Source organism: Hymenobacter polaris (genome assembly GCF_012927305.1).
Taxonomy (GTDB): domain Bacteria; phylum Bacteroidota; class Bacteroidia; order Cytophagales; family Hymenobacteraceae; genus Hymenobacter; species Hymenobacter polaris.
The window spans coordinates 686,934-801,885 of record NZ_JABBGH010000001.1 but is presented as its reverse complement, the minus strand read 5'-3'; the positions used below and the strand labels follow the sequence as shown (position 1 = coordinate 801,885).

The window sequence follows — 114,952 nt, the reverse complement described above, 5'->3', positions numbered from 1 at the left end:
CGCACCGCCGCCCTGCTCGAGCGGGTGCACCTGCCAGCCGCCCGCTTCGGGGCCTTGCTGCCGGCCCAGCTCTCGGGCGGGCAGCAGCAGCGCGTGGGGCTGGCCCGCGCCCTGGCTGCCGACCCGCCCGTAGTGCTCATGGATGAGCCCTTCGGCGCTCTCGACCCCATCACGCGCGCCGCCGTGCGCCGCGACTTTCGGGAGCTGGATGAGCTGCGCCGCAAAACGGTGGTGCTGGTGACCCACGACGTGGCTGAGGCCTTCGAGTTGGCCGACCGCATCCTGCTGCTCAACCAGGGCCGGATTCAGCAGCTGGGCACCCCTAGGGAGCTGCTGCGCCAGCCCGCCAACGACTTCGTGCGCCAGTTCTTCCAGGCCGAGCGCCTGGGCCTGGAAATGCGCGTGACTACCCTGGCCGAGCTGCGGCCTTACCTAACCCAGGCGCCCCTAGGGGGTGCCGCGCCGCCCGAAGCTGCTGGCACAGTGGCCGGGGCTGGCGCGGACGTGGCCCAGCCGTGGGCGGCCAGCGTGCACGAGGCGCTAGCTCAGTTGGCCCAGGCGCCCGGCGGCGGGCTGGCGCTGCCCGGCTGGCCGCAGCCCGTGGGCCAGGGGCAGTTGCTAGCCGCGTTTGGCCGCTGGCTCGAACTCCCTAGCCCTTCCGAATCCGCATGAAGACCCTGACGGAGCTGCTCGCCTTTTGGCGCGACCACCTCGACAAGCTGGGCCAGCAAACCCTGATGCACGTGGCCCTGACGGCGGCGGCCCTGCTGCTGGGCGTGGCCGTGGGCGTGCCGCTGGGCATCTGGCTCACGCGGCACCGCCGCTGGCAGGGCCTGGTGCTGGGGGCGGCCGGCGTGCTGCAAACCGTGCCCAGCATCGCCCTGCTGGGGTTTCTGATTCCGCTGCTGGGCATCGGGGCCGCGCCGGCCATCCTGGCGCTGCTGTTGTACTCGCTGCTACCCATCATCCGCAACACGGTGGCCGGCATCGAGAGCGTGGACCCGGCCGTGGTGGAAGCCGCCCGCGGCCTGGGCTTCACCGACGGGCAGGTGCTGCGCCGGGTGCAGCTGCCGCTGGCGCTGCCGGTACTCATGGCCGGCATTCGCACGGCCACGGTCATCAACGTGGGGGTGGCTACGCTGGCGGCCTACGTGGCGGCGGGCGGCCTGGGCGAGTTCATCTTCGGCGGCATCGCCCTCAACAACCCCGCCATGATACTGGCCGGGGCCGTGCCCGCCGCCGCGCTGGCGTTGGCCTTCGACGGGGGCCTAGGGTGGCTGGAGCGGCAATCGGCGCGGCGCCTGCGGGCGGCGGGCGGCGCGCTGCTGCTGGCCCTGCCCCTGCTGGCGGCCGCCTACTGGCTGCCCAGGGCCACCGGGCGGCTGCAAGCCGGCTTCAGCCCCGAGTTTGTGGGCCGGGCCGACTGCCTGCCGGGCCTCACGCGCACCTACCACCTGCGCCGGCTGCCCAGCGTGGTGCTGGCGCCCGCCCTGGTGTACGAGGCCGCCCGCGACGGCCACGTGGACGTGATTGACGGCTACAGCACCGACGGGCGCATTCGGGCCTACGGGCTGCGCGTGCTGCAGGACGACCGCCACGCGCTGCCGCCCTACTTCGCCGCGCCCGTGCTGCGGCCCCAGCTGCTGCGCGCCCACCCCGAACTGGGCCCGGTATTCGACCAGCTCAGCGGCCAGCTCAGCGATTCGGCCATGACTACCCTCAACTACCAGGTAGACTACTTGCACCGCGAGCCGCGGGCGGTGGCCCTAGGGTGGCTGCACCGCCACGGGCTATACCGGGCGCCGCGCCCCTTGCCGCCTGGCGCGCCGGTGGTGCGGCTGGGCTCCAAGATTTTTGCTGAGCAGTATATCTTGATTGAGATGTACGCCGCCCTCATTCGGGGCAACACCAACCTAGGCGTGCAAACCAAAACCGGGCTGGGCGGCACCACCATCTGCTTCGAGGCGCTACGCGGCGGCAAAATTGATATGTACCCCGAGTACACTGGCACCGGCCTGCAAGTGCTACTGCAGCCCTCGGCGGCGGTGCTCGACTCGCTGGGGGGCCGGCCGGCGGCGGTGTACCAGTACGTGCGGGCCCAGTTTGCCCGGCGCTACGGCCTGGAGTGGCGCGCGCCCCTGGGCTTCAACAACGACTACTGCCTACTCATGCGCCAGGGCCAAGCCGGGCAGTTAGGCATCGCCAGTATCTCGCAGCTAGGGCGCTATCTGGGGCGCTAGGCGGGACCTAGGGCGGCCGTTGGAGTAGCCAGCAGTGATACCAGCCGGATAGCGGGTAGTAGCAACTAGGCAGGATTGAACTCAAAAATACCCGGAAGTAGGTATTGCGGCAGCTTGGAGCGCGCGGGAGCTTTGCGATGGCGGTCAGGCAATTATCCTCGCCCGCCGCCAGCCGCGCCCTCCTACTCTGAGTTCATGAAAACAAATGCTACCCTTTACCGGGGCCGGGCGGCAGCGTGCCTGCTGCCCGGCCTTTGGCTGCTAGCGGCCCTAGGCCAGCCGGCCGCCGCCCAGGGCTGGCTGGGCCTGGCCCTCAGCAACTACGGCGGCACCAACGGCGCCTACCTAAACCCCAGCGCCCTGGCTGACTCGCGCCTGAGCGCCTACCTCAACCTGGGCGGCGCCAGTGCTAGCTTCTACAATTCCTACCTGCAGCTCAACCTGCCCCAGAAGCCCTGGGAAAAGGGTTTTTCGTTTCGTAAGGCGTATTTGGTGGAGCAGCCGGGGGGCAGCGGCCCGCAGTTTGCCACCGCCACGGCCGATGTGCGCCTGCCCTCGCTCATGCTCACGCTGGGGCCCCGCTCGGCGGTGGCCTTTAGCAGCCGGGTGCGGGGCTTTGCCCAGGCTACCGGCGTCAGCTACAGCCTGGCCCAGCTGGCGCGCTACGGCCTGGGCGAGGCCAACCAGCTGGGCCTGGCGGACCGGCTGCTGACCGACAATAGCTTCAACCTCGAGGCCAACGCCTACCACGAGTTTGCCCTCAGCTACGCCCGCACGCTCACACCCAACACCACGCATTTTTTCAAGGGCGGCCTAACCTTCAAGTACCTGGTGGGCCTAGGGGGCGGCTACGTGCGCAACGAGGGCGTGCAGTTCAGGGTGCTGGATAAGAACACGGTGGAGTTGCAAAGCCGCCAGCTCAGCTATGGCCTCACCGACTTCAACCTCTACGGCCAAAGCGGCTTCAAGGCCGGCGACCTCTACGGCGCGCAGCAGCTGGGCCGCGGCTTCGGCGCCGACCTGGGTTTGACCTACGAGTGGCGGCCCGACTACGCGCGCTACGAGTACGACATGGACGGGCGAACCCGGCCCGACGAAACCCGCAACAAATACCGCCTGCGCCTGGGCGTGGCCCTTACCGACCTGGGGGCCCTGGGCTATAACAGCGCCCAGCACGTGCGCCAGGGCCAGCTGGCGGGCACGGCCACGGTCCGCCTGGGGCAGCTCGATACGCTGACGTTCCGCACCTTGCAGTCGGTAGAGAACACGGCGCAGCGGCTGGTGGGGCTCAGCAGCACCAGCCGCGAGTTTACCACCTACCTGCCGGCGGCCCTGCGCCTCACGGCCGACTACCACCTGGCGGGCCCCTTCTACGCCGGCCTGCTCTGGACGCAGAGCCTGCTGCCGGCCAGCAGCCTGGGCAGCCACACCCCCAGTTTGCTGGCCCTGGCGCCGCGCGTCGAGTTTAGCCGCGCCGAACTGGCCGTGCCCGTGGTGTGGGCCAACGGCTACCGGCAGTTGCAGGTGGGGGCCATGCTGCGGGTGGGCCCGCTAGTGCTGGGCTCCGACAACCTAGGGGGCCTGCTGGGCATTACCTCGGCCCGCGGGGCCGATGTGTACTTCGGGCTGGCCCTGGCCCTGCGCCGCTACCGGCCCCGCGACAAAGACGGCGACGGCGTAAGCAACCGCTACGACAAGTGCCCCAAGGAAAAAGGCACCTGGGCTACCCGCGGCTGCCCGGCCCCCGTCGGGCCGCTGCCCGCGCTGCCTCCCCCTAGCCCCGCCGCCCCTACCGATTCGCTGCCGCCCGCGCCCGCCGCGCCCGCAGTGGTGCCACCCGGCTTCGCCGCGCCTATGGTGCCGCCCGCCCCGGCGCTACCTGCGGCAGTGCCGCCCACGGCCCCGCCCGGCCCTCGCTAGGGTGCTTTTACCCGGCCTTATCCGTTTGCTTCTCTCCTATCACTACTAGCTTTTAACTTCATGAGCAAGCTTTTTACCCTTCTCTTTCTGGGGCTGCTGCTGGTGCTGCTCGGCCTCTCGGTTTCGGCCCGCCCCTAGGCCCGTCCCCGTGGCCTTTACCGGGCCTAGGGCCGCGGCCGGCTAAAACGACAGCGCTACAGTGGAGGTCAGGTTGCCGTAGTTGGTGGTGCGGCTGCCGCTGTCGTTGTCGAAGCGGGGGTTTTTGGAGTTGAGGAACTTGCCTTCCAGGCGCACCAGCACGTGGCGGCTGGGGGCGTAGTCGAAGTTGAGCGAGGCGCCGCGCACGTTGAAGTTGCGCTGGGCGGGCGTGGGGGCCAGAAAGCGCACCACCACCCCGTACTCGGCGTAGTAGTACTCGGCGCGGGCGGCCACGTGCCAGCGGGTGCCCAGCTGGCGGCGCACCACCAGCTGGCCGGTGTGCCAGGGCGTGTTGGGGGCATCGGGGCGGGCGCGCTGCTGGGTGCCGATGTCGAACAAGGCCAGCACCGACCAGCGCGCATCGGGCATGTACACCACGTACAAGTCGTGGAAATAGCGGTAGCGCCGGGCCGAGTCCTGGGGCTGCTCGTTGCCGAAGAAGGTGCTGCTATTGACCAGCCACTTCTCGGACGGGCGCCACTGCAACTGGGTGCCCAGGGCCTTGCCGCGGTTGTTGTCGCGAATATTTTGCCACCCATTCAGCACCAGGCCCGTCACGGTTACTTTAGGCGAGATTTCGTAGCTGAGCTTGGCGCCGGCCTCGTAGTAGGGCGAGCCCTCGGCGGCCAGCGAGTGAGTCACCGTCCAGTTGTCCTTCGAGATGGCCGACTCGTAGCCGATGTGCGAGCCAAAGACGCCGATGTCGAGCCAGGCTTTCTTGAACGGCCGGAAGCCCGCCCACGCCTCGTAGATGCTGCGCAGCAGCACCGGCTCGGCGGCGTAGTTGGCCTCGGGGTAGGTGCCGGCCTGCAGCCCTAGGGCCCCGTGCACTTGGCCGTTGTCGTAGCGCAGGCCCACCAGCGCCTGGTTCACGGTAAACTCGTCCTGGCGGTTGTGGGAGTAAAAGAATTCGGGCCGCTGGGTGCTGCTGGGGTGCGGAAAGTCGTAGCCGTAGTAGCCGTCGAGGTAGCCGTACACCGTCACTTTGGCCGTATCGGCCGGGTAGGTGGCCGTTTGGGCCTGGGCTACTGCGGTGCTTAGCAGCAGCAGGGAACAGCTGAGTAAATAGTGCTTCATAGAGAAAAAACCGTGCAATTCGGGGAAGGTACGGCGCCCGGCAGCGGGCTGGCCCCGGCCGCCGCCGGGCGCCGGGCCCTACCTTGGGGGTTGTACTAGCCTTTTCCTCCCTATTTATGCCCCTAACGTCTACTTCGCCCGCTGCCCTAGCCCCCCCACCCTTCACCGAGCGGCGTTATCTGCTCACGTTCGTTTTCGTGGTGTCGCTGTTCATGCTCTGGGGCCTGGGCGTCACGATGGCCGATGTCCTCAACAAGCACTTTCAGCAGGTGCTGCACGTGAGCAAGGCCAACTCGGCCTACGTGCAGGCCGCCACCTTCGGGGCCTACTTCGTGATGGGGCTGCCCGCCGGCTGGTTTATGCAGCGCTTTGGCTACCAAAAGGGCGTGCTGCTGGGCCTAGGGCTCTATTCCCTCGGGGCCTTTTTGTTCGTGCCGGCCTGTAACGCGGCTTCGTTTCCGCTGCTGCTGGGGGCTCTGTTTGTGCTGGCCTGCGGCCTGGGCACCCTCGAGGCCGTGGCGCATCCGTTTCTGGATGGCCTGGGCGACCCGGCCAGCTCCGACCGGCGCATTACGTTCTCGCACGCCATCAACGGCATCGGGGCGGTGTCGGGCCCGCTCATCGGGGGCTACTTCGTGCTGCGCGGCACCCACGCGGCCGGCGACTTGTCGGCGGTGAAGACGCTCTACACCATCATTGGCACGGTGGTGGGCAGCATCGGGCTGGCGTTTGCGTTCGTAAAGGTGCCCCCGCTCAACGCCGAGCACTCGCCCGAAACGCCCCTGGCCGCCCCCAGCGAAACGCCCACCGACCTGGTGGCCGACAAAAAGCTGTTTCAGCACCGGCACTTCGTGTGGGCCTGCGTGGCGCAGCTCTTCAACACGGCGGCGCAGGGCGGCACCTGGGCCTACTTCATCAACTACGGCACCGACTACATGGGGCAGCAGCCGGGGCCGGCCATTCAGGGCTTCTGGCAGGTGGGCGCGCTCTTGAGCCGCACCGTGGCGCTGGCCCCCGGCCTGCCCCACCTGGCCCCCGAGGTGGCCGCCTATTTCTTTTCCCTGAGCCTGGTGGGCATGATGCTGGGGCGCTTCCTGGGCACCTACCTCATGCAATTCATCGCCCCCAACCGGCTGCTGGCGGCCGTGGCCGTGGCCAACATGGGGCTGTGCGTGGTGGTGGCGCAGCACTGGGGCTGGGTATCGTTCGGGGCGCTCATCGGGCTGAATTTTTGCTTCAGCATCATGTTTCCCACCATCTACAGCCTGGGGCTCAAGGACCTGGGCCGGCACAAGCAGCTCGCCTCGTCGTTTATCGTGATGGGCGTAGTGGGCGCGGCCTTGTTTCCGCGCTTCGTGATGGGGCCGGTGGCCAACCACAGCGTGGCCCAGGCCTACTACCTGCCCATTATCTGCTACGTGGTGGTGTTTTTGTTTGCCCTGCGCGGCTACCGGGTGCAGCGGGCCTAGGGCCGGCGGCGTGGGCCTAGGGCCCCGCAAGCGGCTTTACCACAACTTCATGCGGGCTTCGGGAGTAAGACCAGGCGTGTCCTTTTACCGCCCGCATGGAATCCCAATTTTTGTTCGCCACCGGCATTGAAAACTCCAACCCCACCATCGACCACGGCAAGACCCGGGTAGACGAGCTGGAAAAATGCGGGTTCTACAAGTATTGGCAAACCGATTTTCAGTGCGTCGAGGACCTGGGTATCCGCTTCCTGCGCTACGGGCCGCCCATCTTCAAAACCTGGCTGGGCGTGGACAAGTACGACTGGGAGTTTTGCGACCAGACGTTTGCCGATTTGCGCCGCCGCAACATCACGCCCATCGTGGATTTGTGCCACTTCGGGGTGCCCGACTGGCTAGGTAATTTTCAGAACCTGGACTTCAACAAGCTCTTTCCGGCTTACTGCAAGGCCTTCGCCCAGCGCTACCCCTGGGTGCAGCTCTACACGCCGGTCAACGAGATGTACATCTGCGCCGAGTTTTCGGCCCTCTACGGGTGGTGGAACGAGCAGCTGGCCACCGACCAGGCCTTTGTGACGGCCCTCAAGAACATTGTGAAAGCCAACGTGCAGGCTATGCACGCCATCCTGGAGGTGCGGCCCGATGCGCTGTTCATCCAAAGCGAGAGCAGCGAATACTTCCACGCCGAAAACCCATCGGCCATCAAGCCCGCCGAAATCCTGAACGCCAAGCGCTTCCTGAGCCTGGACCTCAACTACGGCCGGCGCGTGGACTCGGAGATGTACGAGTACCTGACGGACAACGGCATGACGCGCGACGAGTACCACTTCTTCTTGGAGAATAACCTCAAGCACCAGTGCATCATGGGCAACGACTACTACCGCACCAACGAGCACCGCGTGCGCGACGACGGCAGCACTACCGCCTCGGGCGAGATATTTGGCTACCACGTCATCACCACCCAGTACCACGACCGCTACCAGCTGCCGGTGATGCACACCGAAACCAACCTCTGGCAGGGGCCTAAGGGCGACGAGGCCGTGAACTGGCTCTGGAAGGAATGGGCCAACGTGATGCGCGTGCGCAACGACGGGGTGCCCATCCTGGGCTTTACCTGGTACTCGCTTACCGACCAGGTGGACTGGGACACCGCCCTGCGCGAAAACCACGGCACCGTGAACCCCCTAGGGCTCTACGACTTGCAGCGCAAGATTCGGCCCGTGGGTGAGGCCTACAAGAAGCTCATCAGCCAGTGGAGCGCGGTGCTGCCCGCCCAAAGCGCCTGCCTGCAAATTCCGCTAGTGCCCATCAACGATACCGGCAAGCCCTACGTGGCGGCCCTGCAGGACAAGGCCCGCGAAAGCCAGGAAAGCTACCAGGCCCAGATAACCAACAGCGAGCAGCCGGATAACCACTAGGCCGCCGCCACTTTTTTACCAGTACCAAACCCCCAACCAACTCCCCTCCCGACTATGGCTAGCATGAATCGTTTTAAGGACAAAGTGGCCATCGTGACGGGCGCGGCCAGCGGCATCGGGCTGGCCACGGCCAAGCGTCTGGCTTCGGAGGGCGCGCGCGTCGTCATCGCCGACATCAACGAGGAAGCCATCGCCAAGGCCGTGGCCGAGGTAAAGCAGGCCGGCGCGCCCGATGCGATGGGCAGCGTCTGCGACGTGTCGAAGGAAGATGCCGTGGTGAGCACCGTCAACGACGTGCTCAACAAGTACAAGCGCTGGGACGTGGTGGTGAACAACGCGGGCCTGATGAAATTCAAGGCCCTGGAGCAGCTCACCGACGAGGAGTGGTACAAAATTCTGAGCGTAGACTTGATGGGCGCGTTCCACTTCATCAAGCAGGCGTTCATCCACATGAAGCCGGGCGGCACGGTGGTGAACGTGTCGAGCATCCACGCCATCGAAACCGAGCCGCTGGTGGCGCCTTACGCGGCGGGCAAGGCGGCGGTACTCTCGCTCACGCGCTCGGCGGCCATCGAGGGCAAGCCCAAGGGCCTGCGCATCAACGCCATTCTGCCGGGCGCTATCGACACGCCCATGCTCTGGGACAACCCCAACGTGAAGTCGGGCGTCGAGAAAATCAACCCCGCTGACGTGGGCAAAGCCGAGGACGTGGCCGCCGCCATCGCCTACCTGGCCAGCGACGATGCCCAGTTCGTGCAGGGCGCCATGCTGCGCGTAGATGGCGGCCGGCTGGATAACCTGTAGCCAGTTCGATAGTCCCGCGCTTCCCTAGGCCCCCGGCTCCGGCCGTAACCGACCGGGACCGGGGGCCGTAGCTTTTCTATTCTTTTACGCAAGCAACAACGATGGAAGTAACGAACAACCCGCTGCGCTCGGCAGCGGCCAACTGGTGGGTGTACGTGGTGGGAGGCCTGGCGCTGTTTTTACTGGGTCTGTACGCCTTTAGCTCCCCGGCGGGAGCCTTTTTGGGTTTAACCGTTTATTTCGCGGCCGTCATTCTCTTCAACGGCGTGGGCAACGTGCTGTTTGCCGTCAGCAACCGCACCCGGCTGCGTGGCTGGGTGGGGCTGCTGGTGCTGGGCCTGGCCGAGGTGGCGCTGGGGGCCTACCTCTTCAGCGCGCCGGGGGTGGCGGCGGGCACGCTGGCCTACTTCATCGGCTTTTGGCTGCTGCTGCGCAGCGGCTCGCTGGTGGCCAAGTCCTTCACGCTGCGCCGCCTGGGCTACCGCAATTGGGGCTGGACGCTGGCCCTGGGCTTGCTGGGCATCGTGCTCGGCTTTATGGTGCTGGCCAACCCCGCCATTGGGGCCCTAGGGGCTACGGTATGGGTGGCCATCGCGCTGGTAGTGCTGGGCGTGGCGCTGATGGTGCTGGGCTGGCGGCTGCGCAGCGCGTCGGCGCACGCGGCGTAGTGTTTGATTCTACTTTGCAAAAAGCCTCTAGCTATCCCTAGGGGCTTTTTTGTGAGTTAGCCTGGCGGGGATTGTTGCCCTATCGTGCGGCCTTGCAGCGAGCGGCGGGTCTTTGGGCGACTACCTCCCTTACTTTGCTGCATGAAGTTTCCGCTCCTCCTTTCCACGCTGCTTTGCCCCCTAGGCCTGCTGGCGCAGCCCAAGCCCCGCGCCAGCCAACCCGAAAACCTGGTGCAGTACGCTCACCCGCTGGTGGGCACCGCCAAGATGGGCCACACCTACCCCGGCGCCACGGTGCCCTTCGGGGCGGTGCAGCTCTCGCCCGATACCGACACGCTGAGTTACGAGGTAAACGGCAAGTACAACCCTGAGATTTACAGCTATTGCGCGGGCTATCAGTACAAAGACCCCACCATTGTGGGCTTCAGCCACACCCACTTCAGCGGCACCGGCCACTCCGACCTGGGCGATTTCCTGGTGATGCCCACCACGGGCAAGCTGCAGCTGAACCCCGGCACGGCAGATAAGCCCCTAGGGGGCTACCGCTCGGCCTACTCGCACGCGACGGAGGTGGCCGAGCCGGCCTACTACAAGGTGCGGCTGGCCGACAACGACATCCTGGCCGAGCTGACGGCCACCACGCGGGTAGGCATCCACCAGTACACGTTTCCGCAGGCCGCCGAGTCGCACGTCATCCTGGATATGATGGCCGGAATTTATAACTATCCCGACAAGAACGTGTGGACCTTCGTGCGGGTCGAGAACGACTCGCTAGTGACTGGCTACCGCCAAACCAACGGCTGGGGCCGCACCCGCGTGGTGTACTTCGCCCTGAGTTTCTCGCGGCCCTTCAAAGCCTACGGCAGCCGCAACTACGATAAGAAGGAGGCCTACCGCGGCTTCTGGGGCCGCTTCGACCAGCAGCACAACTGGCCCGACCTGGCCGGCCACCAGCTGCGCCTGCACTTCGACTTTGGGGCGACGCAAGCCGGTGAGCAGGTGAAGCTCAAACTGGCCCTCTCGCCGGTGAGTACCGCCGGCGCCCTGGCCAACCTGCGCGCCGAAGCGCCGGGCTGGGACTTCGCCGCCTACAAGGCCCTAGGGCAGCAGCAGTGGCAGCAGGAGCTGAGCAAAATCACCATCAGCTCGCCGCGCCGAGTGGATAAGGAGAACTTCTACACGGCCATGTACCACGCCTTCACCGGCGTAACCACTTACCAGGATACCGATGGGCAGTACCGCGGGCTCGACCAGAACAACCACCCGGCCCAGGACTTTACCAATTACACCACCTTCTCGCTCTGGGATACCTACCGCGCCCTGCACCCGCTCTACAACCTGGTGCAGCCCAAGCGCAACGCCGACATGGCCCAGAGCATGCTCCGGCACTTCGACCAGAGCGCCGAGCATATGCTGCCCGTGTGGGCGCACTACGCCAACGAAAACTGGTGCATGATTGGCTACCACGCGGTGCCGGTGGTGTGCGATGCCATCGTGCTCGGCAACGCGCCCTTCGACCAAAATAAGGCCCTCGACGCCTGCGTGACCACCGCCCGCCAGCGCTGGTACGACGGCCTAGGGCTGTATATGGACAAGGGCTACGTGCCCAGCGACCAGAGCGGCGCCTCGGTGAGCAAGACGCTGGAATACGCCTTCGACGACTACTGCATTGCGCAGGCGGCCAAGAAGTTAGGTCGGGCCGACATTGAGAAGGAGTTCAGCCAGCGCGCCACCAACTGGCAGAACGTGTACGACGCGCGCATCGGCTTCATGCGCCCGCGCCTGGCCGACGGCAGCTTCCGCGAGAAGTTCGACGTGCTCACGACCTCCGACCCGGCCTACATCGAAGGCAACGCCTGGAACTACAGCCTCTACGTGCCCCAGGACCCGGCCGGCCTCATCGCCAAAATGGGCGGCAACGCCCGCTTCGTGCCCCACCTCGACTCGCTTTTCACGATGCACCTGCCCGATAAATTCTTCGCCGAAACCGAGGACATCACCCGCGACGGCATCATCGGCAACTACGTGCACGGCAACGAGCCCGCCCACCACGCCGCCTACCTCTACAACTGGACCAACCAGCCCTATAAAACGCAGCCCCGCATCCGCATGATTCTAAACAAGATGTACCACCAGGGTCCCGACGGCCTGGGCGGCAACGACGACTGCGGGCAGATGTCGGCCTGGTACATCTTCTCGGCCCTAGGGTTCTACCCGGTGGCCCCCGCCTCGGGCGAGTATGCCCTGGGCAGCCCGGCGGTGCACGGCGCCGTGCTGCAAGTGGGCGAGGGCAAAACCTTCGCCGTCACGGTTAAAAACCAGTCGGATAAGAACGTCTACGTGCAGTCGGCCAAGCTCAACGGCAAGCTGCTGACGCGCCCGTTTTTGCCGGTGGCGGCGGTGCGGCAGGGTGGCACGTTGGAGTTTGTGATGGGCAGCAAGCCTGTGCGAAAGTAGGTATTTTGCCTGGCCCTAAGGTGGCGCTGGCTCGCCCTAGAGCCCAATTCTATGCAACAAGACCCCGACGTGGCCGCCGCCGAAATAGCCCGCTTGCGCCGGCAGCGCCAGCAGCTGGAAGAAGAATTAGAGCGCCACGTGGGCGTACGCAACGCCTGGCGGCAGTTGTGGCATCAAGTACGAGCTAGCCTGCTGGCTTATGCGCGCCAGTTTTACCACCAATACTTTCCGCACGTGGGGCGCCGGGTACGGGCAATGCGGCGCGCTCAAAACCCCGACTTCCAGCCGTACCAGATTAAACTGCCGACCCCGCTACCGGGCGCGCTACGGCCGCGCATTCTGCACGCCATACCCGACCTAGCCGTAGGTGGCTCGCAGCAGCTGCTGGTTGACTTAATGGAAACCACAGGACATATTCTTGACTATCATATTATTACCCGCCACACCTGGGGCATGCCGGCTTACGTGGGCGTGCCAACCCAGCCAGTGCCCTACGTGCGCAGCGTGGCAGCCATGATGCGCGTGCTGACTGCTGCAGCACCGACCCTGGTGCACGTGCACTACTGGGGTAACCGGGCGGCGGCGGCCGAGCACTGGCGCTGGTATTATTACGTGTTTGAGGCCGCCGCGCGCCTGGGCCTGCCCCTAGTTGAAAATTGCAACGACCCCACCGGCCCCTACCTGCACCCGCACGTAGCGCGCTACGTATTTGTGAGCCAATACGCGCTCACCCACTTCGGCGACCCGGTGGGCCGCAACGTGGTCATTTATCCGGGGTCCAACTTTCAGCTCTTCACCCGCCCCGCCACCGAGCTGCCGCCGCCCGGTACCATCGGCATGGTGTACCGGCTCGATGCCGATAAGCTCGATGCCGCTTCCATCGACGTGTTTATCGAGGTGGTGCGCCGCCGGCCCCGCACTCGCGCCCTTATCGTGGGCTCGGGCACGTTTGATGCCTTGTACCGCCAAAAGGTGGCCGCCGCGGGCTTAGGCGGCGCTATCGAGTTTACGGGCATGGTTACCTACCAGGCGCTGCCCGCCTACTACCGGCAGTTGAGTTTGTTCGTGGCCCCGGTGTACCGCGAAAGCTTTGGGCAGGTGACGCCCTTTGCCATGCACATGCGCCTGCCCGTAGCCGGCTACGACGTGGGCGCGCTCGGCGAAATACTAGCCCAGCCCGAGGTGTTGGCCGCGCCCGGCAACGTGCAGCAGCTGGCCGATATCATCATCGCGCTGCTCGATGACCCCGCCCGCTGCCAGGCCCTAGGCGCCCACAACCAGCGCCGGGCCCAGGCACTGTTTTCGCTCGAAACGATGGTGGCCGACTACACCGCGCTCTACGCGGAGGTGCTAGGCAGCCTCGGCTAGCTAGCATCGGCAGATGCGTTAGCGCTACCCGGTGCCAGGCGCATATCGCGCGTGTTTTTCTGCACGGCGATGGCCCCGAACAGCCCGAGCAAAAAGGCCATGGCGTAGAAGCCTTTTTCGCTGAGCGTGAGCGTGGCGTGCCAGAGGCCGACGAGCAGGAGCAGCACGGCCAGCAGCGTGGCAAACCAGGCAAGGCCATAGTAGAGGCCCGTGACGGGGATTTTTTCGAGCTGGTCGCGCACGGTTTTTTGCAGGGAGATGGCGGCGAACAAGCCGAAGAAAAGCACGGTGAAGTAGTAGCCTTTTTCGTTGAGCGCCATGGTGGCGTTCCAGAGGCCGATGAGGAAGCCGCCCATGCCCGCCAGCAGGGCAAACCAGGAGGCAGCGATGAAAGCGGCGGAAGGACGGGCGGTGCTAACAGCAGCAGGTGACATGGTGGTTAAGAGGTGAAGTAGACGGCTCAAAAGTAGAGCGTCCCTCGAAGCCTCAGAAAGCAGACTTTCGCATAATTTAAACTTTACAAAGGCAGCCTTTCAAGCATTAAATACTTTATTTTCAATACATAATAAGTATCATTATCTGACTTTAGTAACCACTATAAACTTCATCTGTCATGGCGAGCGCAACGCGGTAATCGCACCAAAACGATGAGCCTAGGGTCGTTCGTACGTCAGACGTTCTAGTGCGATTGCCACGCTGCGCTCGCCATGACAGGCGATTTTTACTTTTCCACTCCCATCTTCTTACTTGATACCTAGCTATGCCTCACCCTCCCCTGCGCGTTTTGGTTGTTGGCTGCGGCAACATGGGCACCTCCCACGCTACGGCTTACCACACCCTGCCGGGCTTCGAGCTGGTGGGCCTGGTTTCGACCGGCCCGAGCAAGGACGTGCTCAATGCCCAATTGGGCGGCGGCTATGCGGTGTTTACTGACTACGCGGCGGCGCTAACCCACACCCAGCCCGACGCGGTGTGCATCGGCACCTACCCCGACACGCACGAAGCCTACGCCCTGCAGGCGCTGGCGGCGGGGTGCCACGTGTTTCTGGAAAAGCCGCTGGCCACTACCCTAGCCGGGGCCGAGCGGGTAGTGGCGGCGGCGCGGCAGGCGGGCCGGCAGCTGCTGGTGGGCTATATTTTGCGGGTGCATCCGTCGTGGGCGCGGTTTGTGGCGGAGGCCCGGCAACTGGGCAAGCCGCTGGTGATGCGCCTGAACCTGAACCAGCAAAGCCACGGCCGCATGTGGACCGTGCACCGCAACCTGCTGCAGTCGCTGAGCCCCATCGTGGACTGCGGCGTGCACTACCTCGACGTGATGTGCCAGATGACGCGCGCCCGGCCGGTGTGGGTGTCGGCCATCGGGGCGCGCCTCACCGACGATATCCCGGCCGGGCAGTACAACTACGGGCAGTTGCAAATCCGCTTCGACGATGGCTCGGTGGGCTGGTACGAGGCGGGCTGGGGGCCGATGATGAGCGAAACGGCCTTCTTCGTGAAGGACGTGGTGGGGCCGCTAGGCAGCGTGTCCATCACGGCGCGGCACGCGGGGGCGGCCGGCAACTCGGCCAACGTGGCGGCTCATACCCAAACCCAGGCCATGCGCATTCACCGCGCCCGCCTGACGGCCGACGGCGCCTTTGCCGAGCCCGATACCTGGCTGGACCTCACCGACGAGCCCGACCACCAGGAGCTGTGCAACCGCGAGCAGCGCTGGTTCTGGCAAGCCATCCGCGAGCAGCTCGACCTCGGCGAGCACCTGGCCGATGCCGTTAATAGCCTGCGCATTGCCCTGGCCTGCGACGAGAGCGTGCGCACCGGCGAGCCCGTGCGGCTGTGAGGCCGCGGTACCCCCTAGGGACCAGGGTACGGCCTGTTAGTAGCGCGGACTTATTAGTCCGCGAGGCAGCTAGCCACCCCCACACTCGCGTACTAAAAGTCCGCACTACAGTATCCCGATTTTAAATCTGCGGCCTCGCCCCTTATGGTGTAGCCTGCAACGCATGGCGACGGTGCTACATTCGCAACCCCAGCCAGTGCAGAAGGTCTAGCTTCTGCACTGGCTACCGCCGCCTCTACTCTTTTTCTTCATGCGCTTACCCATTCGCCCCCTCCTGCCGGCCCTAGGGGCCGCCCTGCTGCTAGCCAGCTGCCAGGGCAGCCCCAGCACCACCGCTGCTACCACCGCCGCTGGCCAGCCCACCGACGAGCCCGCCCCCGCCGATACGGCCAGCGTGCCCGCGCCCCACGACGGCATCACGCCCGCGCTTATCGCGCAACACATCAAGGTGCTGGCCTCGGATGAGTTTGAGGGGCGGCGGCCGTTTACCAAGGGCGAGGACAAGGCCACGGCTTACCTGGCGGCCGAGTTTAAGAAGCTGGGTCTCAAGCCGGGCCCCAGCGGCAGCTACTTCCAGCCGGTTCCGCTGGTGGAGATTGCCGGGCAGCCCGACTCCACGGCCACCATTGCGGGCAAGGGCAAGAGCCTGACGCTGAAGTACCGCCAGGACTACATGTTCTTGACCGAGCAGGAAAAGCCGACGGTCGAAATCAAGGACTCGCCGCTGGTATTTGCCGGCTACGGCGTCACGGCCCCCGAGTATAAGTGGGACGACTACGCCGGCCTCGACGTGAAGGGCAAGACCGTGGTGGTGCTCATCAACGACCCCGGCAACGCGGGCAACGACACCACGATGTTCAAGGGCAAGGAAATGACCTACTACGGCCGCTGGATGTACAAGTACGAGGAGGCCGCCCGCCACGGCGCCACCGGCCTGGTCATCATCCACGACACCAAGCCCGCCGCCTACCCCTGGACGGTGGTGCAAAGCAGCAACGGCGGCGCCAAGCTGCACCCCACCACCCCCGACCACGGCGCCAGCAAAGTGGCCCTCGAAGGCTGGATGACCCTCGACGCGGCCAAGCGCCTGTTCGACGCCGCCGGCCTCAAGTACGACGACCTCTACGCCGCCGCTAACAAGGCCGGCTTCAAGGGCCAGGCCCTGGGGCTGAGTTTGACGACCACGCTGCACAATAAAATCACCTACAAAACCTCCAAGAACGTGGTGGCCGTGCTGCCCGGCACCACCCGGCCCCAGGAGTACATCATCTACTCGGCGCACTGGGACCACCTGGGCATCGGGCCAGCCGTGAAGGGCGACAACATCTACAACGGCGCCCTCGACAACGCCAGCGGCTGCGCGGGGCTGCTGGCCATCGCCACCGCCTTCAAGCAGGCCCAGCCCCAGCCGCAGCGCAGCATCGTGTTTCTGGCCGTAACGGGCGAGGAGCAGGGCCTGCTGGGGTCGGCCTACTACGCCGCGCACCCGCTGTACCCGCTCAAGAACACGGTGGCCGACATCAACATGGACGAGCTGCTGGCCTTCGGGCCGATGCGCGACGTGACCATCACCGGCTACGGGCAGTCGGAGCTGGACGACTACGCCCGCGCCGCCGCCAAGGAGCAGAACCGCTACGTCATCCCCTACCAGCACCCCGAAACCGGCAGCTTCTACCGCTCCGACCACTTCAGCTTCGCCAAGGTGGGCGTGCCCGCGCTTTACGCCAGCGGGGCCTTTGAGAGCCGCCTGCACGGCAAGGCCTTCGCCGAAAAGGAGCGCGAAGCCTTCGAGGCCAACAACTACCACCAGCCCAGCGACCAGTACGACCCGAAATGGGACCTGCGCGGCGCCGCCCAGGATGCCCGCCTGCTCTTCCGCATCGGCCAGAAGCTGGCCAGCGAAACCACCTTCCCCCAGTGGAAGCCTGGCTCCGAGTTTCGGGCCGTGCGCCTCAAGAGCCGGCCGCAGTAGCCTCTAGGCCCCCGACCCCATCAAACGCAAAAAGCCCCGCCAGAATGACTGGCGGGGCTTTTTAGTGCGGGATAGCCCTAGGCGGCCGGCTGGGCAGCCAGCGACTTGAGCTTCTTGTACGTCTTCTTCGACTGGGCGAACTGCTTTTTGACGGCGTCGCGAGCATTGCCCTTGAGGGCTTTGCGGCGCAGCGCCTTTTTGTAGGCCTTCAGGGCCCACCGCTCGCCGTAAACGTTGGCGGCCAGAATGGCTTTCTCGTCGTTGCCCGTCACGGCGGCTTGGGCGTCCATCAGCTTGCGGTAGAGCTTGCCCTTGAGGGTGGTGCCGGTTTCACGCTTACCACCGCTGGTGGTCAGGTAGTTGTTGAGGCTGCTGGCGAACTGCTGGCTCTGGCTCACTAGCTCCTGGTAGTAGCTGCGCAGCTCGCTGTCTTTGGCCTGGGCAGCGGCGCGCTTGTAGCCTTCTACGCGGTCATTCACGTACAGCAGCAGCGTGTCCAGGGCCTTCGCTTTGCGCTTGGCCTTGCCCTTTTTCTTGGGGGCGATGAGGTAGCTGAGGCCGGCGGCCAGCAGGGCCCCGCCCACGATTTTCTGGGTGGTAGTCAGCTTATTGAAGGCACCAACGGCCTTGTCGCTAGCTTCTTTCACCGAGTCCGGCACGCTGCCGGCCAGGTCCTTGGCCTTATCGGCGGCTTCGTTGTAAAGGTTTTTGGCCTTATCGGCTACTTCGCCATACTGGTCTTTCGCCTTGCTAGCCACATCAGTGGCTGTCGTTTTGGCTTTGTCAGCCACGTTGTTAGCCGCTTCCTTAGCTTTATTAGCGGCGTCGTTATATTGGTCTTTGGCCTTGTCGGCCGCGTCGGAAAGAGGTTCGGGCAAGCTCATTGCTGGAGTTCAAAATTGGGTGAATAACATTCCTATTACGGCAAGGCATCGCTCGGTGTTAGGTTAACGGCGGAATAATCCATTTCGCCCCCGTCATTGCTGCTTTCCAGCCGCAGTGCCGGCCGCAAAGCAGCTAAAAAGCCCGGTCCAGCGCGCTTGGCTAGCGCGCCGGGCCGGGCTGGCAGCGAGCCCAGGCCCGCTTACTGGTTGCTGATGGCGCCTTGCTTGTTTTTGGTGCGCTGGTAGAGGTAGGCGGCACCGGCGGCCAGCAGGGCGCCCCCTAGGGCCTTGTGGGTGCCCGTGAGGCCGCCGCGGCTGCCGTCGTCGTTGGTTTTGCCGCGAAACAGGCTGGCAATCATGCCGCCCAGGGTGTTGCTTGGGGTATCGCTCATGGGTGAAAGTCGGTTAAACGTGAAAGAGGTACCGCTTTTACGCTCGCGGCGCGGGCCTCGTTACCTGCTTGCCTACCCAGCAGGGCCCCTAGGCCACCGCGGCGGCCGGCACGGGATGCAGTATCAGCCACACCAGCTCGCGCAGGATTTCGCCCTCGTCGAGGCTGCCGCTCTCGATGCCCTTGCTTTGCGCGTCGGCCCGGCGGATGAGGTGAATCAGGTCTACCGTGCGCTCGGCGCTGAACTGGCGCAGCGCCTGCTGGTACTCCTTCTGGGCAAACTTATTGATACCCAGCTTCTGCATGTCGCCGTCCGAGGGATTGGGGCCGGCCTGGTGCAGGGCCAGCAGGCGGGTAAAGAAGTTGAAGAGCAGCGTGAGGTTGGGAATGAGCGGGTTGGCCTTGGGGTTGGCCGCGAAGTGCGTCAGGATGCGGTTGGCTTTCAGCACGTCGCGCTGCACCAGGGCCCGCTGCAGCTCAAAAATGTTGTACTCCTTGCTGATGCCCACCAGGCGCTGCACCAGGTCCTCGTCGATGGGCTGGCCGGGCTTCACGTTGAGCAGCAGCTTGTTTACCTCGTTGGCCAGGCGGCCTAGGTCGGCCCCGATATATTCAGCCAGCAGGGCGGTGGCACCGGGCGTAATTTGCTGCTTGCGCTGGCGCACGTAACCGCCCAGCCACTGCGGCACCTGGTTGTCGTAGAGCTTTTTGCTGGTCAGCAGGGCCACGCCGGGCGCGGCGGCCAGCAGCTTGCCCAGCTTCTTGCGTGAGTCCAGGGTTTTGTGCTTGTAGCAGAAAACCAGCACCGTGCTCGGGGGCGGGTTTTTGAGGTAGGCCTCCAGAAACGGCCAGGCTTTTTCGCTTTCCAGGTCGGCCACGGCCTGCGCCTCCTTCACCAGCACCACCGTGTGGGCGCTCATCATGGGGAAGCGCTTGGCCTGGGCCAGGATGCCCGCCGCGTCGGTGTCCTTGCCATACAGCACCGTTTGGTTGAAGCTGCGCTCACCCTCGGGCAGCACCGCGCCTTCGAGGGCATCGGCCACCAGGTCAATGAAGTACGGCTCCTCGCCCTGCAAAAAATACACCGGCTGAAACTGCCGCTGCCCCACGGCTTTCAGCAGGGTGTCTACATCGGTATTCAATTATCAGTTAGCAATTAGCAGTTAACAACGGGCCGACTACCGCGAGTGACCGCGGTTGTTCTACAGCCAAACGAAGGTACTAGCGGCTACCTTTGCCCGCTGTGCCCTAGGCCCCCGGGTTTTGGTAAACTGTTAAATGTTACTCGTTAAATGTTAATTGAAGAATTGAAGTGGCGCGGCATGTTCCAGGACGCCATGCCGGGCACGGCCGAGCACCTGGCCAGCGCCGCGCCCGTGTCGGGCTACATCGGCTTCGACCCTACCGCGGCCTCGCTGCACATCGGCAACCTGGCCAGCATCATGCTGCTGGTGCACTTGCAGCGCGCCGGCCACCGCCCGGTGGCCCTGGTGGGCGGCGCCACCGGCATGATTGGCGACCCCAGCGGCAAAAGCGCCGAGCGCAACCTGCTCGATGAGGATACGCTGCGCGCCAACCAGGCGGGCATTGGCCGCCAGCTGCAGAAGTTCTTGGATTTCAACGACTCGCCCACCGGCGCGGTCCTCGTCAATAACTACGACTGGTTTAAGGGCTTCGGCTACCTGCAGTTTCTGCGCGACGTGGGCAAGCACCTGACCGTGAACTACATGATGGCCAAGGACTCGGTGAAGCGCCGGGTGGGCGGCTCCGACAGCAGTGCCGAATCTGGCGGCGCCGAGGGCATCAGCTACACCGAGTTCAGCTACCAGCTGCTGCAGGGCTACGACTTCTTTCACCTCTACCAGACCCTAGGGTGCACCCTGCAGATGGGCGGCTCCGACCAGTGGGGCAACATCACGACCGGCACCGAACTGATTCGGCGCATGGGCGGCCCCGAAGCCAAGGCGTATGCCCTTACCGGCCAGCTCATTACCAAGGCCGACGGCAGCAAGTACGGCAAGAGCGAGAGCGGCGCCGTGTGGCTCGACCCGGCCCTGACCTCGCCGTTTCAGTTCTACCAGTTCTTCCTCAACTCGGCCGACGCCGACGTGAAGAAGCTCATTCGCGTGTTCACCTTGTTGCCTAAGGAGGAAATCGAGCGCCTGGAAGTGGAGCACGATGCGGCGCCCCACCAGCGTATTCTGCAAAAGGCCCTGGCCCAAGACGTGACCACCCGCGTGCACTCGGCCGAAGCGGCCGAGGCGGCCATTGCGGCCTCGCAGGTGCTGTACGGCGGTGGCGATTTGGCCGCGCTCGACGAGGCTACCCTGCTCGACGTATTTGCCGGCACGCCCCGCTTTGCGGTGAGCGCCGAGGCCCTAGGGGCAGCCGACGTGGCTACCCTGCTCAGCGAAGGCACCGGGGGCGGCATCTTCAGCAGCAAGGGCGAGGCCCGCAAGATGGTGCAAAACAACGGCCTGAAAATCAACCGCCAGCGCGTGGCCGATGCCCAGCAGCCCGCCGCCGAGCTGCCGCTGCTGCTGGGCAAGTACCTGGTGGTGCAAAAGGGCAAGAACTACGCGTTGGTGCACGTAGTGGCCTAGAGGCACCGAACGGGAGTAAGCGCGAGGCAGGCCCCCGCCGATGGACGCGCCGCCTGGAGGCGCGCCCGGCGGGCGGGGGCCAGCCCCGCCCCTACTTCCCTAGCCCACCTAAACGCAAAAACGCCCTGCCGACCGGCAGGGCGTTTTTGGCAGTAAAACCGCCTTAACTAGGCCCGGCGCCCCTAGGGTGCCGGGGTGGGCTTACTTCTTCTTGGCAGCCGGAGCGGCTTTTTTGGCCGGGGCGGCTTTGGCGGCCGGCGCGGCGGCTTTCTTAGCCGGGGCAGCCTTCTTGGGGGCAGCGCTGGTAGCGGCGCCGGTGGTCTTGGTGTTGTTCTTCATGTCCTGCACTTCCTTGCGGATGGCAGTGGCGTGGTTTTTCAGCTCCTGCATGCCTTTGCGCACGCGGGTGCCGGCGGCGGCGTTGCCTTTGTCGTACGACTTTTCAAAATCATCCTCCAGCGAGTTTACGAGGTCTTTGATTTTGGTGAACGGGTTAGCCATGAAAGTAATGGTGTTGGGTGAGAAAAAGTAAATTGTGCTTACGCGGCCCTAATATACAGGCAGTTTCTACGCGGGCAACTTTTTCTGATGAATTTCAAATGGCCGTTTCCAGCTTCGCAGGGCCGTTTTTTGCCTTAGATGAAGTTTTGCTGCTGGCAATTGCCTTCAAATAGTGCAAAAACAAAAGTGCCGGCCACCCCAGGGGCAGCCGGCACTCGGCCGTGGGCTGGCGTAGCTAGCAGAAAACTAGGCAGTAGCGGCCTGCTTACTGTAGAGGCCCTTATCGAGCTTGGCCGAAATAGCCTCAAAGGCGGCAATAGTTATGCGCACGTCCTCGAGCGTATGTACGGCCGTGGGAATGAGGCGCAGCATAATAACGCCCTTGGGCACTACCGGGTACACGACAATGGAGCAGAAAACGCCGTGATTCTCACGCAAATCGAAGGTAAGGGCGGTGGCGTCGGGAATTTGGCCGTTGAGGAAGACCGGCGTGACGGGCGACTCGGTGGTGCCGATGTTGAAGCCCTTCTCGCGCAGGCCGCTTTGCAGGGCGCGCACGATGGTCCAGAGGTTTTCGCGGTACTCGGGGTGGTTGCGAATCAGCTCCAGGCGCTTGAGGGCGCCCGTAACCAGGGCCATGGGCAGCGACTTAGCAAAAATCTGGCTGCGCATGTTGTAGCGCAAATATTCAATTACCGCCTCGGGGCCCGCCACGAAGGCCCCAATGCTGGCCATGCTCTTGGCGAAGGTGTAAAAAATCAGGTCTACGCCCTCGGTAGCGCCTAAATGCTCGGCCGTGCCGGCGCCCGTGGGCCCTAGGGTGCCGAAGCCGTGGGCATCGTCCACAAAGAGGCGGAAGTTATATTTCTGCTTCAGGGCCACGATTTCGGGCAGCTTGCCTAGGTTGCCGCTCATGCCAAACATGCCCTCGGTGATGACCAGGATGCCGCCGCCGGTTTCGTCGGTGAGGCGCTTGGCGCGCTCCAGCTGCTTCTCCAGGCTCTCCATGTCGTTGTGCGAGTACACGAAGCGCTTGCCGGCGTGCAGGCGCACCCCGTCGATAATGCAGGCGTGCGACTCGGCATCGTACACGATGGCGTCGTGGCGGCTCACCAGCGAGTCGATGATGCTCACCACGCCCTGGTAGCCGAAGTTGAGCAGCAGCGCGGCGGGCTTATGCACGAAGTCGGCCAGTTCATTTTCGAGGCGCTCGTGCAAGCTGCTGTTGCCGCTCATGATGCGCGCGCCCATGGGGTACGCCATGCCATACTCGGTGGCGCCCTCGGCATCAGCCTGCCGCACTTCGGGGTGGTTGGCCAGCCCTAGGTAGTTATTCAGGCTCCAGGTTAGTACTTCCTTGCCCCGGAAAATCATGCGGGGCTTAATCTCGCCCTCGAGCTTGGGGAAGGTGAAGTAGCCGTGGGCGTAGTGCGAGTGCGAACCCAACGGGCCCTGGTTGGCGGAAACGCGGTCGAAAATATCCACTGAAAGTAGGGGGAATAAGAGTAGAAGTGCGGTACCAGCGAATGTAACGCGGCTTGCCGAAGAAACCAGCAATTGGCAAAGATAAGCCGCCCTGGCTGATGTGCAGAATTTCGGCATCGGTGCAACCCGCGCCGCGGAGCTTTTACTGTGGGGGAGCGCCCTAGGGTTTTCTTTGCAGTACTGTCTACTACTACAAGCCGTCCTGCTTATCTGACGTCCGCTTGCCGAAGCATCTTTACCGAACATTACTGGCGCGGTAAAGATGCTTCGGCAAGCGGACGTCAGATAAGTGTGACGGTCTTGGTCGCTTACTACTTCCCTCCCACCCCTGACATGAAAAAAATCGCGAAGCTGCTGGTAGCCAACCGCGGCGAAATTGCCCTGCGCGTGCTGCGCTCGGCCAAGGAAATGGGCATTGCCACGGTGGCCATCTACTCGGAGGCCGACCGCCTGGCGCCCCACGTGCGCTACGCCGACGAGGCCGTGTGCGTGGGCCCGCCGGCCTCGGCCCAGAGCTACCTGCGGGGCGATAAAATCATCGAAATCTGCCACCAGCTGGGCGTCGATGCCATCCATCCCGGCTACGGCTTCCTGAGTGAGAACGCGGGGTTTGCGCGCGCCGTGCGCGCGGCGGGGCTCATTTTTGTGGGCCCCAGCCCCGAGGCGATGGAGCTGATGGGCGACAAGCTCTCGGCCAAGCAGGCGGTGAAGCCCTACGGCATTCCGCTGGTGCCGGGCACCGACGAGGCCATTACCGACGTGGCCGAGGCCACCCGCATCGCCGAGGCAGTGGGCTTTCCGGTGCTCATCAAGGCCTCGGCCGGCGGCGGCGGCAAGGGCATGCGCCTGGTGCACGCCGCCGGCGAGTTTGCCGAGCAGATGCAGCTGGCCGTGAACGAGGCCACCTCGGCGTTTGGCGACGGGGCCGTGTTCATCGAGAAGTTCGTGAGCGGGCCGCGCCACATCGAAATCCAGGTGCTGGGCGACGAGCACGGCAATATCGTGCATTTGTTTGAGCGCGAGTGCAGCATCCAGCGGCGCCACCAGAAGGTGATTGAGGAGGCGCCCTCGTCGGTGCTCACGCCCGCGCTGCGCGAGCAGATGGGCCGCGCCGCCGTGGAGGTGGCCCGCGCCTGCCAGTACAGCGGCGCCGGCACGGTCGAGTTTCTGCTCGACGACCAGCACCGCTTCTACTTCCTCGAAATGAACACCCGCCTGCAAGTCGAGCACCCCGTGACCGAGCAGATTACGGGCCTGGATTTGGTGAAGGAGCAGATTCGGGTGGCCGAGGGCCAGCCCCTGCCCTTCCGGCAGGAGGATTTGCAGATGCGCGGCCACGCCATCGAGCTGCGCGTGTACGCCGAAGACCCGCAGAATAACTTCCTGCCCGACATCGGGCGTCTGAGCACCTACGTGCGCCCCCAGGGCCCCGGCGTGCGCGTGGACGACGGCTTCGAGCAGGGCATGGACATCCCAATTTACTACGACCCCATGATTGCCAAGCTGGTAGCCACCGGCGCCACCCGCCCGGAGGCCATCGAGCGGCTGCTGCGCGCCATCGCCGAGTACCAGATTACGGGCATCGAAACCACGCTGCCCTTCGGCACCTTCGTGCTGAAGCACCCGGCCTTCGTGAGCGGCAACTTCGACACCAATTTCGTGCGCGACCACTTCAGCGCCGCCGCCCTAGCCCCCACCCCGCCCGACGAAAGCACCGCGCAGGTAGCCGCCGCGCTGGTAGCCATGCTGCTGCACACGCAGCAGCCCGCCGCCGCGGTAGCTGAGGAGGCAACGGGCGCTGCAACCGGGTCGGCCTGGCGGCGGAACCGGCTCGGCGTGGGGTAGCTACGTCAGCCTAAGAGAACGTCATGCTGAGCTTGCCGAAGCATCTCTACCGGGTAAGTAACTCCAATTGTTAGAATTACTTACCCGGTAGAGATGCTTCGGCAAGCTCAGCATGACGTTCTTTCGTTTTTCTTATTTACCACACCTACTCGCTCCCCACCCCATGCTCCCCCTTATCATCCTGCTGGCGGTGCTGGCGCTCATCGCCCTCATCAGCTGGGCCAAGGTGGATGCGTTTCTGGCGTTTCTGCTGGTAACGCTGCCCACCGGGCTGGCGCTGGGGCTGGGGCCGGCGCGGGTGCTGGCCGCCGTGCAGAAGGGCCTGGGCGATACCCTAGGGTCGGTGGCGCTGGTGGTGGTGCTGGGGGCCATGCTAGGCAAGCTGGTGGCCGAAAGCGGCGCCGCCCGCCAAATTGCCGTCACCATGATGCACACCTTCGGCACCCGGCGCGCGCAGTGGACGCTGCTGGGCACGGGCTTCGTGGTGGGCGTGCCGCTGTTCTACAACGTGGGGTTTTTGCTGCTGCTGCCGCTGGTGTTTTCGGTGGTGCAGCAGTACCGGCTGCCGGCGCTGTTCGTGGGGCTGCCGGCGCTGGCGGCCCTTTCGGCGCTGCACGGGTTTTTGCCGCCCCACCCGGCGCCCACGGCCCTGGTGGTGCAGCTGGGGGCCGACATCGGGCGCACGTTTGCCTACGGGCTGCTGCTAGCGGTGCCGGCCGTGGTGCTGGCCGGGCCGGTATTTGCCCGCACCCTGCGCGGACTGGTGGCCCACCCGCCACCCGGCCTGGTAGCGGCCCCGGCGGCCGCAGCCAACCCGCCCGGGCGCCTCAACAGCTTTCTGTCCTCGCTGCTGCCGGTGGCGCTGCTGGCGGTGGTGCTGGGGCTGCGGGCGGCCTTGCCGGCGGGCGGGGCGCTAGGGCCGGCGCTCACGTTTTTGGCGGCGCCCGAGGTAGTGCTGCTGCTGGCCGTGGTGGGGGCGGGCTTTAGCCTGGGCACCGCGCAGGGCCGCAGCCTGGCCCAGGTTACCGGCATCTACGCCGGGGCCGTGCGCGACGTGGCTCCTATCCTGCTCATCATCGGCGGGGCGGGCGCCCTCAAGGAGGTGCTGCTGGCGAGCGGGGCCAGCGCCGTTATTGCCAGCAGCCTGGGCGGCACGGGGCTGCCGCCGCTGGTGCTGGGCTGGCTGCTGGCGGCCGGCATTCGGGTGGCCCTAGGGTCGGCTACGGTGGCGGGCCTCACGGCGGCGGGCGTCATGCTGCCCATCGTGCAGCACACGCCCACCGAGCCCAACCTGCTGGTGCTCAGCATCGGGGCGGGCAGCTTGTTTCTCTCCCACCTCAACGACGGTGGCTTCTGGCTCTTCAAGGAGTACTTCGGCCTCTCGGTGAAGGATACCCTGCGCTCGTGGTCGCTGATGGAGTGCATCCTCTCAGTGGTGGGGCTGCTGGGGGTGCTTCTGCTCGATTGGGGGCTGCGGGTGGCCTAGGGGCGGCGGTAACAAATGCGGGGCCGGCGCGGTAGCCGCCGACGAGGAAGCGACTATGTTCCCTTCTACTGGTTAGGTATGGCTTGTTTTCGTTGGTTGCCGGGCCCGTTGGTGGTTGCGCTGCTGGGGGCATGTCAGCCCCCGCCCCCCGCCCCGATTTTGCCGCAGCAGCGCCGCCTGCCCGCCTGGCAGGTGCTGGCCGACCTAGTCTTGCTGCAGCGTTTGAAAGAGGCAGCCCATGCTGGCAGCTACAAGTACCGCCGCAAAGCGCAGCTCGACAGCGCCTTTGCCGCCGCCCGCGCTTGCGTGGCCGGCCCCCGCACGGTGCTGGACGAGTACCGGCTGGTGGTGGGCCTCACGGACTTGGAGGGGAGCCTGCACAACGACACCGACCTGCCCGACTCGGTGCGGCGGGCGCTACGGGCCGAGGCCAGCTTTTTTCCCTACCCCTTAAAAATCGTCGCGGGCCAGGTATTGCTCAATACCACCCAGGCGCCGCTGCCCGCGGGGACCATTATTCGCCGCATCGAGGGCGTGGCGGCCCCACGGCTAGTGCAGCAGCTGGGCAAGTACTACACCACCGATGGGCGGAACCTGACTGGCAAAACCGTGGGCTTCGCTGCCTCATTTCCCGAATATTTCCGGCTGGAATATGGCCCGCGAGCTAGCTTCTTGGTGCACTACAGCTTACCGGCGGCCCCCGCCCGCGTGCTGGCGGCGCGTTGGCCCGCCGTGCCCTACACCACCTACCAGCGGGCCTTCACCGCCCGGCACTCGCGGCCTAGCGACCGCGGCTTTTTTGAGGACCTACCCGCCCCGTATACTTTCCAGCTGTTGCCCGCGCAGCGCGCGGCCGTGCTTACCATCAACACGTTCGAGCTGGGCGAGGCTAATACGGCGGGGCACCGGCGCTATGCGCGGTTTCTGGACTCCTGCTTTACGCTGCTGCACCGGGCACCTCCTGGCACCCGCCTACTAGTAGATGTGCGCAACAACGGCGGGGGCGACGATGATAACGACATGCACACGTTTGCTTACCTGGCCCGGCGTCCCTTCCACGAAAACCGGGGGGCCACCGTGCGTTTTCGGCAAGTACCCTACCGCCAATACCTAACCGTAGCGCAGGATACCGCCGAGCGGGCCGCTTTGGTGGCCGACGTTGCACAGGAACTACGCCGCAGCTTCACCACGGGGCCCGGCGGCCAGCTACGCGAAAATGCTCATGGCAACCCGGTTTTTCAACCCCAGCCCAAGCGGTTTCGCGGGCCGCTGTACTTGCTTATCAGCCCTAGGGTCGCCTCAGCCGGGTCGATGTTTGCCGCCATGGTGCGCGGCAACACGCCGGCCGTCGTTATTGGCGAGGAAACCATGGGGGGCTACTACGGGCACACCGGCCACGGCACGCTCACGTACACCCTGCCCTACTCGGGCATTCAAGTCACCTTCGCCTGGGTCGACTTGGTGCAGGATGTGCCCGTCCGCGCCAGCCAGCCCGCTGGCAGGGGGGTGCTGCCCGACTACTTCGTTACTCAGTCGCCCGCCGATTTTCTGGCCAACCGCGACGCGCAGCTACGCTTTGCACTGCGCCTCCTGGACGAGGCAGCCCTAGGCCCCGGTCACTAAAAAAGGCACCCACGCTTGGTGGATGCCTTTTCACATTCTTTTCCGGAAGGATTACTCGCCCGCGGCCACGGTTTCGACGGGGCGCGGCCGGTCTTTCTTCTTCGAGAAGTCGCCGCGCACCAGGCGCGAGTAGAGCGAGATTTCTTGGTCGAAGAGGAAGCGCAGCAGCACCTTGGTGTAGCTGGTGTGGTGCTCCAGGGTGTCGTAGTACTCGGGGGCCAGCTTGCGCAGCTCGGGCAGCTTGTTCCAGGGCACGCCGGGCAGGTCGTGGTGCTCGTTGTGGTAGCCGATGTTGAGGTGCACGCCGTTGAGGCGGCCGTAGTACGAGGTCGTTTCCTGCTCCTCGTTCAGCACCAGGTAGTGCTCCTGAATCCAGCGGGCGCCCACCGGGTGCAGGCTCACCGAAAACCAGAAGCTGGCAAACAGATACAGAAAGCCCACCGGCCCCAGCCACAGCCAGATGGCCACGTTAAAAGCCAGCTGGGCCAGCCAGTTAACGGCAATGTACTTATCGAAGGGCACCACGCTTTTGCAGCGGAAGGTGCGCACCAGCTGAAACACCGGAAAGAAGAACAGCCACACCATCTTACCCAGGGCGTAGTGCCGAATCAGCTCGGCCTCGTAGTGGTCGGGCAGGTCGGCATCGTGCTCGAAGTGCCCGAGGGCCGAGTGGTGCTTGAGGTGAAACTTGCGAAAGCTCATGGCCGAGGGAATCACCATGGGCAGGTTGGCCGCAATGCCCACGCTGGCGTTGGCCCACTGCCCCTTAAATACCAGGTTGTGGGTGGCCTCGTGGATGATGACGAACAGCGTGTGGCACACGAAGGCGCCGAAGGCATAGGCTGCCAGCACCGACCAGTACCAGGCCTGCCCGCGCAGCAGCCAGGCCACCAGCACTTGCGCGGCTACGCAGGCGGCCGTAATGACGGCCGTCATGGCGTTGCGGCCCATCAGGCGCTTCACCTCGGGGTGCGATTTGAGGATTTGCCGGGCCCGCACGTGGTGCGTAATGGGCTCGGCCGTGGGCGTGTAGTTGAGGGGCGCAGTGGCCATAAATGGTCGGGGTTAAACGCCAAGCGGGTTTCGCTCCTTCGTCAAATTCCTCCTAAAGTACGCCCTGGCCCGGCAGCTAGCCCTAGGGCGCGGGCCCTTGATTACCTGTTATTTAATGAAGGAAAAATGTAGTTCGCTGCTAGTCCAGCCGTATATACTTCACTAGCAGCGGGTTCAAACCCTAGGCGGGGTCCGGGTCTTTGAGACGCGAGTCGAACACAAAATCTTCGCGCCCCACGATGCGAACCTGGCCGAAATCAGGATGGCGGGTATTGAGCACGTAATTGTGCTCGTGGGCGATAATGGCCGAGGGCACCCGCAGCACGGCCGTAGCCTGGCGGCGGTACCAGGCGGCCCCTAGGGGCTGGCAGCGGGCGTAGGCGCTGGGCTGCTGCCAACCGGCGGGTAGGTCGGCGGCCGCTAGCTCCGTCACGGCCAGCGCGTCGGGCACCGCGATGCGCAGCACCTGAAATAAGCTATGCAGGCCCTCACCGCTGCGGTGCACCACGTTTTCGAGGCAGGCCAGGGCCCGGCTGCCGGCCGCGTACACCACCAGTTGCCCGCGCTCGTTCCAGCGCCCAGGGTTGCCGCTGGCCACCAGCTCGCCCGCGTACTTGGTGAGGCAGATGCGGTAAATTTCCATGTTGAATTGCTCGCCTTAAAAGCACGTCATGCTGAGCCCGCGAAGCATCTCTCCCGCGCCCCTAGGGTATCATTCGGTGGAGATGCTTCGGCAAGCGGACGCCAGCTGAGTATGACGGCCTGGTTAAGCCTCAAGTAGTTACGCGAAGTCGCCGTAGGCAATGCGGCTCACTTCGTCGGCCACCAGGTCGATGCCGCCGCTGGTTTGCAGCAGGCCTAGGGGCGCCTGGTTATCGAGGCCGTAGGCGGGCTTGCCCAGCCAGCGGCGGAAGGCGGCGGCCTCGCCAAATACCTCCCCCCCTAGCCGGGCCAGGGCTAGCAGCTTGAGCACCTGCTCGCCGGCGGCGGGGGCCAGGCGCTTGTTGGTCTCGCGGTAGGTGCGCAGGGTTTTAGGCGTCAGGTGCAGCAGCTCAGCCAGCTCCTCGGTGCTTACTTGCAAGAGGTTTGCCACGGCAAAGGCCGTTTTGGCAGGCACGCCGGTGCGGGCCTGCATCACCAAGGCAAAGGCATCAGCCACCACCGTTTCGAGGCTGGCGAGGGCAGCCGGCAGGGGCGCGTGAATGGGAGCGGCGAGCATACTAAACGGAATATTTACCGTAAAGTAACGGTAAATATTCCGTTTAGTTCAAACCACGCGATGAGCTAGTACATAAAAAGGCGGTCATGCTGAGCTTGTCGAAGCATCTCTCCCGCATAAGTAATCCTAACGTCAGAGGTTACTTACGCGGGAGAGATGCTTCGACAAGCTCAGCATGACCGCCTTTTGTAGTAGACTTTTAGCTAACTTCTCCCCTACCTACTGCACCCCTAGGGCCACGCTGGCGCTCTTCAGGCCGGGGCCGCTGGCCGTAAGCTGCGCGGTGCCGGGCTGGCTGCCGGCCTGCACCAGCACCACCAGCTGCCCGTGGAAAGCTTTCATGCGGGGCTGCTGGAAGGGCTCCAGGCAGGTGGCGTCGCCGTTGGCCACGGCCCGGAAGCTGCCCTGGCCGCTCACCTTGAAGCGCAGCTCCTGGGCGGCATCGGGGCAGAGGTTGCCGTATTTGTCTTCCACGCGCACGGTCACGTAGGCCAGGTCCTGGCCGTCGGCGTGCAGGGGGCCTAGGGCGGCGTCGGGCACCAGGCGCAGGTGGTGGGCGGGGCCGGCGGTGCGCACCTGCTCGGTGCTCACTTCCTTGCCGGTGGCGTCGTAGGCCACCACTTTGAGGGTGCCGGGCTCATACTTCACGTTGGGCCACATGAGGCGGTAGCGGGTGCGCGGGTCGTCGGTTTTGCTTTTGGTTTGGCGGCCCTGGCTCTTGCCGTTCACAAACAGCTCGGCCGAGGGCGAGTTGGTGTAGCAGTACACGGGCGTGGTCTGGCCCTCGCGGCCGGGCCAGGTCCAGTGCGGCAGCAGGTGCAGGGTGGGCTGGGCGGCGTTCCAGCGGGCGCGGTAGAGGTAGAAGCGGTCCTTGGGCAGCCCGGCCAGGTCCAGAATGCCGAAGTAGGAGCTGTGCGCGGGCCACTTCTCGTCGTAGGGCGTAGGTTCGCCCAGGTAGTCGAAGCCGGTCCACACGAACTCGCCGGTGGCGTAGGGGTCGTCGTCCTGGGCCGCAAACTCCAGGTCGGGTATCTGCGACCAGTTGCAGGCTTCCACATCGTAGCTCGACGACTGCAAATCGGGGTATTTCTTGTCCTTGGCCAGCACCACCGGAAACTTATAGACCCCGCGCGAGCTGACGGTGGAGGCCGTTTCGGACCCCAGGAGGTAGCCCTGGGGCAGCTTGGCCTGGGCTTCGGGGTAGCGGTGGGGCTTGTAGTTGAAGCCCGGCACGTCGAGCAGGGCCGCGAAGTTGTTCAGGTCGGCCTCGAAGCGGTCCATGCCCATCGTCACGGGCCGGGTGGGGTCCTCGCGGTGGGCAATATCCTGCAGACGCCGGAGAATCTTGTTGCCGCCGGGCGCGCTCTGGTCGGGCACCTCGTTGCCGATGCTCCACATTACCACCGAGGGATGGTTGCGGTCGCGGTGAATGAGGTTGGTCAGGTCCCGCTCGCTCCACTCGTCGAAGTACTGGCTGTAGCCGTTTTTCACCTTCGGGGTTTTCCACTCGTCGAAGGTTTCGTCCATGAGCATCATGCCTAGCTCGTCGGCCAGGGCCACCAGCTCGGGCGCGGGCATGTTGTGGCTGGTACGAATGGCGTCGCAGCCCATCTCCTTGAGCAGCAGTAGCTGGCGGCGTAGCGCGGCCACGTTGATGGCGGCCCCCAGGGGCCCCAGGTCGTGGTGGTTGCACACGCCCTTGAACTTGCGCGGCTGCCCGTTCAGCAAGAAGCCCTTGCCCGCCTCAAACGCCACCGACCGAATGCCGAAGCGCGTGTCGTAGCTGTCCTTGAGTTCGTTGCCGGCGTAGAGCTTCGAGGTGGCAGTGTAGAGCACGGGCGTTTCGGGGCTCCAGAGCTGGGGCTGGGGCACGGCCAGCGTCTGGTCGAAGCCAACCTGGCCGGCCGGCGCGGCCCCTAGGGCCAGCGGCGAGCTGAGCTTAGCCACTACTTGCCCGGCCGCGTCGCGGATTTCGGTATCCAGGCGCAGGGGCTGGCTGGCGGCGGGGGTGCCGGCCACGTCGGTTTTGAGCTTTACCAGCGCCGAGCCGGGGCCGATGCTGGGCGTGGTCAGGCTGGTGCCCCACACCGGCACGTGCACGTCTTGCGTCAGCAGCAAATGCACGTTGCGGTAGAGGCCGGCGCCGGGGTACCAGCGCGAGGCCTCTGGCTGGTTGCGCAGGCGCACGGCCAGCACGTTGGGCCCGCCGTTGGGGGCCAGAAAGTCGGTGATGTCGAAGTAAAACGAGTTGTAGCCGTAGGGCCAAAAGCCAACTTCCTTGCCGTTCACGAACACGTGGGCGTCGCTCATGGCCCCGTCGAAGAGGAGCGTAGCGCGCTGGCCGGCCGCCAGCTTGGCCTCGGGCAGGGCGCGGCGGTACCAGCCGGTGCCCACGAAGGGCAGCCCCCCGGTACGGCCCGACTTAACCGTGGCCTCTTTCTCATTATTCTGCGCGATGGCTACCACCTGCTTGTCGTAGTCGGGGCCAAACGGCCCGCTGATGGCCCAGTCGTGCGGAATGCGCACGCTCTGCCACTTGGCATCGCGGTAGCCGGGGGCTTCGGCGCCGGGCTGGTCGCCCTTCGTAAACTTCCAGCCGGCCTGGAGCAGGTAGTCGTGGCGGGGACTTTCGGCGGTTTGGGCGAGAACGGGCGCGGCGGCCAGCAGCAGGGCCCCTAGGGCAAGGCGAGCGAACATAAGCAAGGAGGCAGCGGCAGGCGGCTGGGTACTAAAAAAGCCCGCCGGTGCAAAGCTGTGCAGCAACGGCTCCACTACAAAATCGATTGTGTGGTTTGAGCGGCCCCTAGGGCTCGTTTAGGGCCGCAAACGAGCCTAGGTTAAGCCAAGGTTTCCCGGCCGGCCTGGGCTAACCTTGCGCCCCGGCGCCTCGTTGAGCAATTGCTTCCTTTTCCTGCTTATCCCATGCCTTCCCCCTTTTTTCCGCCCCGCGTGGTGGCGCTCGAAGAACACGTCAGCTTTCCCGACCTGCAGCAGCGCATTCCGCTAGCCGCCCGCCAGCAAGCCGGCTGGCCCGCCGACGATAACCCCGATTCGCCCACCGCCGAGTACGCGAAGAAGCTAGCCGAAATCGGCCCCGAGCGCCTCGCGCTGATGGACGCGGCCGGCATCACGGTGCAGGTGCTCAGCATCTCGGGCCCCGGCGCCGAGCTGCTGCTCCCCGACCAGGGGCCGGCCTTCGCCCGCGAGTACAACGACCGGCTGGCGGCCGGCATCGATAAGTACCCCGAGCGGTTCCGCGGCTTCGCCCACCTGCCCCTCACCAACCCCCAGGCCGCGGCCGACGAGCTGACCCGCTGCGTGCGGGAGCACCAGTTCGTGGGCGCGCTCCTCAACGGCACTACCCAGGGCAAGTTTTTGGATGCGCCCGAGTTTGCGCCGGTGCTGGCGCAGGCCGAGGCCCTAGGGGTGCCGCTGTACCTGCACCCCGGCATTCCGCCCCAGCCCGTGCGCGAGGCCTATTACAGCCACCTGCCCGGCAGCCTGGGCGAGCGCCTGAGCATGGCCGGCTTCGGCTGGCACGCCGAAACGGCCATCCACATCCTGCGCCTGATTTTCAGCGGCACGCTCGAAAAATTCCCGCGCCTCAAGCTCATCATCGGCCACATGGGCGAAACCCTGCCCGTAATGATGGCCCGCATCGACAACACCGTGCCGCAGGAGCAAAGCCAGCTGCCGCGCACCGTGGCCCAGACCCTGCGCGACCAAGTGCACATCACCACCAGCGGCATCTTCACGCGCCCACCGCTCATGGCCGCCCTGGCCACGTTTGGCCTCGCTAATATTCTGTTCTCCGTCGATTACCCCTACGCCCCCGACGCGGCCGGGCAGAAATTTCTGGCCGGCCTGGAGCTGCCGCCCGCCGATATCGTGCAGCTAGCCTGCGGCAATGCCGACCGCCTGCTGGGCCTTGCGCAGTAAGCAGCAGCGAGCAAAGGCCGGCAGAGAAAGCAGGCTGTTCCATCGGCCAGCCCTAGCTAACTCAGGTTGCGAGGTAGTCGCAGGCGGTCAATTCCCCTCCTTAGCCAAGGAGGGGATGTTGGCGCGACGCGCCAACGGGGGTGGTTGCGGTCGTTGAACGTGTCGGCGGCCACACCGGTAGCAGGTCGTTCAACGACCTCAACCACCCCAGCTTCGGCTGCGCCGAAGCATCCCCTCCTTGGCTAAGGAGGGGAGCTTGCCGCCTGGCGCTACTTTGCAACCTGAGTTAGCGAGAAATCGGCCTTGCGGCTGCGTATCTGCGAAGACAGCAGCGGCTTCGGTGGTTGGCCTGGCGGTCAAGCCGTTAGTTGTGGCAGCTGGCACCTGCTAGCCCCCTAGCTAGCGGCGGGAGCTTGCAGGCGGCACCAGCGGCACTCGCCGCAGCCGGGGCTAAACTCGTGGCGGCGGATGGCGGCATCGACGGCGGCGATTTGGGCCCGGACCACGGCCTCGTCGCCGAAGGTAGGCGTGACGCGGCGGCGCTCGTAGCGGGGGGCCTTGCCGGGCTCGCGCAGGGGCTGCAGAAACTCGAAGCTGACGGTACTGGCCTCGTAGCGGCGGTCGGGGTCGTGGGTGAGCAGCAGGCGGTAGAACACGGCCTGGCGCCAGTAGTCGCCGCCGCGCAGGCGCGCATCGGCCAGCCAGGCCCCTAGGGGGGCATCGGCGGCGGCCGGGGGGGCGGGGCGCAGCTTGTCCTTGGCCAGGTCGAAGCGGCCGGTTTTGTAATCGAGCACCTCGGCGTGGCGGCCGTCGGCGGCCAGGTCGAGGCGGTCGAGCTTGCCCACCACGCGCACCCCATCGGGCAGCACGGCGCGCACCACGTGCTCGACAACCAGGGCGGCGGGCCTGGGCGGCACGGGGGCCTGCTCCCACCAGGCGCGCAGCAGCTGGGGGCCGGCCTGGGCTAGGCGCTGAAACAAGCTGGGTGCCAGCTCGAAGCGGGCGCGGGCGAAGTAGCGCCGAAACAGCTCGGCTAGCTCGTCGGGGGTGCCGAAGCTGGCGCCCGGCTGCTGGGCCAGCCGCACAAACTGCTCCAGGGCCTGGTGCGCCGCCGAGCCGAAGAGGTGCTTCTCGTGGCGCGGCACGGGGGCGCGCAGGATTTGCTCGTAGTAGCAGGCCACGGGGCAGGCCAGGTAGGCGCTGAGGGTGGTGGCGCTCAGCGTGAAGTCGAGCAGCAACTCGTCGAGCAGCTTGGCATCGAGCACCGGGGCGGGCGGGGGCGGCGGGGCCAGCTCGGCACGGCGGGCGGCGGCCAGCACCTCGGCGGGCACCACGATGGTTTGGGGCTGGAGGCCGTCCTGCTCCAGCTCGGCGATGAACTCGCAGGGCGTTAGCTCTTTGCCGGTTTCGTCGAGGTTGGCCCAGCTGAGGGTGAGCTGGGCCTGGGCGCGCGTGAGGGCCACGAAGAAGAGGCGGCGGGCTTCTTCGGCCTCGCTGGCCTCGCCGGGCAGGGCGGCCAGGGCGGGCGGCAGGCGGAAGCCGCGGTTTTGGGTTTTGCGGCGCCAGGTGTGCTGCTGGCAGCCCAGCAGGTACACGTGCTCCCACTCCAGGCCCTTGGCGCCGTGGGCGGTGAGCAGCTCCAGGCCGGCCTCGCCCTCGCCGGTGGTTTGCTCCAGGGGCAGGCCCTCGCGGGTGGCGGCCAGGCCCTCCCACAGGCGCAGCAGCTCGGTCGGACCGGTGTAGGGCGCGCGGCGGGTTTCGGCGCGGCCCCACTGCAGCAGGGTGCGGGCCACGGCCAGCAGGTGCTCGGGCTGCTGGGCGGTGGGCAACGCGGCCGGCAGCAGGGTTTCGAGTAGCACCCGCTCCAGCAAACCCGGCAGCGGCAGCGCGGCCGCGGCTTGCAGCCAGTTATCGACCAAGGCCAGCACGTGCCCTAGGGCCGCCGCGCCGGCTTCGGACAGGGCGGGCAACTGGCCGGCGCCGACCTCGGGCCCTAGGGCCACTTGCGCGGCTTGGGCCACCTGGTCGAGGGCGCGGCCGGCCCAGGCGCGCCAGGGCTGCGGGGGGCGGCCGGCGGCGTGGGCGGCCCGGCGGTGGTGCTGGTGGCCGGCGGCTAGGCGCACCATATCGGCCGGGGGTACCCCGAGGGCCGGCAGGTGCAGCAGCTCGAACAGGGCCGCGTCGGCGGCGGGCTGCTCGTCGGGGCGCAGGGCGGGGGCCAGGTAGCTCAGCACCCGGTGCAGGGCCAGGGCCAGCGGCTCGTCGAGCACGTTGATGGGGCGGCGGCGTACGTAGGGCACGCCGGCCGCCCGCAGCAGTAGCGCCAGGGTATCGAGCTGGCCGTGGTTGCGGGCGATGACGCCTACGCCGCCCGCCGGCCAGTCGCCGCGCTGGTGCCGGGCCGCCAGCTGGGCGGCCACGTCGGCGGCTTCGTGCAGGGGGGTAGCGTAGCGGCGCAGCTGGGGCAGCTCGGCCAGGGCGGCGAAGCGCGGGTGGCGGGCGTACAGCGCCTTGCTCAGGCCCGGCACCTGGCCAATCAGGCGCTCGCGGTTGCGGGCGATGAGGGCGCCGGCCGTGAGCAGCACCGGCCCCGACGAGCGGTAATTCTCTTCGAGCACCACCACCGTGGCCTGGGCAAAGCGCTTGGTGAAGGCTTGCACGTTGGCCACGCTGGCACCCTGGAAGCGGAAGATGCTTTGGTCGTCGTCGCCCACGGCCAGCAGGCTGGGGCTCTCCCAGTAGCTGGCCAGCAGATACAGCAGCCGGCTCTGGGCGCCGTTGGTGTCTTGAAACTCATCGACCAGAAAGTGCTGAAACCGCTCCTGGTAGCGCAGGCGCAGGGGCTCGTTGCCTTCGAGCAGGCGGGTGGCCCAGGCCAGCATGTCGTCGTAGTCGAAGCGGCGGCGGGCGGCCAGCCCGGCCTGGTAGGCCTCAAACAGCCCGACGGCCGCGGCGGCGCGCTCGATGTGGGCTTCCTCCTCGCGCAGGCGGTGGCCAATAACGTCGCCCGGCTGCACGCCCTGCTCGCGCAGCTCCCTAGGGGGGTTCTTGTACTGGTAGGTCGGGTCGTCGGGTAGGCCCAGGCGGTAGGCTTCTAGCTCGGCCCGCAGCAGGTCGGGCGGCCAGCCCTCGCGCTTCATCACCTGAAACAGGTTTTTGAGGTAGGGCAGGTCGTAGTACACGTCGCCAAAATCACGGCGCAGCGGGTGGCCGGCGGGCAGTTGGTCGAGCACTTCGCGCAGCACCTGCTCGGTTTCGAGGTCGGAGGCCGGCTCCAGGTCGTGGCGGCCCAGGGCGGCGCCGTTTTCCTGAATCAGCAGCTGCCCTAGGCTATGAAACGTGTGGATAGCCACCCGGTGCGCCTCGGGCCCGATGAAGCGCAGCAGCCGCTGGCGCAGGTTGCGGGCGGCGGCGTCGGTGTAGGTGAGGCAGAGGATTTCCTGGGGGCGGGCGTCGGGCAGCAGCAGCAGCCAGGCCACGCGGGCGGCCAGCAGCTGGGTTTTGCCGGTGCCGGGGCCGGCCACCACCAGCAGCGGCCCCTCGGGGTGCGTCACGGCCCGGCGCTGCGCCTCGTTCAGGCGGGCCAGCTCCTGGGCCAGGGCCGGCGGCAGGCGGGCAGTGTCGGTGGGGGAAAAGGTAGGCGCGGACAAACTCAGCGGGGCGAATGGAACCTTGAAATTACGCCGCGGGCCGGGGTATTGCGGGCAGACGCGCAAAAAAGGCGGTCAGGCAGCGCGCAGCGAAGCATCTCGCCCGCGCCGCCTAGGGTGCTTCAAACGGCGCAAACGAGATGCTTCGCTGCGCGCTGCCTGACCGCCTTTTTAATACCAGTGGCCCTAGGCCTGCTCCTTCACCTCCTTGCCTACCTCATACCGCAGCCAGAGCACGTCGTGCGGACGTTGCTCCAGGGCCAGCAGCTTGAGGTGGCGGGCGGGGCCGGGCGCGGGGCCCTGCTCAAACGACATGGCGGAGGGGCTGGCCCCGTCGGCCAGGGGCAGGATGAGCTGGCTGATTTCATCCACCAGGCCGGCTTTGAGCAGCGAACCGTTGAGGTGGCCGCCGCCTTCGAGCAGAATGGTTTGGATGGGAAACAGGCGGCCGAGCTTTTCCAGCACCACGGCGAAATCCAGCTCTGTGCGCCCGCCAAACACGTAGCTGATGCCCAGTTCGCGCAGGCCAGCCAGGTAGGCGTCGGGCACCTGCTCGGAGAGCACCGCAATGATGTGGTCGTCGTCGATGCGGGCGGCGTTCCAGCCGAGCTTGCCGTGGGCATCGACGGCGATGGCAAACGACTCGGCCCGGTGGTCGGCCACGAAATCCTGGCGGTCGAGGGGCGGGGTGTCGGGCTTCAGCCGGGGCGGGCGGCCTTTGGTAAAGTCCTTTTCCATAGTCACGCGGCCGCAGAGCCAGGCTTGCGCGTCGTAGGTGTTGGCGGTGGTTTCGTAGTCGGCGCGGCCGGGCGGGTTCTTGCCCCAGCGCTGCACGATAATGCGGCCGTCGAGTGACGACATCATGTGGGCAATGACGCGGGGGCGAGCTTGGCTGGACATAGGGAAAAGGGAAATAGCGTGGCGTAGCTTAACTGCTAAGCCGCCACCCAGGTTGCCCTAGGGGCTGTTTCGGTGGGCGGGCGGCCCGGCGCGCTCGGGGGCGGCGCGTAGCTAGAACTGCGGCCAGGGGTCGGCAAACTCGCCGCCGCGCTGCCAGCGGGTTACTTCCGCCTCGGTGCAGAGGCAGGCGGCCAGCTCCCGCCGGATGCGGGCCTCGTCCATATCCTGGCCGATGAACACCAGCTCGTTCTGGCGGTCCTGGAAGCGGGCATCCCAGCGGGCCAGGATGGTGGCGCGGTTTTCGAGAAAGGCGGGGTGGCGCTCGGGGTCCTCAATAGCAGCCCACCACGAGCCGGCGCTTTCGGCCCGCAGCGAGCCGCCAGCCTGGCCCCAGCTCAGGGCATCGCTGGGGCGCGAGGCCAGCCAGAACAGGCCTTTGGAGCGAATGACCTCACCCGGCCAGCTTTCGCTCACGTAGCGCCAGAAGCGGGCGGGGTGAAACGGCCGGCTGTCGCGAAAAACGAAGCTACCAATGCCGTACTCTTCGGTTTCGGGCGTGTGGTGCCCCTTGGCTAGCTCCTGCTGCCAGCCGGCGCCCTGCTCGGCTTCGGCCAGGTCGAAGAGCTTGGTATTCAAGATACTGCCTAGGGGCACCTGGCCGAAGGCCGCCTCCACGAGGCGGGCCTGGGGGTTGAGCTTGCCCAGGATGGCGCGCAGCTCGCCCAGGGTGGCGGCGGGCACCAGGTCGGCCTTGTTGAGCACGATGACGTTAGCAAACTCGACCTGCTCGGTCAGCAGGTTCACAATGGTGCGCTGGTCGTCGGGGTCGGCCTCCAGGCGGGGGCGGTCGGGCAGGCGGTCGAGCGAGCCGAAGTCGCGGGCGAAATTGAAGGCATCCACTACCGTTACCAGCGTATCGAGGCGGGCGTGGCGGCCCAGGTCCAGGGTGCCGTCCTCGCTCACGAACGAGAACGTCTGGGCCACTGGCAGCGGCTCCGAGATACCCGTGCTTTCGATGAGCAGGTAGTCGAAGCGGCGCTCGCGGGCCAGCTTGGTTACTTCCAGCATCAAGTCCTCGCGCAGGGTGCAGCAGATGCAGCCGTTGCTCATTTCTACCAGCCGCTCCTCGGTGCGCGAGAGGCCACCTTCGCGCGCTACTTGCTGCGCATCAATATTTACTTCACTCATGTCGTTGACAATGACGGCCACGCGCAGGCCCTCGCGGTTGTGCAGCACGTGGTTGAGCAGGGTGGTTTTGCCGGCGCCCAGAAAGCCGCTGAGCACGGTGACGGGCAGCCGCGCGGGCGCCGTTGCAGAAGTTGCCATAAAAACGAAAATGGGAGATGGAGAAGCCAAAAGTAGTGGCTTTTTCTTTTATGCAACCTAGTTGCATAAATAATTTACCTTGGTTTTCTATTTCTCCTTACTTTTGCAACACCGGTGCAACCTGCGCCGGCACTTTGCGTTTTGTAGGCTCTCGTTGCTTTTCTTGTGTTGCGCGCTTCGTTCCGCCCCTTCCTCGCCTTCTTTTTGCTGCTCTGCCTCGGACGGACGCTGCTGCCGGAGGCGTGGGTGCTGGCCCTGCACGGCCACGAGCACACCACCGAGGAGCCCGCTTTCGCTACGCACCCTAGGGGGCCGGCCCGCGCCGTAGCGGGCAAGCACCGGGCGCTCTTCACGCCCAAGCACACGCACTGCCACGAGGAAACCTTCTACAACGCGCCTTTTCAGGCGGCCGCCCCGGTAGTGCTGCCCCTGCCGCGGCTGCAAGCCAGCTACCGTCCCCTGGCCGTGCCCACCGAGCTAGCCAGCTCGGCCACGGCCCTGCGGCGCTCGGCCCTGCGCGGCCCCCCCGGTAGCCTAGGGCTATCCGCGTCGTTAACCTAAGGCCGCTTTAGCGCGCCGGGCTACCTAGGGTGGCGCCGGCCGCGGCCGCACCTGCTGCTCCCGCTCGGAGCGGCGCAATTCTCTCATTTTCTTGGAACTACGTAGTTCACAAGGCGGTCTCGCTGCCTGGTGGCTGCTGGTGGGCCTCGGGCTGCTGCTCGCAAGCGGCGGGCTGAGCCGGGCGTGGGGCCAGGGTGCCCCGGGCCCGGCCTGCGCGCTCAGCGTGGCGGGGCGCGTGCTCGACCAGCGCACCGGCGAGCCGCTGCCGGGCGCCGTGCTGCGCCTGAGTGCCGCTGGGGCCACTGCCGGCCCCAGCGCCGCCAGCCCCCTCACCGAAGCCGCCGATGCCGACGGGCACTACCATTTTCACCAGCTGTGCGCGGGCAGCTACGTCGTGCGCGCCAGCTTCGTGGGCTACGCCGAGCAGGTGCTGGCCGTGGAGGTGCGCGGCCGCCTCACTACCCTGGATATCAAACTCAAAGCGGCGCCGGGGCAGCTGGGCGAAGTGCGCGTGGCGGGCGAGCAGCCGGCCGCCACGCCCCTCGTCAGCCAAAGCCAAACCACGCTGAGCGGCGCGGCCTTGCAGCAAACGCGCGGCCAGAACCTGGCCACGGCGTTGCAGGGCATCACGGGCGTGTACAGCATCCAAACCGGGCCTACCATTGCCAAGCCGGTGATTCATGGGCTGTACGGCAACCGGGTGCTGCTGCTCAACAACGGCGTGCGACAGGAGGGGCAGCAGTGGGCCAACGACCACGCCCCCGAAATTGACCCCTTCACGGCCACCCGCCTGAGCGTGATTAAGGGAGCGGCCAGCATCCGCTACGGCGCCGACGCCATCGGCGGGGTGGTGCTGGTGGAGCCGGCCGCCCTGCCCGACACGGCCGGCGTGGGCGGCGAAGTGAACCTGGTGGGCATGACCAACGGCCGGCTGGGCGCGGCCTCGGCCTTTGTGCAGCAGGCTTTTCCGGCCGATACGGCCCTAGGGGCCGGGCGGGGGCAGCCGCGGGCAGGCCTGCTGCGCGGCCTCAGCTACCGGGTGCAGGGCACGCTGCGCCGGGCCGGCACCGCCCGCGCGGCCAACTACTACCTCACCAATACCGGCCTGGCCGAGCGCAACTACTCGCTGGCGCTAGGCTACCACCGCGGCATTGTGCGCACCGAGCTCTTTTTCAGTCGTTTCGATACCCAGCTGGGCATCTTCGCGGGTTCCGAAACGGGTTCCATTAACGACTTGCTGGCGGCCATCGAGCGCCCTAGGCCCCTCACGCCCGACCAGTTTACCTACGCCATCAGCCGGCCCTACCAGGCGGTGGTGCACCAGCTCTTCAAGGCCAAGGCCACGGCGGCGCTGCCCGGCGGCGGGCGCGTGGAGGCCACCTACGCTCGCCAAACCGACGCCCGCTCGGAGTACGGCAGCCAACTGCCCTACAACCCGGCCCTGGGCGACGTGCCCGACTTGTTTCTGAGCCTCACCTCGCACACCCTGGACGTGGCTTACTTAACACCCGCAGCCGGGGTCTGGTCGGTCACGGCCGGCTTGAGCGGGCAGACCCAGGCCAATATCCGGCAGTACCAGTACCTGATTCCCAACTTCCGCAACTACGGGGCCGGGGCCTTCGTGCTGGGCAAGCACCGCGGCGAACGCCTGACCCTGGAGGGCGGCCTGCGCTACGACTACCGCTGGCTGCGCGCCTTCCTCACCGACGTCACGACCGGGCGCGTTATCCAGCCCACCACCGTGTACCAAGCCGTTACGGGCACGGTGGGCGGGCTGCTGGCCCTAGGGCCCAGTCTGAGTTTGACGGCCAACCTGGCCACCGCCTGGCGCCCGCCCACCGTGAACGAGCTGTACGCGGCCGGCGTGCACCAGAGCGCCGCCACCTACGAGCTGGGCAACCCCGACCTGACCAAGGAGCAGGCCTACAACGCCAGCGCCAGCGTGCTCTACACCACCGCCCAGCTGGAGGGCGAGGTGGGCGGCTACGTCAACTACTTCCGCAACTACCTGTACTTGGAGCCCTCCGGGCGCTACATCCGCACGGTGCGGGGCGCCTACCCGGTGTTCGACTACACCCAGGCGGAGGTGATTTTCCGGGGCCTCGACGCGCGGGCGAGCTACCACCCCACCCAGCGGCTGACGCTGACTTCGGCTGCCTCGCTGCTCTGGGCCTGGAACTACTCGGCCAATGACTACCTCATCTACGCCCCGCCCAACCGCTGGCAAAACAGCGTGCGTCTGAATCTGGGCGGCCCCGCCGGCATTTTCCGCCAGAGCTACGTGGGGGTCAACAACCTGCTGGTGGCCCGCCAAAACCGCACCCCCGCCAGCGGCGACTACGCCCCCGCCCCGGCCGCCTACAACCTCTGGGGTGCCGAAGCTGGCACCATCCTCCACGCCGGCCCTCGGGTGCTCGACCTGAGCTTGACCGTGAGCAACCTCTTCAACCGCGAGTACCGCGACTACCTCAACCGCTTCCGCTACTACGCCGCCGACTTGGGCCAGAACATTCAACTGCGCCTACGGGTGCCCTTTTAACCCTGATTTTCAACAGCTTCCCACTACCCCCTCGCTCTTTTCACTTTTTCCATTTTCCTAACCTCACTCCCATGACTGCATTCCGTAACCGCCCCGCCCGCCTACTAACCGGCCCGGCCCTGCTGCTGGCCCTAGGCCTGCTGGCTGGCTGCAACAAAGACGAAGAAGTGGTGGCGCCGAGCGTGGCCAACGAGGCCATCACCACTATGACCCTGACGGTAACCAACGCCGCCAACGCCAGCGACACACAGACCGCCACCTGGGAGCAGCTGCTCGATGCCCAGGGCAACCCCGTAGCCAGCGGCCCCAACTACAGCCAGGCCAACCTCACCCTGAAGGCCAACACCACCTACAACGTGGCCGTGGGGCTGCTCGACAAGACCCAGACGCCCACCTTCAACGTGGGCGAGGAAATCCAGGAGCGCGCCAATATCCACAGCTTCTTCTTCCAGCCGCTGCCCACCAGCCAGGCGCTCGTCATTCCGGCCCCCACCGGCGCCGACACCTACCCGCTGCCCATCCCCACGCCCGCGCCCACCGGCAACCCGCTGAATTTGACGGTAAACCGCACCGACCGGGACACCAATAACCCGGCCTTGCCCGTGGGCCTCAGCGACCAGTTCGTGACCGGCGCGGCCAGCACCGGCTACCTGCGCGTGGTGCTGCGCCACCAGCCCAACGTGAAAGACGGCACCTACGCCCCCGGCTCGACCGACTTCGATGCCGGCTTTAAAGTAGCCGTGCAGTAGCCCTAGGCGCTCATTCAAGTTAAGTATAGCAAGCATATGAAAATCAATGTATTGACGCTGAGTCTGGCTCTCGGCCTGCCGCTGGCCGCCCTGGCCCAGTCGGCTCCCAACAAGTCGTACTTCGGCATCAACGCGGGGGCTTCGTACGCCACCGGCACCTTCCGCAGCACCGACGCTGAGAACGAGCAGGCGGGCTTCGCCAAAACGGGTTTCCACGTGGCGCTCGACGGGGCGCACTTCTTCGGCGGCGGCCCCCTGGGCCTGGCCGGACAAGTAGCCTTCTCCGACAACGGCCGCCTGCTCGCCGATGACCTCGCCAAGCTCGGCGCGGCCTACACCGAAGCCTTCGACGTGGATTACTCCACCGTGCGGGCTAGCGGGCGCTACCGCCGCCTCACGGCGCTGGTGGGTCCCACGTTTATGTTTGGCCCCCAGAAGTTTAAGGTGGAAGTGCGCGGCCTGGCCGGCGTGCAGCAGCTGCTGGGCACGCCCGAAATAACCGTGCAGCTGGAGGATAACCCGGCCACCACCTTCACCCAGCGCAGCTCGCACAGCCTCACCTTCGGCTACGCGGCGGGCCTGGGCCTGCACTACTACTTCTCGGACCGGCTGGGCTTAGTGGCCCGCGGCGAATTCCAGGGCAGTTCGCCCGCCACCATCCACAACGACAACCGCACCACCGCTACCGGCCGCCTCTCCGAGAAGCAGCCCATCACCGCTTTCACGTCCACGCTGGGCCTGGCTTTCACGCTGGGCGGCAAGTAGGCGGCCCACTATGCGCCGGCCCTAGCCTAGGGCCTTGCTCAGTTCCTTTCTCTGGTTTGGTTTAGAGAAAATGCAAACAGCCCCCGGCCGCCTGGCCGGGGCTTGTTTGCGGGGCTTACGCTACCTGCACAAATGTTGCATTTACCGATTGACTAAGCAGGTGCAACACTAGTGCAAAATCAATTACTTCATTCGTCCCACTAGCCCTAGGGGCGGCCACGCCCAACCACTGATTCACCCGCTGCTGCCATGCTCACCGCTGAGTTTATTGCGCAAACGCTGCGTGCGCACGCCCTGCGCCTGACCCCCAGCCGGCGGGCGGTGCTAGAGGTGCTCGTGGCGGCGCCTTTTGCCCTCAGCGGCACCGAGGTCGAGCAGCAGGCCCCAACCAGCCTCGACCGGGCTACCCTGTTTCGCACCCTGCGCCTACTCGAGCAGAAGCACCTCATTCACCGCGTAGTAGACTACACCGAAACCGTGCGCTTTGCGGCGGCGCCCGCGCTGCGTGCCGCCTCGCCGCCCCTTGGTCCGCCCACCGAGCACGTGCACCTCAAGTGCCTGGTGTGCCAGCACCTCTACTGCCTGCCCCACGTGCCAGTGCCGGCCGTGCCCGAGGCGGGCGGCTACCACGTCACGCGCCGCGATTGCCTGCTCTCGGGCATTTGCGAGCGCTGCCAGCCCGGCAGCGCCGCTAGCTAAAGATGCTTTAATTGAAACTATTACTTACCCTACTCCACTCATTTTCATTTTCTTCATGAACACCTTGCGTTCTTCCCTCCTTGGTGCCCTAGGGCTATTAGCCATCGCCGCGGCCAGCTGCCAGTCGGCCACCGACAAGCCCGCCGGGGCTGCCACCGAAATCACCGCGGCCGCCCCGGCGAGCGGTACCGTCACGCACGCCCAGCTCGTGGCCGACCACCAAAAAATGGAGGCCGACCACCGCATTATGCAGTCGGCCGACTCGGTGATGGAGGCCGACCACCAGCAAGCCGTGGCCGCCGCCAAGGCCGCCGGCATCACCAATACGCCCGCTTTCAAAGACCTGGAGCAGCGCCACGATGCCCTTATTAAACAACACCAGGCCGTCATTGCCCGCCACGACGCCGTTATCAAGCGCCACGCTGAGCTGGAAGCCAACCACGAGAGCGGCCGCGTGTCGGACGAGCAAATGCAGAAAGACCACGCCGAAATGAAGGCCGAGGACCAGCAAATTCAGCAGGAGCACAAGAAGCTGGTGGACGACCACGCCGCCATGATGGCCGAGCACAAAGCCCTGCTGCAAAAGGACGGCAAGGCCTAGGGCCGGTAGGAAACAGCTGCTGGCAAACGCGTAAGACCGCCCTTGCGCAGCCGGCGCCCGCTTGCCGAAGTAGTTCTAGCAAACAACCCCTAGAGGTGCGGTAGAACTGCTTTGGTAAGCGGGCGCCGGCTGCGCAAGGGCGGTCTTACGCGTCTACATAGGCTACGGGCTACTTTCCTTTTGCCCCGGCCACGTCGGGCAGAAACTGCACGAACATGGGCGTGGGCACCTGCGCCGACTGCCCGGTGGGGCGCAGCCGGCCGGTGCGCTTATCTACGAAGTAGCTGAAGACGTTGCCCGAGTTTTGGTTGGCTACCAGCAGCAGGCGGCCGTCGGGCGTGAGGTTGAAGTTGCGGGGCGTCTTACCCTGGGTGCTCACGTGCTCGATGAGCGCCAGGCGGCCCGTGCCGGTATCAATGCTGAAGACGGCCAGCGAGTTATCGCCTCGGTTGGAGGTGTAGAGGAAGCGCCCGTCGGGGCTCACGTGCACGTCGGCGCCCGAGTTGTCGCCCACGAAGCCCTTGGGCAGCGTGCTTTGCGTTTCCAGCTCGGTAAACGTGCCGCTGGCCGCGTCGTAGCTCAGGGCCGTCACCGACGAGTTCAGCTCATTTTCGAGGTAGGCGAAGCGCCCATTGGGGTGAAACACCAGGTGACGCGGCCCCGCCCCCGCCTTGGCCTTGAAGGCCGGCGAGGCCTGGGGCGTTAGGCGGTGGCGGTCGGCGTCGAGGCGGTAGCCATACACTTTATCGGTGCCCAGGTCCACGGCAAAGGCGTAGCGGTTGGCGGGGTCGGTGAGGAAGCAGTGGGCGTGGGCGTGGTCCTGGTTAGCGTGGGGCCCTAGGGGAGGCTGGTGCACGTCGGAGGCGCTGGCGGGCGCCAGCTGCCCATCGGCCTGCACAGGCAGCATGGCCACGGTGCCCCCGCCGTAGTTGGCTACCAGCGCGTTTTTGCCGGCGCGGTCGAGGCTAATGTAGCAGGGCCCGCCCCCGGCCGAGGGCTGCTGGTCGAGCAACGTAAGCGAGGCCGTGCGCGGGTCGATGCGGAAGGCGCTCACGCCGCCCGTGTTGGGCTGCCCCTTAAAGGTGCCCGTTTCGCTCACGGCGTAGAGGTAGCGGTGGGCGGCATCAACGGTGAGGTAGGTGGGCTGGGCGCCGCCCGGCTGCACGCTCAGCGGTATCAGGGCACCGGTGTAGGTGCTGAGGCGGTAGAGGTAGATGCTGTTCGACTGGGCCTCGGTGCCGGTGTTGGTGCCGATGTACACCAGCAAATCGGCGCTGGGGCCGGTGCCCAGGCTGTGTTGGCTGCCCGCGCAGCCGGCCGTGAGGGTGAGGCCGGCTGCCAGCGCGGCCAGGCGGAAGGTGAAGGTGGGAAAGTGCATAAGGTGAGGAAGGACGGGCCGGCTAGGAGCCCCGGCCCAAACCTACTGCAAAAAAAGCCCCTAGGCAGCCACCGCCTTGCCGAACCTACCACGGGCAGGTGGCCGGCGCCGGAAAGTACTCTTCGCTAAAGAATTGGCCGGTCGGCCCGTCGGGGCCAAGCAGCGCGTACTTCACAATGCGCTGGCCGGCTTGCGCCACCGTGCTCGTGCCTTGGTGGCCCGTAAAGTCGGTTTGGGTGTAGCCGGGGCACACGGCATTTACCTTAAATGGGGTGTCGCGCAACTCGTAGGCCTGGTTGAGGGTGAGCATGTTCAGGGCCGCCTTCGAGGCTTGGTACACAGGCACGCGGAATACAAACGCCGCGCTATCAAAATCGGCAGACAGCGCCAGCGAGCCCATAGCGGTGCTCACGTTGACGATACGCGGCTGAGGCGCCTTGGCCAGCAAGTCTACGAAGGCCTGCGTGACGCCTGCCACACCGAACACGTTGGTGACAAACACTTCCTGAAACTGCCCTAGGGTGGCCTGCAGCGCAGTCTGCGGCACTCCGCCCGATATGCCCGCGTTGTTGACCAAGACATCGAGCGCGACCGTTTTGGCGCCAATCGCCGCCCGGGCCGCCCGGATGGACTCGGGACTAGTTACATCGAGCTGCACGGCTTCGACGGTCGTGAGTCCGTCGGCCGCTAGCTGCTGCACCGCCGCCTGGCCGTTTTCCAACCGGCGGCTGCCGAGGTATACGTAAAACCCTTGCTGGGCCAATTGCCGGGCTACTTCCAGGCCAATGCCCTTATTCGCGCCGGTTACTAAAGCAGACTTCATCTGAAAAATTAAAAGATGGTTAGTAAGTATAAAATATTGACAGAAAGAGCTTTATAAGAATTTTGATATATTCAGAAGGTCTAGCCGAAAGGCAAGGAGGTTACCGCTCGCATGCGAGTGCTAGAGTGCCTAGGTGGGGTGGGGTAGCACGTGGCTGGCGAGCGCCAGTGCGGCCCGGCTTGTATCGGTGGTCGCGCGGGCAGCGCCTGCTTAGCGGGCGGCCGGTTGGTGGCTGACCCTAGGCCCCGCCAGGGCATTAGGAGGGTAGCCGAACTGCTTTTTGAAGGCGGTGGAAAAATGCGCGAGGTTCTCGAAGCCCACTTCCAAATACAGCTCCGCGGGCTTGCGCTGTTTTTCGGCCAGCTGGTAGTGGGCCAGCGCTAGCCGCTTCTGCGTGAGCCAGCGCTGCGGGCTCAGCTGGAAGGCCTTGTTAAAATCGCGCTTGAAGGTGGTGAGGCTGCGGCCGGTCAGGTAGCTGAACTTGGCCAGGGGCAGGTTGAACATGTAGTTCGCCTCCATAAACTCGACCAGATTCAGCTTGCCGGGTTCGCGGAAATCGGCCAGTACCCCGTCGCTGCGGCTATCAAGGCTACGTAGTATCTCCAGTACCTCCGTCACCTTCACCGCCAGGAGCTTTTCCGGCAGAGGCTGCTTCAAGTCCAGGTAGGGTAGCAAGGAGGCAAACAGGCTATCCAGCAGCGGACTAGGTGGAAAGTGAAGCAGGTTAGGTGCTGCTGGCTGGGCAGGCCCTAGGGGCTGCTGCGCGTAGTAAGCGCGCACCAGGCTGGTAGACAGCTTCAAGAGCACCGCCCGGTAGGTGGCGCCGTCCTTGGGATATTTGAGCAGGGTGGCCGGCTGGTTGCGGGGCAGCAGCACCGTGTCGCCGGCCTGGCTGTAGTGAGTGCGGCTGGCTTGCACCACCTTTAGTTCGCCGGCCAGCACCCGCACCAGCACCGGGTCGCCCAGGGTGAGCTCCCGGCCGTAGCGCTCGTCACCGTTGCAAGCCATGACCAGCTCGGCGTAGCGGTTTTGCTGCTTGTCGGTCATGGGAGAGAGGGCGTAAAAGAGGCTGAGTTGCTCGCTACGGCGGGAGGCGTTGACACCACAAAAGTAGCGAGTCCTGTACCGGCCAACTTTTCTCAAAAGGCCGAAGTTGCTTTGCTCAACGGGCCACTCGCCGCCCTGGTAGCGGGGGCCAGCTTGCGGCGGAGTTGAGAGGCCTGGGCACAAAGAAACCGTCGTGCTACCCTAGCCCCGCCAGCGCTGCACCGCCTGGGATGACGATGCGAGCACCTTGGTTAGGCTAGCGCAGCACGACGGTTTTGCGTGCGGCTATTTAGCAGTCGAGAGGCCTAGGGCCGATTAGTCGCCGTGGGCTACCACCTGCTTTTTCTCGGGCTCCTCCTCGGGGTGGCCGGCCAGCACGCCCTGGGCGCGCTTCACCACGTTCTCCACCGTGAAGCCGAACTTCTCGAACAGCTCCTCGGCCGGGGCCGACTCGCCAAAGCGGTTCATGGCGATGATGCCGCCCTCGTCGGTGGTGTACTTGTGCCAGCCGATGGGCGAGCCGGCCTCGATGGCCAGGCGCTTGCGCACCGTGGGCGGGAACACCTGCTCCTTATAGGCCTTGTCCTGCGCCTCAAACAGCTCCCACGAGGGGAAGCTCACTACGCGGGTGGGCGTACCGGCTTTTTGCAGCTCCACCTGGGCCCCTAGGGCCAGCTTCACCTCCGAGCCGGTGGCCATCAGAATCAGTTGGGGCTGGCCGCCGTCGGCCTCGCTCAGGATGTAGGCGCCCTTGGCTACGCCCTCGCGGGCCGAGCCCAGCTTGCTCTGGTCGAGGATGGGCAGCTTCTGGCGCGAGAAAATCAGCACCACCGGCGACTTGGGCGTGGTCATGGCAATGCGCCAGGCCTCGGTGCTCTCGTTGGCATCGGCCGGGCGTAGCACCACGATGTTAGGAATGGTGCGCAGGGCCAGCACCTGCTCTACCGGCTGGTGGGTGGGGCCGTCTTCGCCCAGGCCGATGCTGTCGTGGGTGAACACGAACGTGGCCGTGCTCTCGGCCAGGGCCGTGAGGCGGATGGCGGCGCGCATGTAATCGCTGAACGTGAGGAAGGTACCGCCGTAGGTGCGCAGGCCGCCGTGGTGGGCGATGCCGTTCATGGCCGCGCCCATGGCGTGCTCGCGCACACCCCACCAGATGTTGCTGTTGGCCGGGTGCGCGGGCTGGAATGAGTCGCTGCCCGACTTGTCCATCTCGTTGCTGCTGGCCAAGTCGGCCGAGCCGCCGAACATAAACGGCACCGACTTCTTGATGGCATCCAGCGCCTTGCCCGAAGCTTGGCGGGTGGCCAGCTCGCCGTCGGCGGGCGTGTACACGGGCAGGTCCTTGTCCCAGCCTTCGGGCAACTTGCCGTCGAAGGATAGCTTGAAGGTTTCGGCTTCCTTCGGGAACGCGGCGGCGTACTTTTCAAAGTCGGCTTCCCACTGCTTTTGCAGCTCGGCGCCGCGCTTGCCCGGCTCGGCTAGGTGAGCGTACACTTCTTCGGGTACCTGGAAGCTCTGCTCGGGGTCGAAGCCGTAGAACTTCTTGGTAGCCTTCACATTATCAGCCCCCAGGGGCGAGCCGTGCGACTTGCTGGTGCCGGCCAGCGGCGAGCCGAAGCCGATGATGGTGCGCACCGCGATAATTGAGGGCCGGTCGGTGACTGACTGCGCCACCTTAATGGCGTTCTCGATGGCGTCGAGGTCGTTGCCGTCCGTCACGTGCTGCGTATGCCAGTAGTAGGCATCGAAGCGCTTCATTGGGTTCTCGGTATAGGTCAGGTTGGTGGGCCCGTCGAGCGAGATGTTGTTATCGTCGTACAGGTAAATCATCTTGTGGAGCTGCAAGTGGCCGGCCAGCGAGGCCGCCTCCGAGGCGATGCCCTCCATCAGGTCGCCGTCGCTCACCAGCACGTAGGTGTAGTGGTCCTGCACCGGCGCCTGGCCTTCTTTGTTATAGATAGCCCCTAGGTGCGCCTCACTCATGGCCATGCCCAGGCCGTTGGCGAAGCCCTGGCCCAGCGGCCCGGTGGTCACCTCCACGCCGGGCGTGATGTGCGACTCGGGGTGGCCCGGCGTCCTGGAGTCCATTTGGCGAAACTGCTTGAGGTCGTCAATGGTCAGGTCGTAGCCGTAGAGGTGCAGCAGGCTATAAAGCAGCGCCGAGCCGTGGCCGGCCGAGAGGATAAAGCGGTCGCGGTTAGGCCAGTGCACGTCTTTTGGGTTGAAGCGCAGAAAGCGCGACCACAGCACGTAAGCCATGGGGGCGGCGCCCAGCGGCAGGCCGGGGTGGCCCGAATTAGCTTTTTGCACCATATCTACCGCCAGCAGGCGGATGGTATTGACGCTCAGTTCGTCAATCGAAACGTGGTTCGGATTGGAATCGCTCATTGGGGAAAGTGAAAGAATACGGCCGTAAAGAAAAGCCCCGAAACGTTGCCGGGCACCTATCGGCGCATTGCGGTTGAAATACGAAGGGTGTACGGCGGCGCGGGCCCTAGGGGTACTGTCGAGCGGAAAAGCCTGCGGTGCCTAGTGCCCGCTTAGCCCCAGCCACGCCCGAAAGCCCACCAATGCCCCTAGCAGCAGCCATAGCAGCGCCAGCGCCCCCAGGGCCAGGTTAGTGCTGCGCTGGGCAAAACGTGCCTGCGCCGCCCGCACCAGCGTAAGTGGTGTGGCCGCGGCCAGAAACAGGGGCAGTAGCCCAGTCCAACCAGGCATAACGAAGTAGGTGTTGTGCATCTGGATATCCAGTATGCCCCACGGCATCAGCCAAGAACCCAGCAGTACCCTAGTAGCCGGAATGGCTAACGCGTAGCAACCAGCCAGCCAGGCCAGTTCAACGAGAACATTCCTCATACGGATAGCTGATTAATAAATCAGGTGGTCATGCTGAGCGCAGCCGAAGCATCTCTACCACGTAACTAACTCTAGACGTTAGAATTACTTATGCGGCAGAGATGCTTCGGCTGCGCTCAGCATGACCACCTTCCTGAGACGCTTGACCCCTAAAAGCTCTGCCGGATGCTGTTAGACAGCGTCTTGGGGCTCCAGTAGCCGCTGGCGATGATGCGGCGGATGGTGAAGAGCGGGTCCTGCTGGTCGCGCTTTTCGGCCAGCGAGAAGGCGGCCACGAAGCCGCGCTGCTTCAGCTCGGGGAAAGCCTGGGGATTCCAGAGGCCGAAGGGATAGGCGAAGTACTTGATTTTCTTGCCCGTAATCTCCTCCAGCGTCTTGGTAGGCTTGTCGATTTGCGTTTCCCAATCCTTGCCCTGGTACTTTTTCACATTGTGGTGGTCCCAGGTGTGCGAGCCGATTTGGTTGCCCTCGTCGGCGAGCTGCTTCACCATGGCCTTGGTCATGTAGTGCGGGCGGCCCAGGCTCACGGTCATCACGAAGTAGACGCCCTTGTAGCCGTACTGCGCCAGCGTGGGCCGGGCAATGGTAAATTGGTCGAGGTCGGTATCGTCGAAGGTGAGCATCACCGGCTTGGGCGGCAGCTTGGCGCCGGTGGTGAGGTAGGCGTAGAGCTGGTCGGGCTGAATGGTGTGGTAGCCGCTGTCGGCCAGCATCTTCATCTGCTCCTTGAACTTGGCAATCGGCACGATGTAGTCCTTGGCCCCTTTCGAGTCGCGGCCGGTCCAGTCCCGAATCTGGTGGTAGCACAAGATGGGCACCTGGGGCCGGGCGTAGATGGCGGCCGCATCGCCAGCCTTGGCGGCCGGAATGGTGCTGGGGTCGGGGGCGGGCGTGGCGCGGGCCTCTTCGGTAGCGGTGGCCGCCTCGCCCGAGGTGGCGGCTTTTTCGGGGTCGGCCGGGGTAACGGCCTCGGTGGTGGAGGGGGTGCGGGCCTCGCCGGTGGTGGCGGTTTTGGAGTCGCAGCCCGCCAGCAGGCCTAGGGCAGTCAGCAGCGCGGGCGCCACCGTAAGAAGGTGTTTCAAGGCAGGGAGAATAAGCCGGCGGACCGGTACTTGTATGTTTGCACAAAACTACCCTCCCCATCGCATGAATCAGTTGTTTGGCACCGGCGTGGCGCTCATTACGCCCTTTACCGCCGCCGGCGCAGTAGATTACCCCGCCTGGCAGCGGCTGCTCGACTTCGTTATCGAAGGCGGCGCCGAATACCTGGTCCTGAACGGCACCACCGGCGAGTCGCCCACCACCACGGCCGCCGAAAAAACCGAGCTGCTGCGCCAGGCCAAAGCCCACGTGGCCGGCCGCGTGCCGCTGGTGTACGGCATCGGTGGCAACGACACGGCCGCCGTGGAGCGGCAGCTGCACGAAACTGACCTAGAAGGCATTGCGGCTATTCTTTCGGCCAGCCCGGCCTACAACAAGCCCAGCCAGGCCGGCCTGCTGGCCCACTACCAGCGCCTGGCCGACGCGGCCCCTAGGCCCCTGCTGCTCTACAACGTGCCCGGCCGCACCGGCTCTAATCTCAGCGCCACTACCACGCTCCAGCTGGCCCAGCACCCCAATATCATCGGTATTAAGGAAGCCAGCGGCAACGTGGAGCAAGGCCTGCAAATCCTGGCCCAGAAGCCGGCCGACTTCCTGTTTCTCAGCGGCGACGATATGCTCACGGTGCCGCTCATCGCCTGCGGGGCGGCGGGCATTATCTCGGTGCTGGGCAACGCGTTTCCGCGCCGCTTTTCGGATATGACCCGCGCCGCGCTGGCCGGCGACTACGCCCGCGCCCAGCGCGAGCTGTGGTACTTCGTGGGCCTCAACCCACTGATGTACGAGGAGGGCAACCCCGTGGGCGTGAAGGCGGCCCTAGGGCTGCAAGGCATCTGCGAGCCCGCCGTGCGCCTGCCCCTGGTGCCCGCCAGCGCCGGGCTGACCGAGCGCATCAAGGCGCTGCTGTAAACTAACTTAATACCTTTGCTATTAATAAAGTACGTCATACTGAAAAGCCCGTCATGCTTCGGCAAGCGGACGCCAGATGAGCATGACGGGCTTTATATTTGTTTTGTAATCCAACGCCTTACCATTTCCATTTCTTGAAATTCAACAAGCTAACTGATTCTATTTTTACCATCGAAGACTTCCTGACCCGCCAGGAGTGCCTTCAGGAGATTGTTCGCAGTGAGGGCGTGGGTTACGAATTGGCGAAAGTCAACAGCGCTTCAGGCAGCCGCGTACGCACCGATATTCGCAACAACAGCCGCGCTTTTTACAACAGCGAGGAGCTAGCCGAATCCTTGTGGCGTAAGCTCCAGCCCTTTGCGCCAGCCCAGTTGGGCAACAGCCACGCCATCGGCCTCAACGAGCTATTCCGCTTCTACCGCTACCAGCGCGGGCATCAGTTCAAGGGTCACTACGACGAAAGCTACGTGCGCAACGATTTGGAAGCCAGCTACTACACCTTTATGGTGTATTTGAACGACAACTTTCAGGGCGGCGACACCACCTTTCGGGGCTTGCGCGTGCAGCCCCGGCAGGGCATGGCGCTTGTTTTCTTGCATAGCCTTTACCACGAGGGCAGCGAAGTGACGCAAGGGGTGAAATACGTACTGCGCTCGGACGTCATGTACCGCACGGCAGCGGTGGCGGCCTAGCGCGGCGGGCCTAGGGGCGGGGCGGCAACCCAAGCAATCATTTCGCGCGGTGGCTTGTTCTAATGCTTTCCCGCCTACTTCCGGCGCTTGCGCGGAGGCGGGTTTTAGCACCGGCCGGGCCCTAGGGCCGGCCTCATCCTTGCCGCCTCATGCAACCGCAGTCTGATTTTACCGCTCCCCTGGCCTTTTCCGTGCTGGATTTGGCCGCCGTGGCCCAGGGCAACACCCCGGCCGACACCTTTCGCAACAGCTTGAGCCTGGCCCAGCACGTGGAGCAGCTGGGCTATACCCGCTACTGGCTGAGCGAGCACCACAACATGGCCGGCGTAGCCAGCTCGGCCCCACCGGTGCTGATGGGCTATATCGCGGGCGGCACCAGTACGCTGCGCGTGGGCTCGGGCGGCATTATGCTGCCCAACCACGCCCCGCTGGTGGTGGCCGAGCAGCTGGGCACGCTGGCCACGCTCTACCCCGGCCGCATCGACCTGGGCCTAGGCCGCGCGCCCGGCACCGACCAGCGCACGGCCCAGGCCATCCGGGGCGGCCGCTTTGGGGCCGAGCAGGACTTCGGGCGCGACATCAAGCAGCTGCAAACTTATTTCTCGGCTGCCAACAGCGGGGCCGCCGTGCGCGCCATCCCCGGCGAGGGGCTGGACGTGCCGATTTACGTGCTGGGCTCCAGCACTGACAGCGCCTACCTAGCCGCCGAGCTGGGGCTGCCTTATGCCTTCGCCAGCCACTTCGCGCCGGGCCAGTTGCAGTCGGCCATCAACATCTACCGCCGCAACTTCCAGCCCTCGGCTCAGCTGGCCGCGCCCTACGTTATTGCCTGCGTAAACGTGATTGCGGCCGACACCGACGACGAGGCGCACTACCTGGCCACCACCCTGCAGCAGCTGATGCTGGGCGTCATCACCGGCGAGCGTAAGCTCATGCAGCCGCCCGTCGCCTCGATGCGCGCGTTCTGGACGCCCGAGTTGGCACAGTACGTGGGGCAGATGCTGGCGGCTTCCTTCGTGGGCAGCAAGGCCACGCTCCGGGAGGAGCTGGGCGAGTTCGTGGCCCAGACGCAAATCAACGAGTTAATGGCCGTGGCCCACATCTACGACCACCAGGCGCGCCTCCACTCCTACCAGCTGCTGGCCGAAACCCTGCGGGAAATGAACCAGCAGCCGATTGGGGAACTGGCGGGAGTGGGTAATGGGTGATAATGAAAGTACTTGAAAGGCGGTCATGCTGAGCGCAGCCGAAGCAGTTCTACCGCAGTACTAATCTTGACGTTAGGAGTTAGTTGCGCGGTAGAGATGCTTCGGCTGCGCTCAGCATGACCGCTTTTCTTTCCCCATAACCCGTTATCTATTCCCAGCCGCTGGCCAGCACGTCGGCAATGTGCAAGGTTTTGAGCGGCAGCTTTTCGCGGCGGATGTAGGCCTCTAGGTGCATCAGGCAGCTTACGTCGGTGCTGATGAGGTAGTCGGCGCCGGTGGCCAGGGCGTGCTCCACCTTTTGCTGGGCCATAGCCACCGAAATAGCCTCAAATTTCACGGCGAAGGTGCCACCGAAGCCGCAGCAGGTGCTGGTTTCGGCCATTTCAACGCGCTCGAGGCCCGCCACGGCGTCGAGCAGCCGGCGCGGCGCCTCCCGAATGCCACACTCGCGCAGGGCCGAGCATGAGTCGTGGTAGGTGTAGCGCCCGGTTAGCGCGGCGCCGGGGATGGCGCCCAGGCCCAGCACGTCGGTCAGGAACTCAGTCAGCTCGTAGGTGCGCTCCTGCACACCCTGGCAGCGCGCGGCGTCGGAGCTGCCCTCGAACAGGTGGGAGTAGGCGTTGCGCACCATACCCACGCACGAGGCCGAGGGACTGACCACGTAGCGCGAGGCCCTAGGGTCGGCGGGGGCCGCGAAGTCAGTGAGAAACTTCGCGGCGATATCGCGGCTCTCCGCCTTATAGCCCGCGTTGTAGGCCGGCTGGCCGCAGCAGGTTTGGGCGGGGTTGTAGTGCACCTGGCAGCCCACCTTTTCCAGCACCTTCACCATGTGGAGGGCGGTGTGCGGGTAAAGCTGGTCAACGAAGCAGGGGATGAAAATATCGACTTGGGGGGAGGCTACGGGCAGGGTAGTCATGCAGGAGAGAACTTAACAAACGGCCGGCGAAAGTACCTCGGCCGCCAGCAGTCGGGCCTGCGCCAGCGCGGCCATATCCAGTCCCAGCTCCTCCCCTTGCGCGGCCAAAAATGCCACCAGGTTTTCGGTGGCCAGGTTGCCGGTGAGCGTATCGGCGGCCATGGGGCAGCCGCCGATGCCGCCCAGGGCGCTGTCGAAGCGGCGGCAGCCAACCTGGTAGGCGGCCTGCACCTTTTCGAGCCAGGCGGTGGGCGTGGTGTGCAGGTGGGCCCCGAAACCAATTTGCGGAAACGCGGGCAGCAGCTCGGTGAACAGGCTGGTAATCAGCGCGGGCGTGCTCACCCCTACGGTGTCGGACAACGCCACCAGGCGCACCCCTAGGGTGGCCAGCTGGCCGGCAAAGTCCACCACCAGCGCGGGACTGTAGGCGTCGCCGTAGGGATTGCCGAAGCCCATGGAGAGGTATACCACCAGCGTTTTGCCGCGGCGCTCGCACAGCTCGTGCAGGACGGCCACGTCGGCCAGGGCCTCGGCAATGGTTTGATTGGTGTTGCGGCGCTGGAAGGTTTCGCTGAGGCTCAGCGGGAAGCCCAGGAAGCTGATTTCGGGGTGGCTGGCGGCAGCTTCGGCCCCGCGTTGGTTGGCCACAATGGCCAGCAGGCGGGTGCGCGTGCGGTCGAGGTCGAGGCCGGCCAGCACCTCAGCGGTGTCGCGCAGCTGCGGAATGGCCTTGGGCGACACAAACGAGCCAAAATCAAGCACATCGAACCCTACGGCCAGCAATTGCTGGAGGTAGGCGGTTTTTTGGGCGGTCGGGATGAAGCTGGGCAGCCCCTGCATGGCGTCGCGGGGGCACTCGGTAAGTAGCACGTTGGGAATCAGCATAGCGGGGCGAAGGTAAACCCTACCCGGCCTTGCCTGCCAACCAGCGCAGCACTACCTGGCGGGCTGCGCAGCTGGGCGAGCGCCCGAGCCACCAGGTGGCCCTAGGGGTTTCTGCGGTGGGCAATGGGGCCGAAACAAGCGGGGAGGCCGGGCCCGAACTTGCCCGCGGCGGGCAGCGTTGGGCGGCTATGCATTACTCGTTGTTGCCCGCTGGCCGGGCCGGCCGCCGCGCCGGAAGCGGCATCGTCCTGCTGCTGCTGGCCCTGCTGGCCGCGTGCAGCAAGCCCCAGACCCTAGGGGGTCTTTTCCAGAAAACTACCCCGCACGAAGACTACGCCCGCGCCCTCGGCCGGGCGGGCTTGCAGGAGGCCGCCCTGGGCCGGCAGTGGCAGCAGGCGGCCCGGCAGGCCCTGCATGATTCGCTGGTGGTGACGCTGCCGGTGCTCGAAACCGGCTACTTCCGGCCCGAGCAGCCCACGGCGGCCAGCTACCGCTACGCCGTGCGGGCCGGCGAGCTGGTGCACGTGCGCCTGACGCTGGCGCCCGGCCCGGCGCTGGCCCCTCGGGTGTTCGTGGATGCCTTTGCCCTAGGGCCCGGCCGCGCGCCCGAGCTCCTGAAGTGGACCGCCACCGACACCACCGCCGCCGGCACCTACGACTACAGCTACCCCGTGGCCGATGACGGCCAGCACCTGCTGCGCGTGCAGCCCGAGCTGCTAACCGCCGGGCGCTACACCCTGCGCCTGTGGCGCGGGCCGGGCCTGGGGCTGTTTCCGGTGAAGGGCCGCACCGACCAGGCCATTGGCAGCTTCTGGGGCAACGAGCGCGACGGGGGCGCCCGCCGCCACGAGGGCGTGGATATTTTTGCGCCCCGCGGCACGCCCGCCGTGGCCGCCACCGACGGCTACGTGACGCGCACCGGCGAGAGCAAGCTCGGCGGCCTGGTGGTGTGGCTGGCCGACGCCCACTCGGGCCAGCACCTTTACTACGCCCACCTCAGCAAGCAACTAGTGCAGCCCGGCCAGCAGGTGCGCGCCGGCGATACCCTGGGGCTGGTAGGCAACACCGGCAACGCCCGCACCACCGCCCCACACCTGCACTTCGGTATTTACCGCAGCGGCCGCGGCGCCATCGACCCCTGGCCCTTCCTGCACCGCGCCGACCCCGTGCCCGCCGCCCTGGCCGGCCCCGACCGCCGCGGCGAGTGGGTGCGCCCGCTGCGCCATCGCACCAACCTGCCCCCGGCCATGCCCCTACTGGTGCTGGGCCAGCAAGCCGGCCGCGTGCGCATCGAAACGCCCGAGGGCCAGCGCCGCTACTTGCCCGCCGCCGCCGTAGCCGCCGCCGAACCCCTGCGCCGCCTTCAGCTACCCGCCGCCCTCGAAATCCAAACTGGCCCTCGGGCCAACGCGCCGGCCCTGGCCGCCTGGCCGGCCGGCACCACAGTGGCGGTGCTAGGCCAGGCCGGCGGCTACGCCCTGCTACGCGGGCCCAGCGCCGAGGCCGCCTGGGCGCGGCTGTAGAAGGGACAAAAAGAGTTAAAAAGAAGAGTTAAGTACTCGTGCATACGTAAACAGGCGGTCATGCTGAGCTTGCCGAAGCATCTCTACCACGCCGTTAGGATGACCCTAGACGGCGCGGTAGAGATGCTTCGGCAAGCTCAGCATGACCGCCTGTTTACGTATGCACAGGTACTTAAAAAACCCAATGGGCAATTTTTGATGCTTCACTTTTAACTCCCCCTAGGCCCCCTTTACTCAGCCAGCACTACGGCGCGGCCGAGCTTGGGCGAGTATACCAGGTGATGCTCGCCCTGGGCCGTGGGATAGGCAAAGGCTACGGCTTGCGGGTCGGTGCGCAGGGTGTTCCAGGCGGTGGGGCTGAGAGTGGCGGGGCGAGCGGCGGGCGCCGCCCCGGCCGGCGCGGTGAAGCGGCCAGGGTTGAAAAAGCCGTTCATGCCGCGTAACACGCTGATTTCTCGGTCGCGCACAGTGAGAGCGGTGGAGTCTTGCAGCACGCGGGCGGGCAGCACCTCACGGTGCAGCGTGTCGCCCTGCGCGCTCAGCACCGTGAGGTACAGCCGGCCGCTGAGCACGCGCGGCCCGCGCAACTGCAACTGAAACTTGTCGGGTGCGGCACCCGAAAAAGCGTGCTCGGCCTGCACCGTATTGAGCACGGTGGCCCCGCTCACGCGCTGGCCCTTGCCGCTGGGTGGCGTGTACACCGTGCGCAGGCTGCGGCCGGGGGTCGAGGTTTCGCGCTCGGTGCTGACGCACGAGGCGGCAGCCAGCAGCAGGCTGAGGGTGGCCGCGCCGGCCAACGGGGCACGGACGGAAGTAGGTAGGCTGAATTTCATTGCTGGATATGCCACAACATGCTACAATATGCCACAAACCGATGCGCTAAGCTGCGCTATACCCTATCAGCCCTTGTACGCGGGCTCCGCCGCCGGGGGTTTAGGCCCGCTGGGCGGCTCGCGGCGGCTTCGGCGCTGGGGAAGCGGCCCCTAGGGCTTGCTGGCCACTTATAGCCAGCTCAGCTCAACGCCCACCGTGAAGCGGGGCGGCTCGGCCGGGAAGGCGGGGCTGCGCAGCGCGTCGTTGAGGCGGTAGCGGCCCACCAGCGCCAGCGAATTGCTGCCCACGCGCACCCCCACGCCGCCCAGCCAGCGGGCCAGGTAGGGAGGCTGGTGCACCACCACCTCTTGCTGGCCGCCGCCGGGGGCCGGCTGCTCGGCGGCGTAGGTGGTGCCCAGAGCGTAGCCGCCATAAGCCAGCACGTCAAGGTAGCGGCCCAGCACGTTGCCGCGCCGGCGCTCAGGATTCAGGCGCAAACTCAGCTCGCCCTGGGCCTGGTGGTAGGCCAGGTGCTGGTCGGCCTCGGGGTCGGTGCGGAAGGGCGCGGGGTGATTGGCGTCGGGGTTTAGCTGGTAGCGCAGGTAGCCGTAGCGCAGGTCGGCGCACAGAGCCAGCCCGCCCGTGAGGCGGCGCTTGAGGCGGCCGCCCACCAGCGTTTCGGCCGAGCCGAAGCCGTACTTCACCCCTAGGGCGCTGGCCCCCACGGCGGGCGCGTAGCCCAAATACACGTGCCCAAACCACGGCCGGTTGGGGCCGGTGCGGGGCGCAATGGTATCGGTGGCGACGTTGGTTTGCAGCAGCACCTGCTGGGCCTGCGCCGGGCGGGTACCCAGGCAGCTCAGCCAGTATACCATTATCAACATCAGGCCCCTAGGGCCAGCAGCGGCAGTAAAGCTTCGGGTCAATTTCATTCGGAATACGTACCCGTGTAGCCTTGGTAATAAACGCGCAGCACGTCGCCGCCCCGCGCCAGGCGGCGCGGCAGCTGCAGCACCAGGCGCTGGGTGGCGGCGCGCACCTCGTAGCGGCGCAGCACCCCGCGGGCGCTGGCCAGGTGCCAGTACAGCCGGGCCGGGTAGCTGGGGTAGGGCGGCAGGGCGGGCGCAGCATCGGCGGGGGCGGCCTGCTCCTGGCCCACGGGCGCCACGCTGGCGCGGGTGGGCGTGGGCGAGCCGGGCGGGCGGGCGGCCTCCTCGGTGGGGCGCAGCCAGCTGGCGGCCTCCACGCTCAGCTCGTCGTCGTCGGCCAGCAGGGGCAGCGGGCGGGCGGGCGGCAGCGTGGCCGCCGGGCGCAGCACCACGGCCACCAGCGAGTCGTGAGTGACGAAGTCGAAGGTGGGCTCGGGGGTGGGCACCGGGCCGCGCTGCCGGGCCAGCAGGCGGCCCGCGCCCGGCCGACCGTAGCCGTGGGCGTAGTCGTAGTACGGAAACAGCTCGCCGGCCTCGCGCAGCTGGCGGTACAGCTGCATGGCGGGCAGCGCCCGGCCCGCCGCCTGCCGGGCGCAGGCCGCCAGCCCCGCCACCAGCGGCGCGGCAAACGAGGTGCCCTCCACCCGCTCGTAGCCGCCGCCGGCGGTGGTCGTGAGCACAATGCCAAAGGCCGATAAATCGGGCTTGAGGCGGCGGTCGGCCGAGGGACCCACCGAGCTAAAGCTGACGTGCAAGCCGGTGGCCGGGTCGAGTCCCCCCACGGCCAGCACCGAGTCGGCATCGGCGGGCGTGCCAATGCGCACCCAGTCGTCGTCGCCGTCGTTGCCGGCCGCGCTCACCACCAGCATGCCCTTGCGGGCGGCCAGCGTGGCGGCGCGCCCCACCAGCGAGTGGCGCCCGTCCATCTGCTCGGGAAAGTAGCGCTGCTCGGTGTAGGCCAAACTCGAGCTGATGATGTCGGCGCCCTGCTGGTCGGCCCACTCGGCGGCGCGCAGCCAGGCCTCCTCCTCGCTGAAGCGCTCGCTGGCCAGGCCCTCGGTGCGAGCCAGCAGGTAGGTGGCAGCCGGCGCCAGCCCTAGGGCCGGGCCGGGGCGCAGGCTGTCGGGGCCGGGCAGGCGGCCGGCCAGGCAGCCCATTACCTCGGTGCCATGCGCGCCGCCCAGAAACACGTCGGGCCGGTTTTTCAGAAAATCGTAGGTACCCGCCACGCGCCCTTCCCTGAACAGACCCGCAAACGCCGGGTGCCGGTCGAGCCCCCGAAAGCCTACGTCGAACACGGCCACGCGCACGCCTTTGCCCGCCAGCCCGGCGCGGCGCAACTCGGCGCGGCCCAGGGCCGCCGTTTGTTGGCGGGCCAGCAGGTAGTCGGCCGGGCTCACGAAGGCCGCCCGGCTGGCCGCCGCCGCTGGGCTGGCGGCCGAAGCAGCTGCCGCTGAGACAGCCGGCCCAGGCCAGGAAGCAGTAGGTGAAGTCTTAGTTTCCCTACCCTGGTTAACCTTATCACTACCAGCCTTATATCGGGCTGGCAGCAGGCGCTGGGCCAGGGGCCAGGCGCGCACCTCGGCCACGCCCGGCAGCTGGCGCAGGGCGGCGGCCTGGGCGGGCGTGGCGCGGCACGCCGCCCCGTTGAGCCAGCGGCTGACGACGGTGAGCGTATCGACGTGGGCGCGCACGGCGGCCACGTAGGCGGGGCGCACGGGCAGGTCGGTGGCTTCTAACAAGGGCAGGCCCTGGGCGCGGCGCCGGGCCAGGGCGGCCGGGCTGAGGCAGCGGGCGGCGCGCGGCCCTAGGGGGGCTTTATCGCAAAAGGCTACCCAGTAGCGGTTAGAGCTGCCCGTGGCACCGGGGGCTACCTGGCTGCGGCCAGGCCGGGGGGCCAGGCACCCCAGCAGCAACACCCCGAAAACGTAAACTTGACCGCGCATAGGCAGCAAAAGTATTGGCCAAGTACGCTTCGCACCGCTGCCGGGGTGGTAACCTGCGCCTTGGCCCGCTCGTTTAGCCCTTTCAAGCCGCGGCACGTGCCCTGGCGGCTTGTTTCTCACCCTTCTCTAACTCACCTTTCTTACTATGACTATTCCCTTCAAATCGGGGCTGGCGGTGCTGCTGGCCAGCAGCCTGCTTGGGCTGACGAGCTGCAATAAAAAAGAAATTGCTGCCCTGCAGCAGCAAAACGCCGACCTGACCCGGCAGAATACCGACCTGAGCCGCACCCGCGACCAGCTGCAGGCCGATAAGAACGCCCTGCAGCAAGCCAAGAACAGCACCGAGGCCAACCTCAACCAGACCCTGCTCAGTAAAAACAACCAGCTCAACCAGCTCAACCAGACCCTAGGGGCTACCGAGCAGGACCTGGCCGGCAAAAACGCCCGCGTGGCCGAGCTGCAGCGCGTGCTGGCCGAGAAGGAGGCCGCCACCAACGCCCTGCGCAAGAAGGTGGCCGACGCCCTGCTCGGCTTCAACAATCAGGACCTGCAGGTGAACGTCAAAAACGGCAAGGTGTACGTGTCGCTCAGCGAACAGCTGCTGTTTAAATCGGGCTCGACCAAGGTAGACCCCAAGGGCCAGGACGCTTTGGTAAAGCTGGCTAACGCTTTGAAGGACAATAAGGACATCAACGTGCTGGTGGAAGGCCACACCGACAACGTGCCCATCAAGGGCGTGGTGAACGGGGCCAAAGACAACTGGGACCTGAGCGTACTGCGGGCCACCGAAATCACCCGCCTGCTGACGGCGGCTGGCCTCGACCCGGCGCAGGTGACGCCCTCGGGTCGCGGCCAGTACATGCCCGTGGTGGCCAACGACACGCCCCAGGACAAAGCTCTCAACCGTCGCACCGACATCGTCCTCACGCCCAAGCTCGACGAGCTGTTTTCGATTCTGAACACGAACTAGGACCGCGGATTTAACGGATTTAACGGATTTCGGGGATACGCCCGCTGCGCGGGCTGGCTACGCGGGTGGCGCGTTGGGTACGCGGCGAGTTGACTGCGCTATGCTTGGCGGATTCAACGGGTCTTTTTTGTAGTAATAGTTTTTCAAGCCAAAGCCGGGCCTGCGCGGGTCCGGCTTTTTTATAGTCTTAGCTGACCTTCTTACCTGATGTCTACTTCTCTTCTAGGCTGGCTGCGCACCGGCGCCTTGTATTTGGTGGCCCTGCTGGGTACGGTGTCGGTGGCCGCCACGCTGCTCTCGCTGCCCGCCAATACGCCCGAGTGGTGGCTAAAATTGCTGGATTTTCCGCGGGTGCAGACCCTACTGGTGGCGCTGGGCTGCCTGGTGCTGCTGCCGCTGCTGGCCCGGCGCTGGCACTGGGGCACCTGGGCGCTGGCGCTGGGCCTAGGGTCGGCGGCGGGCCTGCAAGCCTCCATCGTGCTGCCCTACTCGCCGCTGGTGCCGCTAGCCGTGGCGCAGGCCACGCCCGCCCAGGCAACCCACCGCGCGGCTACCCTGCGCCTATTCGAAGCCAACGTGCTGCAGTCCAATCGCCACGCGGCGGACCTGCTGCGCCTGGTGCGCCAGCAAAACCCCGACGTGGTGCTGCTCGAAGAAACCAACGCCTGGTGGGCCCACGCCGTCGATTCGCTGGGCCAAGCGTACCCCTACCACATGCTGTGCCCGCTGCCCGATACCTATGGCATGCTGCTGTATTCCAAATACCCGCTCAGCGATACCGTACGGCGGTTTTTGCAGCACCCCAACGTGCCCTCCTTCTACGCCAACGTGCAGCTGCCCAGTGGCCAGCGCTTCTACCTGTGCGCCGTGCACCCGGTGCCGCCCGTGCCCAGCGAACACCCCTACAACAAGCACGAGCGCGAGGCCGAGCTGGTAAAAGTGGGCCGCCTGCTGCAGGCGCAAACCCAGGGTCCCGGCCTGCCCACGCTGGTGGTGGGCGACCTCAACGACGTGGCCTGGGCCCACACCACACGCCTGTTTGAGAGCCAAGCCAACCTGCACAGCGTGCGGGTCGGCCGCGGCCTCTACGCCACCTTCGATGCCAAAATCCCTTTGCTGCGCTGGCCGCTCGACCACGTATTCGTCAGCTCGCAGTTTCGGGTGGTCGAGCTAAAGCGCCTCGCCTACTTTGGTTCCGACCATTTCCCCCTCTACTGCGAGCTGGCGCTGGAGTGATACTTAATGAGTAACGGTTAGTGAGTAGTGAGTAACAGCCAGTTGTCATGGCGAGCGCAGCGAGGCAATCGCAACCTGGACGACCCTAGGCGGTAATCGTGCTGGTGCGCTTATCACGCCAGCTCATACAGCGGGCATATCCCCGCAATTCGTTAAATCCGCGATTAAAGGCCATACTTGCCTAGCAAATAAATGAGGCTGGCCATGGCGGCGCCGCCCAGCTCCAGCTCGCGGCGGTTCACCTTGTCGAAGGTGTCGGCCGCCGTATGGTGGATGTCGAAGTAGCGCTGCGAGTCGCACTTGTAGCCGAAGAGGGCAGTGGGGTGCACGGCGGCCACCAAGGGCTCCACGTCGGTGCCGGCGTGGCCGGGCGTAAGCTGGCCGGCCAGGTAGGGCGCTAGCAGCGGCTGCCAGGCGGCTACCTTGCGCAGGTTGGCCGGGGCAGTTTCGGCCGTGAAGCCCCTAGGGGTGAAGCCGCCGCCGTCGCTCTCGATGGCCGCCAGGTGGGTTTCGTGGTTTTGCTGGGCCAGCTGGGCGTACTTCTCGCCGCCGCGGGTGCCGTTTTCCTCGTTCATAAACAGCACGGTGCGCACGGTGCGCTCGGGGCGCAGGCCGGCGGCCTTCAGCAGGCGCAGGGCCTCCATGCTTTGCACCACGCCGGTGCCGTCGTCGTGGGCGCCCTGGGCCAGGTCCCACGAGTCGAGGTGGCCGCCCACGGTGACAATCTGCTCGGGGTGGGTGGCGCCCTTGATTTCGCCCACCACGTTATAGCTGGTCACGTCGGGCAGGGTTTGGCAGCTCATGGTCAGCTCCACCTCCAGCTTGGGGTCGGCTTGCAGCAGTTGGCTGAGTTGGTCGGCCCCTAGGGTGCTGAGCGCGGCGCCGGGCACCTGGGTGGGCGTGTCGCCGTACTGGGTAGTGCCGGTGTGGGGGTAGTTGTCGCGGGCCGAGGTGAGCGAGCGCACCAGCGCGCCCACGGCGCCCCGGCGGCCGGCCTCGGCGGGACCGGCGCGGCGCTGGTCGCCGGCTTCGCCGTAGGCGCGGCCCTGCTCGATGTAGGCGTCGTTGAAGGGACGGTTGAAGAAAACGAACTTGCCGCGCACGGCCGCGTCGGGCAGCGCCTTCAGCTCGGCCAGGCTTTTTACTTCAATTACCCCGGCGCGCAGGGGCTTGCTGCCGGGCGTGGCCACCGAGCCCCCGAGGGCGCACACGGCCAGCGGCAGGCCTTTGCCCTTATTGCCAAATACGAGGGCTTTTTCCTTGGCCCCGCGCACCCAGTGCGGCACCTGGCACTCCTGCAAGTACACGCGGTCGTAGCAGCCGGCTTTTTCCATCGTCAGCTTGCCCCACTCCACGGCCTTGGCCGCCCCGGCCGAGCCCGCGAGGCGCGGGCCAATCTGCTCGCAGAGGTAGCGCAGGTTTTCGTAGCTCTGGCCGCGCAGCAGGGCCTCGTCGTAGATTTTGCGGATGGCCAGCGAGTCGGCCGTGTTGGTAGCCGCCGCAGATTGGGCCATTTGGGCGCTAGCGGGGCCTAGGGCCAGCAGGCCGCCCGCCAGCAGCAAGGAGGAAAGAAGTCGCATGGGCGAAGAAGTGCCGAAAAAGGTGTTCGGCCAAAAGTACCAGCCCAGCGGCGTTTTTTCCTACTGGCCGCGCCACAAGCCCCGCTCGCGCAGCATCCGGGCCACGGGCGAAGTCGGGCGCAGCAGGGGCTGCAGCTCGCGGTAAGGCACCGGCACCGAGAGGATGATAGCGCCCCCGTCGGTCAGCTGGGCCAATTCGTCGATGTTGTACAAGAAAGCTATACCATTTTCCTCCAAACTAAAGTCGCTTGGCAGCGGAGCGAGGTTGTCGGCGCGGGCCGGCACCGCCAGGCCCGGCGTAGGCGTTAGGTCGGGGTTGTCGTCGTGCAGAATATGCTGGGTAATAAGCCGCTGCAGCAGCGCATCAGCGCCGGTGCGAAAGACGTCGGCCATTGTACTTACGTGGCCGGTGCGCAAGTCGTACACCGTAGCGCTTTGCCCATGCCCGGGCCGAGCGCCACCTTCGTATTCATCCGTCCAGGCCCCACTCCAGGCTAGCAGCCCGTAGTCGTTGTAATCGACCTGCAAGGATTCGCTGTGGTAATTGCAGCCGTTTTCTTTGGCCTGTGCCCGCACTAGCTGGCGGCGCTCGCGGGGCACCGGGCACTGGAGCGCCCCTAGGCTACGGCGCAGCGTATCGGGGCCAAGCAAGTGCAGAAACGGCAGGTCGTAGCCGTTCGGCGCATTTTCAAGGCGGGTACGGTATTCCTCCTTGGTTTCTTCTTCATAGTGCTCAAGCTGGCAAGGCAGCACCACGCTTTCTCCCAGCACCTCGTAGCGCACGGCCATCAGGTGTCCCCGCCCATCGGTGTAGTCCTCGCGCAATTCAAACGGCAACTGCTTACCAGCCGGGCTCGTCCAAGTACCACTGAGCAGCGGCCCCGCTGGCTGGGTGGCCTGCCAAGTGCCTGTTGCTCTGGCGCTGGCCGATTCTCGCAGCTGCAGCGGCTGCTGGGGCTGGTAGGTGCCCTTGGCCGCTAGGTTCAGCAGGCCGCCAGTGGCCTGCCCGTAGTAATAGCTGCCGGTGCAGGCCAGCTTCTTGCCGTGGTACGCTTCGGTAGAATCAATAGTCAACACCACCGTCACCGGCCGGCCACCTACCCTGCCCCGGTAGCGGTGGTAGCCGGTGAAGGGCGGGGCTGCGGCAACGGGGGCTGCGGTGGGCGCAGTAGCCCTAGGCACCGCCGCTTGAGGCGGGTGCGCCGGTGGGGTGGCCGTTGTGTTGCCGGGTTCGGCGTGGCAGCCGGCCAGCAGCGGCAGCGCGCCGGCTAGCAGCGCACGGTAGAGGTTTTTCACTTCCGCAAGCTACAGCTTGGCTTCGAGGTGCTTGCCGTAGTGGCTTACTTCCAGCTTGGCGGGCTTGCCGTCGCGCAGGGTCACTTTGTAGAGGTTGCTGTATTCGTCGTCCGGTATGTCGGCCACCGCCTCGCGCACCCCTAGGGCCGCTAGCAGGGGCAGCAGCGTATTGGAGTGGCCCACTACCACCACCGTCTGGCCGGCGTACTCCTGGCCGATGCGAGTGGCCAGGGCGGCGGGCTCTTTGGCGCTGTACGTCAGCGGGGTAAGGTGCAGAGCCTGGGCCAGCGGGGCCAGCGTGGCGCGGGTGCGGCGGGTGTCGGTAGTGAAGAGAGCGGCGGGGCGCTCGCGGGTTAGGCGGTCGGCCAGGGCTTGGGCGCGGGCCTCGCCGGCAGTCGTCAGCAGCGGGTCGGCCAGGCCAGGCGTGATGTCCTTTTCGCCGTGGCGCACGAGGTAGACGACGGTGGGCGGCGCGGCGGGCAGGGCGGCAGCTAGGGCTATCAGCGGCAGCAACCCTAGGGCTAGTGAGAGCAACCAGTTTTTCATAAGTAGTTGGCAAAATAAAGCTGCCCCGCGCAGTACCGCTAAAAGCTTACTTCAAAAAAAATCTTCATCTTCATTAAATGAACAGCAAATCTTCATCTTCATTTAACCCGTAGTGCCCGAACGTTGCGTCATCATTCCTCCTTCATTTCCCTTGTCCCATGCACGTATTGCTGGTTGAAGACGAAAAAAGCCTGCACCAAGAAGTGCGGCAGTTCCTGACCCAGGCGCAGTACCTGGTCGATTCGGCCTATACCTACGCCGAGGCGTCGGAAAAGCTCTACGTCAACTCCTACGACTTCGTACTGCTCGACCTGGGCCTGCCCGGCGGCGACGGCCTGGAGCTGCTGCGCGAGAGCCGCCGCAACGAAAAGCAGGAGGCTTCCTTCATCATCCTCACCGCCCGCGGCGCCCTCGACGACCGCATCAAAGGCCTCGACCTGGGCGCCGACGACTACCTGCCCAAGCCCTTCTCGCTGCTGGAGCTAACCAGCCGCATGCAGGCCATCACGCGCCGCAAGTTTGGCCTCAAGCGCTCGGAAATAGCCTTTGGCGACGGCTTTGTGATGGACGTGACGGCCCGCACCGTGCGCCACGGCGGCCCCGACACGCCCGAGGTGCCGCTCACCAAAAAGGAGTTTGACTTGCTGCACTACCTGCTGCTGCACCGCAGCCGGGTGCTCACGCGCCTGCAGCTGGGCGAGCACCTCTGGGGCAACGTGCTCGAAGACGACTCCGACTCGAACTACATCGACGTGCACATCAAGAACGTGCGCAAGAAGCTGGCCCAGTTCGGCTCGGCCGACTTCATCGAAACCGTGCGCGGCATCGGCTACCGGGCGGTGTAAGGGCCCTAGGGGTCAGCCCACCTAAATAAAGAACGTCATGCTCATCTGGTGTCCGCTTGTCGAAGCATCTCTACCAAACAATACAGCGCGGTAGAGATGCTTCGACAAGCGGACACCAGATGAGCATGACGTTCTTTTGTGTTACTCGATTATCCAGAAAATGAGACTCGAAACCAAACTGGGCTTATTCAACGGCCTCTCGAAGCTGCTGCTGGTGGTGCTGGGGGCACTTATTATTCCGCCTGTGGTGCAGCGCGTGGCCATTGCCCACACCGACCAGCGCCTGCACGACAAGAAGCGCGAGCTGCTGCGCTTTATTGACCGCGACGGCCTGACCAATTTCCTGCGCGTCGAGCAGAACGAGTCGTATGCCGACTACAACATTCTCAAGCAGGAGTACATCACCATTACGCCCCTGCCGGCCTACCCCGCCGGGCCCGAGGGCGCGGCCACCGAGCGCATCTTCGAGGAGCCCCGGCAGGTAGACCAGGAGGTGGAGGATTTCCGCATTCTGAGCTACGTGGCGCCGCTGCGGGTGCCGCCCGCCGGCCCTGGGGGCACCGCCGACGGCAGCACCCCTAGGCGCTTCCGGCTCGAAATCGGCTCGTCGCTGGCCACCGTGGAACTGCTCACCGACACGCTGCGCCGGCTGGCGCTGTGGGTGCTGGTGCTGGGGGCCGTGCTCACGGTATTCACCGACGCGGCCTTTGCCCACTACCTGCTGGGGCCCCTGCGCGAGCTGATTTCGCGCAAGCTGCGCGGCATTCGGCAGCCGGGCGAGTTTTCGTTTGAGCGGCTCGACACCGATACCACCGACTTCCGGCGGCTCGACGACTCGCTCTCGGCCCTGATGCGCGACTTGCAAACCTCGTTTGAGAAGGAGCGCGAGTTTATGAGTAACGTGAGCCACGAGTTGCTCACGCCCACCAGCATCTTGCAGTCGCGCTTCGAGAACATGCTGCAGGACTCTACCCTACCCGAGCCCCACGCCCAGCAGATTGTGGAAAGCCAGCGCACGCTCTACCGCCTGCGCAACACCGTGCGCACGCTGCTGCTCATCGCCAACATCGAGAATGAGCAGTACCTGCGCAACGAAAGCGTGAGCCTGACCCAGGTGACGCACGACGTGGCCGAGGAGCTGGACGACCGCCGCCAGCAGCGCGACATCGGCCTGGCCATCGACCTGGCGCCCGACTACGTGGTGCGCCGCGCCAACACCACCCTGCTGCACACACTGCTGCGCAACCTGCTCAGCAACGCCATCAAGTACAACCACGAGGGCGGGCAGATTCGAATTGTGGGGCGCCCCACCCCCAACGGGGGCTACGCCCTGCGGGTGGAAGACGAAGGCCCCGGCATCGCCGCCAAAAACCTGCCCCATCTCTTCGACCGCTTCCGGCGCTTCCACGCCACCGGCCCCAGCGCGCCCGAGGGCTACGGCCTAGGCCTGCCCATCGCCCAAACCATCGCCACCTTCCACAAGGCCACGCTGCGCGCCGAGTCGGAACTGGGGCGCGGCACGGCGTTCGTGCTGGAGTTTGAGGGGTAATGTTTGAAAACGTACTATTATGTTACGGTGCTAGCCAAATGCCAGCTTCTAACATGTCCGCTAGGTTGCCTAATGTCAAGTCTATATAGGAATTTGTGATACGGTAACGCGTCGAAAATAGCTGCCGTAAGGAGTGCAGTGGCTGCAGTCGTTCCGATGTTATATGCCTGCTCAGATTCCAGTCGGCAGGTGTTTCAATTTGAAACTCAGTTACAAAATCTTGGTAAAGCTGCAATGTATCAAGTCCGGCAATACCATAAGTTGCTTCCAAGCCTGCTTCGCGGCTAAGGGTTTTAGAAACCTGTCCTAGTCGAAGAGTCAAAAAGCTAATGAGCGGCGGCGGAATAACAATTTCCATAGTCGTTAAGACTGGTTATGGCAGAAGTACACCTAAGTTTTTAGAGTTAGTGATGCAATAGAGATGCTTCGACAAGCTCAGCATGACGGTCTATTGATTTATATAGCTACCCCGCCGCCGGCAGCGTAATCGTGAACTCGGTGTATTCCCTTTCCACACTGTCGAGCCCTAGGGTGCCGCCGTGGCCCTTGGTGATGATGTCGTAGCTGAGCGAGAGGCCCAGGCCGGTGCCCTCGCCGGTGGGCTTGGTGGTGAAGAAGGGCTGGAAAATCTTTTGGCGGATGGCCTCGGGAATGCCCAGGCCGTTGTCGCGAATCTGGAGGCAGACCTGGCCGGCGGTGCGCTGGGTACGCACCTGCACCTCGGGCTGGTAGTCGGGGCCGGCCATGCGACTTTTTTGCTGCACCGCGTAAAAAGCGTTAGTGAAGATGTTGAGCAGCACCCGGCTTACGTCCTGGGGTACCACCGCCACCGAACCCAACTGCGGGTCGAGGGCTAGGGCGAGGTGGGCCTGGAAAGCTTTGTCTTTGGCGCGGGCGCTGTGGTAGGCCAGCTGGCCGTATTCCTGCAGCAGAGCGTTGAGGTCGGTGGGCTCCTTTTGGCCGGTGCTGGTGCGGGCGTGCTCCAGCATGCCGCGCACGATGGCCGAGGCGCGGTGCCCGTGCTGGCTGATTTTGTGCAGGTTCTGGCGCACGTCGGTCAGCAGCTCGGCTTCCAGCGCTGGGTCGGGGCTGGGCTGCTGGCGGTGCTCCAGCAGCTCATCCACCAGCTCGGCGCTCACCTCCGAGAAGTTGTTGACGAAGTTGAGCGGGTTCTGGATTTCGTGGGCGATGCCGGCGGTTAGCTCCCCTAGGCTCGCCATTTTCTCGCTTTGCACTAGCTGGTTTTGGGCAGTTTGCAAGTCGGCCAGGGCAGTTTGCAGCGTTTCTTTCTGCTCGTTGAGCTGGGCGTTGGCGCGGCGCCGGGCGCGGTTGCTGCGGCTCAGCACGAAGGCCACCAGCCCCAGCACCGCCACCAGCGCCCCCAGGCCCAGCACGAACTGCTGCTGGCGGCGGGCGCCCTGCTCGCGCAGCAGCCGCTCCTTAGTCAGGCGCTGAATCTGGGCTTCCTTGCGCAGCAGGTTCTGGCGGTACTCTAGCGCGGCCAGGCGGCGGGTGGTGGCCTCGGCCGTGAGGCTGTCCTTGTAGGCGGTGTACTGCACGTAGTACTGGTAGGCCTTGGCGTAGTCGCCCTCCTTGGCGAAGGCCGTGCTCAGGGCCTGGCTGCGGTCGAGCTGCTTGCGGGCGGCGCGCAGCTCGCGCGCGGCCTGCGGCGTGGCCGGGCGCCCGGCTAGCAGCGTATCCAGCAGCTTGTTGGCCAGGCCGAAGCCCGGCAGCGGCAGCCGCCCCAGGGGCAGGCCCGGCGCGGCCGCCATTCCCGCCGGCAAGCTGCCGAAGGCCTGCGCCAGGCTGCGCAGCTGGCGCCGCTCGCTGCTCCCTAGGGCGCTGGCGCCCGCGGTTTCCCTGAACGGAGCTTCCTGAAACGCGGCGCCGGCGTTCATGGCGTTACCCAGGGCCTGCATCAGCGGGGCGTAGAAGTCGGCCAGCTCGGACGAGCGGCGGGCCAGCTGGCTTTGCTGCTGGCCCACCCGCCCCAGGGCCCAGCTGGCGTCGGCCACGTCGCGCAGCTGCGCGGCCAGTTGGGTGGCTTCCTGCAAGTGGGCGGCGGCCTGCGCGGGCTGCACCGGCTGCTGGGCGGCGGCCAGCTGGCTCAGGGCCACCACCTGCCCGGCCGCGTAGTTCAGCTGGCGGGCCTGGGTTAGCAGCGAGTCGGCCGCGGCGGGGTTGGTGAGGCTACTCTTGGCCAGCGCCCTTTTCAGGTTCGTAATGGGCTGGACGGGGCTAACCGCTTCGGCCGAGCGGGTGAACAGGGTGCCCCCGTCTTCGCTGCGGAAGGTGATGGCGCCGTTGACGGTAGTGGCCTTGAGCAGGGCGCCGCCCTCGCCCACGGTGGCGTCTACCTGCTGCATACTACCCATTCGCACCACGGGCAGGCCGGTGTAGAAGCGGCCGTTGGTGGTATTCATCAGCAGGCGGGCCGAGTAGCCGGCCGGCATTCGCCACGAGATGTCGCCGTTGGCAGTGCGCACGTCGAGGCCCTCGCCCGTCCAGGTGCGGCCGGTCAGGGCCACGATTAGGTTGCCGTTGCTGAGGCTGCCCGTCACCTGCCCCCCTAGGCTGCCGAGGTAAGCGTTGCCGTTGCCGCCCTGAAACGCCAGGCGGCCCTGCAGGTTTTCGAAGCGCAGGTTGCCGCCGGCACTCGTCACCACCAGGGCCGTTTGGCGGGGCACAAACACCTCGTAGCGCACGAGGTATTCGCCTTCCTGGCTGGGCAGCGCAGTGCGCAGCGCGTTGCCAGCGGCCGTGATGCCCACGGCCTGCACCCGCGCCTGGGCCTCGGCCTCGGTGCCGCCACCGCTTTGCACCAGGGCTTTGATGCGCACGGCAGGGCCGTCCCAGCCGCGCACGGTGGTGCCCCCATTGGCGCCGCTAATAAGCAGCGGCTCCCCCGTGGGCGCGGGCATGGTCAGGTCGCGCACCTCGCAAAACTGCTGCTTGTCGCCGCCCACGCGGCTGCCGCTGCGGCAAGCCAGCGTGAAAGGCGGCTCGGGGGCGGGCGCCTGGGCCTGGGCAGCCAGGCAGCATCCTAGGGCCAGCAGCAGCGCCAGCCGAGTTTTCAGTAAGAGTACGCGCATGGGGAAGTCCGCCGCACCTGGGTAGCGGGTCGGCTTCGGCAAAGAAAGTACCGCTTAGCTGTTGCTACGTTACAAGTTCTGAACGGAAATAAGACAGAAATAAGCACGTAGCCCGCCCGGCACCGCCCCGGCCGGGACGGCACCGTCCCACTGCCCCTAGGGGGCTTGCGCGTCCTGCCGGGCTAGGGCGGTTTCGGTGAGGTAACGTAGGAGCTGGGTGGCGGTGCCGAGGGTGGCGGCGGCCAGCGGGTCGGCGAAGAGCACGTCGGTGGGGCCCTCGCCAAAATACAAGCCATCCGACACCAGCAAGGTGAGCCGCGTGACTCCCCGCGCCGGGTGCGGGCGGCGGGGCTCGGTCCAGGGGCCGATGCGGGCCACTACCTCGCGCCCGCTGGCGAAGAGGCGGTTTGTCAGCTCGTTGGCGGTAGCGTCGGTGGTGGTTTCCCAGATGAGCAGCTTGCCGGCCTGGTTGAAGTAGCGGGCAGTACCGTCGCGGAACGAAGCCAGCACGTCGAGGCCGTCTTCCAAGCCCACCTCCACGATGATGGCCAGCAGCTCCTGGCGAGCTACGGGGTGCCCTAGGGCCTGCTGGCGCCGGTAAGCCAGCAGCGCCACCCTCGGCTCGGTGCGGGGGTCGACGAGCAGCTGCTCAAGCTGCGCGAGCGGGGGCGCAGCGGCCAGCAGGACGTCGAAGGGGTAGGCGCGCGGCTGCTCGCCGCCAGTGCGGTAGAGGTCGAGGTTGTCGCAGAACAGCAGCTCGTAGAGGCGGTTGATGCTGGGGTCGGCGTAGGGGCCGGCGGGGGGCCGGCGCTTCAGAAAGTCGAATAGTCCCATGAATGGCAAGCAAGCTGACGCAAGCTACAGCAGCTTCGGGGTTGCTAGCACCCCAGCGCCGCCCGCACCTGCGCCACGCGCTCGGCCACGCTGCCATCGAGCAGGGTGTAGGCAATGCCCAGCAGGTCAAGCTGCAGTAAAATGGCGCCGTGCTGAAACTGGCGCAGCATTTCGGGTCCGCGCCAGCCATCCTGCTGAAACGGCACCGTGGGCAGGCATACGAAGGTGCGGGCGTAGCGCAGGCGGCAGGCGGCGGCCAGCGCCTGCAAGGCCGGCTCGCAGCGGCCGTAGTAATAGTAAGAATACAGGGCCGTAGTGGCGCCGTTGGTGTCGCACACCAGCCAGCCGCGGGCCTGGGGCGTGGCCGCGTCCTCCGCTTCCAGCTGCCGCCGGCCGATGTAAAGCAGGTCCTCGTAGTCGAGGCGGGCGTTTTTCTGCTCGTGCAGGGTGCGGCCAAACTCGGGCACCCAGGCAGTGCCCAAAGCCTCGGCCAAGGCCTGGGCGAGGGTGCTTTTGCCGCTGCTTTCGGCCCCCAGCAGCACCAGGCGCGGCACCGGGGCGGGCGCCACGGCCCCGTACTGCGCCGCCACGAACGGATGCAGCCCGGCCGCGGCCAACAAGGGCTGGCGCAGGTCGGCCGCCCCTAGGGCCTGGCGCAGCTCGCGGCCGCGCAGGGGCAGCTGGGTGCGGGCCTCGTCTACGCTCACGTGGGCGCAGCCCAGGTGGGCGGCCAGGCCGGGGCCGTAGGCTTCGCTGGTAAAAACTACGTCGGGCGGGTAGCCGTGCGCTTGCAGCCACTGGCGCAGGTACTCGCGCTGGGTGTGGTCGTCGGCCGCATTGGGCGGAATACCGTCGGCCTCGGTGAGGGCCACGAAGCGCACCGGCGTGCCACCCACGTGCAGGCCGGCGGCCAGCTCGTCGCCCCGGTACAGCTCGCGCAGCCAGCCGGCACGCGCGGGCGCGGGGTGCCGCGGGTCGTCGGGGCGCGCGTACACCAGCACCAGCAGCTCGGCCGCCTGGGCCGCGGCCGCTTCGAGCAGCAGCTGGTGGCCCCGGTGCGGCGGGCTGAACTTGCCCACCACGAGGCCGCGGGCGTAGCGGGAGCTAGGGGCGGGGGCGGCAGAGGGCTGGTCGGGCATGGCGGGCGCAAACGTAACGCCGCCCGCTGAAACCGCACGTCGGCCGCCAGTTGCACTGCCCGGAACTTAAACTCCTACCCCGCCGAGCGCTGCCCGATGCCAATGCGACAGCGCCTTGACTTAACGGGTAGCAGCCCCTAGGCCCAGAGCTGTAGCTGGGCCGGCGGTAGCCCCACGCTGCGCCAACCCGTATTCTTGGCGCACCAGTAGGCAGTGTAGCCACGCCCACTCACTGCACTACTGCCAAACTGAGCCGCTAGGCGCTGGTCAGGCTCGCTAGATTGTACGGACGATTAGCGGAGCCAGAACAAGGCACAACTATTCTTCACCCATAACCCAATCCAACTCCTTCCAGAACTTAAAAATTATCTTTTATATAAATCATGTTCGATACGATTCATCACGGCGAATTTGTAGCTATTACCAATCGGCAATGTTTGGTTGATTAAAGTAATTTTGTTATTATCTATAGACTGAACAGCGCATAACGCAACAATAAATGATTTATGTATTTTCATAAATTGCTTACTAGGCAGTAGAGCTTCTATACTTTTGAAGCTGATATATGCAACATGTTTGCGGCTGGTGGTGTGGATAATTACATAATTCGCCATCGCTTCAATATATATCACCTCTGCCGTTACAATTTTCTCAATCTTGTGACTGGATTTAATGAAAAAATAAGGCTTACCATCTTCTGATACAGACTTCGCTAGCGAATTCAAATAAAATTGCGCTTTGAGCACCGCCTTAAAAAAGCGTTCAAAATGAATAGGTTTTAGCAAATAATCAAGCACATTTAAGTCATAGCCTGTCAAGGCATACTCAGAAAAGGCAGTTGTCAATATTATCGCCGGAGGATTGGGTAAGCCCTTCAAAAAATCAATACCGCTCATCCTAGGCATCTGAATATCCAGAAAGATTAAATCTACTTGATGGCCATGCAGCAGCTTCCCAGCTTCTATTGCGTTTTTGCATTCTGCAACGGGATTTAAAAAATCAATCTGCTCTATATGTTCGAGCAGACCGCGGCGCGCAATAGGTTCATCTTCTACAATTAAGCAATTAATCATGATACTGCAATTTTAAGGTTACATTATATGTGCTCTCTTGTTGCTCAATGAGTAATTCGTGCTTACTGGGGTACAATAGCAGCAACCGTCTTTCTAGGTTTTTAAGTCCCATACCACCTGAAGCTAGTAATTGTTTTGTACTAAGCAGGGGGTCATATGAATTAGTAATTCTTACTACTAGAACACGTTCGCCTTCTGTACTAATGGCTAAATAAAGTTTATTCTTGCTGGCTTCAGCATAATTTGATATGTGCTTAAAGGCATTTTCGATAAGCGGCTGCATTAGTAAAGGAGCGATGTGAAAACCTGACAGCTGCTTGTCAACGAAAATCTTGATATCCGAATCTGGTTCCATGCGCAGGACTTGCATAGTCACGTAATTTTTTATATAGGCTAATTCTTGTTCGATATCGATGCGGTCAGTAGTGCATTCGTATAATTGATAGCGCATCATTTCGGCCAGCATTCCTACTGATGAACGGGCTTGTGTATTGGTCCGGTCTATTTGAAAATAAATAGTATTCATCACATTAAATAAGAAGTGGGGATTTACTTGTGCTCGCAGAAAATTAAGCTCAGTAGAAATTTTTTCCGTTTCCACTTCTAGCAGCCGTTGTTCCATGAAGAAGCGGTCGGCAATGACCTTCACAATACAGCTGGTAACAATCAGAATGAAGTCGAATAGGTGCATAGCCAGGATTAGCGACAGTACAATTTCCAGCGACCGGAACATGGGCAGACCGGTAAAAAGGTGGTATACCGCCAACGAAACGAGGTAAGTAACTACCGCATTGCTAAACGTCAAGGCGGCAATGAGGCCAACAAATTGCCATATCTGCTTTTTGTATAAATAGTTGGGCACTAAATAGTTAACGGCATAGTAGCTAGCTGGAACCGCTAGCGCTACGGCCAACATAGTGCTGAGCCATTGCGGCAATACAGGTTGTTGAGAATCATAATTGGCGAACATCATCACGAATGATACCGCCATCCAGACAACCGTGTAGAGCGCTAAACTGCGTGCGCTGAGCCTGTAAAGAGAAAACTTCATCGCCTGTAAAATTTGCGATAAAATACGCCTTATTGATTACGTGCGCCTCTCGACTTAGCAAGGCTTTTGAACCGTTCGTCACGCCAAGTACCTCGTTCGTCACGCCAGATAGCTCACTTATGTAATACACAAAATAATAATAATTTACAATCCTATTTTTGACACAAGAATCTAAAGCAATAATACTATAAAGAAAAGATAGCTAAAAGTCACGATTTCATTAAAATAAATGTATAAAATATAACATATTTTAAATATAAAATATATTACTGCTATGACTGTACACGATTCAGATAACGTACTGAATGGCATATACTAATGCAACTAGTTGCCAACTTAAATTAAATCTGAAACGACAATTACAGTAGCAGTTCAATAACGACATTTTTTTAAAATATATAATACGCCGCAAATACCTTAATTCGATTTTCAATTGATAAAATTCTAATTTGCAATAACAGCAGAAACGAATATAAAAACAATCAATTTTTCATCAAATTATATAATTAATTGTTGGCTTAACGAGAAACTGACATTAGCTATATCTCTCACCAAGAAACTGCCCTAGTCAAAGTAATTTAATCGCATTAAGAGCAAAATGACGATGAAAAAAGTTTTACTGCCAGGAATATTAGTTTTGGCCGGATTAGTCGTCCTCCTAATTTATTTTAACCCTTTTGCGACAGGTAATGTAGACGTTAAAATTCAGAACGCCAACTACATTATGCCTGCCGCTTATAAAGTCTATGCCAATCCTGATGCCCTAAATGGCGAATATTATTTCTTCAAGGCCCTCATTACCAACAATGGTGATGCCCCTTTAAAGAACCTCAAGGTTTCCTATCAGGTACCTAACTATTTAGACTGGACCGAGCTGGAAACCGTACCAATTATATATCCTGGTGAGCATCTGGTAGTTAGGTGCTATCCGCATTTCAAGGATGATATCGTCAATAAAATGACGCAATCACAAGAGAAAGGCGAAGTCAAGATTGAATACAATGGCTCGCAGGAAAAAACCAAGAGCTTTGGGTTCAATATAATGGGGCGCAACCAGTTTGTCTATACTGATATTCCGCCCGATGAAGCCACCAGCTACCCCGACATGATGCACAACACGCAGTTGCTGCCCAGTCTAGTAACGCCGGAAGACCCCGTAGTAAAGTACTACACCCAGCAGGTGCAAGAAAAACTGATGCATGGCGAGGCAGCATCAGTCAGCAATAAAAACGAAGACGCGGTTAAATTCCTAGAGGAACTCTACGCCGGAACATACCTCAGCCACATGGTATACAGTGGCACCGAAGGCATTCCGCAAAAATTGGGGGATGTGAACTCACTGGTGCAGAGTATTCGCCTACCGCGCGAAGTGATAACCGGGAATACCGGCCTCTGTATCGAGCTATCCCTATTTTATTGCAGCGTGTTGAAAGCCGCTGGCTTGCACCCTATTATCTTTCTAATACCGGGGCATGCCTATCCAGGGGTACTTGTGAATGGGCAATATTATGCCATTGAGGCCACTGGTGTAAACGGCGAAGGCTTGGGTGGCCGCTACCGGCCAGATGATGCGTTGAAAGTAGGCATGAAGAACTTGCAGACCTTCGTGCAAGCTGCCCAGCAAGGCGATTCCCGTTACATGATTATTGACGTCAATGCCTTGGAGGGCAAAGGCGTAGTACCGATGGAACTCAGGGATGATGATTTTTTGCGCAAAAAGGTGGATGAGATTGCGGTAGCTTTCAATCCGGGCGCGGCTCCGGTTGATAATCGCCCGGCGGCGGACAACGTAGGCCCGCGGGCCCAACCCGCTGTTACCCGTGCGCGCCGCAGTAGTGGTGGCGGCGGTGAGGGCCGGGGCACATCAGGTATGGCTTCCTATGCCGGAGCTATCACGTTCAATTACCCCGCCGGCTGGCAACGTTTCAACCACCCAATTGCCGGTGTGCCTGCGCTGGCCGCCCTTATCCAAGCCAACCAGTTTTCTTCCATCTCAGTCTACAACATTTCAGGGACGTCATCTCCCGAGCAGGCGGTGCAGTACATCCAGCAGCTATTGGCGCAAAATGGGCAGAGCATGCAATACCAGCGCCTAGGCGATAAAAACGGATATTTCTTCTACCAAGGCGTCACTAATTCCAGTGGCGGTCAGTTTCAATGGCAAGCTGTATTTCGCCAAGCTACGGGGGGGATATCTGGCATAGCGTGTGGCAGTTCAAATTACGGCGCCATGGCCAACATCTATAGTTCAATCTTCTCAACCGTGCGTTAAGAGCGAGCACCATGAAAAAGCTGTTTTTAGCCGTAATGCTGACCTGTTTTTCTTCGCTGCTGTTTGCGCAGGAAATAAAACCGATAAAGCAGAATCTCACGTTCAATATCGACAACCTCGGTGACGGTCATATTGAATTAGCTATCAGCTTTACCGCCGCCCAGTGGGATAATTTTAAACGGGTAATGGGCAATAACACGGATTTGCTCAAGCGTCAGATGGAGCGAACCTTGCCTTCCTATTATTTGCAAAACTTCGCTTATAAGGAAGATGCCATGAACCGCAGCTACGTACTGTCATTTGATGCCCTAGGCATGGCCAAAGTGAATGATGACGGCTTGTGGCAGCTTGATTTGGACATGAAAAAGCCAGATATTACCAAGCTGAGTGATAATGTCTATACACTTACTTCTAACTATAATGCGCAAGGCGCCTTAATTCAGCAAGTTGCAAAGGTAGTTATGCCAGCTGCGGGCTCTGATTTTAAACAGGGCGAGGATTCATTCGGCAAAGCTATTTTCACTTATAGCCTCAGTCCGGATACACATGGTACCAGGTTGCTGCTGCTCGTTTTGGGAGTATTGCTAGTCGCGGCTGGATTAGCTTGGCACTTTGTCTCGGCTCGCAAACTCGTGAGCAAAAACACCCAACTTGTATAAAATCATAGCTGAAACGGAGATAGGTTTTGTCAAATAGTTTAGGATAAGCCAAGCAGCACGAAAAACTAGCGCGCCAACCGCGAAGCACAACTAAAACGCGCGAAACTGCCCCTACGGGCGAGCAACTCCCACCACGCGCAGCCGTGCCGCGCCACCTAAAAAAGTATTAGTGGATTCGGCACGTCCGCTACGGGCCAGAAAGATTTTTCCGGCGCGGGCCTAATATCGCAGCCGCGGGCGCCGGCCGGCCTTAAGGCACCGGGCGCGGAAACCCGCGCTTACCGTTCGGCCGCCGTATGTCATTGCCCCTTGTTTGTTTCGAGCACGTCACCGTCCGCGACCGGGACCGGGTGCTGCTGCCCGACCTCAGCCTGCGCCTCGACGCCGGCCAGCATTTGGCCCTCACGGGGCCCAGTGGCGCCGGCAAAAGTGCCCTGCTGGCGGCCCTGGCCGGGGTGCTGCCCGCTACGGGTGGCCGCGCCGCGTGGCCCCAGCTGGCGGCCGAGGCCCGCGCCCTGCCCCCAACCCCGGCGGGCGTTGCCGCCTCGTGGCAGCGGCTGGTGTGCCTGGTGGGGCCTAGGGCCCCGTTTCGGGCCCGGCCCGGCCAGAGCGAGCTATACTACCAGCAGCGCTACGACGCCACCGCTGCCCAGCAGGTGCCCACCGTGCGCGAGCACCTGGCCGCCCAGCCGGTAGCCCCGCCCAGCGCTGGCCCACCCGCCTGGGAATTGCCCGCCGTGGTGGCGCTGCTGCGCCTCGAAGCGCTGCTCGACCAGCCCCTGATTCAGCTTTCCAACGGCGAAACCAAGCGCCTGCGCCTGGCCACGGCGTTGCTGCGCCAGCCCCGCCTCCTGCTGCTCGACAACCCCCTGGTGGGCCTGGATGCCGCCAGCCGGGCGGGCTTCGACGAGCTGCTGGCGGCCGTGGCGGCCCGCGGCACCACGCTGGTGCTGGCCACCGCCCCGGCCGAGGTGCCGGCCCTGGCTATCCACGTGGCCGAGCTGGCCGCTGGCCGCCTGGTGGCCCTAGGGCCCCGCGCCGCCTACCAGCCGGCCGCGCCGCCCCCGCCGCCCCTCCCCGACCTGGCTGCCTTGCGGGCGCTTTGGCAACCCACCGCCGCGCCGGCCGACCCGCTCCTCCAGCTCGAAAACGTGACCGTGCGCTACGGCGAGCGCCTGGTGCTGGATAACCTCAACTGGGCAGTACGGCCCGGCGAGCGCTGGGCTCTGCGCGGGCCCAACGGCTCGGGTAAAAGCACGCTGCTGAGCTTGCTCAACGGCGACAATCCCCAGGCCTACGCCCAGCGCATCTGGCTGTTTGGGCGGCGGCGCGGCACCGGCGAAAGCATCTGGGACGTGAAGCGGCAGCTGGGTTTTGCCTCGCCCGAGCTGCTGCAATACTTCCCAGGCGCGCCCACTTGCCTGCAGGTAGTGGCCTCGGGCCTGACCGACACGCTGGCCCTAGGGCGCCCCACCGCTGCCCAACTAACCCTGGCCCAGCGCTGGCTGGCCGTGCTGCACCTGGCCGATTACGCCGCCACGCCCCTGCGCCAGGCGCCCGCCAGCGTGCAGCGCCTGTGCCTGGTGGCCCGCGCCCTCAGCAAGTGCCCGGCCCTGCTGCTGCTCGACGAGCCCGCCCAGGGCCTCGACGCCGGGCAGCTCGCGTATTTCCGCGCCGTGCTCGACGCTATTTGCCAAGCCACTGACGTAGCCCTGGTGTACGTCAGCCACCTGCCCGACGAGTTTCCGGCCAGCGTGACGCGGGAACTGCAACTAGGATATTAGTCAGTTTCAGTTATCCAGAACGTCATGCTGAGCTTGCCGAAGCATCTCTACCGCGCCGCCTAGGGATTGTTCGGTAGAGATGCTTCGGCAAGCTCAGCATGACGTTCTGGATAACTGAAACTGACTAATACCTCAGCAGCTCCCCTAGGGCCACCGACACCTTGGCGGCGCTGGGCAGCATTTGCTTTTCCAGCTCCACGTTGAGCGGAATGGCGGGCAGATTGGCAGCGCCCAGGGTGAAAACGGGCGCGTCGAGCTGGCGGAAGCAGTGGCGCTGGATGCGGCCGGCCAGGCTCTCGGCGAAGCTGTTGAGCAACGGCTCCTCGGTGAGCACCAGGGCTTTGCCGTGGCGGCGCACGGCGGCCTGCACGGCGTCCCAGTCGAGGGGGTTGAGGGTGCGCAGGTCGAGCACCTCCACCCGGCCGGGGTAGTCGCGGCTGGCGGCGCGGGCCCAGTGCACGCCCATGCCGTAGGTGATGACTACGCAGCTTTCGCCGCCGCTCACCCTGGCCGGGTCGGCGGCCTGGGCCACGGCGGCCACCCCTAGGGGGATGACGTAGCCCGCGGCCGGCTCCGGGGTTTTGGCGTCTTCGGTGCCGGGCACCTTGCTCCAATACAGACCTTTATGCTCGAGCAGCACCACGGGGTTGGGGTCGAGAAAGCTGGCCCGCAGCAGGCCCTTCATGTCGGCCGCGTTGCTCGGATACACCACCTTAATGCCCCGGATGGTGAGCAGCGTGCTTTCGATGGAGCCCGAGTGGTAGGGCCCGCCGCCGCCGTAGGCCCCCACCGGCACCCGAATCAGGGTGCTCACCGGAAACTTACCCATGGTCAGGTAGCAGCTCTTGCTGATTTCCTCCACTAACTGGTTGAGCGCCGGCCAGATGTAGTCGGCAAACTGAATTTCGACGATGGGCCGGGCACCCACCGCGCTCATGCCCGCCGTGCTGCCCACGATGTAGGCCTCCTGAATGGGCGTGTTGAACACGCGCCGGTCGCCGTACTTCTTGGCCAGCAGCGCCGCCTCGCGAAACACCCCGCCCAGCTCGCCGCCCACATCCTGGCCGTAGAACAGCGCCTCGGGAAATTCGCGCAGGATGTCGTCCACCGCGTGCAGGGCGGCATCTACCATCAGGGATTTTTGGGCGCCGGCGGGGGCGCGCTCGCCGGCCTCCTCAGTTACGGCGGGCGGGGCAAACTCGTGGTCGGCGAAGGTGGCCGGGTCAGGGTCGGGCGCGGCCAGGGCGGCAATCCAGTCGGCCTGCACGGTGGCGCGGGCCTCGGCGGCCAACTCAGTCAACTCCTGCTCGGGCACCCCTAGGGCCAGTAGCTGCTGGTGCAGGCGCGGCAGGGGGTCTTGCTGCTGGTGCTCGGCTAGGTTGGGGCCGCGGTACCACTCGCGGCGCACGCCGCTGGTGTGGTGGCCCAGCAACGGCACGCGGGCGTGCACCAGCACCGGCCCGCGCCGCTGGCGGGCGTGGGCAAAGGCATCGGCCAGGGTTTCGTAGCTGGCTACGAAGTCGGCCCCATCCACCTGCAAGCGGTGCAGGCCTGGAAAGCCGGCCGCCAGCTCGTAGGCGTTCATGGCGCGCATTTCGCGCCCGGTGGCCGAAATGCCCCAGTCGTTGTCCTGCACCAGATATACGATGGGCAGCTGGTGCAGCACGGCCATTTGCAGGGCCTCGCTCACCTCGCCCTCCGTCATGGCCCCGTCGCCGATGGAGCAAAGGACGATGGAATTATGAATTACTTCGCTTGGCGCTTCGAGATTCTGAGCGCCTGCCAATTCATAATTCCCTTCTAAATACTTGATGCCCTGCGCCATGCCGGTGGCCGGAATAGCCTGCATGCCAGTGGCCGAGCTGTTGTGGGGCATGGTGGGCAGGCCGGGGCGGCGCAGGCTGGGGTGGGCGTAGTAGCTGCGCCCGCCGCTGAAGGGGTCGTCGGCCTTGGCCAGCAATTGCAGCAGCAGCTCGTAGGGGCGCAGGCCCAGGCCCAGCAGCAGGGCATCGTCGCGGTAGTAGGGCGTGGCGTAGTCGTGGCCGGTGAGCAGGAAAGCGGCGGCGAGCTGCACGGCCTCGTGGCCGCGGGCGGTGGCGTGCACGTAGCGGGCGGCAATGGCTTTCTGGGCTTCGTAGAGGGCCGCCAGCTCGGCGGCGGTGTGCATGAGCAGGTAGGCGCGGCGCAGCAGGGCGCTGGTAGGCACCACCGGCGCGGGCGCGGGGGTAGCCGGGGCGGCAAAAGCGGCGGCCGCCGTAGCGGCAGCCGCGGCCAGCCGAGCCGAGGCCGCGTCGGTGGGCTCGCTAGTCAGAAACGGGGGCATTCGGGGGCAGGAAAACAGGGGGAGGAAGGGCAGAACCCAAAATTACGCCTGCTGCCGACCTTTGCAGTTCAATGAGCAATGAGCAGTTAGGCCTACCGCCTACTTTGCCAGTTAGCTTAAACGTGCTGGCACTCCCTAGGCGGCGGTTTGCCGCCCAGACCAAGCCATGCTCTTTATTGCTCATTGCTCATTGCAAATCACTCATTCCTAATGACTCGCCACGATATTGCCGCCTGGCTCCAGGCTTTTCAGAACCGCCTCTGCCAGCAGCTCGAGGCGGCCGACGGCGGCCCGGCCCGCTTTGGGCAGGACGACTGGGAGCGGCCCGGCGGCGGCGGCGGCCATTCCAGGGTGCTGGAGGGCGGCGCCATTCTGGAAAAGGGCGGCGTGGGCTTTTCACAGGTGGAGGGCGAGTTGAGCGAGGCTGCCGCCCGCCAGCTGCACCTGCCCAACCCGCACTTCTTTGCCACCGGCGTGTCGGTCGTTTTGCACCCGCGCAGCCCTCGGGTGCCCATCATCCACATGAACGTGCGCTACTTCGAGGCCGGCAACGGCGAGGCCTGGTTTGGCGGCGGCATCGACCTGACGCCCATCTACGTGGACGAAACCCAGGCCCGGCGCTTCCACCAGCAGCTTAAGGCGGTGTGCGACCGCCACAACCCTAGCTACTACCCGCGCTTTCATAAATGGGCCGACGACTACTTCTACCTGCCCCACCGCCACGAAACGCGCGGCGTAGGCGGCATCTTCTTCGATAGGCTGACAGTGGGCCAGGACGGCACCGTGGAGCAGCTCTTCGCCTTCGTGCAAGACGTAGCCGAGCTGTTCGGGCCCTTCTACGTGCAGCTGATGCGCGAAAACGTCGCCCTGCCCTACGGCGCGCCCGAGGAAGCCTGGCAGCAGCTGCGCCGCAACCGCTACGCCGAGTTCAACCTGGCCTTCGACCGCGGCACCCGCTTCGGCCTCGAAACCAACGGCCGCACCGAAAGCATCCTTATGAGCCTGCCCCCCCGCTGCGGCTGGCACTACAACCCCGCCCCGCCCGCCCCCGGCACGCCCGAGGCCACTACCCTAGCCTGGCTGCGCAAGGGCGTCGAGTGGGTGTAAAGGGTTATGCAAAGAGCAAAAAGGCGGTCATGCTGAGCTTGCCGAAGCATCTCTACCGAACAATGCGGCTCGGTAGAGATGCTTCGGCAAGCTCAGCATGACCGCCTTTTTTGCTCATCTAATCCAAGCCTAGTGTAATCGCTTCGTAGTCTCGCAATGACAGAATTTTTACGCTCCCTCACCGACCTCGACCACCGCCTACTGCTGGTCATCAACCACGCCCGCGCGCCGGCCCTAGACCGGGTGATGACCTTTGCCTCGCAAATAAAGGTGTGGTTTCCGTTCTATGCCCTGCTGCTGGGCTGGCTCGTGTACCACTTCCGGCGGCGGGCGGCGCTGCTGGTGCCGCTGCTGGCCGCCACCGTGGCCCTGGCCGACAGCATCACCAGCCGCATCTTCAAGCCCTGGGCCGCCCGCCCGAGGCCCTGCCACGCCGCCGACCTGGCCGCGCAGCTTTACCTGCCTGATGGCTGCGGCGGAGCATTCGGCTTTATGTCATCGCACGCCGCCAATGCCATAGGCCTGGCCGTTTTTCTGCTGTTCACGCTGCCCGCCGGTCGCTTCCGCCTGCTCAAAGCGGGCGTGTTTCTGTGGGCGCTGGTCATCTCCTACAGCCGCGTGTACCTGGCCGCCCACTACCCGCTCGACGTGCTGGGCGGCTGGCTGGTGGGCGCCACCCTAGGGGCTGGTGCCGGCTGGACGTTCCGGCGCTGGGATGGGCGGGTGGTGGCTAACTGAAATCAGTAGCTTATTAACCCGGAAGCAGGTCAAATTTATTGCTCCCTACTCTTCGCTCAAGCTCTGAGCCGACGGGGTAATCTAAGTACGCGATAATCGCCGGCTCATAGTTGGCAATTGTGTTCACGTCATACACTTCCGAATAGGCCAAATTATCCAGATAGGCTTGGTCTTCCGTTCCCGCGAAGAATCGCCAGCCACTATCAAGTTCGTTGTGCGGTTCCTCTCGATACATGTAGCCTAGGGGTTCTCCATCTACTGTAATTCTATCCGTAGCAATGCACCCTCCATACCCGCTTACTAAATCGACAATCTGCTCTGAGTGCAGCTTAAACAGCTTGTTTCCGGCCATATATGGTAGGACTCAGTTAATTTCCGACGACAATTTAGTTTAACCCATCTACTCCGCCGGTTGCCGGTGTGGCCGTCGCCGTGGTCGCCTTGGCCGGGCTCGCTGGTTTCCTTGGCGTTGTGGCGGTCGTCTTGCGAGAGCGAGCGGTTCAGGTCTACGGATGTTTCTATTTCGCCCTAGTCATTGCGGCGGATGTAGCGCTTATCGCCGGGGTTGGGCTCGATTTCTTCGCGTTTATGGCTCATGGCTAAGGGGTTGCTTGGTGAGAGAAGGGCAGGCTCATAGGTAGCCAACGCAGGCGCGGGCCGCAGGTTGCCGCCAGCGGGCCCTAGGGTCCGCTACCGCGCCAAACCGCGCTTGCGCGCTACCTTGCGCGGGCAAGGTTTTTGCCCTTTGCCGGGCCTTTTTTTCACTGCTATGCATATCTATTTACGGGTTTTTTGCACTGTTGCCGCGCTGCTTCCTGGCGCGGCGCGGGCGCAAACGCCGCCGGCCCGCACGGCGGCCGACTACGCGCGGGCCGAGCGCTTCTTGGTTTACAACACCCAGCCGCTGGTAGACCACACCATGGGGCCGCCCACCTGGCTGCCGGGCGACCGCTTCTGGTACCGCGTATCGACCCCGCAGGGCAACGATTTTGTGCTGGTTGACCCCGCCCGCAAGACGCGCCAGCCGGCCTTTGACCAGGCGCGGCTGGCGGCGGCCCTAGGGGCCGCCACCAGCAAAACCTACGACGCCCACCGCTTGCCTTTCCGCAGCTTCGAGCTGGCGCCCGATGGCCGCAGCCTCAGCTTCGCGGCGGCGGGCAAGCACTGGCGCTATGACCAGGCCAGCGGGCAGGTGAGCGCCGAAACGCCAACCACGCCTAGCCCCTCAAAAGGAGCCAACGACGCACCGGAAGTGCTGTCGCCCAACGGCCAGCTAGCGGCCTACATCCACGAGCATAACCTGTGGGTGCGCGACACCAAGACTAACGCCCGGCGCCAACTCACTACCGATGGCGCCGAGCACTACGGCTACGCCACCGACAACGCCGGCTGGACCAGCAGCGACGCGCCCATCGTGCGCTGGTCGCCCGACTCGCGCAAGCTGGCCACCTTTCAGCAGGACGAACGCCGGGCAGGCGATATGTACTTGGTAACCACCAACGTGGGCCACCCCACGTTGAAGTCCTGGAAGTACCCGCTGCCCGGCGACCAGGACATCGTCACCATCGAGCGGGTGATTGTGGAGGTGGAGCCCGCCAAGGTGGTGCGCCTGCAAGTGCCGCCCGACCCGCACCGCGGCTCGCTCTCGGATGATATTTCGAGCAGCGGCACCTTCGACGACGTGGACTGGCGCCCCGACGGCACGGAGCTGGCCTTCGTGAGCACCTCGCGCGACCACAAGCAGGAGAAGCTGCGCATTGCCAACGCCGCCACCGGCGCCGTGCGCGAGGTGATGCAGGAAACCGTGGCCACGCAGTACGAGTCGGGCCAGCACGCCATCAACTGGCACTACCTGCCCAAAACCCAGGAGGCCATCTGGTATTCGGAGCGCAACAACTGGGGCCACCTCTACCTCTACGACACCCGCAACGGCCAGCTCAAGCACCAGATTACCAAAGGGAATTGGGTAGTAACGCAGCTGTTGAAAGTGGATGAGCAGGCGCGGCAGCTCTACTTCCTGGCCGATGGGCGCGAGCCGGGCAACCCCTACTTCACCCACCTCTACCGCATTGGCCTCGACGGCAAGCACCTCACCCTGCTCACGCCCGAGGCCGGCAACCACCAGGTGGATTTTTCGCCCTCCGGCCGCTACTTTGTTGACCAATACTCGCAGCCCAACGTGCCGCCCGTGAGCGTGGTGCGCGACCTAAACGGCAAGCTGGTGACGCCCCTGGAGAAAACCGATATTTCGCGGCTGCTGGCCACCGGCTGGCACGCGCCCACGCCCATCACGGTAAAAGGGCAGGACGGGCAAACCGACCTCTACGGTTTGCTTTTTACGCCCACCAAGCTCAACCCCGACCAGAAGTACCCCATTATCAACTACATCTACCCCGGCCCGCAGGGCGGCAGCGTGGGTAGCTGGTCGTTTGCGGCGGCGCGGGGCGATAACCAAGCGCTGGCCGAGTTGGGCTTCGTGGTGGTGGTGCTGGAAGGCAGCTGCAACCCCTTGCGCTCCAAGAGCTTCCACGATGCCTGCTACGGCAACATGATGGAAAACACCTTGGGCGACCAAACCGCCGGCATGCGCCAACTGGCCGAGCGCTACCCCTACATCGACCTGAGCCGGGCCGGCATCTGGGGCCACTCGGGCGGCGGCTACGCGGCGGCGGCGGCCATGTTCCGCTACCCCGACTTCTTCAAAGTGGGCATCTCGGAATCGGGCAACCACGAAAACCGCAACTACGAGGACGATTGGGGCGAGCGCTACATTGGCCTGCTCACGCGCCAGCCCGACGGCAGCACCAACTACGACTCGCAAGCCAACGCCTTCTACGCCAAGAACCTGAAAGGCAAACTGATGCTGGCCCACGGCCTGATGGACAACAACGTGCCACCCTACAACACGATGCTGGTAGTAGAAGCCCTCACCAAAGCCAATAAAAGCTACGACCTGGTGGTATTTCCCAACGCCGCGCACGGCTACGGCCCGTACTCGCCCTACATGATGCGCCGCCGCTGGGACTACTTCGTGCGCAACCTGGCCGGCGCCGAGCCGCCCCAGGACTACCAGATGACCCCTAGGCCCGACCCGCGCACGGTAAGCGAGTAGCTGAGTAAATAAGTTGAAAAAAGGCGGTCATGCTGAGCCTGCCGAAGCATCTCTACCGCGCCCCTAGGGGTTGTTCGGTAGAGATGCTTCGGCAGGCTCAGCCTGACCGCCTTTTTTGCCCAATCACCTAACTACCTAATCTCTTAACTAGCCCTTGCCCAGCAGCCGGGCCACGTACTTGCCCACAATGTCGAACTCCAGGTTGACGCGCTCGCCGGCTTGCAGCTGGTGGAAGCCGGTGTGCTCGTAGGTATACGGGATGATGGCTACCGAGAAGCCATCGGGCTCACTGTCGAAGCAGGTGAGGCTCACGCCGTTCACCGTTATCGAGCCCTTTTCTACCGTCAGGCGCTGGGGGCCCGGCTCGTGGCGGAAGCGAAACAGCCAGGAGCCGTCCTGGTCCTGCACGCTGACGCACTCGGCGGTAGCATCGACGTGGCCCTGCACAATGTGGCCGTCGAAGCGCCCGCCGGCGGCCAGGCAGCGCTCCAGGTTCACGTGGCGGCCGGGCGCCCACTGGCCCAGGTTGGTTTTGCGCAGGGTTTCGTCGATGGCCGTGACGGTGTGGGTGCCGGCCGCGCCGTCGAGGGCCACCACCGTCAGGCACACGCCGTCGTGGGCCACGCTCTGGTCGATTTTCAGCTCCTGGGCGAAGGGCGACTCAATGGTGAAGTGGCGGTTAGTGCCCTGGGTTTCGACCGCCGTAACGGTGCCCGTGGCTTCAATAATACCTGTAAACATGGACCGCAGATTTAACGGATTTAACGGATTTCGCGGATACGCTTGGCTGCGCCAAGCTGCCTACGCGGGTGGCTCGGGTGTGCCGCCTTTTGGCCCGCGCGGGGCCTAGGAGCGCTGCTTCTACTGGCCGGCCAAGCTATCAACCGGGTGCGCTGGCATTAAGTTAATCCACTCAGTCTGTACCTCGCCCCAACCACCCAATCACCTGCAACTGCTACTGCCACCAGTTATTACCCTCCTGCGTAGTCAGCTTGGCGCTAGCCAAGCGTATCCGTTAAATCCGTTAAATCTGCGGTCTATTTACCCCGGCCTTCCACGATGATTTTCAGCGTGTAAAGCAGCACGCGGAAGTCCATGGCCAGGCTCATATTCTCGATGTAGAGAATGTCGAACTTGAGGCGCTCCACCATCTGCGGCACGGTTTCGGCGTAGCCGTACTTTACCTGCCCGAGGCTGGTGAGGCCGGGGCGCACGCGGTGCAGGTGGCGGTAGTGGGGCGCGAGCTGCACAATCTGGTCGATGAAAAACTGGCGCTCGGGCCTAGGGCCCACCAGGCTCATATCACCCCGCAGCACGTTCCAGAACTGCGGAAACTCATCCAGGCGCACCTTGCGCATAAACCGGCCCCAGGGCGTCACTCGCGGGTCGTGGTCGGAGCTGAGGCGCGGGCCGTTTTGCTCGGAGCCCACGTACATCGAGCGAAACTTGATAATCTCGAACGGCACGCCCTCGCGCCCGATGCGCTGCTGGCGGTAAAAGACCGGCCCCGGCGACGACGACTTGACCATGGCGGCCGTGGCGACGTACACCGGGCTGGCCAGCAGCATAAACACCACCGAGCTGCTCACGTCGATGGCCCGCTTGAGCACCAGCTGCCAGGGCGGCAGCAAGTCGTGCTTTATCTCAATGAGGGGCGTGCCGAATAAGTGGTTGACCTTCACCGACCCTAGCAGTATCTGGTACAAGTCAGGCAGCACGCTCACGCGCACGGCCGAGCCGTCGAGCAAATTCAGGATTTCCTGGATGCGGCGGTGCTCGCTGGGCTCGATGGCAATAATCACCTGCTCGATGCGCCCCTCCTGAATAATAGCCGGCAGCTGCTGGTACGAGCCGGTGCTGGGCAGCAGGTCGGCCAGGTCGGCATCCACGGCCTCGCCCACCGGGGCGTAGCCCACCAGCCGCAGCCCCAGGTGGCGGCCGGTGCGGCGCAGCTCGCGGTAGGTGGCCAGCGCCAGCTGGCTGCTACCCACCAGCAGCGTGGGGAAGGAAATGGCCCCACTGCGCACCAGGCGCTGCACGCTGCTCACGGCCCAGATGCGCAGCACCGCCGTAATGCCGAAGTGCAGCAGGTAGTAGGCCGCAAACGTCTTGTAGTAAGCGTGGTAGTTGCTCACGCCCTGGTCGTCGAGCAGCAGGGCGAAGAAGATGACCACCGTGCCCAGCACCGACGCCCGCGCCAGGCGAATAATTTCGGTGAGGCGCGACTTGCGGAAGATGTCGCGGTACTCGCCCAACAGCGCGTAGAGGGCCGTCCAGAAGCAGGCAATCATCAGGGCCGCCCCCGAGAGGTAAAACACGGCGCCCTCGGTGAAGTGGTAGCCGGTAATCTCGCTGAGCAGGTACTTGCGCAGCAAAAAAAACGCCACCCAGGCCAGCAGCGCCGCCCCAAAATCGGCCGCGAGGAGCTTGAAAAATTGAAGTTGGCGGAGCAGCAAGGGGGAAGCGGTGGCGAGTACTTTTGCGGCGAGGTGGGGCAAAAGTACTCGCCCCGCTACATCCACCCGGCTCGCTAACCGCCCGGTTTCCCTTTTAGCTCGCCTAGTGGCCCTTCCTCCCCGCCTCCTGCTACCGCCCGATACCTACCGCCACCGCGGCCAGCGCCGCGCCCTGGTTGAGCTGCTGCGCCGCGAGCGCGGCATTCAGGATGAGCGCGTGCTAGCGGCCCTGGGGGCGGTGCCGCGCCACTGGTTTTTCGAGCCCGCCTTCGATGCCCACGCCTACCAGGACAAGGCCTTCCCCATCGGCGAGGGCCAAACCATTTCGCAGCCCAGCACCGTGGCCCGCCAAACCGAGCTGCTGGAGCTGCAGCCCGGCCACCGGGTGCTCGAAATCGGCACCGGCTCGGGCTACCAGTTCGCCGTGCTCTGCCAGCTGGCCGGGGGAGTGCAAAGTATCGAGTTCAACCCGGCGCTGTATGAGCGCGGCCGGGCCCGGCTGGCCGCCCTGGGCTTGCCCACGGCCGGCCTGCACCTGGGCGATGGCTCGCTGGGCCTGCCCACCCTAGCCCCCTTCGACGCCATATTGGTAACCGCCGGGGCGCCGGCCCTGCCCCCGGCCCTGCTGCGCCAGCTGCGCGTGGGCGGGCGGCTGGTAGTGCCCGTGGGCGGCCACGACCCCGGCCGCCAGCAGCTGCTGCGCATCACCCGCGAGGGGCCGACGGCCTTCGTGCGCGAGGAGCTGGGCGACTGCCGCTTCGTGCCGCTGCGCGGGGCGGCGGGCTGGCGCTAGGGCGTGGCGCGAGGCTTGAGCCGGTACACCAGCCCTAGGCGCAGGCTGCGGTCAAACGCTTCCGAAGGCCCCCCGCCCACCAGGCCCGAGCGGTAATTGACCCCACCCCAGGCGTAGCTGCCATTAAGCCCCCAGCGGCCCCGCCACGCGGTTAGGTCGGCGCGCAGCAGGCCATCGAAGGGTAGCCCGCTGTCGCGCCCCTCGTTGGTAGCCCAGGCCTGGTCGCCGTTGTTGTAGTAGGTGCCTCGGCCCGCTTCGCGCTTGCCAAACACGGCGGCCAGCTCGGGACCAGCCAGCACATCGAGGCGCACGGCCCCCAGGTGCAGGCGGTAGCCTAGGGCGAAGAATAAGCTTACGTGCTGGCTGGCCAGGTATGTGTGGCCGTCGGCCGCGTAAAAAGAATACGTGGGATAGCTGCTGTAGCTTAGTCCAGTAATGGCGGTGCGGGCCCGCTGGTAGTCGTAGCCCAGGTCGAGGCCCAGCAGCAGCGGCCAGCGGCTTTCGTGCAGCAGCCTCAGGCCCGCGCCGGCCCCTAGGCCCAGGCGCCCGCCAAAAGGATTATTGGTGTAGCCGTGCCCCGCGCCGCTGTAGTTGATAAAGGACTCCTGCTCGGCACTACTGCCCACAAAATGAGATAGGTTGAGGCCGGCCCGGCCCAGCAGCTCGCTGTGCTGGGCCAAAGCCGGCCGGGTACCGGCTACCAGAAATAAGGCGTACAGAATTTTTCTCATGCCAGAGAGTTGCGGGGGTTGCGCAAAGGGTTGTGCCTGGATGACACCCTAGGGCCCGCTACCGTTGCACGCGGCGCGCACGGCAAACGTAGCAGCTACCTTTGCCCTATCTATTCCCACCCTCTATTCCTGGCCCTATTTGCTACCTTGACGCCCAACTACTTGAAAAAGCAACGCCCCGTATCCGATTCCTTCGTCATCATGACCGAGCTGGTATTGCCCAACGATACCAACACGCTCAACAACCTGATGGGGGGCCGCATGATGCACCTCATGGACATTGCCGCCGCCATCGCGGCCCAGAAGCACTCCAACCGCATCGTCGTCACGGCCTCGGTCGATAACGTGTCCTTCCGCGACCCCATTCGCCTGGGCAACGTCGTGACGCTGCAGGCCCAGGTCACGCGCTCGTTCAGCTCCAGCATGGAGGTGCACATCGACGTGTGGGCCGAGGATATTCCGAGCGGCACCAAGGTAAAAACCAACGAGGCCTTCTTCACCTTCGTGGCCGTCGACCAGTCGGGCCGGCCCATCGACGTGCCCGAGGCCGTGCCCGAAACCGCCGACGAAATTGCCCTCTACGACGGGGCCCTGCGCCGCCGCCAGCTGCGCCTGGTGCTGGCCGGCCGCATGAAGCCCATTGACGCCACCGAACTGCGCGCGCTCTTTGAAATAGCTTAATTTTTCTTGCATAAATGACTACTGACCAGCAGGCTGGCACGCTGGCCTTTTTGCAAAGCTTCTATACCGACATCACGCTCTACGTGCCCTTCGAAGCTGCCGAGCGCACGCCCGAGCCCGCCCCGGCTGCTGCCCCCGCGCCCGCAGCAGTAGCCCCTAGCCCAGCTGCAGCGCTGGCTTCGGCCGCGGCCAGCCCAGTCGTTGCGGCCAGCGCAAGCCCTAGGCCGCCCGCGCCAGTGGCTGCCCCGCCCCTGGCCCCGGCTGCTGCGGCACCCACCCCACCCCTGCCAGTGGCGGCCGGCAAACTGCCGTCGCTGGCTGCCCTGCCTACGCCGCCGGTAGCCGCTCGGCCGGCGCCGGCAGCTAGCCCAGTGGTGCTCGCTGCTCCGGCGCCGGTAGCGGCGCCCGCGCCGGCCGCGGGGCCGCCGGCTACCCCACCGGTGGCACCCTACCTGCTCACCCAGTTCAACACCCTAGGCAGCAACGCCCAGGGCGTGGTGGTGCTGGTGCGCCTGCCCGAAACTCAGTTTCAGAAGCTGCCGCGCAACGTGTTTCTCAACAAGCTTTTGCAAGCCATCAGCCTGGTAATGGCCGACGTGGTGCTGGTGAACGTGGCCGGCCCCTACCCGGTGGCGCTGGAAAACCTGCGCCGCGAAATTGCCGCCACCCACGTGCTGGCCTTCGGCAAAAACCTGCTCGATGTGGCCGTGCGCACCACCCAGATTTATGAGCCCGTTTTGTTTCCCAACCTGAACCTAGCCTACCTGGCCGCCGCCGAGGTCGAGATGGTCGAATACGACGTCAGCCTTAAAAAGCGCCTCTGGGCCGGCCTCAAAGCCATGTTTTTATAACCCCCCGCCTCGCTTTGGAGTGGCAGCTCAGTAGCTAATAGCGCAGCTTTAGCCTGCGAGGTAAGCTACTTGACCGCGCCCGCCCAAAAGCCCGCGCCATTGGCTTCTGGCCGCGCCCTAGGCCCTAGGGCACCAGAAACTCGTTGATGTAGCGATTAATTTCCTGCTGCTGGGCCTTGGTAGCGCGGTCGCACATGTCGCCGTGGCGGGTGGCGAGCAGCGGCACCACGCGCATCCCTAGGGCCGCCTGCTCGGCCGGACTGGGCAGCACGGCGCGGCAGCGGCATCCGGCAGTTATCCAGTGAGATAACCTGCTCGGCTTCCGCAGGATATTCTTGCGCGAAGAGCATCACCACATCACCCCCGAAGGAGTGCCCCACCAGCAGCGTGTGCCCTAGGTCGAGGCCGGGATACGCGCGGGGCAGCGCGCGCAGCACGGCCCGCAGGCTTTGCACCCCGCGCTCCCAGGCTGGGCGCCGGGTTTCGGCGGGGTTGCCGGTGGTGGGCAGCGGGGCGTCGGTGGGCAGCACCTGCTGCACGCTCACCACCAAGTAGCCGTGCGCCACTAGGTTGCGAGCCAGGAAGGAGTAAGCGCTGTTTTTGACGCCGTAGCCGTGGTTGAGCAGCGCCACTTTCAGCCCCGCCGTCGGGCCGCGGGCGGGTGCATACGTGCGCACCGGAATGCGCCGCTGGTGCACCGAATCTATAAACTCCCGCTGTGCCGTCGCTACGCGGTGCGCCCCGGCCGCGCGGGCTGCCGGCGCGGGCACCGCGGGCGAGCTAGCTCGGCAGCCCGCCCCTAGGCCCAGCAGCAGCCAACTGCCTCTCGCCCACTGCCGCTTCCTGCTTTGCACGCGCTGACTGAAATTAAGCACCGGCCCAAAAGTACAGGCCCTGGACCCGCCGGTAATTTTCCCGCGGGCCCAGGGCCTGTACTACCGGCAACGTACGCTGCCGCTTACTTCAGTACCTCGGCTAGCTTGGCCTCCAGGGCCGGGCCGCGCAGGTTTTTGGCGATAATCTTACCCTGCGGGTCGAGCAGGAACGACTGCGGAATGGCCTGTACGCCGTAGGCGGCCGCGCCGGCACTCTGCCAAAACTTGAGGTCCGACACGTGGTTGGGCCAGCTCAGGTGGTCGGCGGCGATGGCCTGCTCCCAGTTTTCCTTCTTCTGGTCGAGCGACACGCTGTAGATGGTGAATCCTTTGCCTTTGTCCTTGAACTCGTTGTAGGCCTTCACCACGTTGGGGTTTTCCTGGCGGCAGGGGCCGCACCAGCTGGCCCAGAAGTCCACCAGCACGTACTTACCGCGCAGGCTCTTGAGCGACAGGTTTTTGCCGGCGGGCGTGGGCAGGTCGATGTTGGGGCCTTCGGTGCCGATGGCCGTGGCCCGCAGCGGGGCCAGGCGCTCGGCCAGGGCCTGGGTGAAGGGCGAGGCCGGCTGGGCTTTTTGCTGCACGGCGGCAATGGAGTCGGCAAAGGCAAAGTCCTCGTCGGGGCTCAAGAAGGTGAGCGTGGCAAAGCCCGCCGCCACCGACGTGGCATTGCGCCGAATAATAGCCTTGGCTTGGCGGGCAGCCCCTAGCTGCACCGCGTTGGCCCGGGCCTCAATGGCGGGCAGCGAATCGGTGCGGCCGGCTTGCTTGAGGGTGTTGTAGCGCTGCACCAACTGCTGCATCTGGCTGCGGCTGGCGCTCAGCGTCTGGGTCAGCTCCTGCATCACCTGCGAGTCCTTCGAGCCCTTTACCGAGTAGCTGGCGGGCAGGTTTTTGGCGTCGCCGGCCAGCGTGAGGTGGGTTTTATTATCCAGCACCAGCAGCACCTGGTTGGGCTCGTCCACTTTCAGTTGGTACACGGCCTCCTTCACCGGCAGCACGCCCTTGAAGGTGAAGCGGCCCTGGGCATCAACCTTGGCCGTGCCGCGCTCCACAAACTGGCTGCTGGTCAGCTCGGCCAGGTGCAGGGTAGTGCCGGCCGCCGCGTTGCGCAGCTGCCCGCTGATTTCGTAGCCCTCGGCGGCGCTGGCGTTCTGGCAGGCATTAGTGAGGCCCAGCAGGGCGAGGGCGACGACGGCAGGTTTCATGGGAATAGTCATTTACAGCAAAGGAAGCCCTAGGGCAGGTACGGTGGCGCTTGGGTAAACACCAAGTGGGGCCTAGGGTTCCGGTCGGAATAAAAGTTGGTTTTTAACGTTCACAAAAGCACGTCATGCTGAGCTTGCCGAAGCATCTCTCCCGAACGACAGCCTAGGGGCGCGGGAGAGATGCTTCGGCAAGCTCAGCATGACGTGCTTTTCATTTCTTTTATTACTGTCATCCCTAGGCCTCCAGGCCCTGGCGCAGCAGCTGGTTGGCTTGCTTGGGGTCGGCTTTACCGCCGGTCAGCTTCATCAGCTCGCCCATAAACATGCCCACCAGCGACTTCTTGCCGGCGCGGTACTCGGCTACTTTGGCGGGGTTGGCGGCCAGCACCTGCTGCACCAGGCCTTCCAGCTCGTTGCCTTCGGTTTTAGTGAGTAGGCCCAGCTGCTCGGCCGCGCCGGTGGCATTGGCCGTGGGGTGCTCCAGCAAATAGGGGAAGAGCTGCTTGCTGGCCACCGAGTAGTTGAGCTTGCCCGCGTCAATCAGCTCGATGATGCCGGCCAGCTGGCCGGGGTCGAGCGGAAAGTCGGTCATGTCGAGGGCGCGCTCGTTGAGGTAGGACTTCACCGGGCCCATCACCCAGTTGGCGGCGGCTTTGGCGCTCCCGGGCGTCAGGCGGGCCAGCTCGTCGAAATACAGGGCCACTGCCTTCTGGTCAATCAGCACCGAGGCGTCGTAGTCGCCGAGGCCCAGCTCGCCGGTGAAGCGGGCGTAGAGCTGCTGGGGCAGGGCCGGCAGCTCGGCCTGCACGCGGTGCAGCCAGGCGTCGTCAATCACCAGCGGGGGCAGGTCGGGCTCGGGGAAGTAGCGGTAGTCGTTAAGGGTTTCCTTCGAGCGCTGACCGCTGGTGGTGCCGCTGGCCGCGTCGAAGCCGCGGGTTTCGCTGTCCACTTCGCCGCCTTTTTCCAAAATGGCTACCTGCCGCCGCACCTCGTGCTCAATGGCGCGCTGCACGTTGCGGAAGGAGTTCATGTTCTTGACTTCCACCTTGGTACCGAACTTATCGGCGCCTTTCTTCATCACGCTCACGTTGGCGTCGCAGCGCAGCGAGCCTTCCTCCATATTGCCGTCGCAGATGCTCAGATACTCCACCAGCTTCCGAATTTCGGCCAGGTAGGCGTAGGCTTCCTCCTCGGTGCGGATGTCGGGCTCGCTCACAATCTCGATGAGCGGCACGCCGGCCCGGTTCAGGTCCACCAGGGTTTCGGTTTCGCCGGCCAGGTGCATGCTCTTGCCCGCGTCCTCCTCCATGTGGATGCGCGTGATGCCGATGCGGCGCGTGCTGCCATCGGCCAGCCGGATATCCAAGTGGCCGCCGTAGCAAATCGGGGTCTTGTCCTGGGTTATCTGGTAGCCCTTGGGCAGGTCGGGGTAGAAGTAGTTCTTGCGGGCAAACACGTTTTCCCGCTGAATCTGGCAGTTGGTGGCCAGGCCCATTTTCATGGCAAAGTCCACGGCCGTGCGGTTTACGCGGGGCAGGGTGCCGGGGTGGGCCAGGGTAATCACCGAAAGGTTGGTATTGGGCAGCGAGCCGTACTCGTTCTCATCGGCCGAGTACATTTTGCTGTGCGTAAGCAGCTGGGCGTGAACTTCCAGGCCAATCACGGGCTGGTAGCTGGCAAGCGTGGCGTCGTCCATTTCTTGTTCTGAGCTTTTAGCTAGTAGCGGCTGGCTGTTAGCTTCCTAAAGTAAATCGGCCGCAAGTTACCCCGATTTTTTGGCCCCTAGGCCCCCTCCGCTCCTAAAGGCTTCGCCTGGCTGGTGGCCCACCCACCAAAAAAGCGGCCCGCTCGAAGTGAGCGGGCCGCTTTCTTACTTGCCTAGGGGCGCCGAATTACTTCTTGCGCATCGGGGCTTTGGCGGGGGCCTTCACCGGGGCCTTGCGCGAGCGCGGGGCGCCGGTGCCGGTGGTTTTCTTGCCGGGCAGCTTCTGGCCAGCGGCGCGGATTTCCGCGATGCTCGGGGCCGGGCCGTACTTCACCTCGGCGGCGTTGGCTTCGCCGGTCAGGTAGGGGTCGAAGTCCACGCGGCGGTTCAGGGCCTGACCGGCGGCGGTGGCGTTGCTGGCAATGGGCTTGGTTTCGCCGTAGCCGCGGGCCTCGATGCGCTCGGCCGGGATGCCGTGGTCGAGCATGTACTTGCGGGCCGAGGCGGCGCGCTCGTAGCTCAGGCGCAGGTTGTAGTCGTCGGCGCCTTTGCTGTCGGTATGGCCGGCAATGCTGAGCGAGTAGTCGGGGTACTCGTTCAGGATGGCTACCATCTGGTCGAGGCGGGTGTAGGACGAGGGCTTGAGCGTTGCCTTGTTGAAGTCGAAGTTGATATACTTCGTGGCTTCGTTCAGGATTTTCTTCTGCTCGGCCTTAATCTCGGGGCAGCCTTTGTTGCTGGCCGGGCCCGGGCGGTCGGGGCAGCGGTCCTCGTTGTCGGGCACGCCGTCGCCGTCGCGGTCGAGCGGGCAGCCGTTGGCGTCTACTTTCACGCCAGCAGGCGTATTGGGGCACTTATCGAGGTAGTCGGGCACGCCGTCGCCGTCGGCGTCGAGCGGGCAGCCGGTGGCATCGACGCGCACGCCGGCCGGGGTGTTGGGGCACTTGTCGTCGGCATCGGTCACGCCGTCGCCGTCGGCGTCGGGGCAGCCCTGCAGGGCGGCGATGCCCTTCACGTCGGGGCACTTGTCCTGGTAGTCGGGGATGCCGTCGCCGTCGGTGTCCAGCGGGCAGCCGTTCTCGTCTACCTTCACGCCCTGGGGCGTGTCGGGGCACTTATCCTTGCGGTCGGGCACCCCGTCCATGTCCGTATCCTTGGGCTTGCCAAAGTTGGCGGTGAGACCGGCCGAAAACTGCATGTAGCGGTCGTAGCGGTCCCAGAAGCTGTCGTCGCTGCCCGCCACGCCGTCGAGGCGGTCGTCAGGCGCAGCCAGGTAGTGCTGACCAGCCTGCACGAAAATACCGAAGCCCGGCGTGAGGTGAAAATCCAGCCCTAGGCCCGCCTGCCCGTCAAACGAGCCGTAGTTGGTGCGGCTGTTAACGGTCGAGCCGTTGGCGTAGCGGTTGGTGTAGATGTAGGCAAAGCCCGGCTGCAGCAGGATGTAGGGCACCACCGGCGACTTGGGGAAGAGCTTGAACTTGAAGCCCAGCCCGAAGGTGCTCATGTTGGCGTAGAAGCGGCGGTTGTTGGTGGCCGCGTTGCCGGTGCCCGTGAAGGACGAGCCATCGGCCGGGAAGTACATAGCGCCCTGGTTGGCCGACAGATTCAGGTCGAGGCCGCCGTAGATGTAGCGGCTCAGGGTAATGCCGCCGCCGTAGTTCAGGTTGCGCGCATCCCAAAAGTTGCTGCCCAGGTCGCCGCGGTATTGCAGCGTGGACACGTAGCCGCTCAAGCCCCATTTTTTATCGGGGGTTTGGGCGTCAGCACGCGGCGTAACCGCGCAAATCCCCAGCCCCAGCAGCGAGGTGGCGAATAGTAGGTGCTTCATGAAGAAGTAGGATAAGTGAAAAATACCAGCCGAAAGCCTGGCATTACCTTAGCAATCAAGTAATTGCTAAGGCAGGTTGCGTAGCTTGCGCGGCTACGTCCCTCTTGGCCGGCCCTCGGTAGTCGGCCACAAAAGTACGCCGCGAGCCTTACGGCTACGGTTCAGTAGAGGTTGCGCGGGGCCCGCCAGCCCCTAGAGGCGCGGCACGGAGCCGCCCATAACCAGCGACTTAAACTCGATGGGCAGGCGGTAGCGGAAGGTAGTTAGCTGCCCATCGCGCCGGCCGGGCTGCCACGCGCGGCTCAGCTGCTGCACCGCCCGCAGCACGGCCTGGTCGAGCACCGGCCAGCGGCTGGGTACTTCTACGCGGGGCTCGCTCAGGCGCCCATCCGTGTTTACTAGAAAGGTGACGCTAAGGACAATAGGCTCGGGCATGAACAGGCGGCTTAGCGCGGGCGTGCGGCGCAGGCGCTGGTTTATCTCCTGGTTGAGGCGGGCCAGGCCGCCGGGGTACAAGGGGGCTTGCTCGTAGGGGAAGTAGGGCACGGGCTGGCCCTGGCCATCGTAGCAGCGGCTGCTCTGCTCGAGGCCGGCCTGGTAGCGGGCCTGGCGCTTAAGCTGGCCGTTTTCATAAAATAATAACAGCTCGCCCTCGCGCCGGCCGCGCTCGTAGGGCTCCAGGCGTTCGGCCTGGCCGGTGGCATACCAGGTGCTGCTGATGCCGTGGCGCACCCCTAGGGCCAGCTGGGCAAAGGGCAGGTACTCGTGCAGCTGGCCGGTGGGGTAGAAAGTGCGCACCAGCGCCGCCGCCGTGCCCCAGCTCAGCACCTCGGTGCACTCGCCGGTTGAATCGACGGCCGAGGTGACCCGCAGCGCGCTGGGCAGCGCGGCGGCCCCTAGGGTGTCGGCGGGCGCCTGGGCGCGGGCGCCACCGGCCAGCAAGTAGCTCGCACCCAGCAGCAGAAAGTAGCAGTTTCGCATGGCGTGGAAAAGGGAGTACGCGGTTTATGCTTGCGGTAGGCGCCCTAGGGCCTACGGCCGAGGGAATAGTTAAAGGTTAGGAGTTAAAAGTTAAAAAGCAATTTGACAGGCTTTTAACTTTTAACTCCTAATTCGTCACGCGGCCAGCCCCGCTCCTACCGCGGGCCGCCGGGGCGGTCGAGGTGCTGCATGGCCAGCATCTGCTGCATGTTTTTTTCGAGGCCCTCGTTCGAGCCGTCGAGGAAGATGACGTTGCCCTTGCCCTGCTCGGCAAAGTGCTTGATGGCTTCAGTCCACATCGAGAAGTACACCAGCGAAGGGTCGAGGTTGTTCTCGGCCAGCTCCTGCACGGCGTGGGCCATGCCCTTGGTCACCTCCTCGCGGAACAGCGCCACGCCCTGGCCGCGCAGCTGGGCCGCAATCTTTTCGGCCTCGGCCGAGATTTTGATGGCGTTGCCCTCAGCCTCGGCCGACTTGGTTTTGGTGATGAGCAGGGCCTGGCCCTCATTTTCGGCGGCCGCCTTTAAGTTATTGCTGGCCACCACTTTGGCCATCGAGCGCATAATCTCCTCATCAAAGGCAATGTCGTTGAGCTGCAAGTCAATGAGGTGGTAGCCCCAGCTTTCGAGGGTTTCGTCGAGCTGGTCTTTCACGTGCAGCACGATTTCGCCCCGCAAACTCAGCACGGCCGCCTGGCGCTGGGTAGCCACGAAGGCCCGGATGCTGCCCTCCACGGTGCGCACCAGCGCCTGCATCAGGCTGCGCTCGTCCACAAACTTGAAGGCCACGTTCTGGATGGTGCGGTCGTCCTGGTTGAGCACCGCGTACACCAGCATGGCCTTGAAGTTGACGTTAGCCTGGTCGCTGGTAATGGCCTGAAACTCCAGCTCCAGCGAGCGGTTTTGGATGGAGATGCGCTTATAGACCGCCTCCACGAAGGGGATTTTGAAGTTGAGGCCCGGCAGCATCACCCGCCGGTACTTGCCAAAAACCGTGACGACGGCCACCGAGCCCGTGGGCACGATGACGTAGCTCAGGAAAAGGGTGAGGAGCACGAGGCCTAGAAAAATAAGGGAGCCCATAAGGTGGTGGCCGCGGCCGGCCGGCAAGGTGGAGTAAAGTGCTTGATGCCCCGGCAAGTTAAGTGGCCGAAGCACGTTACGTACTACATCGCCGGCCCCAGCGCGGCATTACACCCTAGGGCAGCCCCGCAGCCGTTTTGCGCGTACACCTCCCTGACCGTGACTTCTCCTTCTCGCCCGCCTCAATCTGGTTACGACCAGCAATTGCTAGCCGCCGCCCGCACCCGCTTCGCCAACGAACGCACCCTGCTCACGTACGTGCGCACCAGCCTGGCCCTCACGGGCTTTGGGCTGGCGCTGCTGCAGCTGGCACCGCGCCGCACCCACGTGCTGGGGCTGGGGGCGCTGGGCATGGCCGCGCTGCTGCTACTCGTTGGCTACCTGCGCTTTCGCTACCACGCCCGCCAAATTGAGGAATGCCGCCGGTAGCCGCCGCCCAGGGCCCTAGGGCCGGCACTACGGCCTAGGCTTGGCCGCTTGGTGGTGGTCGAGCTTCTCTTCTTTGCGCACCAGCTTGGGCTCGCGGCTCAGGCTTTCGTCGTGCCGGATGGTGTGGGCGCGCTCCATTTTGCGGTCGGCGCGGGCTTGCCTGGCTACGCCGCGGGGCGTGGTTTGGGCGGCGGCCAGCGCGGCGGTAAGCGCCAGGGCGGCGGTGAGTACGGCTAGGGCACGCATAAAGTAGAAAGGCTAAAAGCAACAGAGAAAGCGCCCTATGCCTTCCGGCAATGGCTTGCCCGGGGGGCGCGCCTGGTGGCTGAGCTAAATCTTAGGGGCTTGGCAGCGCAATTATATACCGGCTAGCGGCAACGCGGCAAGCGTTTCGTTGTTATAAAGGGTAGCCTGCTTTTAACTACCTAGTTAAAGGGCCATTCGTCTATCCCTTGCTGCCAGCCGTGGCCGAGCAGCCCCCAGGCCAGCCCGGCAGCTTTACGCCGCTGCTTGGCCGGCCTTTTCGAGCTACGCGGGCCTAGGGCGCTTTTCCTGTTGCTTTTATTTTTATGAATTCTGCCCCTATTCCTACCTCTGCGCCCGTTGCCCCACCGGCTGGCCCTGCCCCGGCTACCGGCCCGGTGCACACGGCCACCCTGGCTATCGAGGGCATGAGCTGCGCCTCGTGCGCCAACTTCGTGGAGCGCGCCCTCAGCCGCACGCCCGGCGTGCAAAGCGCCCAGGTGAACCTGGCCACCGAAAAGGCCACCGTCAGCTTTTCCCCCGCCCTCACCAGCCGGCCCCAGCTGAAAGCAGCCGTGGAAGCCGCTGGCTACCACGTAGCCGAGCCCGCCGCTACCAGTGCTGCCGGCCACGGCGCCGCGGCCACTTTGGCCACCGACGAGGACGAGCTAGCGGCCCGCAAGGCGCGGGGCTACCAGCAGCTGCGGCAGCGCTTCTGGCTTACGGCCAGCCTGGCGGCTGTCATCATGGCCCTGAGCATGCTCATGCTGTGGCCCGCCTTCAGGACCCGCGTGCCCGAAGCCCTGCTCAACTACGTGCTGCTGGCCCTCACGGTGCCGGTGCTGCTGGTGGGCGGGCGCGAATTCTATGTATCGGCCTGGAACGGGCTGCGCCACCGCACCGCCAGCATGGATACCTTGATTGCCGTGGGCACGGGCGCGGCGTTTGCTTTCAGCCTGGTGGCCACCCTAGGGCCGGGGCTGCTGCGGCAGCACGGCATTGCGCCGGTGGTGTACTACGACACCACGGCCACCATCATCGCTCTCATTTTGCTGGGCAAGGTGCTGGAGGCCCGCGCCAAGCAGCAAACCTCGGCGGCGCTGCGGGCCCTGCTGGGCCTGCAAGTGAAAACCGCCCGCGTGGTGCGCCCCGACGGCCGCGAGCAGGATGTGCCCGTGGCGGAGCTGCAAGTGGGCGACCTGGTGGCCGTGCGTCCCGGCGAGAAAGTACCCACCGACGGCGAGCTGCTCGAAGGCCACTCGACCCTCGACGAGAGCATGCTGACCGGCGAGAGCCTGCCGGTAGCCAAGCAGCCCGGCGACCCCGTTTTTGGCGCCACGCTCAACAAGACCGGCGCCTTCCGCTTCCGCGTGACGCAGGTGGGCGCCGGCACCGTGCTGGCCCAAATAGTGCAGCTAGTGCAGGATGCGCAGGGCAGCCGCGCCCCCATTCAGCGGCTGGCCGATAAAATCAGCGGCGTGTTTGTGCCGGTGGTTATCCTGCTGGCAATTGCCACTTTCGTGCTGTGGTTTGATTTGGCGCCGGCGGCCACGCGGCTGCCGCTGGCGCTCACGGGCTTCGTGGCGGTGCTCATTATTGCCTGCCCCTGCGCGCTGGGGCTGGCCACGCCCACGGCCATCATGGTGGGTACCGGCAAGGGCGCCGAGCACGGCATCCTGATTCGCAACGCCGAGGCCCTCGAAAAAGCCTACCAAGTGGATACCGTGGTGCTCGACAAAACCGGCACGCTCACCCTGGGGCAGTTCGCCCTCACCGACCTGCAGCCCCTGCCTGGCTACTCGGAAGCCACGGTGCTGCCCCTGCTGGCCGCCCTCGAGCGCCACAGCGAGCATCCGCTGGCCGCCGCCGTGGTGCGCTACGCCGACGGCCAGCCCGCGCCGCTGCCATCGCTCGCGGCCACCGACTTTGCGGCCGTGGAAGGCCTAGGGGCCCGCGCCACCGTACAGGGCCAAGCGGTGCTGCTCGGCAATGAGCGCCTGCTGCGCGAAGCCGGCATCGAGTTGCCACCCGCCGCCCGGCAGGCGGCCGCCGACTTGCTCGCCCAGGCCAAAACTGTGCTCTACGCCGCCGTGGCGGGCCAGCCGGCCGCCGTGCTAGGCCTCGCCGACGAGCTGCGTCCCACCTCGGCCCAGGCCGTGCGCGAGCTGCAGGCCCTGGGGCTCGACGTGGTGATGCTGACCGGGGACAACCCCCAAACGGCCGCCGCCGTGGCCCAGGCGCTGGGTATCAAGCGCTTCGTGGCCGAGGTGCTACCCCAGGACAAGGCTACCCAGGTGCAGCAGCTGCAAGCCCAGGGCCGCGTGGTAGCTATGGTGGGCGACGGCATCAACGACGCGCCGGCCCTGGCCCTGGCCGATGTGGGCCTGGCCCTGGGCAGCGGCACCGACGTGGCCGTGGCTGCCGCCCCCATCACCCTACTGCGGGCCGACGTGCGGGGCGTGGCTAGCGCCCTGGCCCTCTCGCGCCAAACGATGCGCACCATCCGGCAGAACTTGTTTTTCGCCTTTGTCTACAACGTGGTGGGCATTCCGGTGGCGGCGGGCCTGCTGTACCCCTTCACTGGCTGGCAGCTCTCGCCCATGCTGGCGGCGGGCGCCATGGCCCTCAGTTCGGTTTCGGTGCTCACCAACTCGCTACGGCTGCGCGGCTTTGCACTTAAGCAGTAAGTGATTGGCCAACTTGCGTTAAGTCAATTTTTCTAGTCATAGTGCAACTGCGTTCGCATAGCAAAGCCCGTATTTCATCGAAAAATATTTTTTCTTAGCAAATGGATATTTCGCAGCTTCTCGTTACGCTCGGGGGCCTAGGGCTGCTGGCCTTCGTAGCCTGGTTTTTCTTTTGGGCGCCGCATCGGGTGGGCGCCGCCACCCTCACCACCGATGGCGTGCAGCAGGTTGACATTCAAGTAAAAGGCGGCTACTCGCCCGATGTGATTGAGCTGCGCAGGGGCCAGCCCGTGCAGCTCCGCTTTCACCGCGCCGAGGACAGCAGCTGCTCGGAAGAATTATTGATACCCGACTTCCAGGTGCGGCGCACGTTACCTGCCTACCAGACCACCACCGTGGAATTGCGGCCGCAGCACGCCGGGCAGTTCGAGTTTACTTGCGGGATGCATATGCTACGGGGTAGCCTGCTTGTAAAATAGTGGGATTTCTTTGTTAGCAAAATTCACTTTCTGCCGTGAAGCTGGCTTTTCTCCCAGCTTAGGATGAAGTTCTAAAAATGAATTAACTACATTGGCAATAAGTATTTAACTATATTTTTGATTTATAGATGATTAAGTAATTTGTTTCTTACTGGCAAACTAATTGATGAGGTGTTAGCATTCCATCTAGTCAGCTAGTATATGTCACTTTCTACGCTACTCACTCGTACTTTCACCTTTGTTTTATTCTATTCTTTAGTAGCCATCAGTCCTGTTGCGGCTCAAACGCAATACGGGAGAAGCGTTGCGGCTACGCCAGTGAATACGGCCGACGCAGCCAATGCCGCCGACCAAGACCCGACTACGGCGGCCACGCTGCAGCCCGGCTTAACGCAGACCGGCACCGCAGTCGAGCGGGTTCAGTTTGCTTCTGTCATTCCAGCGAACAGCACCAATACTGGTTTGTCCATGCGCATAAATAACGTGGCTAACAACTTGGTGATGTTGTCGGTACTAGGCAATATTACTATCAAGGCCTATCTCAATGGTGTGCTTAAGGGCACCTGGCAGGCTAGTAATCTGATTAATTTGAATGTGCTGAATCCCAGCCAGCAAACCGACGTTATGCTAGCGCCCGCCCCCAGCGCAGACTTTAACCAGCTGGAGTTGAGCGCAGCCAGCGCGGCTAGCGCGTATTCGGTGAGCTTTTTTGAGGCCTTTGGCCCTAGCCCCGCCCCGCTGCCGGTGCAGCTGGTGAGCTTCGCGGGCAAGGCCACCGCAACCGGCGTGCAGCTAAACTGGCAAACGGCTTCGGAACTCAACAACAGCCACTTCGTGGTAGAGCGCGCGGCCAGTGGCGAAGCTAGCTTTGCGGCGCTGGGCCAGGTAGCCGGCGCGGGCAGCAGCCCCCAGACCCACAGCTACCAGTATGTCGATGCCGCGCCGCTCGCCCTGGGCTACTACCGCCTGCGGCAGGTTGACGCGACCACCGGCCGGGTGAGCTACAGCCCCGTGGTAGCCGTGCAAAGCGGGCGGGTCGAAACGCTGGCGGCTTACCCTAGCCCGGCGGCCGCTACGCTCACCGTGGCCAGCGCCGCGGCTACGCAAGTCACTATTTTCGACCAGCTAGGCCGCTTGCAGCAAAGCGCTACCCTGGCCGGCGGCCCCCAGCAGGTAGATGTCAGCAGCCTGCCCGCCGGCGTGTACTACCTGCGCGAAGCCAGCACCGGCCAAAGCGTACGGTTTGTGAAAGGAAACTAGCGCGACGAGCGCCCGCTAAGGTGGCCTAGGCCCCGGCGGGCGCTAACTGGGGCTACCGGCTGCAAAACGGCTAGACTGATATGGTAGGCACTATTGCAAGCCCACCTCGGTTTTGCGAACCAGCCGGTCGTTTTGAAAAACGGCTTGCATAAAAGCCCCGTTGGGCCCGCCCCACTTATACACCACCGCATGCACGCCGCCGCTGTCGCGCGCACTTACCAGCACCCCTGGGCCACCCAGCAGCTCGCTGGCTTGGGTATAGAGCAGGCCGGGCGTGAGATAGGCGTAGGTGGTGAGCGTCACCTGACCCGTGGCAACGGACGCCGCGACCGGAACCGCGGGGCGGCGCAGCTTCTTGACGTCCAACGCCACCTCTACCACCCCCAGCAAGCCAAAAAACGCCGCCGCCAGCACAACCGCTTTGCCTAGGCCGGAGAGCTTCTGCCAGCGGGATAACTGGGGACGCGGTGGTTTCATGTCCCCAAGCTACGCCAGCGGGCTGGTTTGGGCGGGGCACCCGGCCAAGCCAACCTGCCAGAAAGCTTCCCCATCCCCTGGCTCAGCGGCAAAAAACGCGCTTTCTTTGCAGGCACAGCCGGCTCGCGGCTGGTCGCGGGTCGTTTGCTAAGCCCACCAGCGGGCTAAATCGCCGGGCCTACCGCCAGCACCGCGTTTCATTACCTAACTATCAGTGCCCCAGCCAGCTTGGCGGCGTTGCTTCGTGTGCTAGCAGCCTATTCAGCAGCTAAATAACCAACTACCACATCTATTTCCGGCACCAGCTGGCCGGGCGGGGCCGCCGCGCCGGGCGGCCGCGGGCGCCACCCGGCCACATCATCGGTTAGCTTCGCGCCGTGGCTAGTCGTACTCCCTCGCATGCCCCGCGCCCTTGGGTGGCCGGGCTACTCGCTTTTTTTAGTGGGCCCACGTGGCTCTTCACCCTGCGCTGGCTACTGCTGGCGAGCCTGGTGGGCGCGCTGGCCGGCACGGCCTCGGCTGGCTTCCTGCGCAGCCTGGAGTGGGTGACGCGCTGGCGCGACCAGCACCCCTGGGCGCTCGCTTTGCTGCCCGTGGGGGGCCTAGGGGTGGGCCTGGCCTACCACTACTTCGGCAACCGGGTGGTGAAGGGCAACAACCTGATACTCGATGAATTGCACGCCCCGAGCGAGGTGATTCCATTGCGGCTGGTGCCGCTGGTGCTGGGCGGCACGCTGGCCACGCACCTCTTCGGCGGCTCGGCCGGGCGCGAGGGCACCGCCGTGCAAATGGGCGCGGCCCTAGCCGACCAGTTCTCGCGCTGGCTGCCCCGGCGCGAGCGCCGGCTGCTGCTCATTGCGGGCATGAGCGCGGGCTTTGCCTCGGTGTTTGGCACGCCGCTGGCGGGGGCCGTGTTTGGGCTCGAAGTATTTGTGTTTGGGGCCGTTAGCTACCAGGCCATCCTGCCCAGCCTGCTGGCCGCCGTACTGGCCGATGCCGTGACGCGGGCCTGGGGAGTGGGCCACACCGCCTACCCAGCGCTGCCGGCGGTGGCTTTCACGGCGGGCGGCCTGGGGGCGGCGCTGCTGGCCGGGGCGCTGTTTGGGCTGGCGGCGCGGGCGTTTGCCCAGCTCACGCACGCTATTACGGGCATTTTTCGGCGCATTGGCTACCCGCCGCTGCGCCCGGTGGTGGGCGGGGCGCTGGTGGCGCTGGCCATGGCGGGCCTGGGCACCATGCGCTACACCGGCTTGGGCGTGCCAGTTATCGTCGAGGCCTTTCAGCACCAGTTAGGCGCTAAGGACTTCGCCCTCAAGCTGCTACTCACGGCCCTCACGCTGGGCGCGGGCTTCAAGGGCGGCGAGGTGACACCCCTGTTTTTCATCGGGGCCACCCTAGGGAGCGCCCTGGCGGGCCTGCTACCGCTGCCGGTGGCGGTGCTGGCGGGCATGGGCTTCGTGGGCGTGTTTGCGGGGGCCGCTAACACGCCCCTAGCTTGCGTGCTCATGGGCCTGGAGCTGTTTGGCACGCGGGCGGGCGTGTACCTGGGGCTGGCGTGCGTGGTGGCTTACCTTTTCTCGGGCCACCAGGGCATCTACAGCTCGCAGCGCGTGGGCGGTGCCAAGCACCCGCTGCTGGGCCGCCACACCGGCCGCACCCTGGGGGAATTATAAAATAGGCTTATTCTTAACTTAAACTTCTCGAAAAAGAACGTCATGCTCATCTGGCGTCCGCGCAGTCGAAGCATCTCTACCGCCTAAGTAATCCCAACGATTGGAGTCAGTTACACGGTAGAGATGCTTCGACTGCGCGGACGCCAGATGAGCATGACGTTCTTTCTACTTTTTCTTGTTTGAGAATAAGTCTAATGAGTTACCCATGCGCGCAGCGCCTACTTTTTAACTCCTAGCTTAATCCTATGTGGTGGTGGTACGCGTTGCTTTCGGCCGTTTTTGCGGCCCTCACGGCGGTGCTGGCCAAGGTCGGCATCCAGGGCGTGAACTCGGATTTGGCCACGGCCATTCGCACCGTGGTGGTGCTGGTGGTAGCCTGGGGCATTTTCCTGGCCCGCGGGCATCCCGCCGAGGTGTGGCACCTCAGCGCGCACACCTGGGTTTTTTTAGGGCTGTCGGGCGTGGCTACCGGGTTGTCGTGGCTGTGCTACTTCAAGGCCCTGCAGCTGGGCCGCGTGTCGCAGGTGGCGCCGGTCGATAAGCTGAGCGTGGCCCTCGCCATTGTGCTGTCGGTCGTTTTTCTGGGCGAAACGCTGACGCTGAAAACAGCCCTAGGGGCGGGCCTCATTGTGGGCGGCACGCTGGTACTCATCCTCTGAAGTGCTTAGCAGCGGAGTGCGCCGAGGCTCCGCTGGCAGCCCAACGCACCACTTTTTCCAGCCCCGCCCCCACCGCAATGCCCGCGGCGTAGCACGCCAAGTCGCTCCACAAAAAGCCCTGGCCTAGCACCAGCGCCCCCAGGGTGGTGTGGCGCAGTGCTTGCAGCCAAGGCGCCTGCCACAGCTGGCTGAGTTCGATGCCGGTGGCAAAGATGCCGGCGGCCAGCGCCCGGCGGCGCACCGCCCAGCCGGGCTGCAGCGCCCCCACCAGCCAGTATACCGGCAGCGCCCACAGCGCATCGCCCGCGTAGGCCCCCACCCAGGCGGGTAGCCCGGCGGCGTAGCGGCGCGAGGCTAGGCCCAGCCCCATTGTGCAACCCGCTAGGCCCAGAAACCACCCCCTAGGGCGAATGGACTGGGTGCGTACGGGCCCAAGGGGCGCAACTAAGTTTGGCGATGGGGGTGTTTTCAAGACGCAAGTGACATTAACTTTGCATTTCAAAGTTCTTTATAAAATTCCAACCATGCAAGTTGCCACCGCCCGTACCCCGCGTTCAACCTACTTTGTGCAACCTGGCTCGGTGGTGCGCCGCATCTGGGGCACGGCCGATACGGTGCTGTTCATCTTTGCCGGCGCGGCGGCCGAGTTTGCCCTCAACAAGGCCGTCGATTGGCTGTACTTCACCGGGCGGCTGCCGGCCGACCCGCTGGCCCGCCTGTTCTCGACGGTGGAGTACGCGCGGCGCATTGTATTTGCCGACCGCGCCGGGGCCGAGCGGGCCATCGACAGCATGGCCGCCATCCACGCGGCGGTGGAGGCCAGCCGCGGGCAAGCTATTCCGGCCGGCGCCTACCGCGACGTGCTCTACATGCTCATTGCCTACTCCATCGCGGCGTTTGAGGCGCTGGAGCGACCCCTCACGCTGCCCGAGAAAGCGGAGATAACCGACGTATTTCTGCGCGTGGGCCGACGCATGGGCATCCCGGATTTGCCGTCCGACTATCCCGCCTGGCTAGCCGACCGCGCCCGGCACCTCACCCAGCACGTGCAGGTAAGCCCTTACACCACCGACCTGTATCGCCAGTACCGGCGCCACCTGGGCGGGCTGCGCTACTGGCTGCTGCGCCAGGCCCAGTGGCTGGTGGCCCCGCCGCTGGTGCGCCAGCTGCTAGGTTTGCGGCGGGGCCTGGGCCTTGCGCTGGCGCTGGCCGTGTACCGGCGCACGCAGGGGCGGCGCGTTAGCCAGTGGCTGCGCACCAGCCTGCTGCCCCCCGCCTGGCGCGCGCAAATCCGGGCCCTCGATGCCCCGCCCGCGGCGTTGGGGGCGGGCTACCACCCCTAGGGCCGGCCCTAGGGGGTGCCCCAGTTGGCAGCCTAAAGTATTGCGGGCGCCGACGCGTCTGGCAGAAGGCGGCGCGCGGCAAGGTTTTTGGTAGGCGCTGGCCGGCGGTTTTTATAGCTCATTAGCAGCTTATTGGCCCACGGCGCCGCAGGGCTTGCAACATTTGCCGCCCTGGCTGCTTCTTACTGCTTGATGAGAATTTTACGTTTTTGGCTGGGCTTGCTGGGTGGGCTGCTGCTGGCAGCGCCGGGCTGGGCCCAGGCGCCCGACAGCCGGCCGCCGCTGCCTACCAAAGACCTGGGCGACCTGGTGAAGAGCATTTTGCCCCACTTTGCCCACCCACGCCGCGCCCAGGCCACCGCCGACTCGGCGGCGCAGGCGGCCGACTCGCTGGCGCCCGCGCCGCCCAGCAAGCCGCCGCGCAAGCCTAAGAGCACCAGCTTGGTAGTGCTGCCCGCTATTGCCTACACCCTGGAGGCGCGCCTGCTGGCTACGCTCACGGCCAGCGTGTCGTTTCAGCGGTCCGAGGCCAACCTATCGGCTATTTCTACCACCCTTACCTATACCCAAAACCAGCAGCTTATCCTGGCCGTGAACGGGCCGCTCTGGACCCGCAACAACCACAGCCTGTGGCTGGCCGACTACCGCCTGCTGCACTACCCGCAGCAAACCTTTGGCCTGGGCAGCGATTCGCACATGAGCGACGCCCTAGGCATGGACTACGACCTGCTGCGCGTGCACCAGAGCTACTACCACCGCGTGGGGCGCACCGGGCCGCTTTACGCCGGCGTGGGCTACTTCCTGGATACGCGCTGGAACATCGAAACCGTGAACGGGCGCGGCGAGCAGATTGACGTCATCTCGGGCTACCGGCCGGGCGTGAGCGGGCGCTCGACCTCCTCGGGCCTGGTGCTGAGCGTGCTGCGCGACAGCCGCGACAACCAGCTGCGCCCCGCCCCCGGCGAGAGCTACCTCTTTCTGGCCGTGCGCACCAACCTACAGGTGCTGGGGTCGGGCGCCAACTACCGCTTCTACCAGTTCGACGGGCGCCGCTACTTCCGGGCCGGGCCCAGGGGCAACGTGCTGGCCTTCTGGCTATACGGCGATTTTGCCCAGGGCTCGGCCGCGCCCTACCTCGACCTGCCCGCCACCGGCTGGGACACCTACAGCGTCACGGGCCGGGGCTACATTCAGGGGCGCTTCCGGGGCACCAGCCTCGTGTATGGCGAGGCCGAGTACCGCTTCAACCTCACACCCTCCAGGGTGCTGGGGGGCGTGGTGTTCGCCAACGGCCAAAGCGCCCGCAACCCCGACACCGGCTTTGGCCGCGTGGCGCCGGCCGGCGGGGCGGGCATCCGGCTGGCCCTCAGTAAGAAAGTGGGCACCTACCTGGCCGTGGACTACGCCGTGGGGCTGGAAGGCTCGCAGGGCGTGTTCTTCAACCTGGGCGACGTATTTTAGCAGGGCGGCGTACGATTGGCCTGCGTACCTTCTGCTTCGTCACGCTAGCGACCCTAGGGTCCACGCTGCTTACTCAGGCGGCATCCTCCACATCCGCCGCTACCTCGGGCACAGTGCGGGTGGGGCGGCTTGGGGCGGGAGCATCCAGCGCCTCGCGGGCAAACTCGTGCTTGAGGTGCTCGTAGAGCGAGTGCGGGTCGATAAGGGCGGCCACGGCCTGGGCCAGCAGCGCGCCCAGCAGCAGCTGGAAGATGGCCGAGTGCCGGTCGGTCATTTCGAGCACCAGGATGGCGGCCGTGAAGGGCGAGCGCACCACGCCGGTCAGGAAGCCCACCATGCTCACCAGGATGATGAGGTTGCGGTCGGCCACGGCAATGTTGAATAGCTGGGCCAGGCCGTCGCCCAGCAGCGCGCCGGCGCTGAGCGAGGTGGCAAACACGCCGCCCGCCCCGCCGCTGCTGTAGCTGAGGGCCATGCCCACGAAGCGCGCCGGAAACAGGTAGGCCGGCGTGTGGCCGTTGTTTTGAAAGAGCAGGGTGTTGATAAGGGGCTTGCCGGTACCCACGGCCGC

General features: G+C 64.7%; 95 protein-coding genes and 1 pseudogene (2 of these 96 only partly in view). 47 read left to right on the top strand and 49 right to left on the bottom strand.

Annotation, left to right across the window (positions count from 1 at the left end):
• From HHL22_RS03425 to HHL22_RS03415, 3 genes are all read left to right on the top strand, one after another.
• Positions 1-672, top strand: the 3' portion of a protein-coding gene (locus HHL22_RS03425) for an ABC transporter ATP-binding protein (protein ID WP_169529560.1). 351 nt of this gene lie to the left of the window's left edge; only the last 672 of its 1,023 coding nucleotides appear in the window; the start codon falls outside the window, past its left edge; it ends in the stop codon at positions 670-672.
• Positions 669-2,240, top strand: coding sequence for an ABC transporter permease/substrate-binding protein (locus HHL22_RS03420; protein ID WP_169529559.1), 1,572 nt, complete (start codon positions 669-671; stop codon positions 2,238-2,240). Before HHL22_RS03425 ends, HHL22_RS03420 begins: the two co-directional genes overlap by 4 nt.
• Before the next feature lie 195 nt (positions 2,241-2,435).
• Positions 2,436-4,160 carry a DUF5723 family protein gene (locus HHL22_RS03415; RefSeq protein ID WP_169529558.1) on the top strand — a complete coding sequence of 575 codons (1,725 nt, stop codon included), beginning with the start codon at positions 2,436-2,438 and terminating at the stop codon, positions 4,158-4,160.
• A gap of 180 nt (positions 4,161-4,340) precedes the next feature.
• On the opposite strand, the gene HHL22_RS03410 is transcribed toward HHL22_RS03415, so the two are convergent.
• A complete protein-coding gene (locus HHL22_RS03410) occupies positions 4,341-5,435 on the bottom strand; it encodes an outer membrane beta-barrel protein (protein ID WP_169529557.1) in 1,095 nt (364 codons plus the stop codon).
• Between the two features lie 116 nt (positions 5,436-5,551).
• On the opposite strand from HHL22_RS03410, the gene HHL22_RS03405 reads away from it, so the two are divergent.
• The 6 genes from HHL22_RS03405 to HHL22_RS03380 all read left to right on the top strand — a co-directional run bounded on the left by HHL22_RS03405 (position 5,552) and on the right by HHL22_RS03380 (position 13,616).
• Complete coding sequence (locus HHL22_RS03405; protein WP_169529556.1) at positions 5,552-6,904, top strand: MFS transporter; 1,353 nt, start codon at positions 5,552-5,554, stop codon at positions 6,902-6,904.
• Positions 6,905-6,999: 95 nt separating this feature from the next.
• Complete coding sequence (locus tag HHL22_RS03400) at positions 7,000-8,319, top strand: family 1 glycosylhydrolase (RefSeq protein WP_169529555.1); 1,320 nt, start codon at positions 7,000-7,002, stop codon at positions 8,317-8,319.
• Between the two features lie 54 nt (positions 8,320-8,373).
• Positions 8,374-9,123, top strand: a complete 750-nt coding sequence (locus HHL22_RS03395; protein ID WP_169529554.1) for an SDR family NAD(P)-dependent oxidoreductase — start codon at positions 8,374-8,376, stop codon at positions 9,121-9,123.
• A 101-nt stretch (positions 9,124-9,224) separates the two neighbouring features.
• Positions 9,225-9,791: an HdeD family acid-resistance protein gene (locus tag HHL22_RS03390; protein WP_169529553.1), complete on the top strand. Its 567-nt coding sequence runs from the start codon at positions 9,225-9,227 to the stop codon at positions 9,789-9,791.
• A 141-nt stretch (positions 9,792-9,932) separates the two neighbouring features.
• Positions 9,933-12,248, top strand: a complete 2,316-nt coding sequence (locus HHL22_RS03385; RefSeq protein WP_169529552.1) for a GH92 family glycosyl hydrolase — start codon at positions 9,933-9,935, stop codon at positions 12,246-12,248.
• Between the two features lie 51 nt (positions 12,249-12,299).
• A complete protein-coding gene (locus HHL22_RS03380; protein ID WP_169529551.1) occupies positions 12,300-13,616 on the top strand; it encodes a glycosyltransferase family 4 protein in 1,317 nt (438 codons plus the stop codon).
• Here HHL22_RS03380 and yiaA read toward each other — a convergent pair.
• Positions 13,613-14,050, bottom strand: coding sequence for an inner membrane protein YiaA (yiaA, locus tag HHL22_RS03375; protein WP_169529550.1), 438 nt, complete (start codon positions 14,048-14,050; stop codon positions 13,613-13,615). The genes HHL22_RS03380 and yiaA overlap by 4 nt on opposite strands.
• A gap of 326 nt (positions 14,051-14,376) precedes the next feature.
• On the opposite strand from yiaA, the gene HHL22_RS03370 reads away from it, so the two are divergent.
• Both HHL22_RS03370 and HHL22_RS03365 read left to right on the top strand, forming a co-directional pair.
• Positions 14,377-15,453, top strand: a complete 1,077-nt coding sequence (locus tag HHL22_RS03370) for a Gfo/Idh/MocA family protein (protein ID WP_169529549.1) — start codon at positions 14,377-14,379, stop codon at positions 15,451-15,453.
• A 250-nt stretch (positions 15,454-15,703) separates the two neighbouring features.
• Positions 15,704-17,425: a M28 family metallopeptidase gene (locus HHL22_RS03365; protein ID WP_169529548.1), complete on the top strand. Its 1,722-nt coding sequence runs from the start codon at positions 15,704-15,706 to the stop codon at positions 17,423-17,425.
• A 77-nt stretch (positions 17,426-17,502) separates the two neighbouring features.
• Here the strand turns inward: HHL22_RS03365 and HHL22_RS03360 are convergent, their stop codons facing one another.
• From HHL22_RS03360 to holA, 3 genes are all read right to left on the bottom strand, one after another.
• Positions 17,503-18,309 carry a PA2169 family four-helix-bundle protein gene (locus HHL22_RS03360; protein ID WP_169529547.1) on the bottom strand — a complete coding sequence of 269 codons (807 nt, stop codon included), beginning with the start codon at positions 18,307-18,309 and terminating at the stop codon, positions 17,503-17,505.
• A 200-nt stretch (positions 18,310-18,509) separates the two neighbouring features.
• Complete coding sequence (locus HHL22_RS03355; RefSeq protein WP_169529546.1) at positions 18,510-18,701, bottom strand: hypothetical protein; 192 nt, start codon at positions 18,699-18,701, stop codon at positions 18,510-18,512.
• Positions 18,702-18,789: 88 nt separating this feature from the next.
• On the bottom strand, positions 18,790-19,842 hold the full coding sequence (gene holA, locus HHL22_RS03350; RefSeq protein WP_169529545.1) for a DNA polymerase III subunit delta: 1,053 nt from the start codon (positions 19,840-19,842) through the stop codon (positions 18,790-18,792).
• Between the two features lie 150 nt (positions 19,843-19,992).
• On the opposite strand from holA, the gene tyrS reads away from it, so the two are divergent.
• Positions 19,993-21,303 carry a tyrosine--tRNA ligase gene (tyrS, locus tag HHL22_RS03345; RefSeq protein ID WP_169529544.1) on the top strand — a complete coding sequence of 437 codons (1,311 nt, stop codon included), beginning with the start codon at positions 19,993-19,995 and terminating at the stop codon, positions 21,301-21,303.
• Positions 21,304-21,633: 330 nt separating this feature from the next.
• Here tyrS and HHL22_RS24320 read toward each other — a convergent pair.
• Positions 21,634-21,804: pseudogene (locus tag HHL22_RS24320) on the bottom strand (histone H1); the annotation flags it as partial.
• Between the two features lie 246 nt (positions 21,805-22,050).
• Positions 22,051-23,289: an aminotransferase class I/II-fold pyridoxal phosphate-dependent enzyme gene (locus HHL22_RS03335; RefSeq protein ID WP_169529542.1), complete on the bottom strand. Its 1,239-nt coding sequence runs from the start codon at positions 23,287-23,289 to the stop codon at positions 22,051-22,053.
• 333 nt (positions 23,290-23,622) lie between these two features.
• On the opposite strand from HHL22_RS03335, the gene accC reads away from it, so the two are divergent.
• From accC to HHL22_RS03320, 3 genes are all read left to right on the top strand, one after another.
• Positions 23,623-25,134, top strand: a complete 1,512-nt coding sequence (gene accC / locus HHL22_RS03330) for an acetyl-CoA carboxylase biotin carboxylase subunit (RefSeq protein ID WP_169529541.1) — start codon at positions 23,623-23,625, stop codon at positions 25,132-25,134.
• Between the two features lie 163 nt (positions 25,135-25,297).
• Positions 25,298-26,620: a gluconate:H+ symporter gene (locus tag HHL22_RS03325; protein ID WP_169529540.1), complete on the top strand. Its 1,323-nt coding sequence runs from the start codon at positions 25,298-25,300 to the stop codon at positions 26,618-26,620.
• Positions 26,621-26,698: 78 nt separating this feature from the next.
• Entirely contained in the window at positions 26,699-28,243 is a 1,545-nt protein-coding gene (locus tag HHL22_RS03320; RefSeq protein ID WP_169529539.1) for a S41 family peptidase, read from the top strand.
• 51 nt (positions 28,244-28,294) lie between these two features.
• On the opposite strand, the gene HHL22_RS03315 is transcribed toward HHL22_RS03320, so the two are convergent.
• The 4 genes from HHL22_RS03315 to galB form a co-directional block, all read right to left on the bottom strand.
• Positions 28,295-29,296 (bottom strand): fatty acid desaturase, encoded by a 1,002-nt coding sequence (locus HHL22_RS03315; protein WP_169529538.1) that lies wholly within the window; start codon positions 29,294-29,296, stop codon positions 28,295-28,297.
• 181 nt (positions 29,297-29,477) lie between these two features.
• Positions 29,478-29,939 carry an RES family NAD+ phosphorylase gene (locus tag HHL22_RS03310; RefSeq protein WP_169529537.1) on the bottom strand — a complete coding sequence of 154 codons (462 nt, stop codon included), beginning with the start codon at positions 29,937-29,939 and terminating at the stop codon, positions 29,478-29,480.
• A 138-nt stretch (positions 29,940-30,077) separates the two neighbouring features.
• The gene (gene parS / locus HHL22_RS03305) at positions 30,078-30,515 is read right to left on the bottom strand and encodes a type II RES/Xre toxin-antitoxin system antitoxin (RefSeq protein WP_169529536.1); all 438 of its coding nucleotides are present in this window, start codon (positions 30,513-30,515) and stop codon (positions 30,078-30,080) included.
• 219 nt (positions 30,516-30,734) lie between these two features.
• Positions 30,735-33,212 (bottom strand): beta-galactosidase GalB, encoded by a 2,478-nt coding sequence (galB, locus tag HHL22_RS03300; protein WP_169529535.1) that lies wholly within the window; start codon positions 33,210-33,212, stop codon positions 30,735-30,737.
• A gap of 225 nt (positions 33,213-33,437) precedes the next feature.
• Between galB and HHL22_RS03295 the strand changes: the two genes are divergently transcribed.
• Positions 33,438-34,454, top strand: coding sequence for an amidohydrolase family protein (locus HHL22_RS03295; protein ID WP_169529534.1), 1,017 nt, complete (start codon positions 33,438-33,440; stop codon positions 34,452-34,454).
• Between the two features lie 395 nt (positions 34,455-34,849).
• Here HHL22_RS03295 and HHL22_RS03290 read toward each other — a convergent pair whose 3' ends face one another.
• The 3 genes from HHL22_RS03290 to HHL22_RS03280 all read right to left on the bottom strand — a co-directional run bounded on the left by HHL22_RS03290 (position 34,850) and on the right by HHL22_RS03280 (position 40,330).
• Positions 34,850-38,104: an ATP-dependent helicase gene (locus HHL22_RS03290; protein ID WP_169529533.1), complete on the bottom strand. Its 3,255-nt coding sequence runs from the start codon at positions 38,102-38,104 to the stop codon at positions 34,850-34,852.
• Between the two features lie 186 nt (positions 38,105-38,290).
• On the bottom strand, positions 38,291-39,004 hold the full coding sequence (locus HHL22_RS03285; RefSeq protein ID WP_169529532.1) for a RibD family protein: 714 nt from the start codon (positions 39,002-39,004) through the stop codon (positions 38,291-38,293).
• A 111-nt stretch (positions 39,005-39,115) separates the two neighbouring features.
• Positions 39,116-40,330, bottom strand: coding sequence for a GTP-binding protein (locus tag HHL22_RS03280; RefSeq protein ID WP_169529531.1), 1,215 nt, complete (start codon positions 40,328-40,330; stop codon positions 39,116-39,118).
• 204 nt (positions 40,331-40,534) lie between these two features.
• Between HHL22_RS03280 and HHL22_RS03275 the strand changes: the two genes are divergently transcribed.
• The 6 genes from HHL22_RS03275 (at position 40,535) to HHL22_RS03250 (ending at position 46,244) form a co-directional block, all read left to right on the top strand.
• Positions 40,535-40,891 (top strand): hypothetical protein, encoded by a 357-nt coding sequence (locus HHL22_RS03275; protein ID WP_169529530.1) that lies wholly within the window; start codon positions 40,535-40,537, stop codon positions 40,889-40,891.
• Between the two features lie 91 nt (positions 40,892-40,982).
• Positions 40,983-43,430 carry a TonB-dependent receptor gene (locus HHL22_RS03270; protein WP_241737957.1) on the top strand — a complete coding sequence of 816 codons (2,448 nt, stop codon included), beginning with the start codon at positions 40,983-40,985 and terminating at the stop codon, positions 43,428-43,430.
• Between the two features lie 71 nt (positions 43,431-43,501).
• Positions 43,502-44,179, top strand: coding sequence for a hypothetical protein (locus HHL22_RS03265; protein ID WP_169529529.1), 678 nt, complete (start codon positions 43,502-43,504; stop codon positions 44,177-44,179).
• A gap of 36 nt (positions 44,180-44,215) precedes the next feature.
• Positions 44,216-44,944: an outer membrane beta-barrel protein gene (locus HHL22_RS03260; RefSeq protein ID WP_169529528.1), complete on the top strand. Its 729-nt coding sequence runs from the start codon at positions 44,216-44,218 to the stop codon at positions 44,942-44,944.
• A 249-nt stretch (positions 44,945-45,193) separates the two neighbouring features.
• Positions 45,194-45,643, top strand: coding sequence for a Fur family transcriptional regulator (locus HHL22_RS03255; protein WP_169529527.1), 450 nt, complete (start codon positions 45,194-45,196; stop codon positions 45,641-45,643).
• A gap of 55 nt (positions 45,644-45,698) precedes the next feature.
• Positions 45,699-46,244 (top strand): hypothetical protein, encoded by a 546-nt coding sequence (locus HHL22_RS03250; protein WP_169529526.1) that lies wholly within the window; start codon positions 45,699-45,701, stop codon positions 46,242-46,244.
• Positions 46,245-46,413: 169 nt separating this feature from the next.
• Here HHL22_RS03250 and HHL22_RS03245 read toward each other — a convergent pair whose 3' ends face one another.
• The 6 genes from HHL22_RS03245 to HHL22_RS03220 form a co-directional block, all read right to left on the bottom strand.
• On the bottom strand, positions 46,414-47,622 hold the full coding sequence (locus HHL22_RS03245) for a lactonase family protein (protein WP_169529525.1): 1,209 nt from the start codon (positions 47,620-47,622) through the stop codon (positions 46,414-46,416).
• 85 nt (positions 47,623-47,707) lie between these two features.
• The gene (locus HHL22_RS03240; protein ID WP_169529524.1) at positions 47,708-48,445 is read right to left on the bottom strand and encodes an SDR family oxidoreductase; all 738 of its coding nucleotides are present in this window, start codon (positions 48,443-48,445) and stop codon (positions 47,708-47,710) included.
• 210 nt (positions 48,446-48,655) lie between these two features.
• Positions 48,656-49,492 carry a helix-turn-helix domain-containing protein gene (locus HHL22_RS03235; protein ID WP_169529523.1) on the bottom strand — a complete coding sequence of 279 codons (837 nt, stop codon included), beginning with the start codon at positions 49,490-49,492 and terminating at the stop codon, positions 48,656-48,658.
• Positions 49,493-49,807: 315 nt separating this feature from the next.
• Complete coding sequence (gene tkt / locus HHL22_RS03230) at positions 49,808-51,883, bottom strand: transketolase (protein WP_169529522.1); 2,076 nt, start codon at positions 51,881-51,883, stop codon at positions 49,808-49,810.
• Positions 51,884-52,024: 141 nt separating this feature from the next.
• Complete coding sequence (locus HHL22_RS03225) at positions 52,025-52,351, bottom strand: hypothetical protein (protein ID WP_169529521.1); 327 nt, start codon at positions 52,349-52,351, stop codon at positions 52,025-52,027.
• Positions 52,352-52,500: 149 nt separating this feature from the next.
• The gene (locus HHL22_RS03220) at positions 52,501-53,433 is read right to left on the bottom strand and encodes a polysaccharide deacetylase family protein (protein ID WP_241737956.1); all 933 of its coding nucleotides are present in this window, start codon (positions 53,431-53,433) and stop codon (positions 52,501-52,503) included.
• 64 nt (positions 53,434-53,497) lie between these two features.
• Between HHL22_RS03220 and dapA the strand changes: the two genes are divergently transcribed.
• The 3 genes from dapA to HHL22_RS03205 all read left to right on the top strand — a co-directional run bounded on the left by dapA (position 53,498) and on the right by HHL22_RS03205 (position 56,261).
• Positions 53,498-54,361: a 4-hydroxy-tetrahydrodipicolinate synthase gene (dapA, locus tag HHL22_RS03215; RefSeq protein ID WP_169529520.1), complete on the top strand. Its 864-nt coding sequence runs from the start codon at positions 53,498-53,500 to the stop codon at positions 54,359-54,361.
• Between the two features lie 134 nt (positions 54,362-54,495).
• On the top strand, positions 54,496-55,053 hold the full coding sequence (locus tag HHL22_RS03210; RefSeq protein WP_169529519.1) for a prolyl hydroxylase family protein: 558 nt from the start codon (positions 54,496-54,498) through the stop codon (positions 55,051-55,053).
• Positions 55,054-55,202: 149 nt separating this feature from the next.
• Positions 55,203-56,261 (top strand): LLM class flavin-dependent oxidoreductase, encoded by a 1,059-nt coding sequence (locus HHL22_RS03205; RefSeq protein WP_169529518.1) that lies wholly within the window; start codon positions 55,203-55,205, stop codon positions 56,259-56,261.
• Positions 56,262-56,409: 148 nt separating this feature from the next.
• Here the strand turns inward: HHL22_RS03205 and HHL22_RS03200 are convergent, their stop codons facing one another.
• Positions 56,410-57,177 carry a (Fe-S)-binding protein gene (locus HHL22_RS03200; RefSeq protein WP_169529517.1) on the bottom strand — a complete coding sequence of 256 codons (768 nt, stop codon included), beginning with the start codon at positions 57,175-57,177 and terminating at the stop codon, positions 56,410-56,412.
• A gap of 12 nt (positions 57,178-57,189) precedes the next feature.
• The gene (locus HHL22_RS03195) at positions 57,190-58,062 is read right to left on the bottom strand and encodes a hydroxymethylglutaryl-CoA lyase (RefSeq protein ID WP_241737955.1); all 873 of its coding nucleotides are present in this window, start codon (positions 58,060-58,062) and stop codon (positions 57,190-57,192) included.
• 29 nt (positions 58,063-58,091) lie between these two features.
• Here HHL22_RS03195 and HHL22_RS03190 point away from each other — a divergent pair, with 29 nt between their 5' ends.
• A complete protein-coding gene (locus tag HHL22_RS03190; RefSeq protein ID WP_169529516.1) occupies positions 58,092-59,585 on the top strand; it encodes a M23 family metallopeptidase in 1,494 nt (497 codons plus the stop codon).
• Positions 59,586-59,815: 230 nt separating this feature from the next.
• Here HHL22_RS03190 and HHL22_RS03185 read toward each other — a convergent pair whose 3' ends face one another.
• The 3 genes from HHL22_RS03185 to HHL22_RS03175 form a co-directional block, all read right to left on the bottom strand.
• On the bottom strand, positions 59,816-60,418 hold the full coding sequence (locus HHL22_RS03185) for a hypothetical protein (protein ID WP_169529515.1): 603 nt from the start codon (positions 60,416-60,418) through the stop codon (positions 59,816-59,818).
• Positions 60,419-60,586: 168 nt separating this feature from the next.
• Positions 60,587-61,330: a hypothetical protein gene (locus HHL22_RS03180; protein WP_169529514.1), complete on the bottom strand. Its 744-nt coding sequence runs from the start codon at positions 61,328-61,330 to the stop codon at positions 60,587-60,589.
• Positions 61,327-63,273 (bottom strand): S8 family serine peptidase, encoded by a 1,947-nt coding sequence (locus HHL22_RS03175; protein WP_169529513.1) that lies wholly within the window; start codon positions 63,271-63,273, stop codon positions 61,327-61,329. The genes HHL22_RS03180 and HHL22_RS03175 overlap by 4 nt, the downstream gene beginning before the upstream one ends.
• Before the next feature lie 145 nt (positions 63,274-63,418).
• Between HHL22_RS03175 and HHL22_RS03170 the strand changes: the two genes are divergently transcribed.
• Positions 63,419-64,243 (top strand): OmpA/MotB family protein, encoded by an 825-nt coding sequence (locus HHL22_RS03170; RefSeq protein WP_169529512.1) that lies wholly within the window; start codon positions 63,419-63,421, stop codon positions 64,241-64,243.
• A 207-nt stretch (positions 64,244-64,450) separates the two neighbouring features.
• Complete coding sequence (locus tag HHL22_RS03165) at positions 64,451-65,479, top strand: endonuclease/exonuclease/phosphatase family protein (RefSeq protein ID WP_169529511.1); 1,029 nt, start codon at positions 64,451-64,453, stop codon at positions 65,477-65,479.
• 164 nt (positions 65,480-65,643) lie between these two features.
• Here the strand turns inward: HHL22_RS03165 and HHL22_RS03160 are convergent, their stop codons facing one another.
• Genes HHL22_RS03160 through HHL22_RS03150 form a run of 3 tightly spaced genes read right to left on the bottom strand, consistent with a single transcriptional unit; the run spans position 65,644 to position 68,901 of the window.
• The gene (locus HHL22_RS03160; protein ID WP_169529510.1) at positions 65,644-67,059 is read right to left on the bottom strand and encodes a M20/M25/M40 family metallo-hydrolase; all 1,416 of its coding nucleotides are present in this window, start codon (positions 67,057-67,059) and stop codon (positions 65,644-65,646) included.
• A gap of 60 nt (positions 67,060-67,119) precedes the next feature.
• Positions 67,120-68,355: an RsiV family protein gene (locus HHL22_RS03155; RefSeq protein ID WP_169529509.1), complete on the bottom strand. Its 1,236-nt coding sequence runs from the start codon at positions 68,353-68,355 to the stop codon at positions 67,120-67,122.
• A 9-nt stretch (positions 68,356-68,364) separates the two neighbouring features.
• Entirely contained in the window at positions 68,365-68,901 is a 537-nt protein-coding gene (locus HHL22_RS03150; RefSeq protein ID WP_169529508.1) for a histidine phosphatase family protein, read from the bottom strand.
• Positions 68,902-69,059: 158 nt separating this feature from the next.
• Between HHL22_RS03150 and HHL22_RS03145 the strand changes: the two genes are divergently transcribed.
• Entirely contained in the window at positions 69,060-69,746 is a 687-nt protein-coding gene (locus tag HHL22_RS03145; RefSeq protein ID WP_169529507.1) for a response regulator transcription factor, read from the top strand.
• A 160-nt stretch (positions 69,747-69,906) separates the two neighbouring features.
• A complete protein-coding gene (locus HHL22_RS03140; protein WP_169529506.1) occupies positions 69,907-71,295 on the top strand; it encodes a sensor histidine kinase in 1,389 nt (462 codons plus the stop codon).
• Between the two features lie 22 nt (positions 71,296-71,317).
• On the opposite strand, the gene HHL22_RS03135 is transcribed toward HHL22_RS03140, so the two are convergent.
• The 6 genes from HHL22_RS03135 to HHL22_RS03110 form a co-directional block, all read right to left on the bottom strand.
• Complete coding sequence (locus HHL22_RS03135) at positions 71,318-71,653, bottom strand: DUF1493 family protein (RefSeq protein WP_169529505.1); 336 nt, start codon at positions 71,651-71,653, stop codon at positions 71,318-71,320.
• Positions 71,654-71,759: 106 nt separating this feature from the next.
• Positions 71,760-74,387, bottom strand: coding sequence for an ATP-binding protein (locus tag HHL22_RS23885; protein WP_241737954.1), 2,628 nt, complete (start codon positions 74,385-74,387; stop codon positions 71,760-71,762).
• Between the two features lie 156 nt (positions 74,388-74,543).
• Positions 74,544-75,221, bottom strand: a complete 678-nt coding sequence (locus HHL22_RS03125; protein ID WP_169529504.1) for a hypothetical protein — start codon at positions 75,219-75,221, stop codon at positions 74,544-74,546.
• Positions 75,222-75,265: 44 nt separating this feature from the next.
• Positions 75,266-76,360, bottom strand: a complete 1,095-nt coding sequence (locus HHL22_RS03120; protein ID WP_169529503.1) for an AAA family ATPase — start codon at positions 76,358-76,360, stop codon at positions 75,266-75,268.
• Between the two features lie 365 nt (positions 76,361-76,725).
• Positions 76,726-77,433, bottom strand: a complete 708-nt coding sequence (locus tag HHL22_RS03115) for a LytR/AlgR family response regulator transcription factor (RefSeq protein ID WP_169529502.1) — start codon at positions 77,431-77,433, stop codon at positions 76,726-76,728.
• On the bottom strand, positions 77,426-78,484 hold the full coding sequence (locus HHL22_RS03110; protein ID WP_169529501.1) for a sensor histidine kinase: 1,059 nt from the start codon (positions 78,482-78,484) through the stop codon (positions 77,426-77,428). The genes HHL22_RS03115 and HHL22_RS03110 overlap by 8 nt, the downstream gene beginning before the upstream one ends.
• Positions 78,485-79,082: 598 nt before the next feature.
• Between HHL22_RS03110 and HHL22_RS03105 the strand changes: the two genes are divergently transcribed.
• From HHL22_RS03105 to HHL22_RS24315, 3 genes are all read left to right on the top strand, one after another.
• Complete coding sequence (locus HHL22_RS03105) at positions 79,083-80,756, top strand: hypothetical protein (protein ID WP_169529500.1); 1,674 nt, start codon at positions 79,083-79,085, stop codon at positions 80,754-80,756.
• A gap of 11 nt (positions 80,757-80,767) precedes the next feature.
• Positions 80,768-81,415 (top strand): hypothetical protein, encoded by a 648-nt coding sequence (locus HHL22_RS03100; RefSeq protein WP_169529499.1) that lies wholly within the window; start codon positions 80,768-80,770, stop codon positions 81,413-81,415.
• Between the two features lie 296 nt (positions 81,416-81,711).
• Positions 81,712-83,199, top strand: coding sequence for an ATP-binding cassette domain-containing protein (locus HHL22_RS24315; protein ID WP_169529498.1), 1,488 nt, complete (start codon positions 81,712-81,714; stop codon positions 83,197-83,199).
• Positions 83,200-83,323: 124 nt separating this feature from the next.
• On the opposite strand, the gene HHL22_RS03090 is transcribed toward HHL22_RS24315, so the two are convergent.
• A complete protein-coding gene (locus HHL22_RS03090; protein ID WP_206680681.1) occupies positions 83,324-85,522 on the bottom strand; it encodes an alpha-ketoacid dehydrogenase subunit alpha/beta in 2,199 nt (732 codons plus the stop codon).
• A gap of 210 nt (positions 85,523-85,732) precedes the next feature.
• On the opposite strand from HHL22_RS03090, the gene hemF reads away from it, so the two are divergent.
• Positions 85,733-86,629 (top strand): oxygen-dependent coproporphyrinogen oxidase, encoded by an 897-nt coding sequence (gene hemF, locus HHL22_RS03085; protein ID WP_169529497.1) that lies wholly within the window; start codon positions 85,733-85,735, stop codon positions 86,627-86,629.
• Between the two features lie 156 nt (positions 86,630-86,785).
• Positions 86,786-87,367: a phosphatase PAP2 family protein gene (locus tag HHL22_RS03080; protein ID WP_169529496.1), complete on the top strand. Its 582-nt coding sequence runs from the start codon at positions 86,786-86,788 to the stop codon at positions 87,365-87,367.
• A 13-nt stretch (positions 87,368-87,380) separates the two neighbouring features.
• On the opposite strand, the gene HHL22_RS03075 is transcribed toward HHL22_RS03080, so the two are convergent.
• Positions 87,381-87,719, bottom strand: a complete 339-nt coding sequence (locus HHL22_RS03075) for a DUF2185 domain-containing protein (RefSeq protein ID WP_169529495.1) — start codon at positions 87,717-87,719, stop codon at positions 87,381-87,383.
• Between the two features lie 417 nt (positions 87,720-88,136).
• On the opposite strand from HHL22_RS03075, the gene HHL22_RS03070 reads away from it, so the two are divergent.
• The gene (locus HHL22_RS03070) at positions 88,137-90,479 is read left to right on the top strand and encodes a S9 family peptidase (RefSeq protein WP_169529494.1); all 2,343 of its coding nucleotides are present in this window, start codon (positions 88,137-88,139) and stop codon (positions 90,477-90,479) included.
• A 147-nt stretch (positions 90,480-90,626) separates the two neighbouring features.
• Here the strand turns inward: HHL22_RS03070 and HHL22_RS03065 are convergent, their stop codons facing one another.
• On the bottom strand, positions 90,627-91,220 hold the full coding sequence (locus tag HHL22_RS03065; protein WP_169529493.1) for a riboflavin synthase: 594 nt from the start codon (positions 91,218-91,220) through the stop codon (positions 90,627-90,629).
• A gap of 296 nt (positions 91,221-91,516) precedes the next feature.
• Positions 91,517-92,935, bottom strand: coding sequence for a sugar transferase (locus tag HHL22_RS03060; protein ID WP_241737953.1), 1,419 nt, complete (start codon positions 92,933-92,935; stop codon positions 91,517-91,519).
• A gap of 106 nt (positions 92,936-93,041) precedes the next feature.
• On the opposite strand from HHL22_RS03060, the gene HHL22_RS03055 reads away from it, so the two are divergent.
• On the top strand, positions 93,042-93,728 hold the full coding sequence (locus HHL22_RS03055; protein WP_317172619.1) for a protein-L-isoaspartate(D-aspartate) O-methyltransferase: 687 nt from the start codon (positions 93,042-93,044) through the stop codon (positions 93,726-93,728).
• On the opposite strand, the gene HHL22_RS03050 is transcribed toward HHL22_RS03055, so the two are convergent.
• Entirely contained in the window at positions 93,725-94,459 is a 735-nt protein-coding gene (locus HHL22_RS03050) for a hypothetical protein (RefSeq protein ID WP_169529492.1), read from the bottom strand. The genes HHL22_RS03055 and HHL22_RS03050 overlap by 4 nt on opposite strands.
• Positions 94,460-94,660: 201 nt before the next feature.
• Here HHL22_RS03050 and HHL22_RS03045 point away from each other — a divergent pair, with 201 nt between their 5' ends.
• Together HHL22_RS03045 and HHL22_RS03040 are read left to right on the top strand one after the other, a co-directional pair.
• Positions 94,661-95,140, top strand: coding sequence for an acyl-CoA thioesterase (locus HHL22_RS03045; protein ID WP_169530946.1), 480 nt, complete (start codon positions 94,661-94,663; stop codon positions 95,138-95,140).
• Positions 95,141-95,154: 14 nt separating this feature from the next.
• Entirely contained in the window at positions 95,155-95,991 is an 837-nt protein-coding gene (locus HHL22_RS03040; protein ID WP_169528928.1) for a hypothetical protein, read from the top strand.
• Positions 95,992-96,146: 155 nt separating this feature from the next.
• On the opposite strand, the gene HHL22_RS23870 is transcribed toward HHL22_RS03040, so the two are convergent.
• From HHL22_RS23870 to HHL22_RS03010, 6 genes are all read right to left on the bottom strand, one after another.
• Entirely contained in the window at positions 96,147-96,866 is a 720-nt protein-coding gene (locus tag HHL22_RS23870) for a serine aminopeptidase domain-containing protein (protein WP_169529491.1), read from the bottom strand.
• An 83-nt stretch (positions 96,867-96,949) separates the two neighbouring features.
• Positions 96,950-98,074 (bottom strand): TlpA disulfide reductase family protein, encoded by a 1,125-nt coding sequence (locus HHL22_RS03030; RefSeq protein WP_169529490.1) that lies wholly within the window; start codon positions 98,072-98,074, stop codon positions 96,950-96,952.
• Positions 98,075-98,309: 235 nt separating this feature from the next.
• A complete protein-coding gene (gene gatB / locus HHL22_RS03025) occupies positions 98,310-99,770 on the bottom strand; it encodes an Asp-tRNA(Asn)/Glu-tRNA(Gln) amidotransferase subunit GatB (protein WP_169529489.1) in 1,461 nt (486 codons plus the stop codon).
• Between the two features lie 196 nt (positions 99,771-99,966).
• Positions 99,967-101,607 carry an OmpA family protein gene (locus HHL22_RS24310; protein ID WP_169529488.1) on the bottom strand — a complete coding sequence of 547 codons (1,641 nt, stop codon included), beginning with the start codon at positions 101,605-101,607 and terminating at the stop codon, positions 99,967-99,969.
• Positions 101,608-101,799: 192 nt separating this feature from the next.
• Positions 101,800-102,588, bottom strand: coding sequence for a TonB family protein (locus HHL22_RS03015; protein ID WP_169529487.1), 789 nt, complete (start codon positions 102,586-102,588; stop codon positions 101,800-101,802).
• 155 nt (positions 102,589-102,743) lie between these two features.
• Positions 102,744-103,670, bottom strand: coding sequence for an SPFH domain-containing protein (locus HHL22_RS03010; protein ID WP_169529486.1), 927 nt, complete (start codon positions 103,668-103,670; stop codon positions 102,744-102,746).
• A gap of 159 nt (positions 103,671-103,829) precedes the next feature.
• On the opposite strand from HHL22_RS03010, the gene HHL22_RS03005 reads away from it, so the two are divergent.
• Positions 103,830-104,099: a DUF202 domain-containing protein gene (locus HHL22_RS03005; RefSeq protein WP_169529485.1), complete on the top strand. Its 270-nt coding sequence runs from the start codon at positions 103,830-103,832 to the stop codon at positions 104,097-104,099.
• 27 nt (positions 104,100-104,126) lie between these two features.
• Here the strand turns inward: HHL22_RS03005 and HHL22_RS03000 are convergent, their stop codons facing one another.
• Positions 104,127-104,345: a hypothetical protein gene (locus HHL22_RS03000; protein WP_169529484.1), complete on the bottom strand. Its 219-nt coding sequence runs from the start codon at positions 104,343-104,345 to the stop codon at positions 104,127-104,129.
• A gap of 323 nt (positions 104,346-104,668) precedes the next feature.
• Between HHL22_RS03000 and HHL22_RS02995 the strand changes: the two genes are divergently transcribed.
• The 3 genes from HHL22_RS02995 to HHL22_RS02985 all read left to right on the top strand — a co-directional run bounded on the left by HHL22_RS02995 (position 104,669) and on the right by HHL22_RS02985 (position 108,768).
• A complete protein-coding gene (locus tag HHL22_RS02995; RefSeq protein WP_169529483.1) occupies positions 104,669-107,029 on the top strand; it encodes a heavy metal translocating P-type ATPase in 2,361 nt (786 codons plus the stop codon).
• Between the two features lie 101 nt (positions 107,030-107,130).
• A complete protein-coding gene (locus HHL22_RS02990) occupies positions 107,131-107,508 on the top strand; it encodes a cupredoxin domain-containing protein (protein WP_169529482.1) in 378 nt (125 codons plus the stop codon).
• Between the two features lie 318 nt (positions 107,509-107,826).
• Positions 107,827-108,768, top strand: a complete 942-nt coding sequence (locus tag HHL22_RS02985) for a T9SS type A sorting domain-containing protein (protein ID WP_169529481.1) — start codon at positions 107,827-107,829, stop codon at positions 108,766-108,768.
• A gap of 90 nt (positions 108,769-108,858) precedes the next feature.
• Here HHL22_RS02985 and HHL22_RS02980 read toward each other — a convergent pair whose 3' ends face one another.
• Positions 108,859-109,245, bottom strand: coding sequence for a hypothetical protein (locus HHL22_RS02980; protein WP_169529480.1), 387 nt, complete (start codon positions 109,243-109,245; stop codon positions 108,859-108,861).
• Positions 109,246-109,622: 377 nt separating this feature from the next.
• On the opposite strand from HHL22_RS02980, the gene HHL22_RS02975 reads away from it, so the two are divergent.
• On the top strand, positions 109,623-110,918 hold the full coding sequence (locus HHL22_RS02975; RefSeq protein WP_317172618.1) for a chloride channel protein: 1,296 nt from the start codon (positions 109,623-109,625) through the stop codon (positions 110,916-110,918).
• 245 nt (positions 110,919-111,163) lie between these two features.
• The gene (locus tag HHL22_RS02970) at positions 111,164-111,577 is read left to right on the top strand and encodes an EamA family transporter (protein ID WP_169529479.1); all 414 of its coding nucleotides are present in this window, start codon (positions 111,164-111,166) and stop codon (positions 111,575-111,577) included.
• Here HHL22_RS02970 and HHL22_RS02965 read toward each other — a convergent pair.
• Positions 111,567-111,947 carry a ribosomal maturation YjgA family protein gene (locus HHL22_RS02965; RefSeq protein WP_169529478.1) on the bottom strand — a complete coding sequence of 127 codons (381 nt, stop codon included), beginning with the start codon at positions 111,945-111,947 and terminating at the stop codon, positions 111,567-111,569. The genes HHL22_RS02970 and HHL22_RS02965 overlap by 11 nt on opposite strands.
• A gap of 154 nt (positions 111,948-112,101) precedes the next feature.
• Here HHL22_RS02965 and HHL22_RS02960 point away from each other — a divergent pair, with 154 nt between their 5' ends.
• Together HHL22_RS02960 and HHL22_RS02955 are read left to right on the top strand one after the other, a co-directional pair.
• On the top strand, positions 112,102-112,920 hold the full coding sequence (locus HHL22_RS02960; protein WP_169529477.1) for an oxygenase MpaB family protein: 819 nt from the start codon (positions 112,102-112,104) through the stop codon (positions 112,918-112,920).
• A 192-nt stretch (positions 112,921-113,112) separates the two neighbouring features.
• Complete coding sequence (locus HHL22_RS02955) at positions 113,113-114,381, top strand: BamA/TamA family outer membrane protein (RefSeq protein WP_169529476.1); 1,269 nt, start codon at positions 113,113-113,115, stop codon at positions 114,379-114,381.
• Between the two features lie 73 nt (positions 114,382-114,454).
• Here HHL22_RS02955 and HHL22_RS02950 read toward each other — a convergent pair whose 3' ends face one another.
• Positions 114,455-114,952, bottom strand: partial view of a chloride channel protein gene (locus HHL22_RS02950; protein WP_169529475.1) — the 3' end only. It continues 930 nt past the right edge of the window; the window shows 498 of its 1,428 coding nt (coding positions 931-1,428); its start codon lies beyond the right edge, outside the window; its stop codon occupies positions 114,455-114,457.

Coding starts and splice junctions, on each gene's coding strand:
- HHL22_RS03420 (WP_169529559.1), top strand. CDS start 669: ATGAAGACCCTGACGGAGCTGCTCGCCTTTTGGCGCGACCACCTCGAC.
- HHL22_RS03415 (WP_169529558.1), top strand. CDS start 2,436: ATGAAAACAAATGCTACCCTTTACCGGGGCCGGGCGGCAGCGTGCCTG.
- HHL22_RS03410 (WP_169529557.1), bottom strand. CDS start 5,435: ATGAAGCACTATTTACTCAGCTGTTCCCTGCTGCTGCTAAGCACCGCA.
- HHL22_RS03405 (WP_169529556.1), top strand. CDS start 5,552: ATGCCCCTAACGTCTACTTCGCCCGCTGCCCTAGCCCCCCCACCCTTC.
- HHL22_RS03400 (WP_169529555.1), top strand. CDS start 7,000: ATGGAATCCCAATTTTTGTTCGCCACCGGCATTGAAAACTCCAACCCC.
- HHL22_RS03395 (WP_169529554.1), top strand. CDS start 8,374: ATGGCTAGCATGAATCGTTTTAAGGACAAAGTGGCCATCGTGACGGGC.
- HHL22_RS03390 (WP_169529553.1), top strand. CDS start 9,225: ATGGAAGTAACGAACAACCCGCTGCGCTCGGCAGCGGCCAACTGGTGG.
- HHL22_RS03385 (WP_169529552.1), top strand. CDS start 9,933: ATGAAGTTTCCGCTCCTCCTTTCCACGCTGCTTTGCCCCCTAGGCCTG.
- HHL22_RS03380 (WP_169529551.1), top strand. CDS start 12,300: ATGCAACAAGACCCCGACGTGGCCGCCGCCGAAATAGCCCGCTTGCGC.
- yiaA (WP_169529550.1), bottom strand. CDS start 14,050: ATGTCACCTGCTGCTGTTAGCACCGCCCGTCCTTCCGCCGCTTTCATC.
- HHL22_RS03370 (WP_169529549.1), top strand. CDS start 14,377: ATGCCTCACCCTCCCCTGCGCGTTTTGGTTGTTGGCTGCGGCAACATG.
- HHL22_RS03365 (WP_169529548.1), top strand. CDS start 15,704: ATGCGCTTACCCATTCGCCCCCTCCTGCCGGCCCTAGGGGCCGCCCTG.
- HHL22_RS03360 (WP_169529547.1), bottom strand. CDS start 18,309: ATGAGCTTGCCCGAACCTCTTTCCGACGCGGCCGACAAGGCCAAAGAC.
- HHL22_RS03355 (WP_169529546.1), bottom strand. CDS start 18,701: ATGAGCGATACCCCAAGCAACACCCTGGGCGGCATGATTGCCAGCCTG.
- tyrS (WP_169529544.1), top strand. CDS start 19,993: ATGTTAATTGAAGAATTGAAGTGGCGCGGCATGTTCCAGGACGCCATG.
- accC (WP_169529541.1), top strand. CDS start 23,623: ATGAAAAAAATCGCGAAGCTGCTGGTAGCCAACCGCGGCGAAATTGCC.
- HHL22_RS03325 (WP_169529540.1), top strand. CDS start 25,298: ATGCTCCCCCTTATCATCCTGCTGGCGGTGCTGGCGCTCATCGCCCTC.
- HHL22_RS03320 (WP_169529539.1), top strand. CDS start 26,699: ATGGCTTGTTTTCGTTGGTTGCCGGGCCCGTTGGTGGTTGCGCTGCTG.
- HHL22_RS03315 (WP_169529538.1), bottom strand. CDS start 29,296: ATGGCCACTGCGCCCCTCAACTACACGCCCACGGCCGAGCCCATTACG.
- HHL22_RS03310 (WP_169529537.1), bottom strand. CDS start 29,939: ATGGAAATTTACCGCATCTGCCTCACCAAGTACGCGGGCGAGCTGGTG.
- parS (WP_169529536.1), bottom strand. CDS start 30,515: ATGCTCGCCGCTCCCATTCACGCGCCCCTGCCGGCTGCCCTCGCCAGC.
- galB (WP_169529535.1), bottom strand. CDS start 33,212: ATGTTCGCTCGCCTTGCCCTAGGGGCCCTGCTGCTGGCCGCCGCGCCC.
- HHL22_RS03295 (WP_169529534.1), top strand. CDS start 33,438: ATGCCTTCCCCCTTTTTTCCGCCCCGCGTGGTGGCGCTCGAAGAACAC.
- HHL22_RS03285 (WP_169529532.1), bottom strand. CDS start 39,004: ATGTCCAGCCAAGCTCGCCCCCGCGTCATTGCCCACATGATGTCGTCA.
- HHL22_RS03280 (WP_169529531.1), bottom strand. CDS start 40,330: ATGGCAACTTCTGCAACGGCGCCCGCGCGGCTGCCCGTCACCGTGCTC.
- HHL22_RS03265 (WP_169529529.1), top strand. CDS start 43,502: ATGACTGCATTCCGTAACCGCCCCGCCCGCCTACTAACCGGCCCGGCC.
- HHL22_RS03260 (WP_169529528.1), top strand. CDS start 44,216: ATGAAAATCAATGTATTGACGCTGAGTCTGGCTCTCGGCCTGCCGCTG.
- HHL22_RS03255 (WP_169529527.1), top strand. CDS start 45,194: ATGCTCACCGCTGAGTTTATTGCGCAAACGCTGCGTGCGCACGCCCTG.
- HHL22_RS03250 (WP_169529526.1), top strand. CDS start 45,699: ATGAACACCTTGCGTTCTTCCCTCCTTGGTGCCCTAGGGCTATTAGCC.
- HHL22_RS03245 (WP_169529525.1), bottom strand. CDS start 47,622: ATGCACTTTCCCACCTTCACCTTCCGCCTGGCCGCGCTGGCAGCCGGC.
- HHL22_RS03240 (WP_169529524.1), bottom strand. CDS start 48,445: ATGAAGTCTGCTTTAGTAACCGGCGCGAATAAGGGCATTGGCCTGGAA.
- HHL22_RS03235 (WP_169529523.1), bottom strand. CDS start 49,492: ATGACCGACAAGCAGCAAAACCGCTACGCCGAGCTGGTCATGGCTTGC.
- tkt (WP_169529522.1), bottom strand. CDS start 51,883: ATGAGCGATTCCAATCCGAACCACGTTTCGATTGACGAACTGAGCGTC.
- HHL22_RS03225 (WP_169529521.1), bottom strand. CDS start 52,351: ATGAGGAATGTTCTCGTTGAACTGGCCTGGCTGGCTGGTTGCTACGCG.
- dapA (WP_169529520.1), top strand. CDS start 53,498: ATGAATCAGTTGTTTGGCACCGGCGTGGCGCTCATTACGCCCTTTACC.
- HHL22_RS03205 (WP_169529518.1), top strand. CDS start 55,203: ATGCAACCGCAGTCTGATTTTACCGCTCCCCTGGCCTTTTCCGTGCTG.
- HHL22_RS03200 (WP_169529517.1), bottom strand. CDS start 57,177: ATGACTACCCTGCCCGTAGCCTCCCCCCAAGTCGATATTTTCATCCCC.
- HHL22_RS03195 (WP_241737955.1), bottom strand. CDS start 58,062: ATGCTGATTCCCAACGTGCTACTTACCGAGTGCCCCCGCGACGCCATG.
- HHL22_RS03185 (WP_169529515.1), bottom strand. CDS start 60,418: ATGAAATTCAGCCTACCTACTTCCGTCCGTGCCCCGTTGGCCGGCGCG.
- HHL22_RS03180 (WP_169529514.1), bottom strand. CDS start 61,330: ATGAAATTGACCCGAAGCTTTACTGCCGCTGCTGGCCCTAGGGGCCTG.
- HHL22_RS03175 (WP_169529513.1), bottom strand. CDS start 63,273: ATGCGCGGTCAAGTTTACGTTTTCGGGGTGTTGCTGCTGGGGTGCCTG.
- HHL22_RS03170 (WP_169529512.1), top strand. CDS start 63,419: ATGACTATTCCCTTCAAATCGGGGCTGGCGGTGCTGCTGGCCAGCAGC.
- HHL22_RS03165 (WP_169529511.1), top strand. CDS start 64,451: ATGTCTACTTCTCTTCTAGGCTGGCTGCGCACCGGCGCCTTGTATTTG.
- HHL22_RS03160 (WP_169529510.1), bottom strand. CDS start 67,059: ATGCGACTTCTTTCCTCCTTGCTGCTGGCGGGCGGCCTGCTGGCCCTA.
- HHL22_RS03150 (WP_169529508.1), bottom strand. CDS start 68,901: ATGAAAAACTGGTTGCTCTCACTAGCCCTAGGGTTGCTGCCGCTGATA.
- HHL22_RS03145 (WP_169529507.1), top strand. CDS start 69,060: ATGCACGTATTGCTGGTTGAAGACGAAAAAAGCCTGCACCAAGAAGTG.
- HHL22_RS03140 (WP_169529506.1), top strand. CDS start 69,907: ATGAGACTCGAAACCAAACTGGGCTTATTCAACGGCCTCTCGAAGCTG.
- HHL22_RS03135 (WP_169529505.1), bottom strand. CDS start 71,653: ATGGAAATTGTTATTCCGCCGCCGCTCATTAGCTTTTTGACTCTTCGA.
- HHL22_RS23885 (WP_241737954.1), bottom strand. CDS start 74,387: ATGCGCGTACTCTTACTGAAAACTCGGCTGGCGCTGCTGCTGGCCCTA.
- HHL22_RS03125 (WP_169529504.1), bottom strand. CDS start 75,221: ATGGGACTATTCGACTTTCTGAAGCGCCGGCCCCCCGCCGGCCCCTAC.
- HHL22_RS03120 (WP_169529503.1), bottom strand. CDS start 76,360: ATGCCCGACCAGCCCTCTGCCGCCCCCGCCCCTAGCTCCCGCTACGCC.
- HHL22_RS03115 (WP_169529502.1), bottom strand. CDS start 77,433: ATGATTAATTGCTTAATTGTAGAAGATGAACCTATTGCGCGCCGCGGT.
- HHL22_RS03110 (WP_169529501.1), bottom strand. CDS start 78,484: ATGAAGTTTTCTCTTTACAGGCTCAGCGCACGCAGTTTAGCGCTCTAC.
- HHL22_RS03105 (WP_169529500.1), top strand. CDS start 79,083: ATGACGATGAAAAAAGTTTTACTGCCAGGAATATTAGTTTTGGCCGGA.
- HHL22_RS03100 (WP_169529499.1), top strand. CDS start 80,768: ATGAAAAAGCTGTTTTTAGCCGTAATGCTGACCTGTTTTTCTTCGCTG.
- HHL22_RS24315 (WP_169529498.1), top strand. CDS start 81,712: ATGTCATTGCCCCTTGTTTGTTTCGAGCACGTCACCGTCCGCGACCGG.
- HHL22_RS03090 (WP_206680681.1), bottom strand. CDS start 85,522: ATGCCCCCGTTTCTGACTAGCGAGCCCACCGACGCGGCCTCGGCTCGG.
- hemF (WP_169529497.1), top strand. CDS start 85,733: ATGACTCGCCACGATATTGCCGCCTGGCTCCAGGCTTTTCAGAACCGC.
- HHL22_RS03080 (WP_169529496.1), top strand. CDS start 86,786: ATGACAGAATTTTTACGCTCCCTCACCGACCTCGACCACCGCCTACTG.
- HHL22_RS03075 (WP_169529495.1), bottom strand. CDS start 87,719: ATGGCCGGAAACAAGCTGTTTAAGCTGCACTCAGAGCAGATTGTCGAT.
- HHL22_RS03070 (WP_169529494.1), top strand. CDS start 88,137: ATGCATATCTATTTACGGGTTTTTTGCACTGTTGCCGCGCTGCTTCCT.
- HHL22_RS03065 (WP_169529493.1), bottom strand. CDS start 91,220: ATGTTTACAGGTATTATTGAAGCCACGGGCACCGTTACGGCGGTCGAA.
- HHL22_RS03050 (WP_169529492.1), bottom strand. CDS start 94,459: ATGAGAAAAATTCTGTACGCCTTATTTCTGGTAGCCGGTACCCGGCCG.
- HHL22_RS03045 (WP_169530946.1), top strand. CDS start 94,661: ATGACCGAGCTGGTATTGCCCAACGATACCAACACGCTCAACAACCTG.
- HHL22_RS03040 (WP_169528928.1), top strand. CDS start 95,155: ATGACTACTGACCAGCAGGCTGGCACGCTGGCCTTTTTGCAAAGCTTC.
- HHL22_RS03030 (WP_169529490.1), bottom strand. CDS start 98,074: ATGAAACCTGCCGTCGTCGCCCTCGCCCTGCTGGGCCTCACTAATGCC.
- gatB (WP_169529489.1), bottom strand. CDS start 99,770: ATGGACGACGCCACGCTTGCCAGCTACCAGCCCGTGATTGGCCTGGAA.
- HHL22_RS24310 (WP_169529488.1), bottom strand. CDS start 101,607: ATGAAGCACCTACTATTCGCCACCTCGCTGCTGGGGCTGGGGATTTGC.
- HHL22_RS03015 (WP_169529487.1), bottom strand. CDS start 102,588: ATGCGAAACTGCTACTTTCTGCTGCTGGGTGCGAGCTACTTGCTGGCC.
- HHL22_RS03010 (WP_169529486.1), bottom strand. CDS start 103,670: ATGGGCTCCCTTATTTTTCTAGGCCTCGTGCTCCTCACCCTTTTCCTG.
- HHL22_RS03000 (WP_169529484.1), bottom strand. CDS start 104,345: ATGCGTGCCCTAGCCGTACTCACCGCCGCCCTGGCGCTTACCGCCGCG.
- HHL22_RS02995 (WP_169529483.1), top strand. CDS start 104,669: ATGAATTCTGCCCCTATTCCTACCTCTGCGCCCGTTGCCCCACCGGCT.
- HHL22_RS02990 (WP_169529482.1), top strand. CDS start 107,131: ATGGATATTTCGCAGCTTCTCGTTACGCTCGGGGGCCTAGGGCTGCTG.
- HHL22_RS02980 (WP_169529480.1), bottom strand. CDS start 109,245: ATGAAACCACCGCGTCCCCAGTTATCCCGCTGGCAGAAGCTCTCCGGC.
- HHL22_RS02970 (WP_169529479.1), top strand. CDS start 111,164: ATGTGGTGGTGGTACGCGTTGCTTTCGGCCGTTTTTGCGGCCCTCACG.
- HHL22_RS02965 (WP_169529478.1), bottom strand. CDS start 111,947: ATGGGGCTGGGCCTAGCCTCGCGCCGCTACGCCGCCGGGCTACCCGCC.
- HHL22_RS02960 (WP_169529477.1), top strand. CDS start 112,102: ATGCAAGTTGCCACCGCCCGTACCCCGCGTTCAACCTACTTTGTGCAA.
- HHL22_RS02955 (WP_169529476.1), top strand. CDS start 113,113: ATGAGAATTTTACGTTTTTGGCTGGGCTTGCTGGGTGGGCTGCTGCTG.